Source organism: Nonomuraea mangrovi (assembly GCF_042681425.1).
Lineage (GTDB): Bacteria > Actinomycetota > Actinomycetes > Streptosporangiales > Streptosporangiaceae > Nonomuraea > Nonomuraea mangrovi.
Window position 1 is genome coordinate 1 of the sequence record NZ_JBHUFV010000106.1, and the last position, 113,206, is coordinate 113,206.

At 70.0% G+C, this 113,206-nt stretch carries 101 protein-coding genes, 3 tRNA genes and 1 pseudogene (1 of these 105 cut by a window edge); 68 read left to right on the forward strand and 37 right to left on the reverse strand.

Annotated features, from left to right (window positions below; genetic code table 11):
• From ACFSKW_RS53660 to ACFSKW_RS53695, 8 genes are all read left to right on the forward strand, one after another.
• On the forward strand, positions 1-723 hold a 723-nt coding region (locus ACFSKW_RS53660; protein WP_379583459.1), incomplete at its 5' end, for an FtsK/SpoIIIE domain-containing protein.
• A 22-nt stretch (positions 724-745) separates the two neighbouring features.
• On the forward strand, positions 746-1,366 hold the full coding sequence (locus tag ACFSKW_RS53665) for a DUF2637 domain-containing protein (protein WP_379583461.1): 621 nt from the start codon (positions 746-748) through the stop codon (positions 1,364-1,366).
• Between the two features lie 17 nt (positions 1,367-1,383).
• Positions 1,384-1,710: a hypothetical protein gene (locus tag ACFSKW_RS53670; protein ID WP_379583463.1), complete on the forward strand. Its 327-nt coding sequence runs from the start codon at positions 1,384-1,386 to the stop codon at positions 1,708-1,710.
• A gap of 13 nt (positions 1,711-1,723) precedes the next feature.
• Positions 1,724-1,885: a hypothetical protein gene (locus ACFSKW_RS53675; protein ID WP_379583465.1), complete on the forward strand. Its 162-nt coding sequence runs from the start codon at positions 1,724-1,726 to the stop codon at positions 1,883-1,885.
• 244 nt (positions 1,886-2,129) lie between these two features.
• Positions 2,130-3,461 carry a replication initiator gene (locus tag ACFSKW_RS53680; RefSeq protein WP_379583467.1) on the forward strand — a complete coding sequence of 444 codons (1,332 nt, stop codon included), beginning with the start codon at positions 2,130-2,132 and terminating at the stop codon, positions 3,459-3,461.
• Positions 3,458-3,649: a helix-turn-helix transcriptional regulator gene (locus ACFSKW_RS53685; protein WP_379583469.1), complete on the forward strand. Its 192-nt coding sequence runs from the start codon at positions 3,458-3,460 to the stop codon at positions 3,647-3,649. The genes ACFSKW_RS53680 and ACFSKW_RS53685 overlap by 4 nt, the downstream gene beginning before the upstream one ends.
• Complete coding sequence (locus tag ACFSKW_RS53690) at positions 3,646-5,007, forward strand: tyrosine-type recombinase/integrase (RefSeq protein ID WP_379583471.1); 1,362 nt, start codon at positions 3,646-3,648, stop codon at positions 5,005-5,007. Before ACFSKW_RS53685 ends, ACFSKW_RS53690 begins: the two co-directional genes overlap by 4 nt.
• Before the next feature lie 144 nt (positions 5,008-5,151).
• Complete coding sequence (locus tag ACFSKW_RS53695) at positions 5,152-5,916, forward strand: class I SAM-dependent methyltransferase (protein ID WP_379583473.1); 765 nt, start codon at positions 5,152-5,154, stop codon at positions 5,914-5,916.
• A gap of 607 nt (positions 5,917-6,523) precedes the next feature.
• On the opposite strand, the gene ACFSKW_RS53700 is transcribed toward ACFSKW_RS53695, so the two are convergent.
• A tRNA-Arg gene (locus tag ACFSKW_RS53700) sits at positions 6,524-6,596 on the reverse strand.
• A gap of 151 nt (positions 6,597-6,747) precedes the next feature.
• On the opposite strand from ACFSKW_RS53700, the gene ACFSKW_RS53705 reads away from it, so the two are divergent.
• The 3 genes from ACFSKW_RS53705 (at position 6,748) to ACFSKW_RS53715 (ending at position 9,393) form a co-directional block, all read left to right on the forward strand.
• Positions 6,748-7,218: a hypothetical protein gene (locus tag ACFSKW_RS53705; RefSeq protein ID WP_379583475.1), complete on the forward strand. Its 471-nt coding sequence runs from the start codon at positions 6,748-6,750 to the stop codon at positions 7,216-7,218.
• A gap of 275 nt (positions 7,219-7,493) precedes the next feature.
• Positions 7,494-8,510, forward strand: coding sequence for a D-alanyl-D-alanine carboxypeptidase family protein (locus ACFSKW_RS53710; RefSeq protein ID WP_379583477.1), 1,017 nt, complete (start codon positions 7,494-7,496; stop codon positions 8,508-8,510).
• A gap of 280 nt (positions 8,511-8,790) precedes the next feature.
• Entirely contained in the window at positions 8,791-9,393 is a 603-nt protein-coding gene (locus tag ACFSKW_RS53715; RefSeq protein ID WP_379583479.1) for a plasmid pRiA4b ORF-3 family protein, read from the forward strand.
• A gap of 51 nt (positions 9,394-9,444) precedes the next feature.
• Here the strand turns inward: ACFSKW_RS53715 and mscL are convergent, their stop codons facing one another.
• From mscL to ACFSKW_RS53730, 3 genes are all read right to left on the reverse strand, one after another.
• Positions 9,445-9,843, reverse strand: coding sequence for a large conductance mechanosensitive channel protein MscL (mscL, locus tag ACFSKW_RS53720; RefSeq protein ID WP_379583481.1), 399 nt, complete (start codon positions 9,841-9,843; stop codon positions 9,445-9,447).
• A 23-nt stretch (positions 9,844-9,866) separates the two neighbouring features.
• Positions 9,867-10,460: a Flp pilus assembly protein CpaB gene (gene cpaB / locus ACFSKW_RS53725; protein ID WP_379583483.1), complete on the reverse strand. Its 594-nt coding sequence runs from the start codon at positions 10,458-10,460 to the stop codon at positions 9,867-9,869.
• Between the two features lie 524 nt (positions 10,461-10,984).
• Entirely contained in the window at positions 10,985-11,791 is an 807-nt protein-coding gene (locus ACFSKW_RS53730) for an S-methyl-5'-thioadenosine phosphorylase (protein ID WP_379583485.1), read from the reverse strand.
• 1,156 nt (positions 11,792-12,947) lie between these two features.
• Here ACFSKW_RS53730 and ACFSKW_RS53735 point away from each other — a divergent pair.
• Together ACFSKW_RS53735 and ACFSKW_RS53740 are read left to right on the forward strand one after the other, a co-directional pair.
• On the forward strand, positions 12,948-16,583 hold the full coding sequence (locus ACFSKW_RS53735) for a WD40 repeat domain-containing serine/threonine protein kinase (protein ID WP_379583487.1): 3,636 nt from the start codon (positions 12,948-12,950) through the stop codon (positions 16,581-16,583).
• A 255-nt stretch (positions 16,584-16,838) separates the two neighbouring features.
• Positions 16,839-18,812, forward strand: a complete 1,974-nt coding sequence (locus ACFSKW_RS53740) for an MFS transporter (protein WP_379583488.1) — start codon at positions 16,839-16,841, stop codon at positions 18,810-18,812.
• On the opposite strand, the gene ACFSKW_RS53745 is transcribed toward ACFSKW_RS53740, so the two are convergent.
• Positions 18,809-19,105 (reverse strand): FmdB family zinc ribbon protein, encoded by a 297-nt coding sequence (locus ACFSKW_RS53745; protein WP_379583490.1) that lies wholly within the window; start codon positions 19,103-19,105, stop codon positions 18,809-18,811. The two genes, ACFSKW_RS53740 and ACFSKW_RS53745, sit on opposite strands and share 4 nt — an antisense overlap.
• A 66-nt stretch (positions 19,106-19,171) precedes the next feature.
• On the reverse strand, positions 19,172-20,677 hold the full coding sequence (locus ACFSKW_RS53750) for a potassium/proton antiporter (RefSeq protein WP_379583492.1): 1,506 nt from the start codon (positions 20,675-20,677) through the stop codon (positions 19,172-19,174).
• 83 nt (positions 20,678-20,760) lie between these two features.
• Between ACFSKW_RS53750 and ACFSKW_RS53755 the strand changes: the two genes are divergently transcribed.
• Positions 20,761-21,711 (forward strand): LCP family protein, encoded by a 951-nt coding sequence (locus ACFSKW_RS53755; RefSeq protein ID WP_379583494.1) that lies wholly within the window; start codon positions 20,761-20,763, stop codon positions 21,709-21,711.
• Here the strand turns inward: ACFSKW_RS53755 and ACFSKW_RS53760 are convergent.
• The gene (locus tag ACFSKW_RS53760; RefSeq protein ID WP_379583496.1) at positions 21,686-22,273 is read right to left on the reverse strand and encodes a 5-formyltetrahydrofolate cyclo-ligase; all 588 of its coding nucleotides are present in this window, start codon (positions 22,271-22,273) and stop codon (positions 21,686-21,688) included. The genes ACFSKW_RS53755 and ACFSKW_RS53760 overlap by 26 nt on opposite strands.
• A gap of 24 nt (positions 22,274-22,297) precedes the next feature.
• Between ACFSKW_RS53760 and galU the strand changes: the two genes are divergently transcribed.
• The 10 genes and pseudogenes from galU to ACFSKW_RS53810 form a co-directional block, all read left to right on the forward strand.
• Complete coding sequence (gene galU, locus ACFSKW_RS53765; protein ID WP_379583498.1) at positions 22,298-23,200, forward strand: UTP--glucose-1-phosphate uridylyltransferase GalU; 903 nt, start codon at positions 22,298-22,300, stop codon at positions 23,198-23,200.
• Positions 23,187-24,377, forward strand: coding sequence for a molybdotransferase-like divisome protein Glp (gene glp, locus ACFSKW_RS53770; RefSeq protein ID WP_379583500.1), 1,191 nt, complete (start codon positions 23,187-23,189; stop codon positions 24,375-24,377). Before galU ends, glp begins: the two co-directional genes overlap by 14 nt.
• Positions 24,374-24,844, forward strand: coding sequence for a cyclic pyranopterin monophosphate synthase MoaC (moaC, locus tag ACFSKW_RS53775; RefSeq protein WP_379583502.1), 471 nt, complete (start codon positions 24,374-24,376; stop codon positions 24,842-24,844). The genes glp and moaC overlap by 4 nt, the downstream gene beginning before the upstream one ends.
• A complete protein-coding gene (locus tag ACFSKW_RS53780; RefSeq protein WP_379583504.1) occupies positions 24,829-25,317 on the forward strand; it encodes a MogA/MoaB family molybdenum cofactor biosynthesis protein in 489 nt (162 codons plus the stop codon). The genes moaC and ACFSKW_RS53780 overlap by 16 nt, the downstream gene beginning before the upstream one ends.
• Positions 25,318-25,684: 367 nt before the next feature.
• Complete coding sequence (locus ACFSKW_RS53785) at positions 25,685-26,317, forward strand: GNAT family N-acetyltransferase (protein WP_379583774.1); 633 nt, start codon at positions 25,685-25,687, stop codon at positions 26,315-26,317.
• Between the two features lie 178 nt (positions 26,318-26,495).
• Complete coding sequence (gene sepX, locus ACFSKW_RS53790; protein ID WP_379583506.1) at positions 26,496-27,101, forward strand: divisome protein SepX/GlpR; 606 nt, start codon at positions 26,496-26,498, stop codon at positions 27,099-27,101.
• Positions 27,102-27,157: 56 nt separating this feature from the next.
• A tRNA-Ala gene (locus tag ACFSKW_RS53795) sits at positions 27,158-27,231 on the forward strand.
• Between the two features lie 819 nt (positions 27,232-28,050).
• On the forward strand, positions 28,051-29,562 hold the full coding sequence (locus ACFSKW_RS53800; protein WP_379583508.1) for an FAD-dependent monooxygenase: 1,512 nt from the start codon (positions 28,051-28,053) through the stop codon (positions 29,560-29,562).
• The gene (locus ACFSKW_RS53805) at positions 29,550-30,137 is read left to right on the forward strand and encodes a TetR/AcrR family transcriptional regulator (protein ID WP_379583510.1); all 588 of its coding nucleotides are present in this window, start codon (positions 29,550-29,552) and stop codon (positions 30,135-30,137) included. Before ACFSKW_RS53800 ends, ACFSKW_RS53805 begins: the two co-directional genes overlap by 13 nt.
• A 24-nt stretch (positions 30,138-30,161) precedes the next feature.
• Positions 30,162-30,695, forward strand: a pseudogene (locus ACFSKW_RS53810) (transposase); the annotation flags it as partial.
• Here the strand turns inward: ACFSKW_RS53810 and ACFSKW_RS53815 are convergent.
• Together ACFSKW_RS53815 and ACFSKW_RS53820 are read right to left on the reverse strand one after the other, a co-directional pair.
• Complete coding sequence (locus tag ACFSKW_RS53815) at positions 30,657-31,187, reverse strand: hypothetical protein (RefSeq protein ID WP_379583512.1); 531 nt, start codon at positions 31,185-31,187, stop codon at positions 30,657-30,659. The pseudogene ACFSKW_RS53810 and the gene ACFSKW_RS53815 overlap by 39 nt on opposite strands.
• Before the next feature lie 129 nt (positions 31,188-31,316).
• Positions 31,317-31,925: a helix-turn-helix domain-containing protein gene (locus ACFSKW_RS53820; protein WP_379583514.1), complete on the reverse strand. Its 609-nt coding sequence runs from the start codon at positions 31,923-31,925 to the stop codon at positions 31,317-31,319.
• A gap of 100 nt (positions 31,926-32,025) precedes the next feature.
• Here ACFSKW_RS53820 and ACFSKW_RS53825 point away from each other — a divergent pair, with 100 nt between their 5' ends.
• From ACFSKW_RS53825 to ACFSKW_RS53870, 10 genes are all read left to right on the forward strand, one after another.
• A complete protein-coding gene (locus tag ACFSKW_RS53825) occupies positions 32,026-32,844 on the forward strand; it encodes an MBL fold metallo-hydrolase (RefSeq protein WP_379583516.1) in 819 nt (272 codons plus the stop codon).
• A gap of 117 nt (positions 32,845-32,961) precedes the next feature.
• Positions 32,962-33,099 carry a hypothetical protein gene (locus tag ACFSKW_RS53830; RefSeq protein WP_379583518.1) on the forward strand — a complete coding sequence of 46 codons (138 nt, stop codon included), beginning with the start codon at positions 32,962-32,964 and terminating at the stop codon, positions 33,097-33,099.
• A gap of 206 nt (positions 33,100-33,305) precedes the next feature.
• Entirely contained in the window at positions 33,306-34,064 is a 759-nt protein-coding gene (locus tag ACFSKW_RS53835) for a hypothetical protein (RefSeq protein WP_379583520.1), read from the forward strand.
• A gap of 70 nt (positions 34,065-34,134) precedes the next feature.
• The gene (locus ACFSKW_RS53840; RefSeq protein WP_379583522.1) at positions 34,135-34,260 is read left to right on the forward strand and encodes a hypothetical protein; all 126 of its coding nucleotides are present in this window, start codon (positions 34,135-34,137) and stop codon (positions 34,258-34,260) included.
• A 305-nt stretch (positions 34,261-34,565) separates the two neighbouring features.
• Positions 34,566-35,018 carry a carboxymuconolactone decarboxylase family protein gene (locus tag ACFSKW_RS53845; protein WP_379583524.1) on the forward strand — a complete coding sequence of 151 codons (453 nt, stop codon included), beginning with the start codon at positions 34,566-34,568 and terminating at the stop codon, positions 35,016-35,018.
• 12 nt (positions 35,019-35,030) lie between these two features.
• The gene (locus ACFSKW_RS53850; protein WP_379583526.1) at positions 35,031-35,321 is read left to right on the forward strand and encodes a hypothetical protein; all 291 of its coding nucleotides are present in this window, start codon (positions 35,031-35,033) and stop codon (positions 35,319-35,321) included.
• 328 nt (positions 35,322-35,649) lie between these two features.
• The gene (locus ACFSKW_RS53855; protein WP_379583528.1) at positions 35,650-35,991 is read left to right on the forward strand and encodes a VOC family protein; all 342 of its coding nucleotides are present in this window, start codon (positions 35,650-35,652) and stop codon (positions 35,989-35,991) included.
• Between the two features lie 88 nt (positions 35,992-36,079).
• Positions 36,080-36,493, forward strand: coding sequence for a VOC family protein (locus ACFSKW_RS53860; RefSeq protein ID WP_379583530.1), 414 nt, complete (start codon positions 36,080-36,082; stop codon positions 36,491-36,493).
• A 122-nt stretch (positions 36,494-36,615) separates the two neighbouring features.
• Positions 36,616-37,080, forward strand: coding sequence for a YdeI/OmpD-associated family protein (locus ACFSKW_RS53865; RefSeq protein ID WP_379583532.1), 465 nt, complete (start codon positions 36,616-36,618; stop codon positions 37,078-37,080).
• A gap of 1,960 nt (positions 37,081-39,040) precedes the next feature.
• On the forward strand, positions 39,041-40,018 hold the full coding sequence (locus ACFSKW_RS53870; protein WP_379583534.1) for a phosphotransferase family protein: 978 nt from the start codon (positions 39,041-39,043) through the stop codon (positions 40,016-40,018).
• A gap of 54 nt (positions 40,019-40,072) precedes the next feature.
• On the opposite strand, the gene ACFSKW_RS53875 is transcribed toward ACFSKW_RS53870, so the two are convergent.
• The gene (locus ACFSKW_RS53875; protein WP_379583535.1) at positions 40,073-42,178 is read right to left on the reverse strand and encodes a tetratricopeptide repeat protein; all 2,106 of its coding nucleotides are present in this window, start codon (positions 42,176-42,178) and stop codon (positions 40,073-40,075) included.
• A gap of 344 nt (positions 42,179-42,522) precedes the next feature.
• Positions 42,523-44,022 carry a serine/threonine-protein kinase gene (locus ACFSKW_RS53880; protein ID WP_379583537.1) on the reverse strand — a complete coding sequence of 500 codons (1,500 nt, stop codon included), beginning with the start codon at positions 44,020-44,022 and terminating at the stop codon, positions 42,523-42,525.
• A gap of 386 nt (positions 44,023-44,408) precedes the next feature.
• On the opposite strand from ACFSKW_RS53880, the gene ACFSKW_RS53885 reads away from it, so the two are divergent.
• The 4 genes from ACFSKW_RS53885 to ACFSKW_RS53900 all read left to right on the forward strand — a co-directional run bounded on the left by ACFSKW_RS53885 (position 44,409) and on the right by ACFSKW_RS53900 (position 47,987).
• Complete coding sequence (locus ACFSKW_RS53885) at positions 44,409-45,575, forward strand: SMI1/KNR4 family protein (RefSeq protein ID WP_379583538.1); 1,167 nt, start codon at positions 44,409-44,411, stop codon at positions 45,573-45,575.
• 89 nt (positions 45,576-45,664) lie between these two features.
• Positions 45,665-46,177 (forward strand): RNA polymerase sigma factor, encoded by a 513-nt coding sequence (locus ACFSKW_RS53890; RefSeq protein WP_379583540.1) that lies wholly within the window; start codon positions 45,665-45,667, stop codon positions 46,175-46,177.
• Positions 46,174-47,427 carry a hypothetical protein gene (locus tag ACFSKW_RS53895; protein ID WP_379583542.1) on the forward strand — a complete coding sequence of 418 codons (1,254 nt, stop codon included), beginning with the start codon at positions 46,174-46,176 and terminating at the stop codon, positions 47,425-47,427. The genes ACFSKW_RS53890 and ACFSKW_RS53895 overlap by 4 nt, the downstream gene beginning before the upstream one ends.
• Before the next feature lie 197 nt (positions 47,428-47,624).
• On the forward strand, positions 47,625-47,987 hold the full coding sequence (locus tag ACFSKW_RS53900) for a serine hydrolase (protein WP_379583544.1): 363 nt from the start codon (positions 47,625-47,627) through the stop codon (positions 47,985-47,987).
• Positions 47,988-48,027: 40 nt separating this feature from the next.
• Here ACFSKW_RS53900 and ACFSKW_RS53905 read toward each other — a convergent pair whose 3' ends face one another.
• Together ACFSKW_RS53905 and ACFSKW_RS53910 are read right to left on the reverse strand one after the other, a co-directional pair.
• Entirely contained in the window at positions 48,028-48,726 is a 699-nt protein-coding gene (locus ACFSKW_RS53905) for a response regulator (RefSeq protein ID WP_379583546.1), read from the reverse strand.
• Complete coding sequence (locus ACFSKW_RS53910) at positions 48,711-50,090, reverse strand: sensor histidine kinase (protein WP_379583548.1); 1,380 nt, start codon at positions 50,088-50,090, stop codon at positions 48,711-48,713. The genes ACFSKW_RS53905 and ACFSKW_RS53910 overlap by 16 nt, the downstream gene beginning before the upstream one ends.
• A gap of 247 nt (positions 50,091-50,337) precedes the next feature.
• Between ACFSKW_RS53910 and ACFSKW_RS53915 the strand changes: the two genes are divergently transcribed.
• Complete coding sequence (locus tag ACFSKW_RS53915) at positions 50,338-51,657, forward strand: alpha/beta hydrolase family protein (protein WP_379583549.1); 1,320 nt, start codon at positions 50,338-50,340, stop codon at positions 51,655-51,657.
• A gap of 139 nt (positions 51,658-51,796) precedes the next feature.
• Positions 51,797-52,363: a DsbA family protein gene (locus ACFSKW_RS53920; protein WP_379583551.1), complete on the forward strand. Its 567-nt coding sequence runs from the start codon at positions 51,797-51,799 to the stop codon at positions 52,361-52,363.
• Positions 52,364-52,399: 36 nt separating this feature from the next.
• Here ACFSKW_RS53920 and ACFSKW_RS53925 read toward each other — a convergent pair whose 3' ends face one another.
• Positions 52,400-53,044 (reverse strand): SDR family NAD(P)-dependent oxidoreductase, encoded by a 645-nt coding sequence (locus ACFSKW_RS53925; protein WP_379583553.1) that lies wholly within the window; start codon positions 53,042-53,044, stop codon positions 52,400-52,402.
• Positions 53,045-53,140: 96 nt separating this feature from the next.
• Between ACFSKW_RS53925 and ACFSKW_RS53930 the strand changes: the two genes are divergently transcribed.
• Positions 53,141-53,503, forward strand: coding sequence for a MerR family transcriptional regulator (locus ACFSKW_RS53930; protein ID WP_379583555.1), 363 nt, complete (start codon positions 53,141-53,143; stop codon positions 53,501-53,503).
• Positions 53,504-53,507: 4 nt separating this feature from the next.
• On the opposite strand, the gene ACFSKW_RS53935 is transcribed toward ACFSKW_RS53930, so the two are convergent.
• Positions 53,508-54,707 (reverse strand): FAD-dependent monooxygenase, encoded by a 1,200-nt coding sequence (locus tag ACFSKW_RS53935; RefSeq protein WP_379583557.1) that lies wholly within the window; start codon positions 54,705-54,707, stop codon positions 53,508-53,510.
• Between the two features lie 153 nt (positions 54,708-54,860).
• Here ACFSKW_RS53935 and ACFSKW_RS53940 point away from each other — a divergent pair, with 153 nt between their 5' ends.
• A complete protein-coding gene (locus tag ACFSKW_RS53940) occupies positions 54,861-55,745 on the forward strand; it encodes a DMT family transporter (protein ID WP_379583559.1) in 885 nt (294 codons plus the stop codon).
• On the opposite strand, the gene ACFSKW_RS53945 is transcribed toward ACFSKW_RS53940, so the two are convergent.
• The 4 genes from ACFSKW_RS53945 to ACFSKW_RS53960 all read right to left on the reverse strand — a co-directional run bounded on the left by ACFSKW_RS53945 (position 55,722) and on the right by ACFSKW_RS53960 (position 60,515).
• Positions 55,722-56,300, reverse strand: coding sequence for a hypothetical protein (locus tag ACFSKW_RS53945; protein WP_379583561.1), 579 nt, complete (start codon positions 56,298-56,300; stop codon positions 55,722-55,724). The two genes, ACFSKW_RS53940 and ACFSKW_RS53945, sit on opposite strands and share 24 nt — an antisense overlap.
• 146 nt (positions 56,301-56,446) lie before the next feature.
• The gene (locus ACFSKW_RS53950) at positions 56,447-57,487 is read right to left on the reverse strand and encodes an AI-2E family transporter (protein ID WP_379583563.1); all 1,041 of its coding nucleotides are present in this window, start codon (positions 57,485-57,487) and stop codon (positions 56,447-56,449) included.
• A 133-nt stretch (positions 57,488-57,620) separates the two neighbouring features.
• On the reverse strand, positions 57,621-58,793 hold the full coding sequence (locus ACFSKW_RS53955) for a hypothetical protein (RefSeq protein WP_379583565.1): 1,173 nt from the start codon (positions 58,791-58,793) through the stop codon (positions 57,621-57,623).
• Between the two features lie 114 nt (positions 58,794-58,907).
• Positions 58,908-60,515: a dolichyl-phosphate-mannose--protein mannosyltransferase gene (locus tag ACFSKW_RS53960; protein ID WP_379583567.1), complete on the reverse strand. Its 1,608-nt coding sequence runs from the start codon at positions 60,513-60,515 to the stop codon at positions 58,908-58,910.
• Between the two features lie 78 nt (positions 60,516-60,593).
• On the opposite strand from ACFSKW_RS53960, the gene rsmI reads away from it, so the two are divergent.
• Positions 60,594-61,442, forward strand: a complete 849-nt coding sequence (rsmI, locus tag ACFSKW_RS53965; protein WP_379583569.1) for a 16S rRNA (cytidine(1402)-2'-O)-methyltransferase — start codon at positions 60,594-60,596, stop codon at positions 61,440-61,442.
• Between the two features lie 63 nt (positions 61,443-61,505).
• The gene (locus ACFSKW_RS53970) at positions 61,506-63,008 is read left to right on the forward strand and encodes a dolichyl-phosphate-mannose--protein mannosyltransferase (protein WP_379583571.1); all 1,503 of its coding nucleotides are present in this window, start codon (positions 61,506-61,508) and stop codon (positions 63,006-63,008) included.
• Here the strand turns inward: ACFSKW_RS53970 and ACFSKW_RS53975 are convergent.
• Positions 62,959-64,440, reverse strand: coding sequence for a hypothetical protein (locus ACFSKW_RS53975; RefSeq protein ID WP_379583573.1), 1,482 nt, complete (start codon positions 64,438-64,440; stop codon positions 62,959-62,961). The two genes, ACFSKW_RS53970 and ACFSKW_RS53975, sit on opposite strands and share 50 nt — an antisense overlap.
• Positions 64,441-64,725: 285 nt before the next feature.
• Between ACFSKW_RS53975 and ACFSKW_RS53980 the strand changes: the two genes are divergently transcribed.
• Positions 64,726-65,955, forward strand: coding sequence for a glycosyltransferase (locus ACFSKW_RS53980; RefSeq protein ID WP_379583574.1), 1,230 nt, complete (start codon positions 64,726-64,728; stop codon positions 65,953-65,955).
• Positions 65,956-66,030: 75 nt separating this feature from the next.
• Positions 66,031-67,575, forward strand: coding sequence for a methionine--tRNA ligase (gene metG, locus ACFSKW_RS53985; protein WP_379583575.1), 1,545 nt, complete (start codon positions 66,031-66,033; stop codon positions 67,573-67,575).
• 76 nt (positions 67,576-67,651) lie between these two features.
• Here the strand turns inward: metG and ACFSKW_RS53990 are convergent, their stop codons facing one another.
• Complete coding sequence (locus ACFSKW_RS53990; protein ID WP_379583577.1) at positions 67,652-68,818, reverse strand: cytochrome P450; 1,167 nt, start codon at positions 68,816-68,818, stop codon at positions 67,652-67,654.
• A 168-nt stretch (positions 68,819-68,986) separates the two neighbouring features.
• On the opposite strand from ACFSKW_RS53990, the gene ACFSKW_RS53995 reads away from it, so the two are divergent.
• Positions 68,987-69,475: a MarR family winged helix-turn-helix transcriptional regulator gene (locus tag ACFSKW_RS53995; RefSeq protein WP_379583579.1), complete on the forward strand. Its 489-nt coding sequence runs from the start codon at positions 68,987-68,989 to the stop codon at positions 69,473-69,475.
• A gap of 29 nt (positions 69,476-69,504) precedes the next feature.
• On the opposite strand, the gene ACFSKW_RS54000 is transcribed toward ACFSKW_RS53995, so the two are convergent.
• Entirely contained in the window at positions 69,505-72,426 is a 2,922-nt protein-coding gene (locus ACFSKW_RS54000; protein WP_379583581.1) for an ATP-binding protein, read from the reverse strand.
• Positions 72,427-72,466: 40 nt separating this feature from the next.
• Between ACFSKW_RS54000 and ACFSKW_RS54005 the strand changes: the two genes are divergently transcribed.
• Positions 72,467-73,324: a TatD family hydrolase gene (locus tag ACFSKW_RS54005; RefSeq protein WP_379583582.1), complete on the forward strand. Its 858-nt coding sequence runs from the start codon at positions 72,467-72,469 to the stop codon at positions 73,322-73,324.
• Positions 73,325-73,358: 34 nt separating this feature from the next.
• Positions 73,359-74,282 carry a resuscitation-promoting factor gene (locus ACFSKW_RS54010; RefSeq protein ID WP_379583584.1) on the forward strand — a complete coding sequence of 308 codons (924 nt, stop codon included), beginning with the start codon at positions 73,359-73,361 and terminating at the stop codon, positions 74,280-74,282.
• An 11-nt stretch (positions 74,283-74,293) separates the two neighbouring features.
• Here the strand turns inward: ACFSKW_RS54010 and ACFSKW_RS54015 are convergent, their stop codons facing one another.
• Together ACFSKW_RS54015 and ACFSKW_RS54020 are read right to left on the reverse strand one after the other, a co-directional pair.
• Positions 74,294-75,538 (reverse strand): hypothetical protein, encoded by a 1,245-nt coding sequence (locus tag ACFSKW_RS54015; RefSeq protein WP_379583586.1) that lies wholly within the window; start codon positions 75,536-75,538, stop codon positions 74,294-74,296.
• Entirely contained in the window at positions 75,535-77,181 is a 1,647-nt protein-coding gene (locus tag ACFSKW_RS54020) for a serine/threonine-protein kinase (RefSeq protein ID WP_379583587.1), read from the reverse strand. The genes ACFSKW_RS54015 and ACFSKW_RS54020 overlap by 4 nt, the downstream gene beginning before the upstream one ends.
• Before the next feature lie 55 nt (positions 77,182-77,236).
• Here ACFSKW_RS54020 and rsmA point away from each other — a divergent pair, with 55 nt between their 5' ends.
• Complete coding sequence (gene rsmA / locus ACFSKW_RS54025) at positions 77,237-78,100, forward strand: 16S rRNA (adenine(1518)-N(6)/adenine(1519)-N(6))-dimethyltransferase RsmA (RefSeq protein WP_379583589.1); 864 nt, start codon at positions 77,237-77,239, stop codon at positions 78,098-78,100.
• Between the two features lie 699 nt (positions 78,101-78,799).
• Positions 78,800-79,438: an NlpC/P60 family protein gene (locus tag ACFSKW_RS54030; RefSeq protein WP_379583591.1), complete on the forward strand. Its 639-nt coding sequence runs from the start codon at positions 78,800-78,802 to the stop codon at positions 79,436-79,438.
• 1,042 nt (positions 79,439-80,480) lie between these two features.
• On the opposite strand, the gene ACFSKW_RS54035 is transcribed toward ACFSKW_RS54030, so the two are convergent.
• Positions 80,481-81,284: an arginase family protein gene (locus ACFSKW_RS54035; RefSeq protein WP_379583593.1), complete on the reverse strand. Its 804-nt coding sequence runs from the start codon at positions 81,282-81,284 to the stop codon at positions 80,481-80,483.
• A gap of 419 nt (positions 81,285-81,703) precedes the next feature.
• On the opposite strand from ACFSKW_RS54035, the gene ACFSKW_RS54040 reads away from it, so the two are divergent.
• A complete protein-coding gene (locus tag ACFSKW_RS54040; RefSeq protein ID WP_379583595.1) occupies positions 81,704-82,606 on the forward strand; it encodes a 4-(cytidine 5'-diphospho)-2-C-methyl-D-erythritol kinase in 903 nt (300 codons plus the stop codon).
• 395 nt (positions 82,607-83,001) lie between these two features.
• Positions 83,002-84,801 carry an ABC-F family ATP-binding cassette domain-containing protein gene (locus tag ACFSKW_RS54045; RefSeq protein ID WP_379583597.1) on the forward strand — a complete coding sequence of 600 codons (1,800 nt, stop codon included), beginning with the start codon at positions 83,002-83,004 and terminating at the stop codon, positions 84,799-84,801.
• A 251-nt stretch (positions 84,802-85,052) separates the two neighbouring features.
• On the opposite strand, the gene ACFSKW_RS54050 is transcribed toward ACFSKW_RS54045, so the two are convergent.
• Positions 85,053-85,544, reverse strand: a complete 492-nt coding sequence (locus ACFSKW_RS54050; RefSeq protein WP_379583599.1) for a MarR family winged helix-turn-helix transcriptional regulator — start codon at positions 85,542-85,544, stop codon at positions 85,053-85,055.
• Between the two features lie 56 nt (positions 85,545-85,600).
• Here ACFSKW_RS54050 and ACFSKW_RS54055 point away from each other — a divergent pair, with 56 nt between their 5' ends.
• The gene (locus tag ACFSKW_RS54055) at positions 85,601-86,374 is read left to right on the forward strand and encodes a trans-aconitate 2-methyltransferase (protein ID WP_379583601.1); all 774 of its coding nucleotides are present in this window, start codon (positions 85,601-85,603) and stop codon (positions 86,372-86,374) included.
• A 162-nt stretch (positions 86,375-86,536) separates the two neighbouring features.
• Entirely contained in the window at positions 86,537-87,970 is a 1,434-nt protein-coding gene (locus tag ACFSKW_RS54060; RefSeq protein ID WP_379583603.1) for a CYTH and CHAD domain-containing protein, read from the forward strand.
• Here the strand turns inward: ACFSKW_RS54060 and ACFSKW_RS54065 are convergent.
• The 4 genes from ACFSKW_RS54065 to ACFSKW_RS54080 all read right to left on the reverse strand — a co-directional run bounded on the left by ACFSKW_RS54065 (position 87,958) and on the right by ACFSKW_RS54080 (position 92,726).
• A complete protein-coding gene (locus ACFSKW_RS54065; RefSeq protein WP_379583605.1) occupies positions 87,958-88,767 on the reverse strand; it encodes an NUDIX hydrolase in 810 nt (269 codons plus the stop codon). The genes ACFSKW_RS54060 and ACFSKW_RS54065 overlap by 13 nt on opposite strands.
• Positions 88,760-90,820: an RNA degradosome polyphosphate kinase gene (locus ACFSKW_RS54070; RefSeq protein ID WP_379583607.1), complete on the reverse strand. Its 2,061-nt coding sequence runs from the start codon at positions 90,818-90,820 to the stop codon at positions 88,760-88,762. Before ACFSKW_RS54070 ends, ACFSKW_RS54065 begins: the two co-directional genes overlap by 8 nt.
• 54 nt (positions 90,821-90,874) lie before the next feature.
• Positions 90,875-91,705 (reverse strand): TetR/AcrR family transcriptional regulator, encoded by an 831-nt coding sequence (locus ACFSKW_RS54075; protein WP_379583609.1) that lies wholly within the window; start codon positions 91,703-91,705, stop codon positions 90,875-90,877.
• Between the two features lie 82 nt (positions 91,706-91,787).
• A complete protein-coding gene (locus tag ACFSKW_RS54080) occupies positions 91,788-92,726 on the reverse strand; it encodes an acyl-CoA desaturase (RefSeq protein WP_379583611.1) in 939 nt (312 codons plus the stop codon).
• A 279-nt stretch (positions 92,727-93,005) separates the two neighbouring features.
• On the opposite strand from ACFSKW_RS54080, the gene ACFSKW_RS54085 reads away from it, so the two are divergent.
• The 4 genes from ACFSKW_RS54085 (at position 93,006) to ACFSKW_RS54100 (ending at position 97,080) form a co-directional block, all read left to right on the forward strand.
• Positions 93,006-93,077, forward strand: a tRNA-Gln gene (locus ACFSKW_RS54085).
• 139 nt (positions 93,078-93,216) lie between these two features.
• Entirely contained in the window at positions 93,217-94,665 is a 1,449-nt protein-coding gene (gene glmU / locus ACFSKW_RS54090; RefSeq protein ID WP_379583613.1) for a bifunctional UDP-N-acetylglucosamine diphosphorylase/glucosamine-1-phosphate N-acetyltransferase GlmU, read from the forward strand.
• Positions 94,662-95,639: a ribose-phosphate diphosphokinase gene (locus ACFSKW_RS54095; protein ID WP_379583615.1), complete on the forward strand. Its 978-nt coding sequence runs from the start codon at positions 94,662-94,664 to the stop codon at positions 95,637-95,639. The genes glmU and ACFSKW_RS54095 overlap by 4 nt, the downstream gene beginning before the upstream one ends.
• A gap of 724 nt (positions 95,640-96,363) precedes the next feature.
• The gene (locus tag ACFSKW_RS54100; protein ID WP_379583617.1) at positions 96,364-97,080 is read left to right on the forward strand and encodes a hypothetical protein; all 717 of its coding nucleotides are present in this window, start codon (positions 96,364-96,366) and stop codon (positions 97,078-97,080) included.
• A 148-nt stretch (positions 97,081-97,228) separates the two neighbouring features.
• Here ACFSKW_RS54100 and ACFSKW_RS54105 read toward each other — a convergent pair whose 3' ends face one another.
• Positions 97,229-98,341, reverse strand: a complete 1,113-nt coding sequence (locus tag ACFSKW_RS54105; protein ID WP_379583619.1) for a PP2C family protein-serine/threonine phosphatase — start codon at positions 98,339-98,341, stop codon at positions 97,229-97,231.
• A gap of 295 nt (positions 98,342-98,636) precedes the next feature.
• Here ACFSKW_RS54105 and ACFSKW_RS54110 point away from each other — a divergent pair, with 295 nt between their 5' ends.
• The 8 genes from ACFSKW_RS54110 to ACFSKW_RS54145 all read left to right on the forward strand — a co-directional run bounded on the left by ACFSKW_RS54110 (position 98,637) and on the right by ACFSKW_RS54145 (position 106,443).
• Positions 98,637-99,254, forward strand: coding sequence for a 50S ribosomal protein L25/general stress protein Ctc (locus tag ACFSKW_RS54110; RefSeq protein ID WP_379583621.1), 618 nt, complete (start codon positions 98,637-98,639; stop codon positions 99,252-99,254).
• Between the two features lie 68 nt (positions 99,255-99,322).
• Positions 99,323-99,907, forward strand: a complete 585-nt coding sequence (pth, locus tag ACFSKW_RS54115) for an aminoacyl-tRNA hydrolase (protein ID WP_379583623.1) — start codon at positions 99,323-99,325, stop codon at positions 99,905-99,907.
• Between the two features lie 71 nt (positions 99,908-99,978).
• Complete coding sequence (locus ACFSKW_RS54120) at positions 99,979-101,418, forward strand: sugar transferase (RefSeq protein ID WP_379583625.1); 1,440 nt, start codon at positions 99,979-99,981, stop codon at positions 101,416-101,418.
• Positions 101,418-102,182, forward strand: a complete 765-nt coding sequence (locus tag ACFSKW_RS54125; RefSeq protein ID WP_379583627.1) for a 3'(2'),5'-bisphosphate nucleotidase CysQ — start codon at positions 101,418-101,420, stop codon at positions 102,180-102,182. The genes ACFSKW_RS54120 and ACFSKW_RS54125 overlap by 1 nt, the downstream gene beginning before the upstream one ends.
• A 17-nt stretch (positions 102,183-102,199) precedes the next feature.
• Positions 102,200-103,114 carry a sulfate adenylyltransferase subunit CysD gene (cysD, locus tag ACFSKW_RS54130; RefSeq protein ID WP_379583629.1) on the forward strand — a complete coding sequence of 305 codons (915 nt, stop codon included), beginning with the start codon at positions 102,200-102,202 and terminating at the stop codon, positions 103,112-103,114.
• Positions 103,115-103,163: 49 nt separating this feature from the next.
• Positions 103,164-104,420 carry a sulfate adenylyltransferase subunit CysN gene (gene cysN, locus ACFSKW_RS54135; RefSeq protein WP_379583631.1) on the forward strand — a complete coding sequence of 419 codons (1,257 nt, stop codon included), beginning with the start codon at positions 103,164-103,166 and terminating at the stop codon, positions 104,418-104,420.
• 227 nt (positions 104,421-104,647) lie between these two features.
• The gene (locus ACFSKW_RS54140; protein ID WP_379583776.1) at positions 104,648-105,526 is read left to right on the forward strand and encodes a sulfotransferase family protein; all 879 of its coding nucleotides are present in this window, start codon (positions 104,648-104,650) and stop codon (positions 105,524-105,526) included.
• Entirely contained in the window at positions 105,523-106,443 is a 921-nt protein-coding gene (locus tag ACFSKW_RS54145; protein ID WP_379583633.1) for a glycosyltransferase family 2 protein, read from the forward strand. The genes ACFSKW_RS54140 and ACFSKW_RS54145 overlap by 4 nt, the downstream gene beginning before the upstream one ends.
• 130 nt (positions 106,444-106,573) lie before the next feature.
• On the opposite strand, the gene ACFSKW_RS54150 is transcribed toward ACFSKW_RS54145, so the two are convergent.
• Positions 106,574-106,711 carry a hypothetical protein gene (locus tag ACFSKW_RS54150; protein ID WP_379583635.1) on the reverse strand — a complete coding sequence of 46 codons (138 nt, stop codon included), beginning with the start codon at positions 106,709-106,711 and terminating at the stop codon, positions 106,574-106,576.
• Positions 106,712-107,441: 730 nt separating this feature from the next.
• Here ACFSKW_RS54150 and ACFSKW_RS54155 point away from each other — a divergent pair.
• Entirely contained in the window at positions 107,442-108,164 is a 723-nt protein-coding gene (locus ACFSKW_RS54155; RefSeq protein ID WP_379583637.1) for a WecB/TagA/CpsF family glycosyltransferase, read from the forward strand.
• A gap of 231 nt (positions 108,165-108,395) precedes the next feature.
• Here ACFSKW_RS54155 and ACFSKW_RS54160 read toward each other — a convergent pair whose 3' ends face one another.
• The 5 genes from ACFSKW_RS54160 to ACFSKW_RS54180 all read right to left on the reverse strand — a co-directional run.
• On the reverse strand, positions 108,396-109,295 hold the full coding sequence (locus ACFSKW_RS54160) for a sulfotransferase (protein ID WP_379583639.1): 900 nt from the start codon (positions 109,293-109,295) through the stop codon (positions 108,396-108,398).
• Positions 109,280-110,563: a lipopolysaccharide biosynthesis protein gene (locus ACFSKW_RS54165; RefSeq protein WP_379583641.1), complete on the reverse strand. Its 1,284-nt coding sequence runs from the start codon at positions 110,561-110,563 to the stop codon at positions 109,280-109,282. Before ACFSKW_RS54165 ends, ACFSKW_RS54160 begins: the two co-directional genes overlap by 16 nt.
• A gap of 287 nt (positions 110,564-110,850) precedes the next feature.
• Positions 110,851-111,705, reverse strand: a complete 855-nt coding sequence (locus ACFSKW_RS54170) for a sulfotransferase domain-containing protein (RefSeq protein WP_379583643.1) — start codon at positions 111,703-111,705, stop codon at positions 110,851-110,853.
• Positions 111,702-112,607 (reverse strand): hypothetical protein, encoded by a 906-nt coding sequence (locus ACFSKW_RS54175; protein WP_379583645.1) that lies wholly within the window; start codon positions 112,605-112,607, stop codon positions 111,702-111,704. The genes ACFSKW_RS54170 and ACFSKW_RS54175 overlap by 4 nt, the downstream gene beginning before the upstream one ends.
• On the reverse strand, positions 112,600-113,206 hold the 3' portion of the coding sequence (locus tag ACFSKW_RS54180; RefSeq protein ID WP_379583647.1) for a hypothetical protein. Its footprint extends 689 nt past the window's final position; only the last 607 of its 1,296 coding nucleotides appear in the window; the start codon falls outside the window, past its right edge — the gene reads right to left on this strand; its stop codon occupies positions 112,600-112,602. The genes ACFSKW_RS54175 and ACFSKW_RS54180 overlap by 8 nt, the downstream gene beginning before the upstream one ends.

Below are 113,206 nucleotides of genomic sequence, written 5' to 3' on the forward strand. Positions count from 1 at the left end.
GAGCCCATCGCGCAGGCGAACCCTCTCAAGGCTCATGATCTCAACCTCGTACAGGCCCTAGTCGGCTTCGACCTCAAGGGCGGCGTCGAGTTCACCCCCTACAGCCCGCGGCTCTCGGCCCTGGCCACCTCCCGCACCGAGTCGCTCACACTCCTGGACGACCTGGTCGCACTCATGGTCGACCGGATGGGCCTGTGCCGCCAAGCCGCCGCCCGCAACATCTGGCAACTCCCGCCCGCCCTTCGACCCGTTCCCGTGGTGGTCCTGGTCGACGAGCTCGCGGAGCTCTACCTGATGGCCGACAAGAGCGAGAAAGACGAGATCGCCCGCACCTCAACCGCGCTGCTGCGGGTCGCTCAGCTCGGCCGCGCCTTCGGCATCTACCTGTTCTGCTGCGGCCAACGCATCGGCTCCGACCTCGGCCCCGGCGTCACCGCCCTGCGCGCCCAATGCTCAGGCCGCATTTGCCACCGGGTCAACGACCCCGAAACCGCGAACATGACCCTCGGCGACCTCGACCCCGCCGCCCTCGTCTCCGCCCGCGCCATCGCCGCCGAGACACCCGGCGTCGCCATCGTCGCCTCCCAGGACGGCCAGTGGTACCGCGCCCGCTCCTTCCACGTCAGCGAGCAGACCGCCGAACACGCCGCCCGCACTCACGCCCACCTCACCCCGCCCTGGGACGAGATCACCGCCCACCTTCCGCACGCCGTCAACGCCTGAACCCAGGAAAGGAGGTGCGGCGATGCGACGCTTCGCCTGCCGACTGCTCGACACCGGCCCGGTCGTCGTCCTGGCCGTCATCGCGGGTGCCGGATCGTTCACCCACATCCGCGACACCGCCGCCGACCACGGACAGACCGGCTGGATGTCCTGGGCGGTGGCCGTCTGCATCGACCTCACCTGCGTCATGGCCGCCCGCGAACGGCAACGCGACAAGACCACGGGCAGAGCACGGCAGAGCCGGATCACCTGGCCCGTCCTCGTCCTGTCCGGCGGCATCGTCCTATCCCTGGCCGCCAACCTCGCCCAGGCCGGCCCGAGTGTCTGGGGCTGGATCACCGCCGCCACCCCGGCCGCCGCCTTCCTCATCGCCGTCTCCATGCTCGAACGCCGCACGGCCGCCCGTCCTGAGCCGTCCCCGGCCGCCGTCCCCGAACTCACGCCCGTCCTGGAGCTCGATGTCGAGAGGCAGGACGAGCCGGAGGACGGCCCCGCGCCCGCCCTGCTCGACTACGCCCGCCGCGTCGCCGACGAACACCACGCCAAGCACGGCAGACCCATCACCCGCGACGCTCTGCGCGCCCGCCTGGGCGTCTCCAACCAACTCGCCTCCGATCTGCTCCACACCCTGCGAACCGCCTGACCGAAGGGAGAACACCGATGACCGACCGCCGAACCGCTTTCATCACCGGGCTGCGTGACCTCGCCACCTACTTCGAGGCCAACCCGAACGTCCCGCTGCCCCTGCAGGGCATCACCGCCCTGTACTTCCCACCCAAGGCCGACGACGAGGAGATGCGCGCCGACATCGACCACGTCGCCGCGCTCCTCGGCAGCGAGATCGACCCCAACGACCTCCAGTTCGGCCACTACAAGACAGGGCTCAGCTTCGGCCCCGTCCGCTACGAGGCGCTCGCCATCCTCGCCGACGCCCGCGCCCGCCACGAGGCCGCCAACAGCTACCGCGACAACATCGCGCTCACCTGACAGGACAACGATCATGCGAATCCGCCTCGACGGCACCCGCGCCGAGATCATCGACGCCCTGTTCCGGCTGCGTTTGAACTTCACTGTCTCCGGCGTCTCCCGCGCCTACCCCGACCGTGCCAAGCCGCGTCACTGGCGGGTCTACGTCAACACCACACCCCGCGAAGGGAGGTGACCTCAATGGCGCGCTACCGCTGCTGCACCTGCAACGGAACCGGCCTCGACACCGACAGCGAGGCCTGCGCCGACTGCCACGGCACCGGCATCGACAACCACGGCGCATAACGTGCAGCGCCCCCGGCCTGGCCGTACATCCGCCAAGACGCCTGCCAGGTCGGGGGCCATCCCGTCACCCGAACGAGTGAAAGGAGGTCTCCATCTTGCCCACAAACCGCACCAACGCGCATCTCATCAATGGCTTGATCACCCGCCTCAACGCCCCTGACTACGACCGGTGGGCCGCCCAGATCCGCGCCACCGGCGGCTGCCGCCAACCGATCCACCTGCGCGGCAAGGTCGAGCACTGGGACGCCGTCACCGGCCAACTCCTGCACCGCTACACCACCCGCCACGAACCCGACGGCGTCCTGCGCCTGCCGTGCAAGACCCGCAGCGCCTCCCGCTGCCCAGCGTGCGCCGAGATCTACCGCGCAGACACCTACCACCTCATCCGCGCGGGCCTGATCGGCGGCAAGGGCGTCCCCGAGACGGTGACCGACCACCCGACCCTGTTCGTCACGCTCACCGCCCCGTCCTTCGGCGCGGTTCACACCCGCAGAGACACCGGCCCGTGCCACGCCCGCCGCAACGCGCCCACCTGCCCGCACGGCACCGTCATGTCCTGCACAGCCAAACATCGACCCGACGACCCTCGCCTCGGCGAACCGCTCTGCCCCGACTGCTACGACTACACCGGCTCGGTCCTTTTCAACGCCCTCGCCCCTCTCCTCTGGAAGCGCCTGGCCGACTCCCTCCGCCGGCACCTGGCCAAGCTCGGTGGCCTGGCCCTGCGCGAACTCCGCGACCACCTCACCGTCTCCTTCGCCAAAGTCGCCGAATACCAGCGGCGCGGCGTCGTCCACTTCCACGCCGTCATCCGCCTCGACGGACCCGACGGCCCCACCACGCCACCTCCGGCCTGGGCCACTGCCGACGCCTTGGAGCAAGCAGTACGGCACGCTGCCCGCGTCGTCAGCGCCCTAGTCCCGGCCGTCGACGACCAACCGGCCCGCCTGTTCAAGTGGGGCGCTCAACTCGACATCCGCCCCATCACCCTGGACGGCGAACTCACCGAACAAGCCGTCGCGGGCTACATCGCCAAGTACGCCACCAAGGCCGCCGAATGCGTCGGCACTCTCGATCGTCGCATCAACCCCCTCGACAACCTTGACGCCTTCAACCTCCGCGATCACGCCAAACGCCTGATCGCCGAATGCCTGCGCCTGGGTGCCATCGAGGACCTGGCCGACCTCCGGCTCACCCAGTGGGCGCACATGCTCGGCTTCAAGGGGCACTTCTCCACCCGATCCCGCCGCTACTCCACCACCCTCGGCGCACTCCGCGCCGCCCGCGAAGACCACGCCCGCGACCACGAGATCACCACCGGCCGCCTCCCGCTCGTCGACGAGGACACCGTCCTCGTGATCAGCGAATGGGAGTACGCAGGCAAAGGCCACTCCGCAGGGGATCAACTCCTCGTCGCCGCGCTGACCGGCGCCCGCCTCCCGGACATGGGCGGTGGTGCCCGATGAGTCGCCGTGACGAGCTACTCACCGTCGTTCAGGTCCTCGACGAGCTGGGCGGGGTTTCCCGCCGCACCTTCTACCGCTGGCGTGAACTCGGGACCGCGCCGGTCTGCGTGCAGCTCCCGAACCATGAGCTGCGCATTTGGCGCAGTGACCTCGTGTCGTGGCTCGACTCTCGCCGGGGGATCGCATGAACACCAGCTACGACGTGAAGTTCTGGGAGATCCAGCGCCGTACTGACCGGAAGACCTCGGCGTTCCTTGTTCGCTGGACGGTGGCGCGCAAGCCCAAGAGCAAGACCTTCCGCACGAAGGGCCTGGCCGATTCATTCCTGTCCGACCTCCGCCAGGCCGCGAAGCGGGGGGAAGCCTTCGACCTGGCCACGGGCCTCCCGCTCTCGATGCTGGAGTCTGAGCCCTCCGGCCCGTCGTTCCTGGCGTTCGCACAGTCCTATGTCCTGCGCCGCTGGCGCACCTCAGCGGCACGCACCCGTGAGACGGACGCTTACGCGCTGCTCACGCTGGTACCCGCTCTGGTGGCCGACGTTCCGGGCCGTCCCGATGCAGAGGAGGTACGGCAGGCACTCCGCTCTCACGCGCTGCTGCCCGAAGACAGGCGGACAGAGTTGCCCCGCGAGCAAGCCGCGGCTCTCGCCTGGCTGGAGAAGGCGTCGCTGCCCATGTCGGCCCTCGGCGAGGCTGGCACGCTGCGCCTGGCCCTCGACGCCATCGCGGTCACCTTCGGGGGCAAGACCGCTGGGGCCAACACCGTACGGCGCAAGCGCGGAGTCCTCCATCACCTTCTGGAGCAAGCCGTAGAACAGAAGCTGTTCACGACGAACCCGCTCGATGAGATCAAGTGGACCCCGCCCAAGGCCGTGACCGTCGTTGACCCTCGAACGGTCGTGAGCCCGGCCCAAGCTCGGCAACTCCTCGACGCCGTGCCCAAGGTCGGGCGCAAGCGCGGTGCCCGGCTCAAGGCGTTGTTTGCCTGCGTCTACTACGCCGCGCTCCGCCCGGAGGAAGCGGCAGACCTGAGGCAGAAGAACTGCACGCTGCCAGAGTCGGGATGGGGGCTGCTCATCCTGGAGCGGGCGCGACCCCAGGCAACCAAGCGCTGGACTGACAACGGTCAGACCCACGAGTCGCGTCGGCTCAAGCACCGGGCGGACAAGGAGACCCGGGAGATCCCGATCCCGCCGGTCCTGGTGGCCATCCTCCGTGAGCACATCGAGGCGTACGACGTCGCTGAGGACGGCAGGGTCTTCCGCACCGAAACCGGCGGCTCCTACTCAAGCTCCGCCTACTCCTACGTCTGGCAGGAAGCCCGCAGACTGGCCTTCACGCCCACTCAGGTCGCTTCATCCCTGGGCGCCCGGCCGTACGACCTGCGGCACGCTGCCGTCTCGCTCTGGCTGAACGCGGGCGTCCCGGCCCCTGAGGTCGCCAAGCGCGCCGGTCACAGCGTGGACGTCCTGCTACGCGTCTACGCCAAGTGCATCGACGGCCAGCAGGACCACATCAACGGAAAGATCAACGATGCTCTTGAATAGCTGACCCTCGCCCACCTCGGCCCCGGCCCTCACCGCCGGGGCCTTCTGCTTGCAGCATCCAAACGGGTGATTAGTTCCCAGATTGAAGCGCTTGGTCCGACAAGCGATCCATATGCCTGCGTCATAGAGACTAACTGGGTCAAAATGGCACGCATGCCTACCATCCCTGAAGATCACGTCGAGGCCGCAGGTCCCCCCGCCTTTAACGACTATGACCGTCTCGCCGAGGGGTACGCGGCCGAGAACGAGACCAGCCTCCTGAACGCGTACTACGAGCGGCCCGCAATGCTGGAGCTCGCCGGGGACGTGACCGGAAGGCGCATCCTCGACGCCGGCTGCGGCTCGGGTCCGCTGTTCTCCGCGTTGCGCGATCGAGGCGCCATCGTGACCGGCGTCGACGCGAGCGCCGGGATGCTGGAGATGGCCCGACGGCGGCTGGGCGCCGACGCAGATCTGCGGGTCGTCGACCTGGCCAGCCCGCTGCCCTTCCCCGACGGCGCATTCGACGACGTCATCGCGTCCCTGGTGCTGCACTACCTGGAAGACTGGGGACCGACACTAGCCGAGCTGCGACGCGTGCTGAAGCCTGGCGGCCGACTCCTCATCTCGGTCCACCATCCTTTCGGCATCACTCTCTTTCAGCACATGGCCGGGGAAAAGTTCAAGTACTTCGAGACCTGCAGCCGGACCGACGAATGGACCAGGGGCGGGCAGACCGTCCAGATGAGGTTCTGGGACCGGCCGCTGCACGCGATGACCGAAGCCTTCACCGCGGCGGGCTTTCGCATCAGCGTCATCAGCGAACCGCCGTTTGTGCCGGAAGCCCGCGAACTGTTCCCCGAGGAGCTCCGCGAGATCACCGGCCCGAGGTTCCTGAGCTTCCTGTTCTTCGTTCTAGAAGCCAATTAACGGCGCCGAGTAGCGATCAATTGTGATGACCGAGCGTTTCAGCGGGCGGTTCCCACCGACTGGAGTGCTCATTCGTCCCCAGCTTCGCCTGCGGGCACTCCATTTGGCCTGATCCTTCCGTCGGCTGATGGGCGCGTGTCCGAGGGGACGAGAGAGAACGCGGGTCGCCAACCCGGACGACTTCCAGGGCGTTGTTGCCACCGGTGAGAGGTTCCTCGGTCACGCTAACCATGATGAGTCACGCCGTGGAGAGCGCCCAGAGTGCAGCGAGGACGTACGACCTTGAGCGGCCAGGATCGCGGGCAGCGAGGGCCGGAGCACGACATCAGCCACGGTCACCGATGCCGTGGGGCCGACGAAGGAGGCCCTGCGGCGGCGATCGCCCCAGCCCCGTGCGGTGCTCAGCCACCGCCAGCGATCGTTACGGCCTGGCGATGCGCCGACGTAGAAAGGCCGTTGACCTGGGCCAAGCCTCTCAAGATCGGTTCGCATATGGTTCGCGATCACTGGCCTACGGCTGCATTCCGCTGCTCTCAGCGGCCTAGCAAGCAAAAGACCTGCGACTGAGAAGCCGCAGGTCAGGTGCCGAAATGGCTGATCAACTGTGTGCCCCCGGCATGATTCGAACATGCGACACCCGCTTTAGGAGAGCGGTGCTCTATCCCCTGAGCTACGGAGGCGGACGCACCCAAGCCTAGCGAAAGACGAGCAGTGCGTGTGACATCAGGCCCAGGTAAGTTTCGACGGATCAGTCATGGGTGCTCTGATCTGCGGTAAAGGCATGACAAGCGGTCCCGTGATCAGACACGCCGCGTGGCTAACGTCGCGCTCGTGACCAGCAAGCGACGAAGTAGGCGGGGCGCGGGGCGGCCTGTGGCGCTGTTCGCGGCGTTGCTCGCGCCGGCGATTCTGGCCGGGGGGCTGCTGGCGGGGGAGCTCGTGGGGTACGACGCGGCCGTCGGTGCCGCCGGGATGAGTGAACGGCAGGGCGGTGGTCGGGTGGTGGCGGAGCGGCGTGGCGGGCGGGTGGCGTTCGCGCCGATGCTCGCGCCCGCGCCGCCGCACGCTGACCGGAGGTACCGCGAGTTGGTGCCGTTGCCGTTGAGGGTGGAACGGCGGGAGCGGGGGGCTGCTGCCGTACCCAGGCCTGAGGAGGTCGTTGAGAGGCCGGTGGAGGCGCGGCCGCGGCCGGAGCGGGAGCGGCGTTCGAGGCAGCAGCCGGTACGGAGCGGCTGTCCTGACGAGTGGGCCGAGACCTGGTTGTGGGAGCTCTGTCAGGAGTATCAGCGGAGGCAGGCGTAGGAATCCGGGCTTGGAAGATACGTAAATGGCGCGTTCGGAGCATAACGGCTGTCGGGAGTTCGGTCCGGACACTGAGACGGCTGTAGTAACGTGCGTGCCTGACCCAGGTAACGAGTTCGCAAACGGAGGAATCGAACGTGTCAGCCCCTCGATCAGTGGGTCTGATCGCGGTCGTCACGGCGATCTCTTCGGTGCTTGTGGGGATTCCGGCTGGGCCTGCCCATGCTGGCGACCCCCTGCCCGACGCCGTTGTCGAGGCGGTGGTGGGGGGCGGCGTGGTGGAGGGTGCTGTCGGAGACGGCGCGGTGGCCGACTCCTTGGCGGCCGCCCCTGACCTGACGGCGCTGCGCAAGGAAGCCGAGAAGGCCGCCAACGAGCTGGCGGCGGCGCAGAAGGTGCTCGACAAGCGGACCAGTGATCTGAAGGCGGCCAACGACCAGCTCAACAAGAAGCTCAAGGACCTGTCGGCGGCGCAGGCGACGCTGACGCAGATGCGGCGGCCGATCGCGGACCTGGTGGAGCTGGTGTACCAGCAGCCTGTGGCGGACGGCATCGCGCCGTTCCTGTCCGGGGACGGGGACGCGAGCATGGCGCTGATGCGCTCGCAGAGCGACGCGAGCGTGCTCGCGCAGGCCAGGCAGCTGCAGGTGGACGAGATCTCGAAGGCCTACGCGGACAAGCAGCGGCTGGCCGCCGAGGCGCAGGAGATGCGGGCCACGAACCTGTTGGCCGCTGCTCAGGTGGAGGCGGAGGTCGCCACGCTGACGAAGCGGTCGGACAAGGTCGTGCAGTCGCTGACGAAGGCCTTGGTCAAGATGGGCATCAAGATCGACAAGGTGGGTCGTGCGGCGTTCGCGTGCAATCCGCTGCGCATCGACGCGACCACCGACTATCCCAACGGGCTCATCCCGAAGAGCATCCTGTGTCCGATCCAGCAGCGGGGGCACCTGCTGCGGGCGGACGCGGCCATCGCCTTCGTGTCGCTCAACGAGGCGTACAAGAGGCAGTTCGGGCAGCAGATGTGCGTCACCGACGCGTACCGGACGCTGGCCGAGCAGCAGTCGGTCTACTACCGCAGGCCTGGGTTCGCGGCGGTGCCGGGGCGGAGCAACCACGGGCTCGGTATGGCCGTGGACCTGTGTGGTGGGGTGCAGAGCGCGGGCACGGCGCAGTTCAGGTGGATGGAGGCCAACTCGAAGCGGTATGGCTGGTTCCATCCGGACTGGGCCTACAGCAACCCTTACGAGCCCTGGCACTGGGAGTACGACCCGAAGATCGACTCATTGCCCTGACGGGCGGGCCCGGAGTCGGTGCTCTTGGCGATATGCAGGCCCAGCTCACGCGTGATGGCGGCGTGGAGTTCTCTGCGGCGGCGGCCTTGGGCTGTTGAACGCGCCGCAGCGGCCTCAGTCCGCGACCGGGCTATCTGGACCAGCGTCGTGTGCTCCGGCCAGGTCACGGTGAACGGACTGCGCGTCGGGGCGCGGCGGGCTTGGAATGTCTCGGTCAACCATTGTGATCATTTCGAGCCGTCCGGCATGTCCGTGACCGTGGTGCGGCAAGATGCCGTCCATGGCCTCCCAGCGCAGCCCCGGCACCCCAAGCACGCCAGCCGCTCATCGAATCAAGGTCACGCTGGCCGGATCCCGGCCGCCCATCTGGCGGCGGCTGGAAGTGCCTTCCGCTATCACGCTGGCGAGCCTGCACCGTGTCCTGCAGACCGCGTTCGGCTGGGAGGACTACCACATGTGGGTCTTCGAGAACGCCATGGGCCGTTATGGAGTCGCCGACCGCGAGTTGCGCATCGCCAACGCAGCCACCAAGCGCCTTGATCATGTCACCCCTGCACCTGGGGACCGCCTGGGCTACACCTACGATTTCGGCGACGACTGGGAGCACACCCTCCAGATCGAGGCTGTCATCCCCGCCGAGCCGGGCATCGCCTACCCTCGGTGTCTGGCGGGGCGACGTGCCTGCCCACCCGAAGACTGCGGCGGCATCTGGGGATACGGCGATCTGCTGGAAGTCCTTGCCGACCCCGCCCATGACGAACATGAAGAGCGGCTGGAATGGCTGGGCCTGGAGTCAGCCGACCAGTTCGACCCCGCGGCCTTCGACCTCGTCGCCACCAACAACGCGCTGTCCCATCTCGCGACAGTCCTCACCAAGAACTGACCGGCCCTCCCGAGCGACGCAGGACCCTCGCAGGATCAACGCGGCGTTGCACTAGACGGGGGCGACTTCGGCGCAGCACTGCGAGCAGCGGGAGGCGGCCCTGGGGATCTCGGACAGGCATTCGGGGCATTCGCGGTGTGCGACCTCTTCGCGTCCTGCGGCGCGCTCCTTGTAGCGGGAGTACGGCCTGACGACCAGGAAGTAGACGACCGCGGCGATGACGACGAAGGACACCAGCGTGTTCAGGAAGTTGCCGTACCTGAACTGAGCCTCGCCCACCTTGAGCGTCAGGGAGCTGAAGTCGGGTAGGCCGCCGAACGCCGAGATCAGGGGAGTCAGCAGGTCCGCGACGAAGGACGTGACGATGGCGCCGAACGCCGCGCCGATGACCACCGCGACGGCCAGATCGATGACGTTGCCCTGGACGAGGAACTTCTTGAATCCGCTCATAGTCACAAATCGTATCGGCTTCATCACTGTAAGTGCGGATTGATCGTCACTGAGAGGCGTCCGCCGGCTTGGGCGGCGGCGAGCATTCTGGCCTGGTCGGGGCTGGCCGCGAGCACGATGAGCGCGCCGCCGTCGGTCTCTCCTGCGGGGATGGTGATGACCGGGACCCGGTCTGCCACGGTTTGGGCGGGCTGGCCGGTGTCCCATGCCGCGAGCACGCCGATGGCGTCGCCAGGGGAGAGCAGGCGTACGGCGTCGGCGTCGGCGATCCGGACCGGCATGGCGACCGTACCCGGCGGGAGGGTGGCCAGAAGGGCGGGGTTGAGCAGGCGTACGTCGGTGAGGGGCTCGCCGCGGCGCATGGGGGCGGCGAGGGTGCGACCGACGGCACCGGTGGTCAGGGCGCCGTCTGGTACGGCCTCCGCGGGGAGCCGGGCCTTGTGGAGGTCGCCTTCGTGGAGGACGCCAGGTTTGAGGTCTTTGGCGGCGACGAGGACGGTGGTGGTCGGGCCTGGGCCTGGGCGGAGGACCGTGAGCGCGCATGCGAGAGAGAGGGCGGCGAGCGCGGCCGCGATCAGCCGGCGTCGCCGCCCGAAGGCGCGGATCCAGGCGCGCATGGGTGACTCCAGAGGATCGGTGGAGTGGGGATCTGATGACGGGGTGGGGCGGCCGGGGTCCAAGGCGCTGCGCGGCGACCACAGGGCGCGAGGGAAGACGCTCGTGGCTGAGAGGCGGAGCGTGATGGCGGCCGTTGACCGGGGGGTTGGTAATGGAAGGTGTGCTGGCCGGGGGAGGCGGGCGCGCTGGCCGGGGAGATGGCGGGCCCGCCGGCGAGATGGCGGTTTGTGGTGGCAGGCGGGCTTGCTCAGGAGGTGACGTGCGATGACGTGCGGGCTCGGTCAGGAGGTGATTCGCGATGACGTGCGGGCTCGGTCAGGAGGCGCTTTGTACGGGGCGGCCTGGCGGGTTCGCGGCTGAGGGTCCGCTGCCCTCCCGACGGACTACCACCCTGCAGCCGAGCGGGATGCCGCGCTCGGCCGTCTGCGCCGTGGGGAGGGCTCCGTGGGCACGGAGCGTGCGGAGGAATGGGCGGGAACTCTGGGCACCCCGGGATCTTGTGGGTTGCGGTCCCGGCGCAGGGTCAGGGCAGGTCGAAGGGGAGCTTGATGCCGTCCAGGGCGGAGCCGCAGGAGCAGGTGCGCTCCTCGGGGAGGGCCTGCACGGCGTCGGAGACGAGCGTGCGCATCTTGGTCACGTTCGTGGCGAAGAAGCGGAGCACCTCGTCGTGGGTGACTCCTTCGCCCGCCTCCACGCCCGCGTCATGGTCGGTGACGAGGGACAGCGACGTGTAGCAGAGGGCGAGTTCCCTGGCCAGGATGGCTTCGGGGAAGCCGGTCATGCCGACGATCGTCCAGCCGTTGCGTGCGAACCACTGCGACTCGGCGCGGGTGGAGAAGCGGGGACCCTCGATGACGACGAGGGTGCCGCCGTCGACGGTGTTCCAGCCGCCGGAGCGGGCCGCGGAGACGGCGACCGCGCGGCCGTCGGGACAGTAGGGGTCGGAGAAGGAGACGTGGACGGCGCCGCCGGCGTCGTAGTAGGTCTGAATGCGGCCGGAGGTCCGGTCGATGAGCTGGTCGGGCACCACGATGGCGCCGGGGCCGTGCTCGAGCTGGAGGGAGCCGACGGCGTTGGGGGCCAGGACCTGGCGGACGCCGAGCGAGCGGAGCGCCCAGAGGTTGGCGCGGTAGGGGATGCGGTGCGGCGGGTAGCGGTGGTCGCGGCCGTGCCGCGGGATGAAGGCCACGGAGCGCGTGCCGATGCGCCCGACCGTTACCACGTCGCTCGGCGGACCGTAGGGCGTTGTGAGCTCGACTTCCTGGGCGTCGTCGAGCAGGGAGTAGAACCCCGATCCGCCGATGACGCCGATGTCTGCGCGAGTGACCATGGGCGAGAGATTAGCGGGAAGGGGTGGGTGGGAGGGCAAGTGGAGCCGGGTTCTGTGGATAACGGGTGGGGGTTGTGGATAACTCGGCGGGGTGGGTCTCTTCGATGGCTCGGGGCCTGGGGTGAGGCGACGGGTCCGAGGCGTGGTGACCGCGTCGGCGCCGTCCACTGGCGAGGCCGTCTCTCAAGGCGATGCCGCCAGATGTGCGGTCGGTCGGCCTCCCATGGCGGTGTCGCCAGACGTGCGTCGGCGTCGGCGGTGGCTAGGCAGCCGGTGGGGTTGGCGGCGGTGGGAGCGGGTCCGCTTGACGGTTGCTGGGCGTTCGGTCCGCCTTGCGAGGTGGGCGGGCGCGGACAAGGCAGTGGTGCGGTGGGGCAGACGGGGTGCTGGAGCGGGCTTCGTGGACGATGCCGTGGGGGACATGGTGCCGGATGGTGTAGCGCGGGTGACGGTGGTCTGCGTGCTGGCTGGGGTGATGGTGCACTGCGCGCATGGTGCTGGCTGGGGTGATGGTTCTGTGCGGGTGTGGTGCTGGCTGGGGTGATGGTGCACTGCGCGCGTGGTGCTGGCTGGGGTGATGGTTCTGTGCGGGTGTGGTGCTGGACGTGACCGTGATGGGTCTGCCGCGGTGTGGTGACGGCCGGCGGGGTGTGGTCGCAGGCTGGGGTGATGATGCCCGCGGGGTGTGTATCTGGGTGATGACGTCTGGTCGCGCGTGGTTTGGCTGGGCCGCTGGGCCTGCGGGGGTGTGGTCGAACGCTGGGGTGACGGTGCTCGCGGGATGTGGTGTCGGCTGGGTGATGATGTCTGCGCGCGTGTGGTGATAGGCCTGCGGGGGTGTGATCGCGGGCTGGGGTGGTGGTGCGCGCGGGGTGTGGTGCTGGCTGGATGATGACGCCTGGTTGCGTGTGGTGCCGGTTGGAGTGATGGTGGCTGCGGGTGTCATTGCGGGGCTGGGGTGGCGCCTACTGGGCGTCCTGCGCGTCGTGTCGATCGATGGGCGGGCAGCCTGTGGGGGCGGGCAGTGGTTGGCCGGGGCTTCCCTCGTCGCGCGATACTTGCGCTGGTCACAAGGGGTGGAATCCCCGCGCCGACAACTTGTGGGGGATCGACGACGTCAAACCTCCGACGCATGAAACCCCTGGGAGGTCGTGGGATGAACCTGGAGGCTCTTCTCCCCGGAGACCCTCAGCGGCTGGGCGGCTACTGGCTGGCCGGGCGGCTCGGCGCGGGCGGGCAGGGAGTGGTCTACCAGGCGTACGACGACTCCGGCGCCAGGGTCGCGATCAAGGTGCTTCGCACCTCCGACAAGGTCCGTTTCGCGAAGGAGGTCACCGCGGCCCGCCGGGTCGCCTCCTTCTGCACGGCCAAGATCCTCGCCGTCGATCTGGACGCGGCGGAGCCGTACATCGTCAGTGAGTACGTGGCGGGGCCGAGCCTGCGGGAGGCCGTGGAGGGGGCGGGCCCGCTGGCGGGGGACCGGCTGTACCGGCTGGCGACGGCGGTCGCGACGGCGCTGGCCGCGATCCACGAGGCGGGGGTGATCCACCGGGATCTCAAGCCGGACAACGTGATGCTCGGCCCCGACGGGCCCAGGGTGATCGACTTCGGGGTGGCGCGCACTCCGGAGATGTCGCTGACCTCGACGGGGTTCGTCGCGGGGACGCCGACGTACATGCCGCCCGAGGTGTTCACCGGGCAGCGGGCGGGGACGCCCGCGGACGTCTTCGCGTGGGGCGGGGTGATCCTCTACGCGGCCACCGGCTCCGACCCGTTCAAGGACGAGAGCCTGGGCGGGGTGATGCACCGCGTTCTCACGATGGATCCCGACGTGAGCGTGCTGGACGAGCCACTTCGCTCACTGGTGTCGGCGGCGCTGCGTAAACGGCCGGAGGACCGGCCTGGTGCCAGAGCGCTGCTGCTGGGGCTGCTCGGCAGCGGCCGCCCCGTGACTTCCCAGACGACGGCCTCCACGATGACGGGTTCCCAGGCGGCGATCTCCCCGATGGACTCCGAGGCGGCGGGCGGCCATGCGGCGGGTTCTCAGGCAACAGGCTCCCCGGCCACAGGTTCCCAGGCGGCGAGCTCCCCGAAGGACTTCCACGCGGCGGGTCACCAGGCGGCGATCTCCCCGATGGACTCCGAGGCGACGGGTGGCCATGCGGCGGGTTCCCAGGCGGCGAGCTCCCCGAAGGACTTCCAGGCGGGCGTCCAAACGGCTGGCATCCCGGTGACAGGCTTCGATGCGATGGTCTCTCCGGCGGCGGTGGCCCTGGACACCCCGTACGAGGACCCGTCGCTGGGTGAGGTCGCCGAGGCGGTCTACGAGGGGCTCGGCTCATCAGACCAGGCCATGGCCCCTCAGGTGTTCCTGCGGCTGACCGACGACCAGATGACCCGCACCGTTCCGCCGGGAGAGCTGCCGGAGGAGGCGGCGGAGGTTCTGCGCGCCTACCGCTCCGCCGGGCTGCTCGACGACTCGGTCGCGATCGTCCATCCGGCGCTGCACCGGGCCTGGCCCAGGCTCAGGGGCTGGATCGAGGAGGAGCGGGACGGCCTGCCCATCCATCGCGCGTTGAGCGACGCCGCCCGCCGCTGGGAGACCGGCGGCGACGTCTACCGCGGCGCGGCGCTGGAGGAGGCGCTCCGCTGGGCGGCGACCGGCAGGCGGCATCTGACACTGACCCGGCGTGAGGCCGCGTTCCTCGAGGCGGGTACGGCCCTGGCGCGACGTGCCTCCAGACGGCGAGGGCTGGTGATCACCGCACTGTCTGTCCTGCTGGTGGTCGCGATCGTGGCCACCGTCGTCGCCGACCGGCAGCGGCGGGTCATGGCAGAACAGCACCTGGAGTCCATGGCCAGGGTCGTCGCGGCGCGGGCGGAGGAGTTGCGAGGGCCTGAGCCGGTGACCGCGATGCGGCTCAGCGTCGCGGCCGCCGATCTCGCCCCTGTGATGGAGGCCCGCGCCGCCCTGTACGGCTCGCTCGCCCAGCCGGAGGTGGCCACGTTCACCGACCCCGAGTCCCCGCCGGGCGCGGTGCGGACGTTGAGCGCGAACGGCGACACCCTCGTGTCGGTGGCCGGGGGAAGGGTGCGGCTCTACCGGCGTACGGGGGAGGTCACCTCGTTCGAGGGGGTGGGTGCGGGGGTCTCGGCCGTGGAGATCAGCCCCGATGGCCGCACGCTGGCGCTGGCCGCGGGCGAGAAGGTCAGGCTGTGGGACGTGGCCTCGGGCAGGCCGGTCGGGGCCGCGCTCCCTGCGGGCACGGCGACCTTCAGCCCGACGGGACGGATGCTCGTGGCGAGCGACGCCGCGACCTCTCGGCCGTCGCTCTGGGACGTCGCAGGGCGCCGGTGGATCACCGGGCTTCCCGCGGCGTCCGCCATGGTCGTCGGCCCGGGGGACAGGCTGGCCGCGTTCGGGCTGGACGACGGAACCTGGAAGGTGTGGGACCTCCAGCGGCGGCGCATCCTGTCGGGACTGCCCGCCGAGGCCATGGCCTGGAGCCCCGACGGCGGCGTCCTCGCTCTGCGGACGGGGGAGTCGTCGTTCCGGCTCTGGGACGTCGCCAAGGGCGCGTGGCGGAGCAACGACGACCTCGACCTGCCGTACAAGGGTCAGGTGGCCTTCACTCCCGACAGCGGGTTCGTGGCGGCGCTGGGCGACGAGGGGACGCTCAGGCTGTGGCGGATCGACGACCTCGAACCGGTGATGTCCCACGTCGTGCAGATCGGCGGGGGCGCCGGTGCGATCCGGACGGCTGGGCGGACCGTGCGCCTCCTGACGGAGGCCACTGTCGTCACGGTGGACATCTCGGCCTTTACCGCGCCGGCCGTGCTTCCAGGACTCCCCGGCCCGCGGTTCCGGCTGTTCTCCGCTCTCGCGGGCGCGGGCTTCAGCGCTGACGGGAAGCGGCTGGCCCTCGCCCACAAGGCGTGGGTCACCGTGTGGGAGACCGCGACGCGGCGGCGGATCGCCAAGGTCCCCGGCGTGGGCGACGACGTCGGGGCGCCCGCCCTCAGCCCGGACGGCCGGACGGTGGCCGTCCCCACCGCCTCGGCCGTGGTCCTGTGGGACGTCGAGTCCGGGTCCAAGCTCGGCTCGTTCCCCGGATCGCACGCCGCGTTCAGCCCGGACGGCCGCGTCATGGCGGTGGTGGCCGGCTCCTCCGTCGACGTGTACGACGTGGCCGCCCGCAGGCGGACGGGCCGGCTGCCCGCGGGAACCGGCCCCGCCCTCAGCCGTGACGGCGGCGTGCTCGCGTCCAAGGACCCCGAGGGGGGCGGGCTCCAGGTGTTCGACGTGAGGTCCGGCAGGAGGGTCGGGATCCAGGGGCACATGGTCGTGTCGGGCGCCGCCTTCAGTCCGGACGGGCGCACGCTGGCGGTGAGCGACGCGCTGGTCCGCGGCAGGCTCGTGCTGCTCGACACCCGGACGTGGCGGCGCGTCGGCTACGCCTTCGCCGGGCAGGAGCTCGCGGGCGAGCACGTGAGCATCTCGCCGGAGGGCGTTCTCGCCGTGAGCGACGGCTCCGTGGTGCGCCTGTGGGACCTGAACGGCCGCAGGGCCATGGGCCTTCCGATCACCGGCTACCCGGAGGGCGTAGCGGCGCTGGCCTTCGGCGACGGCGTCCTGTACATCGCCGGTGGCGACGGTTCGCTCCGGGCGTTCCCGATCGAGCGGGGCAGGGCGGCCGCGGCCGTCCGCGCCCGCGCAGGTGGCCCGATCTCGGCGGACGAGTGGCGGCGCCACATCCCCGAGCTCCCCTACCCGGGCGACCCAGGCCGCTGACCGACGCCCAGCCGGCGGTCCACCGGCGGCGGTGGCGAGGCTACGGCGTGCGAATGCTCCGGCGCCGGCGAGGCGACGCGTGCGGATCGACGGGCGGTGGCGAGGCTACGGCGTGCGAATGCTCCGGCGCCGGCGAGGCGACGCGTGCGGATCCACCGGCGGTGGCGAGGCTACGGCGTGCGGTTACTCCGGTGAGTGAACAAATGATCGCAAAGAGTATGCTCGGCCGTACGAGCGCCTCAAGGAGAAGAAACCATGCCAGAGCGTTGCAAAGGCCTAGGCCTGATCATCGTCGCGCTCATGCTCGGCATGCTTCTGGCCGCCCTCGACCAGACCATCGTCTCCACCGCCCTGCCCACCATCGTCAGCGACCTGGGCGGTCTCGAGCAGCTCTCCTGGGTCGTCACCGGCTACCTGCTCGCCTCCACCGTCTCCACCCCGCTCTGGGGCAAGCTGGGCGACCAGTACGGCCGCAAGGGCCTCTTCATCACCGCGATCGTCATCTTCCTCATCGGCTCCGCCCTCTGCGGTCTCAGCCAGTCCATGGGGCAGCTCATCGCCTTCCGCTCGCTGCAGGGCCTCGGCGGCGGCGGGCTGATGGTGCTCGCGCAGGCGATCGTCGGCGACGTCGTCCCGCCGCGTGAGCGTGGCAAGTACCAGGGCTTCTTCGGCGCCGTCTTCGCCGTGTCGAGCATCGTCGGCCCGCTGCTCGGCGGCTTCTTCGTCGACAACCTGTCCTGGCACTGGGTCTTCTACGTCAACCTGCCGGTGGCCGCCGTCGCCCTCGCGGTGATCGTCGCCGTCCTGCCCGGCGGTACCACGCGCACCCGCCACACGATCGACTACGCGGGCATCGTCCTGCTGGGCGGCGCGACGTCCTGCCTGGTCCTGCTGGCGACGTGGGGCGGCACGACCTTCCCGTGGTCCGACCCGGTCATCTGGGGTCTCGGGCTGGCGGCGGTGGCGATGCTGGCGGGCTGGTGGTTCGTGGAGAGGCGGGCCGCCGAGCCGGTGATGCCGCCGCGCCTGTTCGCCTCGCGCACGTTCACGATGTCGTCCGTGGTCGGCTTCGTCGTCGGGTTCGGCATGTTCGGCGCGCTGACGTACCTGCCGCTGTTCATGCAGGTCGTGTACGGCGTGAGCGCCACCCTGTCGGGAATCCACCTGCTCCCGATGATGGCCGGCATGCTCACTATGTCGATCATCAGCGGCCAGGCCATCTCACGCTACGGCCGCTACAGGTTCTTCCCGATCGTCGGCACGGCCGTGGCCACGATCGGGATGTTCCTGCTCTCGCGCCTGACCGAGAACAGCTCCACGCTCACCATGAGCGTCGACCTGCTCGTGCTCGGCGTGGGGCTCGGCATGACCATGCAGGTGCTCGTCATCGTCGTCCAGAACGCGGTCGGCTACGAGGACCTGGGCGTGGCCACCTCCGGCGCCACGTTCTTCCGCTCGATCGGCGGCTCGTTCGGCGTCGCCGTCCTCGGGTCGATCTTCACCGCGACGCTCGACGAGGACCTGCGGCAGCTCATCGCGGGTGTGCGGCTGCCCGCGGGGTTCGACCCCGCGCAGGTGCAGGCCGACCCGACGATCATCAAGCGGCTGCCGCCCGCGCTCGCGGCCGACTTCCTGCACGTCTACGCCGACGCCATCTCCACCGTGTTCACGGCGGCCACGCCGATCATGCTGATGGCGTTCCTGCTGTCGTGGTTCATCCCGGAACAGCCGCTCAGGAAGACGGTGGGAGCCGTCGACATCGGCGAGGGCCTGGGCGCGACCTCGGCGGAGCGCTCCTCCCTGGCCGAGGTGGAGCGCGGTCTGGTACGGCTGGCGGACGCCGACCTGCGCAGGAACTACTACGCCAGGCTCGGCCTGCTGGCCGGGCTCGACGGCATCCCTCCGGCAGGCGTCTGGATCATCACCAGGCTCGACGGCGAGGGATGGGTGCGCGGCCAGGACCTGGCCGACCGCGGGAAGGTCACGCGGGCGGAGGGCAAGCCGTACGCCGACCAGTTGGTGGCCGCCGGACTGGTCAGGCGTTCAGCGGACGGCGAGTCGCTGCGGCTCACGGCCGAGGGCGACAAGGTCGCGGCGGTCCTGCTCGCACGCGCCAGGGACGGGCTCAGGGAGTTGGTCGCCGACTGGGGCGCACATCCCGAGTTGCACCGGCTGCTGGACACGTTGTGCCCGCAACTGCTCGGCGCGGACGCCGACCGGCCTCGTTAGCTGGAGGCCGCGGGAGCCGGCGCGGGCGCGGGCGTCGAAGCGGGGGCGCTGGAGCTGGTGCTCGTGCTCTCCGTGGACTTCGCGGGGGTCGTCGTCGACGTGGTCGTCGAGGACGACGAGCGGTTGTCGGTGCGGTAGAAGCCGGAGCCCTTGAAGACGATGCCGACGGCCGAGAACACCTTGCGGAGCTGCCCCTCGCAGTTGGGGCACACGGTCAGGGCGTCGTCCGAGAACTTCTGGACGACCTCGAGTGGCTCGCCACAGTCATTGCAGACGTACTGGTACGTGGGCACGCGCTCCTCCTCAGGTTGGCACTCGACCTACGCGACTGCCAATCATAAACACTCCTTGAGGGCGACTCATTCCATACCGCTCTCGCCGTACCACCCGGCCAGCTTGCCTCGGCGGCTGACGGCGCGCATGCGGCGCTCGACGCGGTCGCGGCAGGCGGCGGTGGTGACCACGAGGAGCTGGTCGTCGGATCTGATCCTGGTGGTGCCCGTGGGGACGAAGGTGTGGCCCTCGCGGACGATCAGCGTGACCGCCGCGTCGGTGGGCAGGCGCAGCTCGAAGATCTCCACGCCGTGCAGCAGCGAGCCCTGGGGCACCTTGATCTGGAGCAGGTCGGCGTTCAGCTCCTCCAGCGGCGCCGACTCCACGTCGAGGTCGCGGGCCTCGCCCTCGGTGGCGACGCCGAGGAGCTTGGCGACGTACGGCAGGGTCGGCCCCTGCAGGAGCGTGGTCACGATGACGATGACGAAGACCTGGTTGAACAGGCGCTCGGCCTCGCCGACGCCCGCCGCCCACGGGATCGTGGCCAGGACGATCGGCACCGCGCCGCGCAGCCCCGCCCACGACAGGAAGGCCTGCTCCCGCCAGTTGATGCGGTCCAGGCGGAGGATCCGCACCAGCCACGCGCAGACGATCACCGACAGCGGCCTGGCCAGCAGCACGAGGACCGTTCCCGCGATGAGGCCGGGCACGATGTCGATGGGCATCTCGTGGGGGCTGGCCAGCAGGCCGAGCATGACGAACAGGCCGATCTGCGCCAGCCATGCCGCGCCCTCGGCGAATCCGCGGGTGGCGGCCCTGTGCGGCAGCCTGGCGTTGCCGAGGATCAGTGCCGTCAGGTAGACGGCCAGGAAGCCCGAGCCGTGGAGCAGGACGGCGCCGCCGTACGCGACGAAGGTCAGCGCGAGCACGGCGAGCGGGTAGAGGCCTGAGGCGGGCAGCGCGACGCGGCGCAGCGCGTAGGCGCCCGCGGGACCGAGCAGGCAGGCCACCCCCGCGCCGATGGCCAGCTCCATGACCGCTTCCAGGACGAACTCGCCCAGGTTCGGTACCGGGCCCGTGGCCTGGCTGAGCAGCACGACCACGATGACCGTGGGGGCGTCGTTGAAGCCCGACTCCGCCTCCAGGATGCCCGCGAGCCGGGTGGGCAGCGGGAGCCTGCGCAGCACGGAGAAGACCGCGGCCGCGTCGGTGGAGGCCAGCACGCCGCCGAGGATCAGCGCGGTGCGCCAGTCGGCGCCCAGCAGCCCCTGTACGGCCAGCGCCACGACCACGATGCTGACCGCCACCCCGACGGTGGCCAGCGCGAGCGCGGTGGGTATCGACCGCCTGACATGGCTCCAGGTGGTGGTGAGACCACCTTCGGCCAGGATCAACGCCAGGGCGCCCAGCCCGATCTGCTGGGCGAGCATCGGGTCGTCGAAAGGGATGCCGAAACCGCTCTCGCCGAGCAGGAATCCGAACCCGAGGAACAGCAGGAGGCTGGGCAGTCCGCTGCGGTGAGCGACCCGGACCGAGGCGATGGCCGCGATGACGACGGCTGCTCCGAGAAGAAGCCAGACGTCGAGTTTCATCCGGCCCCCTCTCCTGTCCTGAGGGATATTGTCGCGTACTCGCCGGGCTAGTCCGCCCTGCAACGTAGCGCTATGCTCGCGCGATGTTACGCCGTTTTCTGATCATCGCCGGATTGCTGGTGGCGATGGTACTGGCGGGCGGATTCGCCCTGTTGATGCAACGACAGTCAACGTATGACGGCAACATTCGACGGATCGCCGAGCCGTTCCCCGTGGAATCCGAACGGCCACCCAAACCGGTGGGTGAGGCACAGAACTGGCTGCTGATCGGCTCGGACCGGAGGCCCGGCGAAGCGGGCGCGCAGCGCGCGGACACCATCATGATCCTCCACCTGCCCGCGGACAGGGCGCGGATCTACGTCATCGGCATCCCTCGCGACGCCTACGTCCCGATTAAGGGCCACGGGAACGACAAGATCAACGCCAGCTACGCGTACGGCGGGCCCAAGCTGCTCATCTCGACCGTGGAACGATTCACTGGTGTCCGGATCGACCACTTCGCCGCTGTGGACTTCGCAGGGTTCGTCGCCATGACGAAGGCGATCGGCGGGATCGACGTCTACGTGAGCCGTACCACCCACGATCCGATGAACAAGGTCACCTGGCGGCAAGGCACCGTCCATCTGGAGGGCGAGCAGACCCTCCTGTTCGTCCGCCAGCGCTACAACCTGCCCGGCGGCGACTTCGACAGGATCAGGCGCCAGCAGGCCGTGATCAAGGCCATGGGCAAGAAGCTGCGCGACAGCAGCGTGTTCGAGATCGACGCGTTCCTGCAGGAGGCCACCAAGTCGCTCAGCGTGGACCCGGGCGTGAGCGTCTCCCTGCTGCGTGACCTGGCCATCGAGCTGCGCGGCGTCGAGGACCTCACCGCGCTCACCACGCCCAACACCGGCTCGGCCATGGTCAAGGGGGCGAGCGTGGTGAAGATCGACAAGGCGCAGGCGGACAGGTTGTTCGAGGCCGTCCGCCAGGACGCCATCGCCCGCTACGTGGAAGAGAGCGGCGGGATCAACGACACGGACCTGCTGTACTGACGTTGGTCAGGCCGCCCGGTTGCGCCACCCATTTGACCGGCTGATCGTGCGGCTCGACGGGTATGCCGCTGATCAGCTCGCCGTCGTGGAGGAGGGCGACGGTCGGCACGTTCGGTCCCACCCTGGCGAGCGCGCGGTCGTAGGAGCCGCCGCCGCGGCCGAGCCGTACGCCCGAGTCCCTGTCGACGGCGAGCGCGGGCACGATGAGCAACGCGGCGGTGCGGACCGCGTCGACGCCCCTGCGCGTGTCGACCGGTTCCATGATGCCGAACCGGCCCGGCGCGAGCGTGTCGGGGCCGTCGTAGACCGCCCAGTCGAGGTCGTTGTCCTGGCGCAGCACCGGCAGCATGACCGTCGCGCCGTGCTTCCACAGGGCGAACACCAGCCCGTGCGTCTCCGGCTCGTCGCCGATCGACCAGTAGCACGCCACCAGGCCGGCCATCTGGACCCACGGCTGGTCGAGCAGGGTCTCGCGGATCGCCCGCGCGTTCTCCCTCCTCTTCGCCGCGGGAATGGCGCCACGCTGTTCGATCAGCTCGCGGCGCAGCTTCAGCTTGTCCACAGATACCTCCAGTAGGGTCGCTGTATGGCTGACTTCGACCCTGTGACGAAAGCCGTCGTGCCCGCCGCGGGTCTGGGCACCCGGTTCCTCCCGGCGACCAAGGCAACTCCCAAGGAGATGCTGCCGATCGTCGACAAGCCCGCGATCCAGTATGTCGTCGAAGAGGCCGCCTCCGCCGGGCTCCTCGACGTGCTGATGGTGACCGGCAAGAACAAGCGCTCCATCGAGGACCACTTCGACCGCGCGTTCGAGCTGGAAGGGGCCCTTGAGGCCAAGGGCGACGAGGAACGGCTCTCCCAGGTCCTGGAGCCGGCGTCGCTGGCGACCCTGCACTATGTACGGCAGGGCGAGCCCAAGGGACTCGGGCACGCGGTGCTCTGCGCCAAGCAGCACGTCGGCGACCACGCCTTCGCCTGCCTGCTCGGCGACGACCTGATCGACTATCGCGACCAGCTGCTCAAGCGCATGATCGAGGTGCGCGACACCTACGGAGGCAGCGTCGTCGCGTTGATGGAGGTGCCGAAGGAGCAGGTCTCCCTGTACGGCGTCGCCACCATCTCGCCCACCGGCGAGGACGACGTCGTGCGCGTCACCGACCTGGTGGAGAAGCCACCGGCGGAGGAGGCGCCGTCCAACTGGGCGGTCATCGGACGCTACGTGATCGATCCTGCCGTCTTCGAGGTGCTGGAGAACACCCCTCCGGGCCGCGGCGGCGAGATCCAGCTCACCGACGCCCTGCGCACCCTGGCGGGCATGAGCACCTCGGAGGGCGGCCAGGTTCACGGCGTGCTGTTCCGCGGCCGCCGCTACGACACGGGCGACAAGCTCGACTACCTGCGTACCGTCGTGAAGTTCGCGGCCGATCGTGAGGATCTCGCCCCGGAGTTTGTACCGTGGCTGCGTGAGTTCCTCGATGAAATCGGTTGACGCGCACCTGGCCGACATCCTCGCCACGGTGCGCACGCTGGCCCCGCTCGAGCTGGAACTCGAGCGGGCGCTCGGCACGACGCTGGCCGAGGAGGTCTCCTCGCCGGTGCCGCTGCCGCCGTTCGACAACTCGGCGATGGACGGCTACGCCGTCAGGTCCGCCGACGTCGCGGCCGCGCCCGTGACGCTCCCCGTCATCGACGACATCCCGGCGGGCTCGGGCGAGCTGAGGGCGATCGGCCCCGGGCATGCCGTCCGCATCATGACGGGCGCGCCGCTGCCCGCGGGGGCCGACGCGGTCGTGCCCGTGGAGTGGACCGACGCGGGCACCGCGACCGTGCGCGTCGACCGCCCCGTCGCCGAGGGCAATGCCGTACGGCGGGCGGGCGAGGACGTGCAGGCGGGCGAGGTCGTGCTGAAGCCCGGCACCCGCATCGGTGCCGCGCAGCTCGGCATCATCGCGGGCACGGGGCGCCGCAGGGTGTGGGTGCGCCCCCGCCCGCGGGTCGTGGTGCTGTCGACCGGCGCCGAACTGGTCGAGCCGGGCGCGCCGCTCGGCGCGGGCCAAATCTGGGATTCCAACAGCTTCACCCTCACGGCCGCCGTCCGCGAGGCGGGCGGCGACGGCTTCCGCGCGGGCACGGTGACCGACGACCCCGCGGTCTTCCTCGACCAGCTCGACGCCCAGCTCGTGCGCGCCGACGTGGTCATCACCAGCGGCGGCGTGTCCATGGGGGCCTACGAGCCGGTCAAGGAGGCGCTCACCCCGCTCGGGACGGTCCGGTTCGAGCGGGTCGCGATGCAGCCCGGCATGCCGCAGGGCTTCGGCGTGGTCGGCGACGACCAGGTCCCGATCTTCACGCTGCCCGGCAACCCTGTCTCGTCCTACGTGTCGTTCATGCTCTTCGTCAGGCCCGCGCTGCGGAAGATGAGCGGGCTGCCCGCGGGCCCGCCGCCGCTCCACACCGCCCAGGTGCTGTCCGCGCTCAGGTCGCCCGAGGGCAAGCGGTCGTTCCTGCGGGGCGTGCTGGCCGACGACGGCACGGTCGTGACGCCCGTCCACGGGCAGGGATCGCACCAGCTGGCGGCCCTCGCCTCGGCGAACTGCCTGATCGTGGTGCCCGAACAGGTGACCGAGGTGCCCTCGGGAGCCGCTGTACAGGTGATTCGGATATGAGCGAGTTCACACACCTCGACTCCACGGGCGCGGCCCGCATGGTCGACGTCGCGGGCAAGGACGTCTCCGTCCGTACGGCCACCGCCACCGGCAGGGTGGTGCTCTCCGGCGAGGTCGTCACGCTGCTGCGCTCCGGTGAGGTGCCCAAGGGCGACGCGCTCGGCGTGGCGCGCATCGCGGGGATCATGGGGGCGAAGCGGACACCCGACCTGATCCCGCTGTGCCACCCGATCGCGCTCCACGGGGTGTCGGTCACGCTCGACGTGGTCGACCAGGGGGTGGACATCACCTGCGTGGTGAAGACCGCCGACCGCACAGGGGTCGAGATGGAGGCGCTGACCGCGGTGACCGTCGCGGGGCTCGCCCTCATCGACATGGTCAAGGCCGTGGACCCCGCGGCGGTGATCACCGATGTGCGGGTGGAGGAGAAGACGGGCGGGAAGACCGGGGTATGGAGACGTCCTTGATCCGTGCGCTGGTGATCACCGTGTCGAACAGGGCGTCCGCAGGGGTTTACGAGGACAAGTCGGGCCCCTTGCTGGCGTCGTTGCTGACGGCGGAGGGGTGCGAGGTGTCCGGGCCCGTGGTGGTCCCTGACGGCCCTCCGGTGGAGGAGGCGTTGCGAGCGGGGGTGGCCGAGGGATACGCGGTCATCGTCACCACGGGAGGGACCGGGTTGACGCCCCAGGATCTGACGCCGGAGATGACGGCCAAGGTCATTTCTCGCGAAATTCCTGGCATCGCCGAGGCAATACGGCAGGCGAACAGGGAGCGGGTTCCGACGTCGGTCCTGTCGCGAGGGCTGGCGGGACAGGCGGGCTCCACGTTGATCGTGAACCTGCCGGGGTCGTCGGGCGGAGTCCGGGACGGCGTCGCCGTCCTGGGGCCGATCCTGCGGCACGCGGTGGACCAGATCCACGGCGGCGACCACCCGCGCTGAGGCTTCTCACTTGCGGCTTCCAGGGCTCGCTCTCGCGCGTCCTGGAGCCATTTCGTCACGCCGCCTCACCCGGCTTCCACAGGTGTCTCAAGCACCACCGCGGCGTCCTGCCGCCTCCCATGCGCCTCAGCGGTCCCGCGTTCCTGGAGCGCACGCCTTCCGCGCGCCCTCCTCGTGCGGCGCCCCCCGAGAGCCCCGACCCGCGCCCTGCCCGGCAGAGAGACGCCGGCCGTCCCCCCGGATCTCGGGCGCACCTCCTTCCGCCGCCTGGAAGAACCCCAGCTCGCGTCCGGCGTCCGGGCCACCGGTACCCGAGGAGGGTGGCTCCAGGGGGATCCATGGCGGCTTCGCCGGATTCCGGGGGATGATGAGTGATGTGGATCGACTTCGTGGTTGGCCGGCGACCCTGAACGAGGGACCCGTGGGACTGCGCCCCCTCCGCCTGGGGGACGTCCGCGTGTGGCGCGACACCCGCCTGCGCAACGCCGACTGGCTGCGACCGTGGGAGCCGAGCAACCCCGAAACCCCCCTGTTCAGGACGGGTCTCGGGCCGTACCTGTCGATGGTCGCCACCCTGCGCAGAGAGGCGCGTCAGGGGCTCTCCATGCCGTGGGTCGTCACACACGAGGGCAGGTTCGCGGGGCAGCTCACCGTCGGCGCCATCGTCTGGGGCTCGGCTCGCTCCGCCCAGGTCGGCTACTGGATCGACGGCGCGCTCGCCGGACGCGGCATCACACCCACAGCGCTCGCCATGGCCGTCGACCACTGCTTCGTCACCACGGGCCTCCACAGACTCGAGGCGAACATCCGTCCCGAAAATCACGCCAGCCGCAGAGTGGTTGAGAAGCTCGGGTTCAGGGAAGAAGGCATTCGACGGCGTCAGCTCCACATTGATGGGGCCTGGCGTGACCACATCTGCTACGCGCTGACCGTCGAGGACGTGCCTCGCGGGCTGCTCGTACAGTGGCGGCGCGCAGGCTCATCACATGAAGAGGTTTGACGATCTCGCGACACACCGCACCGAATACTCGTCAATTAGTGACACGCGGTCTTACGGTGCGTGACGTGAGCACATCGAAGACGCCAAGAGCACCCATGCGTCTTCGGGCTGCCCTCAGGACCGTTCCTGGGGTTTCCTGGGCCCTTCGTGCGGCTCTTCTTGGCGCTCGGAGGTGGCCGTGAGCAGCGTCTTGCTGTACCTCGCCATCGTGGTGATGTGGTTGTGCGTCCTGGTGCCGATGTGGCTCCGCAGGGACCGTAACAACCTGGCCGAGCTCGAGGAGTTCTACGCGGCCGAGATCACCGGACCGGTTCCGACCATGGCCGCCTCCTCCCCTGTGGAGTCGCAGGACTCCGAGCCCGTCGAGCCGTACGACACGATCAGCGACCTCACGCATCCGCCCGTGGACCTGCGTCACCTTCGCGCGCGCCGTAGAGCGATCATCGTAGCGCGCCGCAGGAGGATGCTGTTCTTCTCGATCCTGCTGACCCTCGCATCCGTGATCACCGCCGCGGTCCAGGTGATCCCCTGGTGGGGGGTGGCGCCCTCCGGCGTGCTCCTCGCGGCCTACCTCACCGTGCTGCGCATCGCCACCCGCGTCGACCGCGAGCGCCGCATGCGCGCCGCCGAGGTCCGCGCGGCCCGCCTGCGCCGCCAGCGCGAACGGCAGCGCGCCGCGAACCTGGCCGCTGAGGAGGCCGAGGCCGAGATCATCGAGTTCCGCACGCCGGACGTGCTGTTCGACCAGTACGCCGACCCGCCCCGCCGCGCGGTGGGGGACTGAGACGGCGGTGGATGGCGCGAGTACCCCTGGAAGTTTGCTAATCTAATCGAGTCCTAGGGGATGTAGCGCAGTCCGGTAGCGCACTTCGTTCGCATCGAAGGGGTCAGGGGTTCGAATCCCCTCATCTCCACCCAGGTCAAAGGCCGCTTCTGAAGATCAGAGGCGGCCTTTTTCGTGCCTGTACAGCAGTTCGGTACAGCAGCGGGAGCCAATGGGAAGCGCCTCCGGCGGGGGAGTCCGGCCCCGAGGTGATTCCTCGTGAGCATGCCGCTCGGTCTGTGGCTGGGCTTGATCACCTCGCCCGCCATCGCCCCAGGCAAACCCAGCAGACCGGCTCCGCCGATGCAAGTCCGGTCCCTGAGGTAGGTGAGTTCGTGCAGACGATGAGGCCGGGCTTGTGTCTCTGTCCCCGGCCCGCTGCCGCTCCGCGGTGGGACGGCGGCGAACGAGGTGATCAAGGGGTGGATACGGCAAGGGCCGCCTTCCACCCGTCGGTCCCCAGCCGCTGCAGGCGGGACCGCATTCCTTCCACCTGGGAACGGGTGTCCGGCTTGCCCTGCGCCTGCACGATCTCTCGCCCGCATTGGTCGCTCCGCCGTGGCCGGCAGCGCCACCGCCTGCTCCCGCCGGCCGCGCAAGACAGGCAACGGCGATGGCGCATCCTCTGGATCACGAGGGTCGAGGCGGGGCAGCTTTTCGACGTCCTCACCGTCGTGATCGGCGAACAACGTCAGGGTCTCCTGGGTGATGGCCTATCGCCGGACCTGCTCCTCGGCCTCAGTCGGCCGCGTTCGCAGCTCATCCACCTGCCGCAACGCGGACCTCTCGGCCCGAGCCGAGCGTTCCAACAGCGACGTCACCATCGACTCCCTGAAGCGAAAGTAGTCACTCACGTGTTGTGACGGAGGTCACTATGCGACTTAGTAATCGGTACCGTATCGTTTACTAAGTGACCGACAACGTACTCGTCGCCGGCGCCGGCCCCACAGGGCTGGCCCTGGCCATCCACCTGACGCTCCACCACATCCCGGTTCGCGTCATCGACGGCGCCCCGGGCCCAGCCACCACCTCTCGCGCTCTAGGCCTGCAGCCGCGCGGCGTCGAGGTCCTGGAACGCATTGGCGCGCTGGGCGACCTGCGGGAGAGGTCGCAGACCATGCTCAACATGTCCTACAACGAAGGATCACAGACCGTGCTGCGGTTGCACGTCGGCCAGGCCGCCGCCAGCATGCCGAAGCAAACGCTGCTGATCTCACAGGCCGAGATCGAAGGCACGCTGCGGCAACGGCTGCGTGAACTCGGCGGCGCCGTCGAGTGGGATACGCGATTGGTCGGAGCCCGGCAGGACGGCGCGGGCGTCACCGTCACCACCCAGGCAGCCGACGGCACGCAACAGCACATCGAGACTGCCTGGCTGGTGGGCTGTGACGGCGCGCACAGCGTCGTGCGCAAACTCGCCGGTATCGGCTTTCCCGGGCGCAAACTCATTCAAGACCTGCTGATGGTCGATGTGAAAGCCATCTGGCCCTACGACAGGAACGGCAGCACGACATGGATGGACACCGGTCACATGCTGTCGGTGACCGCACTGCCCGACGACACCTGGCGGGTGTTCTCAGAACCATCGGCGCCACCACCGGACGACCTGTCAGAAAGCGAGATCACCGATCGCGTGCTGCAGGAGTTCTCCCGCCGCAGCGGAATCGGACTCGACACGGTCACCGAGGTCAAATGGGCCTCGGAGTTCAGGATCCACCGCCGTCTCGCCGACAGCTACAAGCGCGGGAGGATCTTGCTGGCGGGGGACGCGGCGCACATCCAGAGCCCCACGGGCGGGCAGGGTCAGAACACCGGGCTCGGCGACGCGGAGAATCTTGCCTGGAAGCTGGTGCTGGTCGCCGACGGTCGTGCCGACCGGCGACTGCTGGACACCTACGAGGGTGAACGGCGCCCGCTGGCAGACAAAGTCCTGAGGGCCACGAGTACGGCGGTGGGCATCATGCTGCCGGACACGCGGTGGAAGCGGCTGGTGCGCGACAAGGTGGTCCTACCGGCTGTCCGCCTGCCTGCCGTACAGCGGAAGCTTTTGCAGGTCTCATCTCAGCTGGGTATCAGCTATCGAGGCGGGCCGCTGGCCCCGCGTTCGCACGGCTCGGGACCGCGCCCTGGCGACCGGATGCCGGACATCCGGTGCCGCCGTCGCGACGGTGGTGAGACCACGCTCCACGCCGCGATCGGGGGTCGTTGGGCCGTCCTGGCGGGCGATGAGGATGAGGCAGCCCGGCACGCCGAGGCGGCGGCGGCCCAGCTGGGCGCCGACATGGTCATAGCTCTCATCACGGTCAACAAGGATGTGCGCGATGTGGTGTTGATCCGCCCGGACGGGCACATCGGTTGGCGTGGCCGCCCGGCACCAGACAAACTGACGGCATGGCTGAATCAGGTGCTGTGGCCAGCGTAGAACGCCACGGCCGCCCACGCGACCCAGGTAACGACGCCGCCATTCTGGAGGCCGCGCTCGACCTGCTGATCGAGCGCGGCGCCGCGGGCACCAGCATCGAGGCCGTCGCCCAGCGCGCCGGTGTGGCCAAGCTGACTGTGTACCGGCGCTGGCGTTCCAAGGACGACCTGCTGATGGCCGCGCTCGAACACGCCCGCGGCGCCGACCTGGACGCGCCACCGGCCGGGCAGAGCGTAGACGAGCTGGTCAGCTCCATCGCCGAACTCCTCAGCCAGCCCCGGTTCCGCACGTTGATGGCCCGGGTGATCGGAGCCTCGGTCGACTACCCGGACCTGGTGACCGCCTACCGCGCGCGATACCTGCAGCCGCGGCTGGACACCCTGCCTGAGATCGCCCGGCGGGCCATCAACGCCGGTCAGCTGCCTGGGGAGACCGATCCCGGCGTCATCAGCGACATCCTGTCCAGCGCGATCGGGTTCGTCCTGTTGCATCAAGAGGAGATGACCGCGGCGGAGATCGAGGGCCGGCTGCGGGGCCTGCTCCGGCACATCGGCTACCAGGCCGTTCCGACCTAGCCGGATTCCGGCTTCGATCCGGATTTCCGGGCGGGTGCGGTGCGCATCGTGCGGGAGACAGGAAAGCCGATAGCGCAGCTCGCAAAGCATCTGGGCATCAATGCGGGCACGCTGGCCAACTGGGTGCAGATGGACCGGCTTGCCCGCGAGCAGGACACCAACGGTGGTGAGCCGGCCGAGTCGGAGCGGGAGGAACTCGCCAGCCTGCGCAGGCAGCGGACTGAATGGGCCAAGGAACGCGCCGAGCTGGAGATGGAGCGGGATGTCCTCGAACGCTCGGTGGAACGCCGGCCGGCAGGCGCGGACGAGATTCAGGGCCGCCAAGCTCAGAAGACGCACTATTCAGGTCACGGGGCCGTGCTCGCTAAGCGCACGTGTGCGCAGGCGCCGGCGGGCGTTACAGCGTGCCTCCGGCGGGGGCGCTCTGGCTCCGGGCAGGCCGAGATCCTTGCGGGGGTTGGTTCGGGTTGCGGTGGAGGCCTGCCCGTATGCCAGATGTGTGGTTGCGCTGGTGCATGCTCACAGCCCACGTTCGCGCATGAACTTCTCCGGATCTAGAAAGTACTCAGAAGCGACACTCGTAGCCTTGACGACAACGGGGTCCTCAAGTGAAGCGGGCCATATTTGAAGATAGTGGTCATCGACGGCGTCATCCGAGCCCTCCAGATCCATGCCCTTGACGTGATACCGAATACGGTAAGTTCCAGGCCCGGCCGGGAGAGGCGGAAGGGGGCACATCACAGCCTCGTCGAAGGTGAACCCCGTCATTTCCACTTCGCCCGACATGGACACGTAGCCAATTTCCACGATGTCTTCGTAACCAGCGAGATCCGCTCCGGGATCCCGGTCGGCAATGGTCACAGTGAAGTCGGCCGGGCCCCACTGATGAGTGATCTGAAGATCCACACACCCCTGCTCGACTTTGACGAATCCAATGGACTGTGCCGGTGCATCGACATATCCGCCGGATTCCTTATCCAACAGGTGGGCGACACCACAGTCCTGAACTTCAACTGTCAGGCGTACGGTCTGGACCTCGTTGTTGCTCATGAGTCGGAAGCGTAGAGGTCGCCACCGACAAGATCGTTGGAGTCCCACGAGTCAGCCCTGCGCCAAGGCCGTGATCGGCTGAGCGCCCTGCCCTAGCCGGCTTTGTTCAGCCCCGCAAGCTGCGGCCGGTCAGGTTCTGCGCGAGATGACCATGATGTATTCGCAGGGGGCGTTCGTTCGGTTGGCGAAGCCGTGGTCCGCGTCGGCCTGGAAGAACAGGGAGTCGCCTGTGTTCAGGGTCTCGCTGATCCCGCCGATCGCAACGGTGAGGGTGCCGTCGAGCACCACGAGTTGTTTCTCCGTACCCGGCGGATACGCGGGCAGCAGCCCGGTAGAGACCTGCGCGGGGAGGTAGTGGACGACTATCTCGGCTCCTCCCGCGCCCGGGGCCGCTGACACCATGTGCCGCTCGAAGCCGGTTTCCGGGTCACGGAAAACGGGGCGATCGTTCTTGCGCATGACAATGGCCACACCGGACGCGGCAGCAGCCGGCGCGCCGATCAGGTCCGAGAGTGACGCGTCGAGCGCGTGGGCGATCTTAGACGCGACGCCGATCGTCGGGCTCTTCTCGCCGCGTTCGACCTTGGACAGCATCGCCCGGCTCACCGACGACTGTGTGGACAGCTGCTCCAGCGTCAGGCCCGCCTCCTCGCGGCGTCGCCGCACGTTACCGCCGAACGCGCCGGCCAGGTCGTCACCGTGCTGTGGTTCGGCCGTGTTTCCGTCTTGCTGGACCACCGTGCTCCTCGATCGATGGGTACCTCGCTGCGCACAGTGTAGGGTTTCTCCTAAAGAAGATAGAGTCTTCTATCGGAGACACGCGATCGACGGAGGTTCCATGCGTTTGATCTCAAGTGGCCAGCACCATGCCACGTTCGAATTCGGCGATCTGCAGGTGATCTCGTTGCGAGACGGGTACATCGACATGCCGCCGACACGGCTCCGCGACGAGGATGGGCGCACGCTCGATGAGCTGCCAGCCGTCGTCCCGCTGGCCGGCGACAACTTGCGGCTGTCGGTCAACGCCTTCTTCGTCACCGACGGCACGCGGTCGGTTCTCATCGACACCGGCGCGTCCAACGCCTGGCACGACCCCACCATGGGATTGATCTACGATGCGCTCGACGAAGCGGGAATCGACCGCGCGCATGTCACCGATGTGGCCATCACCCACAAGCACGAAGACCACGTGAGCGGCCTGATCGCGCCGGACGGTTCAGAGGCGTTCACCGAACTCGAGCGCGTGTGGATCGGCGCGGGCGACACCTCGGTGTTCACGGGGCGGCTCGAGCCGATCCGCGACCGGGTCGTACCCGTGTCGGAGAAGGTCGCGATCAACGACTGGACCACCGCGATCCCGACACCGGGCCACACACCTGGTCACACCGTCTATGACGTCAGGAGCGGCACCGGCCACCTTCTCGTCTGGGGCGACACCGTTCACGTTCCCACGCTCCAATTCGATCAGCCGAACGTGTCCTGGGAGCTCGACGGCAACCAGTCCCAGGCCCGCGCCGCGCGAGCGGCCCTCCTCGAACAACTGACCCAACCACACCACTTCGTAGCCGGCGCCCACCTCGACTCACCCGGCATCGCCCGTGTAACCCCCTCCGGCGACGGATATGCGCTGGAATACCTCGCACCACCGATCGGCTGATCGAGCCTGTCGGCTCCGGGCCACGCTCGCGATGGCCGCCAAGGAGGGCAAGCTCGTCTGGCCCGGCTGGTCGCCCACGAACTCGACCACCTGGACGGCCGCCTCTACACCAGCTGCATGCGCGACGGCCTCCAGCCCATCCCGGTCGAGGAATGCCGTCGCCGTGACCCGTGCGGCCTCGATCGCGACGGCGACCCTGGAGGCGTCGGCGCGTCGCAGGTGGCGTTCATGACGTCGGTGCAGCGCGAGTCGTAGTGGCCGCTGACCACGTAGGCCCGGGCGGCCTGGCGCGCCTCGAGCGCGAGGCCGCCAGGCACAGAAGACGTCAGTAGTGACAGATCCGACAGACGATCCGATCCGGCGCCGGCACGCTGGAAGCATGCGCTGAGCTCATGTTTAAGGCCACTGAAAGATCGGTTCTTAACGTTTCCGCGTGGGCAACCCCAACCGCAAGGAGTGACATGAGGTTAATCGCAGCTATCGCCGCCACGATGGTGCTCGCCTCCTCCCCGGCCGCGGCCGAACCTGAGGAGAGCGACAGGGAGATCCCCCTGGCGCACCTCGAATACACGACCGGTCTCACCGTGAGCTTCTCCGACAGCCAGCCCTCCAACGAAGTGGGGATGTCCCAGCTCGGGATCATCGACCGCGCGCCACTCATCGCCTGGGAGCGGAGCAACAGCTACCTGCAGACCTACCTGGAGATCACCCCGCCCGACGTGCCAGTGCCCCAGCGCCTCGTCGATGACCACGGCACCGACCTCCCCGCCGAGCTGCAGCGGCGGCGGATCACCAGCGAGCCGGTCACCGTACGCGGCCTGACCGCTCCGGCCGGCGCCGTGCTCTCCGCCTCGTGCACCGCCGAACACTGGGGCTGGCACCTCTGGCACGACAACGCCCAGGCCGGCCTGGCTCCCAAGTCGTACACCACCCTCGACTTCGGTGGTTTCAAGGAGCGTCGCGCGGAGAGCTTCATCTTCAACTGCCTGCCGGTCGGCTCGCCGAGTCACCTGTGGGCCCGGCACCGGCTGTACTACTGGAACGGCACCAGTTGGTGGAAGCAGGCGGACGAGAAGGTCGGCCCTGGGCTTCAGGCGGAAGAGGTCAAGGGCAAGGTCAAGCTCCACCGCAAGGTCACCTATGACGACGGCTGGGGGTCCAGCCCTAACTGCCTCAGTGGGGCTTGCAAGTACACCCGTGAGGGACGTTTCACCAGCTGACGGGTGACCGGTCGCCTGCGGAAGGCTCAGCTGCCCCAGCCTGGCTGTGCCCGGCTGGGGTTTCTGCGCTGTGCGCCGCCGGCGACCCGAACCCCGGCCGTTCAGCCGCGCCCAGCAGCAGGCCATCCACAGCGCCGCCGACTACCAGCAGCCGCTCACCGAAGCCGAGGCCACCCTGCTGCTGTCGGTCATCTGATGCGGCCGCTCCCCGCAATACGCCGCCTTCCGCGAGCAGCACCTCGAGCTCGAACGCGAGCGGGGACCCGTTCGCCGAGCCGCCCTGGTGGCGTCACCCTCGACGCCTGGGTGCCGCGCAGGATGGTCGTGGGCACCGGGAGGTGAGGGGTAAGGCGGTGCGGAGTCGCGGTGCCATGGCGCGGACGCTCTCGGGAGAGGGCGGCAACAACGCGACGCTATGCGCGCGCATCGCGGTTGCATAGCCGAAATATCAACCGTGGCGGCGAAGCTCATCTCACACCGACCGACACGGAGGAACACGCGATGGAAGCCCGGATGAAGAACCCCGCCACGATCATCCCCGCCGCCCAGAAGCCGATCATGGAGCTGATGAAGGCCGCCCAGTCCGGTGGGCTCTCCCACGAGCTCGCGGAGATGATCCACCTGCGGGTCAGCCAGATCAACGGCTGCAGCTTCTGCGTCGACGCCGGCTACAAGAGCCTGCGCAAGCTGGGCGAGAGCGACGAGCGCATCGGCCTGGTCGTCGCCTGGCGCGAGACGCCGTACTACACCGACGCCGAGCGGGCCGCCCTCGCGCTGGCCGAGGCCGCGACCCGGCTGGCCGACCGCGCCGACGCCGTCCCCGACGAGGTGTGGGACGACGCGGCCGACCACTTCGACGAGCGGCAGCTGGCCTCGATCCTGCTGATCACCGCCACCACGAACCTCTTCAACCGCCTCAACGCCCCCATCCGGCAGATCGCCGGCACCTGGTAAGGACCATCCACCATGTCTGTCGTCCGCACACACTCCTACTCGGTGGCCGAGTCCGACCTGGAGGAGTTCCTCGCCCGCCGCGGCTCGCTGATCGCCACCGTGCGCGAGGGGCACCCGGGCCTCACCCACGCGGTGCTGATCCGGCTCGATGACGGTACCTACACCGACACCTGGCACTGGGAGAGCGCGAAGGAGCTCGGCGCCGCGTTGGCCGCCATCGCCACCTTCCACGAGGCGCCGCTGACCATGGCGCTCACCAAGGACGCCACCGCGCAGAGCGGTGAGGTCGTCGATGAGCGCTGACAGCCACTGAGGACCCTGAACGGGAGGCCGGTCCCACGTCCGTCTCCCAGGCGCGCGTCAGCATCTTCGTCGGCACGCGGATGCCCTCCTGGCCGAGGACACCTACTCCGGGGAGACGCTTGAGCTCCTCCTCAGAGACACCCGCGGTTCTCGCCGCTTCGAGGACAAAGCGCACCACATAGGGGGTGTAGATCCTTTTGTCATGCTTAGTACCCCTAGGGTAGGCATTGGCGGATTCGGATCCGCTCGTGGCGCGTTCTGGTCTCATCGTCGGCGCACCGCGATCCATACCGTTGTTCACAACGGCGACAAGGAGAGCGGAGACATCGTGCCGACCGCGAAGATGATCATCTGTCCGGTCAGTGACCTCACCAAGGCCAAGGAGGTGTTCACCCCGCTCATCGGGGTCGAGCCCTCCGTGGACGAGGTCTACTACGTCGGCTACCGGACCGGCGATCAGGAGATCGGCTTGAACCCCCGCGGACATCGGCAGGGTATGGCGGAGCCGGTCTGCTATTGGAAGGTCGAGAACATCCAGCAGACCCTGCGGCGCCTCCTCGTCACCGGGGCCGTTCTGCGGCAGGACGTCACCGACGTCGGCGGCGGCCGCCTGGTGGCCACCGTTGCCGATGCCGACGGCAACGACCTCGGCCTCCTGCAGGACCAGTGAGCACCGCGCTCGCGAGCAGTTTCACCGGCCCGGCCGGGCACATGACCACCCATGCACCACATAACCACCCATACACAAGGAGTAAGACATGAAGGCACACGTCAGCTCGATCCTTCTTGGCGTCCGGGACATGGACCGGGCCAAGCAGTTCTACACCGAGGGGCTCGGCTGGAAGATCAAGAGCGACTTCGGCATCTCGGTGTTCTTCGAATCGGACGGCGCCTCGCCTGTCGGCTTCTACGGCCGCGAAGGCCTGGCCGCCCAGGTGGGCACGGACCAGGAAGGCAGCGGCTTCAGCGGACTGGTTCTGACCTACGTCGTCCGCAGTGAGGCGCGGGTCGACGAGATCATGGCGGAGGCCGAGAAGGCCGGCGCCACGGTCCTCAAGCCCGCCGGCGCTCTGCCGTGGGGCGGGTACGGCGGCACCTTCGCCGACCCGGACGGCTACATCTGGAGTCTCGGCTACAGCGCCCAAGGAGCCGACCAGCCCTACGCGGAGTAGCCGCGATCTTTGTCTCACAGCCGTCCGGAACGGCGGGCGCGTGTCGCTGCCGTACCGGACAGCTGTGACCCCGGGTGCGGGAAGCGGGAGCGGCGATCGGAGCCGGGCGGGCGGGATCCGCGGTGAACCGGCAGGACAAACAGGAGAAGATCATGAAGTTTCGGGCCTACGTCGAGCCACCTGAGCCCATGCGGGGTCTGGAAGTTCCGTCCGAGGTGGTAGCAGCGCTCGGCGGGGGCACGCGGCCGCCGGTGACGATCACAGTCAACGGGCATTCCTGGAAGAGCCGGGTCGCCCTCCTGCGCGGCCGCCACTTGCTCGGCCTCAGCAATGCCAACCGGCGGGCCGCGGGTGTTGCGATCGGCGACGAGGTCGAGGTCGAACTGGAGCTCGACACCGAGCCGCGCGTCGTTGTCGAGCCAGAGGACTTCGCCCGCGCCCTGGACGACGACCCCGTCGCCCGCGCCGCGTACGACAAACTTGCGTACAGCCACAAGCGCGAGCACGTGCATGCAATCGAGAGCGCGAAGAAGCCCGAGACACGTCGGCGGCGTATCGAGAAGGCCATCTCCACCCTGCGGGGCTGAACCAGAAACCTGAACTGGTGAAGGAACCGGGCCGCAGCCTCCGTTCACCTGCGTGTGATCGTCCGAGAGGCCGCGGGTGCCGAGCTCCTGTACGGCAGGCTTTACACATATCTCGGCAGGACCCGGGGCTGTCTGATAGAGGCACAGTCGACCTGGTCGCGGATTGGCCGATGGCTGCCGCTGGGCGGAGGGCATCGCGCTCGAGGGGACGCCGAAGCGGCCAGGCAGGTTCTGCGGCAGCTCGCCGCCCCGGTCGAGTCCTACTGCACCCCTCTCGCGGGCTGGCAGCCGCTCACGGCGCGAACAGGACCCGGGATTCCAGATCGAGACGGGTGGTGGGTTCGGCCACCGGCGGGCTGAGGTCAGGGCTGAACGTTCTCGGCTGGTGGACACATGCGGGTATGACGCGGCTGGGTGGTTGAGGGGCGCCCCGGGGCGCGAATGACAAACGCGACCCCCGATGAACGTCGGTTGTCTACGCCAGTCGATCAAGAACAGGGGCCGCATTCGCGTGCCATCATCCCCGATCGTCCGCCAGCCACCCCGCCGACGGCCTTCAATTACTCGGTTTTCACAACATGAGAACCCTTTCGGCCCTGCCACCACACCCGATAGTTCCAGGACGAGGCGGCTTTCCCTTGATACCAGGAGGCTGATTCGGCAGAGTTGGCTGATGTCTGTTGGCTGATTGTCAACAGAGAACCGATGGGGGAGAGCACATGGTCTCAGCCGGGTGGCGGATCGGGGGATTCCTGGTGGCGCTGTTGGCCATTGTCACCCTGGCCGGGTGCTCCGCAGACACAGCACCTCCGCAAATCCCGCGGACGCAGCCGTCATGGCATCTCCTGGTCGATGACGACTTACGTACCGCGGCCGACGATCTCTGTCCTGAAGGTAAGGGACCGACAGGGCTGGATTGCCGATCGGTGGCTCCAGGATATGACACCTGTCTCAAGCGTCACCAGGTGAAAAACGCGGCCACGTTATGTCAACAAGCCTTGATCGTCCGAATTGAATGTCGATATGGACTGCGAGGATCTTTCCATAACGACCGGTACTGCGCCGCGTCGGTCGAATCTTATTTATCGTGTCGGACGGGAAGCCCCAGAAGGTCTGACGAGGTGTGCGCTGCGGGCGAAAGGGAGTTCTTGCGGTGTCCGGGCTATTTCGATCCGGCCAGCAACTTTGACTGTGTGAAGGCGCGGGACGCCTACTATGAGTGCCGCGACGACGCTCGAGGCGACCAAGCGTTTTGCTCGACATACATCGAGGTTCTCGGTTTGTGTCGCACACTGAGGGTCGACTGCTCCGGCCTCCTCGACAAGTATCTTGTGTGCGCAAGCGAAGGTCTTTCCCCCAATGAGTGCGCGTTCGGGCTCAACATGAGAATCAATTGCTTGCGGGATCTCGCGGACGGCGTCTTTCGGCAGGTCGCGACATGTGATTCCATCTGGCGTGACGCCGTTAGAGACTGCAACGGCATGCAAGGGCTCGAAGTGGATGGTCCTACGCCTTGTACGGGTGGTGCGGATTGGCAAACGGCAAGCTACTCGATCTGCGAAAAGCAGGGCGAACCTGCCGAAACGATCGGTGTGGCGTATTTATTGGAGGACGGTGTTGACCGAATCCCTGTCTGCTGGGCATCTACGGATGACAGGGGCTCAATAGTTGAGGCGGCAACGGACGTGTCGGGCGCACGGGGTGTTCGAGTCGTATACCAGCATGGGGAAACCAACTATGAACCCCTGTACCACTAGGGATCGACTTTGCTACCCAGAGACGCATTCTCCTCGACCCCGAGGAGGAGCCAGGGTGGCAATCCGGAGAGAAGCGAGACGGGGAAGCTCCCGACCAGCAAGAGCTGACAGGGAGCTCCATGCCTCGTCGGGTTCCCGCTAACTCGGGTGCGAGGTGCCGCCGGCTCCGGCAGCATGGTCGGTCCACTTGACGAAAGGCGATCATGACACGAGCGTTCCTGCAGCCGGACGATGTGCGCGACCTTGTGGCGGAACAGTTCGGCGTCGGCCGGCGACTCGCCGCGCTGGACCGGCTGACCGGCGGCAGCAAGAAGGGCGTCTACCGTCTCGGTCTGGACGACGGGACGACCGTGATCCTCTACGTATGGGCGGCCGGCGAGAACTACTGGCCGCCGTCGCCGACCGTCCCTGATGACCCGTTCACCGACGCGTCTGGAGCGGAACTGTTCGTCGCCAACCACTCGGCCCTCACCGCCGCAGGTGTGCGAACCCCACGGCTGCTGATGCTCGACCGCGACAGCCGCTACCTCGATGCCGACGTCGCGTTGGTCGAGGACGTCGGCGCGGTGAAGCTCGAGGCGTTGATGGAACACGACCCGGCCGCGGCTGCCGTGCCGCTGTCCATGCTCGGTGACGCCTTGCGGCGCATGCACACCACGCTCGGCCCGAAGTATGGCAAGCTCGCCGCCATCACCCGCGGCGAGGCGTCCCAGATCCGACGCACCGAGGACATCATCGTGGACCGGGCGCTCGGCCACCTCGACGCCGTGGCGACCCGCGACGCCCGGGTGGGCGAGGCGCGTGACCGGATCGCCGGACATGTGCGTCACCTTCGTGGCACGGTCGGGGCGCGCGAGACGTATGGGCTGGTACACGGCGAACTCGGACCCGATCACGTACTCATCACGCCCGCGGGCGAACCCGTCATGATCGATTTCGAGGGCCTGACCTACTTCGACGTCGAGTGGGAACACGCCTGGCTGCAGATGCGCTTCGGCGACGCATACCCAGCGCTGCGTCCGGTGGATCTCGATCCCCACAGGTTGGAGCTCTACCGCTACGCGCAGGTGCTGTCGCTGATCGAGGGCCCGCTACGGATCGCGGACACCGACTTCCCCGATCGGCAATGGATGCTGGAACTAGCCGAGTGGAACATCACCAAGGCGCTCGCCGTCGTCTGACGGCTCTCCGGGGAGAGGCTGCACGGCCTTTCCGGAGGGCGCGGCTGTCTTCTTTTACCTGGCCAGTGCCTCGGCGGTCCGCCGGGTATCAGGATGGTCGGGACCGAGCACCTTCTCCCGGTCGGCGAGAACCCGCCGGTACAGCTCCGCCGCGTCTCGTCCGAGCGTCTCGTAGGTGACCGCCAGTTCGTGCATCGAGTTCAGCGTCAGCGGATGCCCCGCGCCGACCACGCGGACCCAATCCTCCACCAGCGACTCCAGCTGCTCAGCCGCCTCCCGGGCCCGGCCCGTCATCCGGTGGGCGCGGGCCAGGTCCTCGCGGGTGTACAGGACGTCGACGTGGTCGGCGCCGAGCACGCGGGTCCTGTCGGCCAGCACCGCCGCGTTCCAGTCGAGCGACTCCGGTGCCCGCTCTGCCTCCACCAGGGCCCAGCCCAGGTTGTGCCGGGCGGCCAGCGTCCACGGGTGGTCGGCGCCCAGCGCGCGGGCGCGGTCGGCGATGTCGCGGCGCATACGCCGGATCCCCTCGGCCGGTCGCCCCGCCCGCACGTAGCCGAGGGAGAGGTTGTGTCGGGTTCGCAGGGTTCTGCGGTGGTCGGGGCCCTGGACGCGTTCGCGGTCGGCCAGCAGCGCCTCGTAGAACTTGACGGCCTCCTCATGGCGTCCCGCGCCCATCGTGGCGGTGGCCAGCCCGTGCCTGGCCTCCAGCGTGTCGGCGTGGTCGGCGCCGAGCAGCAGTTCGCAGGCCTCGGCGAGCCGCGCCCAGACGGGTACGGCCCGCGCGCCGATGCCGAGCTGGTTGAGGTGGTAGGCGACCCGGTAGCGGATCCGCAGCACCCGCTCGGCCGCTTCAGGCTCCCGGTCGGGCCGGAGCGCCGACCAGAGGGCCTGGGCGTGCTCGTCCACGGTCAGCAGCAGGGGCATCCTGCGCCAGACGTCCTCCCTGGTGACGCTCTCGACGACGGTGAGCAGCGCCGCCGCCGAGTGCACGTGGCGGACGAGCGAGCCGTCCGCGCGCGCCCGCTCCCTGACCACGCGCTGCACCAAGCGGTGCGCCACCACCACGGTCGAGTCCGCGCCGCTCATCGTGACCAGCGCGGCGGCGCGCAACTCCGCCAGCGGCCCGTGCGCGTCCGGGCCCAGCAGTGCCAGTTCGGTCCCCGCCGCGGACAGCACCGCCAGCGTGCCCAGCAGCGACGCGGCGCCCTCGCTCAGCCGCGCCGCCGACTGGACGATCGCCTGTGCCACCCCCGTCGGGTACGGCTCGCCCGCCGGACGCGCCAGCAGCTGTTCCACACCGGTCTCGCGCAGCAGCGTCAGGTACGCGTCATAGCTCAGCCCCGCCGACCCGGCCAGCCCGGCGGCCGCGATCGACAGCGCGAGCGGCAGCCGGTCCAACTCGTCCGCCAGCCGTGACGCGCCCTCCCGGTCGAGCGGCCCCAGCCGTTCGCCCAGATAACCGAGCGCCTCCTCCCGGGTGAACGGGCCCACGTCCACCGTCTCGGCGAGCCGCTCGAAGGCACGATTGTTGGCCGTGATCAGCACGGTGGCCGCGCCGAAGGCGGGCAGCAGCGCCGCGGCCTCGTCGGGATCCACCGCGTTGTCGAGTACCACCAGGTACGGCTCCCGCCGCGCCTCCAACCAGGTCCGCACTCTACGGGCCAGCTCGGCCGGATCCTCCGGCCGGCGCAGCCCGAGCCGCTCCGCCATGAGGTCGAGCCCGGCGTTCAATTGCTGGGGCGTCTCGGCGTGCAGCCACGCGACGGGCACCCCCGCCGCGATCCTGTCCCTGGCGTAGGCGGCCGCCAGTTGCGTCTTGCCCACACCTCGGGCACCGGTCAGGGAGCAGATCACCGCCGCCCCGCCCGTCCCCAGCGTCGCGTCGAGCCGGGCCCGTAGCCCGTGCCGGGGCTGGAACGCCCTGGGCCGCCTCGGCACCTCCCCGACGACGTCCCACGACCCGGCCCCGAGCGCCGGCCCTGATCCGGGCTCCGGCGCGGTCCACCACACCGCCAGCAGGCCGAGCGGGCCGCCCAGGAGACCGACCAGCAGGCCGATCCGGTCCAGGTCCATCCCCGCCCGCTCTCCCCACGCCCACACGACAGCGCCGAAGAAGGGAGGGACGAGCGCGGAGAGGGCGAACTTCGACCAGCGGGGCATCTCCACCTCCTCTCCGGCAAGTGGAGCATCCGGGCGGTCGTCCCGTCCGGCCGTCTCGAAACTCATCGCGGGACCTACCTGGGCAAACAGGGGCGTATCGCCTTGAGGGAGGGGTCGACGAGAGCGTCGGCGCGCTCGGGGGTCAGGGGGTCGGCGTACAACGATCCGCTGCAGATATCGGGCGATGTCCCGATGATCCAGCTGACCGGTTCACTTGATGAGCGGCCTGAGGCCGTACCGGCCGCCCTCCCCGTCCACGCCGACCGACCGAGTGACACCGCGACTCTGTCACCTGCGGCGCCGAAGGGTCTTCCACGAAGAGGTCGATGGGAGCCGATCGGGGGCTATCGGTACTTGTCGACGGCCGCCGCGATGAGTTTGGCCGCCTGATCCGCAGTGGCGTGACCGGACCGCGGTGCGTAGACGTCGATGACCACCGAGACGTTCGACAGGCGGAGGGCGATGTGCGTTTGGTAGAACGGGAGCCCGAAGGGACGCCGTTGGGTATAGCTGTACGCCTCGTCGCCGATGTCCGGCCCTTTGCGGAGCTTGGTTCCCGCGTTGCGCTTCGGCTCCTCTTTCATGTATTTGACCATCTGATCGTGGTAGAGGTCGGCCGCTGATGTACTGGGCAGACGGACCGCCATGACGCGCAGGTTGGCGCCGTCTGCCCTGCTCCAGCTGCAGCTGGAGGCGGTGTAGTACTGGCGCTTCATCGAAGCGCCGAACAGGGAGCGCGTCTGAGCTTTGGTCAGCAGGTCGCAGGCCTCGAAGTCGCGGGCGATCAGCGGCGTGGCCACCGCCGTCGGGCTGAACGTCGGTACTGTCGGTGCTAGAGAGTAGGTCGATCGGGGCGTGAGCACGTAGCCGAGTAAGCGGACGGTGTTCGGAAACAGGTACGGCACGACAACGATCCCCGCCGCCACGGTCAGCGCCACCGCGAGCACGGCGCCCATGACGACCTGGGGACGGACGCGTCGAGAGGAGCGTCCCCGCGTGGTCCGCTGCCGTGGCAGGGTCGGACCGGTCGCGGTGTCGCCCCGCGAGATGGCGTCCAGCCAGCCGGCCACCTCGTCCGAGGAGCAGCGGCGTGCCGGATCCTTCTCCAGGATCGCGCCCAGCACGGGTGCGAGCGGGCCGGCCAGGCGGAAAGGGGCGGGTTCCTGCATGAGCACGGCTGCCAGCACCGCGGCCTCGTTCGGGCGGGCGAACGGCGGGCCGCCCTCCACCGCGGTGAACAGCGTCGCGCCGAGCGACCACAGGTCGGCGAGCGGGCCCTCGGCCTCGCCGCGCAGGCGCTCCGGGGCGATGTAGCCGGGCGAGCCGGTCAGCATCCCCGTCTGTGTGAGCCCGGTGTCTCCGACGATGGTCGCGATGCCGAAGTCTGTCAGCAGCACCCGCCCGTCGTCGGTGAGCATGACGTTGGCGGGTTTGACGTCCCGGTGCAGGATGCCCGATGTGTGCGCGGCCGTGAGGGCTTCGAGCATCCGCAGGCCGATCGCGGCGACCCGGTGCGGCGGCAGCGGGCCGTCGTCGCGAACGGCCCGGTCAAGGGAGCGGCCGCGGACCAGCTCCATGACGATCCACGGCCGTCCGCCGTCGAGGACCACATCGTGCACGGTGACGATGGACGGGTGGGAACGGAGCGTCGCCGCGGCGCGCGCCTCGCGGAGCGTGCGTTCGGCCAGCTCGGCCCGTGATGCCTCGTCGAGGTCGGGCGGGAGCCGCACCTCCTTGATGGCCACTTCCTGCCGGAGGAGCTCGTCCATCGCCCGCCAGACCGTGCCCATGCCGCCCTGGCCGAGCTGGGACAGCAGCCGATAGCGGCCCGCGAGCAGCGTCACCGTGCCATTGCAGACGTCCCGGACTCTCCAACCATCCGAAGCCTCCTGTCGATATCCGGCTCAGCAGGGCACGTCAGATAGTAGGGGGAACAGATCACGAACGGCAGCGAGTGATGATCAGAGACGGCCAGAACGGATGACAAGCGGCTCGAACCCTTCACCGTAGCCGCCCCCTTCGGACCAGGTCTCGCCTCCCTGATCCACCTGCTCGAGAGGGAAGAACTCGATCCGCAGATCGGCCGGCGCGGCCCTCGGGACCGGGCGGCCGAGGCGATGGCCGGTTTCGATCTCTGTGCGGACCGTTTCCGGGTACTCTGCCGGGCGTGCGGCGATTGATCACGGCTCGCGGGGTATGGCTCGCGGTTTCGGCGGCCATAGTGGCGGCGATGATCGTCGTGATCGTGCGTTCTCGTCGACGGGTGACGGTACGGCGTCCCGTCCAGCAGGATGAGGCGACACCCGAGACCTCGGCCGAGGGCGGCCCTGTATCGCAGTGGCCCCCGGCCCCGATTCTCGGCACCCCGACCGAGGAGACTCTCCAGCGTTACGCCCCCAAGCCCTCCGTCTTCGACCGGCCCGCGTCCACAACGCTCTTCGAGGGTGGTGAGGCGAGGGAGCCGCTGGATGACGCCACCCGGCGCCGCCTGGCCCGCTGGGGCATGGCCGGACTCGCGCTTCTCCTGCTGGCCGCCGGTACGCAAGCCCTGGAATCCGCGGTCTTCTCCAAGGGAACGAACCTCGTCGGGTATGCGTCGTTCGAGGTCCAGGACGTGCCATGCGCCGAGACCTCTTCGGACAGCCACGTCGAATGCTTGTTCGCCGAGTTGAGGCGTGACGACGATTCGTCCTTCGACGACGTTCCTCCGCCCACCGAAGGTGGGGAGACGCAGGAGCCGGTCCCGGTCTACGCCTCGGGTCCCGACGCGGACTGCCGGCCGAGGAAGGGGGCCCCGCGCGTACGGAAGCTCAACGCCAAGGTGGCGCGGGCAGTGGACAGGCAGTGGCGGCGGATCGAGTCGTGGCTGAAGGCCAACGCCCCGAGAAGCCATCGCACGCTCGGCAAGCCGGGAAAGCCCGAGACCATCGCGGCGGCGGAGGCGCAGATGGGGATGCTGTTCCCCGACGACCTGCGGGCCTCACTGCTGCGGCACGACGGGACCGTTCTCGTGAAGGACACCTGGGGGTTCGGCTTCCTCGGCAATGCGAACCTGAGTGTCCAGGAGATCCGTGGCACGTGGCGAGCGCTGTGCGAGATCGACGGTGACGACAACGGCGACGAGGGGTTCGACGATCCACGGACGGAATGGTGGGACGGGCGCATGCTCCCCATCGGCGCCGACGGATCGGGCAACCACCTCGTGATCGACTCGGTGAAGCGCGACGTCGGCGACACCGATCACGAGGGCACCATGAGCTTCACGCCCGGAGGGCGCAGGATCCGCTCGTACTATGCCCTCCTGAAGGCCACCGCCGACGCCATGGAGAACGACGGCTCCATCGGGTATTGGAAGCCCGCGGTCGTCGCCGGCGAGCTCGACTGGAAGGTCCTCTGAGCCGGCCCTGGAACGGCTCGCAGGTTTACGAGGCGGTGCGAATGTGGGTCGCCCGGTAATCCGGAGGGCCCTCCGAGACAGTTCTAGGTGTGGACGATCCCGAAGAACGATTCACCAACCTTTATGACCGGCATTACCGGAACGTACTGGGCTATGCCCTGCTGCGTGCCGAGCCGGCCATGGCGGAGGACCTGACCAGCGAGACCTTTCTGGTCGCCTGGCGGCGTTTGGACGATCTGCCCGATCCACCGTTGCCGTGGCTGCTCGGCGTGACCCGGAACCTGCTGCGCAACCACCGTGTCCGCCGGTTGCGCAGTGACGAACTGATCGCTCGGCTCGCCGGGCTGAGCACCTTCGTCGAGGGCGACGTGGCCGAACGGGTCGCCAGCCGGCAGGAGGCACTGGCCGTACTGGCAGGCCTGCGTGAACAGGACATCGAGGCGGTGGTCCTGGCCAACTGGTACGGCCTCACCCCTGAGGAGGCGGCTCAGGCGGCCGGCTGCTCGCCTCGCACGTACAACGTCCGGCTGCACCGTGCCCGGCGCCGCCTGGCCGACGCGCTCAAGCTCACGCCCCGCTTCACCTTTCAGGGACAGGAATGAACGAAAAAGACCCCATCGATGATCTGATCGCCACCCTGCGTCCCGACGCGCTCACCGAGGACGCCTACCGGCGGCGCCGCTCGGCGGATCTGGCGCGCGCGTTCCAGTCACCTCGTACACCCCCCCACTTCCGGAGGTTCTCCATGGCTCAGCGCACACCCCTTCTCGTTGCCGCGGCCACGGCCGCGGCGGGGCTCGCCGCCGCGGCGATCATCGTTCCGCAACTGGTCACGGGGGACGCGCCGTCCAGTGGCCCGATCGCTGCCCAGCAGTCCGGCCTGCGGGCGCCATCGGTGGACGCCGGGGCGAAGTCCACGGCCGGCGGTACCGCCGCGAACACCCGGACGATCCTGCTCGCGGCGGCCAAGGTGGCCGCCGAGGAGCCGATCGCGTCGGGCACGTACTGGTACTCCCGGGTGCGCACCGCCCAGAAGGTCCACAGCGCCCCTGATGAGTACATGGCCAAGATCACGCCTCTGCTGGACGGGTGGAAGGCCAAGGAGGCGGAGCTGAAGGACAAGCCCGCCGAGCTGAAGGCCGCCAAGAAGGAGTTCGACGAAAAGATCCTCGCGCTGAAGCAGGCGAAGCTGCCGTACACCGCGATCCGCAGCGACACCGCCGAGATGTGGCTGTCGCGCGAGGACGCCAGCGGCCGCCGGGTGACGAACCAGGACGTGAAGGTCGACTTCGCGACTCCGGAGGACGAGGCGAAGTGGAAGCAGGCGGGCTCTCCTCGCCTCTCCGCCGATGATCGGCCGCGCACGAAGGAGGGCGCGCCGGAGGGCATCCTGTCGATCGGCAACGACTCCCTCACCTGGACCACCGTCTCCGAACTGCCGACCGACAAGGAGGGGCTGAAGGCGAAGCTGCGCGATCTGTACGGCCGGAGCGGCAAGACCGTCCCGCTCGCCTCCTACCTGTGGCAGACGGGCACGGATCTGCTGAGCGCGCCGATCACGCCGGGCACCAGGGCGGCCCTCTACCAGGTGCTGGCCGATTCCACGTCTGGTCTGAAGTCGCAGACGGGCGTGGCCGACGGCATGGGGCGCACGGGAGTCGCCCTGGAGACGGCCGGGCCCGACGAGGCAGGCGAGGCCGGCAAGATCACCTACCGTCTGATCTTCGACGACAGGACCGCCAAGCTCCTGGAGCTCGACGTCCTCGAGGCGGGCTCCTCGACCCCGCTGCTCCGGCAGACCTACGAGGCCATGGGCTACGTCGACGACCTGGGCGCCAAGCCGAGCCGGTGACCCGGGCCTGATCCTGCGGGCATCGGGCGGGGGCCGATGCCCGCAGGTCCGGTTCTTCCAGCACCCTCAAGCGCGGAGACCCCTGAGGTCTCCGCGCAAGGCGGGGCCGTGGACATCGTCGCAGGTCTCGCGGCTGAACGGCGCCGGTGGGCGGTAGTGCCGGCCATACCCCATGACTCCAGCGGAGGGTATCGATCATGACCTGCTCGCGCCGACATGCTTGTCGGCGTCGCACCCCGCGCGACGTCAACCGCTTCCTGGGCGCGCTGCTGGGCGGGGAGCTGCTCAAGCCGGCCCAGCTGGAGCAGATGAAGCGGACGGTCGAGGCTCCTGGATTCCCGGCCGGCTGGTCTTACGGGCTCGGCCTGATGAAGATCCCGCTGAGCTGTGGCGGCCACGCGTGGGGGCACGGCGGCGACATCTCGGGCTACGAGACCCGCAACGGCGTCACCGAGGACGGCCGGGCGGCCACGGTCGCCGTGACCGCGCTGCCCACCACGGACGCCGGCGCCGAGCGGGTCAACGCCGCCCTCGACACCGCGCTCTGCACTCAGAAGTAGAACCGCGATCGGTCCGTCCATCCAGGTCTGAGGCCGCTTCTCAGAGATCAGCCGGGCCGGTCGGGCGGCCGGGGGAGATCAGTCCGGTCTCGTAGGCGAGGACGACGGCTTGGACGCGGTCGCGGAGGCCGAGTTTGGACAGGATGCGGGCGACGTGGGTCTTCACCGTGGTCGCGCTGAGCGTCAGCCGGTCGGCGAGTTCGGCGTTGCTCAGGCCGGTGGCGAGCAGGCGCAGGACCTCGAGTTCTCGCGGTGTCAGCTCGGACAGGTCGCGGTGGAGGGCGGCCCTGGAGTCGTCGCGGCGGGCGAACCGCTCCACGAGGCGGCGGGTGATCGTCGGGGCGAGCAGGGCGTCGCCGGAGCGGACCAGCCGTACGGAGGCCACCAGGTGCTCGGGCGTGACGTCTTTGAGCAGGAAGCCGCTGGCCCCCGCGGTGAGCGCGGCGTAGACGTAGTGGTCGAGATCGTAGGTGGTCAGGATGAGGACGCGGGTGCCGTTCGCGCCGCCGGTCACGATCTGCCGGGTGGCTTCGATGCCGTCCATCCGCGGCATCCGGATGTCCATGAGCACGACGTCGGGTTGGGTACGGCGGACGGCGGCGACCGCTTCGGCTCCGTCGGACACCTCGGCCACCACGTCGATGCCGTCGGCGTTGAGGATCATGCGGAATCCGGTGCGGACCAGCGCCTGGTCGTCGGCGATGACGGCGCGCAGCGGCGGGTTCACGAGGCTCTCCATGGGATGCGGGCCTTCAACCGGTATCCGCCGCCGGTTCTGCGGGTGGCCTCCAGGGTCCCGCCGTAGAGGGCGAGCCGTTCGCGCAGTCCGATGAGCCCGCGGCCGTCGCCGGTCCGTGACTGGGATGTCTGCGTGCCGCCGGTGTCGGTGACCTCGATCTCCAGGCGGTCGCCGTCGTGGCCGATCGTGACGGACGCCGCGGCGCCGGCGGCGTGCTTCATCGTGTTGGTCAGCGCCTCCTGCACGACGCGGTAGACCGCCAGGTCGACCCCGGGAGGCAGGGGGCCGTCGGGCGGCGAGAGCGTGACGTCCACAGGGACGCCGGCGGCGCGGACCCGTTCGATGAGGCCCTCGAGGCGGTCGAGTCCGGGCTGTGGTTCGAGTCCGTCGTCCGGGTCGTCGGGGCGCGCGCTTTCCGGGCCGGCGAGCAGGCCCATGACGTTGCGCAGCTCGGCCATGGCGGCCCGGCCGCTGGCCTCGATCGCGATCAGGGCCTCCTTGGTCTGGTCCGGCCGCGCGTCCATCACCTTGCGCGCGGCGCCGGCCTGGATCACCATCACGCTGACATTGTGGGTCACCACGTCGTGGAGTTCGCCCGCGATCCTGGAGCGCTCGGCCTGGACCGCCTTGCGCATGGCGTCCTCCTGGGCCTGCTGCAGTTCGGCGAGCCGGTTCCTGCTGCGCCGCCAGAACCGGACGAAGATCGCCAGAGCTCCGGCGCTGAGCAGGATGACGTACGGCCCGAGCCAGCTGGGCAGGCTGGGGACGATGTCGCGGTCCACGGCGCCGGCCAGCACGGCGGCGAGCAGGAGGCCGGCCACCGCGGGCACCCGGTTGCGGCTGTGGGCGATGGCGCTGTAGGCGGCGATCGCGCAGGTCAGCACGGTGATCCACGTCTCGCCCCCGTTCATGGCCAGCGTCGCGGACAGCACCACCCAGAAGGTGGTGAGGGGATACCGGCGCCGGGCCGCCAGCGGCAGGGCGGTGAGCACCACCAGGAGCGGGGGCGGCTCGTACTCGTGGAGGTCGGCGGGCAGGGCGGGAGGGACCGGCGTGGGCGGCGGCGCGCCGATGTTCGTGCCGGGGGACGGCAGGGCGGGCAAGGGGGGCGGTGGGGGAGGCGCGGGGGGCGAGACCCGGAGGCCGGGCCGAAGCTGCAAGAGCTCGAACACCGGGTGCGGTCCGGCGTCGGCATCGGCGTGACCTGCGAAGCCCGTCGCCGCGAACACCGCGGCGACGGTCAGGAGGGTCGCCAGCAGCACGTCGGCGACGAGTGCCGGGCGAGACGGCCGGTCGGTTCGCGCTTCGGGGCGGAGCATGTCGAGCGCGTGCTGCCGCCAGAGCCGTCGTTCATCCGCTGTCACCGGCATATTGTCGCGTTCGCCTGATCTGCCGTGCATCGTGCTGAATGACCGGAGCGGTGTCCGCTGGGAGTACATCGCAAGGATGACGCCGCGGGTGGTCGTCCCCGGGAGGTAGGCGATGTCGGCGCGACGGCCGACGCGCGTGAAGATCGGCTGCGCCTAGTTTCGTTCCCGCCATCAGGTCGCCGTGGGGCTTCCCCGCCGAGGCGGCCGTCCCGATCGGAAGAACGGATATGCCATGGGTCGTGTGACAGAACCGGAAGGCGCAGCCAGGCGGTACGGCGGCGACGTGTCGGTGTTCGCCGCGAGGGAAGGCGGGGCCGTGGCGGGACGGTCCGCCGGAGGAAAGCCGAGGCCGCGGAATCCGGTCCTGCGCGGCGGCACGCTCGCCGTCGCGGGACTGCTCGCCTTCGCGGGGTCGGCGTCCCTCGCCGCGGCGCCCCCCGCCGCGGCGTCCGCGACCGCCGTCACCCCCTCCTCGGTCGCGTCGAGCGGGACGCCGTTCCTGCCCGAGCCGACCGGTTCCCGTCCTGTCGGCACGGAGTCCCTGTACCTGAAGGACACCTCCCGCCCCGATCCGTGGGTGCCCGAGGTGAAGGCGCGGGAGCTCATGGTCTCCCTGTGGTACCCGGCGACGTCACCGGGCCGCCGGCGGGCGCCGTACATGACAGCGAAGGAGTCCGAGCTCCTGCTCAAGGAGGCGCAGCTGACGGGAGTCCCGCTCGACGTACTGAGCAGGACGCGGACCAACGCCTTCACCGACGTGAAGCCGGCGGGCCGTAGGCGTGGCCTGCCCCTCGTGGTGCTTTCCCCCGGTTTCACCAAGCCGCGCAGTACGCTGACCGCCCTCGCCGAGGATCTGGCGAGCAGGGGCTATGTGGTGGCCGCGATCGATCACACCTATGAGAACGTCGCCACGACCTTCCCCGACGGGCGGGTCACGACCTGTGTCCCCTGCGAGGGCGACCACGACCAGACGCTCTTCACGAAGCTGTCGAAGGGCCGGGCGGCCGACGTCTCCTTCGTGCTCGACCAGCTGACCGGGCCGCACGCGAAGTGGAAGGGAGGCTCGCTGATCGACCCGTCCAGGATCGCGATGGCGGGCCACTCCGCGGGCGGCGCGAGCGTCATCGCCGCGATGGTCAAGGACTCCCGGCTCCGCGCCGGGATCGACATCGACGGCACCACGCCTGTCGGCATCCTCGACGGCAAGCTGTCGCGGCCGTTCATGTTCCTGGGCAAGCCCGGCACGTACACCCCGGGAGCCGGCGGCCCGGCCGACACCTGGGAGCGCGACTGGAAGCTCATGACCGGGTGGAAGCGGTGGCTGCTGGTGACCGGCACGGAGCACGAGTCGTTCACCGACATCATGCTGCTGGCGAACCAGCTCGGCGTCGACGGCGGCGCCAAGCTGTCCGGCGCCCGCTCCTTGGAGATCACCCGCAGGTACGTCGGCGCCTTCTTCGACCAGCATCTGCTGAAGAGGAAGCAGCCCCTGCTGGACCGGCCGTCGGCGCGTCACCCCGAGGTCAAGCACTGCGTTCCTGAGACGAAGACCTGCGCGTAGGCGACGGGCAGGCCCGCGACCCGGGGACGGGCCGACCGCGGCTGAGACGAATGCCGGGTTTTGGCCGTTCTTGGGCTGGGGGTCCGTAGGCCGGGGTAGGAACGACAACCTCCGGGTGCGGATTCCAGGAGGAGAGCTCATGAGCCGGTGGTCACGCAGGGTGAGGGCGCCGGCCGGGGCCTCCGAGAGCGGGGACGGCATCGCCGTCGGTGTGGGACCGGTCACGGTGGACGCCTACCTCGACCTCCTGTGCCCGTTCTGCAGGATGTTCGAGCAGGCGTCAGGGCCGACGCTGGACAAGCTCGTGGCCGACGGGGTGATCACCCTGGTCTACCACCCGATGGGGTTCCTGGACGGGTTGTCCACCACCAGGTACTCCTCCCGCGCGTCCGCGGCCTCCGGCTGCGCCTCCAACGGGGGAAGGTTCGTCCAGTACACCTACGCGCTCTTCGCCAACCAGCCACCCGAGGGCGGGCCGGGACTCACCAACGACGAACTGGTCGAGATCGGCGTCATGACGGGGCTGGTCGAACCGTCGTTCGCCGCGTGCGTGCTCTCGGGCGCCTATCTCGACTGGACCGCGTACCTCACGGAGGCGGCCATCGAGCGGGGGGTGAGCGGGACGCCGGCCGTTCTCGTCGAGGGCGTTCCCGTACCGGCGAATCCACGCACGATCGCCGCCGCGGTGGCGGCGGTCGCCGGCTGACGCCCTACGGCCGCGCCCCGGGCGGCTACCCGGTGGTTACGCGCGTCCCGTGTGGAGCACCTCGTGCGTCCACTGCTCGCGCGGCTGGGTGTGCAGGCGCCAGTAGTGCTCGGCGATGTCGTCGGGGTCGAAGTCCGTGCCGGGCGCGACCGCCCCCGCGACGGTGACGCCGGCCACGTGCACCCCCGACGCCCCGTACTCCTGATCGAGGAGCGTCACCAGGGTGCGGACCCCGGCCTTGCCGAGCGACAGGCTCACGTACTCCCGCTTCGGCTCGGGCATGCCCCCCGTGACGAGGAACGATCCGTTGCCTCGCCGTGCCATCTCGGGGGCGACGTGCGCCGCGGCGGTCAGCGCGCCGACCACGTTGACGGCCCACGCGTCCAGGTGCCCCTGCGCCGACAGTTCGCCGGGCCCGTCGGCCTGGATGATCGCGGCGTTGTAGACGACGACGTCGGGCAGTCCGTACTCGCCGGCGGCCGTGTCGAGGGCGGCGCGCAGCCCTTCCTCGTCGGTGCTGTCGGCCCGCAGGGCGAGCACGGGCACTCCTGCGGCCGCGACGCTCCCGGCGGCGACCTCGCCGCGCGCGATGAGCGCGATCGGCATGCCTTCCTTCGCGAACCGGCGGGCGACCGCCAGCCCGATTCCAGGACCGGCCCCGATGATCACTGCTCCGGCCATTCTTCACTCCTCCATCAGCGGCAGGTGTTCTCATCAGCGACAATGGGGACGGTAAGGCATCACACCGATGTGAGGGTCAACCCCTGGAGGGGCGACATGCGGATCGGCGACCTCGCCCACGCGACGGGGGTGAACCGGCGGCTGCTGCGCTACTACGAGGAGCAGGGCCTGCTCAGGCCGGTACGGCTGGCCAACGGCTACAGGGAGTACGCCGACGCGGACGTCGCCGCCGTACGCCATATCAGGACGCTGCTCGCGGCGGGCCTCCCGACGGCGGTCATCGCCAGGCTCCTGCACTGCGTGCACGACGAGGGGGAGCGGATGGTGCCGTCGGCCTGCCCCGCCATGATCGAGAACCTGCGCCACGAGCACGCCCGCGTCGCCGAGACGATCGACCAGCTCCGGGCGTCACAGCAGGTGCTCGAGGAGATGCTCGCCACGGCGCTGGACCGGGCGTAGAGGGTCAGTAGCTCTTGAGCGAGATGGCGGTGGCGGCCTTGTGGATGGGCTCGACGACCTTGGCCATCATCCGGTCCTTGCCCGGCAGGAAGCGCATCAGCGACAGCATCGTCATCGCGACCCTGATCTGCCCCTTGGTCCGCATCACCATCCGCTTGATGTTGGCGGGGCCGAGCTTCTGGTTGGCGGCGGCGAAGGGCCGCATCTCCCGCTCGTACCCGGCGAAGCCCGCCTCGTGGTCGCCGCCGGCGGCGGCCAGCTCGCCCGCGAGGACGTAGGCGCCGACCAGCGCCAGGCTGGTGCCCTGCCCTGAGGCGGGAGAGGCGCAGTAGGCGGCGTCGCCGACCACGGCGACCCTGCCGGTGGACCAGCGGTCCATGTGCACCTGGCTGAGCGAGTCGAAGTAGAAGTCGGGCGCGGAGGACATGCCCTCGAGCAGGCGCGGGACCTCCCAGCCCTCGGCGGCGTAGGCGCCGGCCAGGATCCGCTGCTGCTGGTCGCGGTCGCGGTGGTCGTAGGCGATCGGCTCGGACGAGAACAGGAACATCGCCTTCGCTCCGGTGTCCTTGGCGGTGCTGTAGGTCAGCGCGGTACGGCCGGCGCCCACGTAGGTCAGCTCCCACCTGTCGAGGTCGAGGCGGTTGGGAACGCTGAAGATCGAGACGTAGTAGCCCAGGTCGCGGACGAACTGCTGCTCGGGCCCGAAGGCCAGCCTGCGGGTGTTGGAGTGGAGCCCGTCGGCGCCGACAACCAGGTCGTAGGTGGCCCGCTTGCCGCTCTCGAAGACGACGTCCACGCCGTCGGGGCCGTCGGTCAGCGAGGCGATGGAGTCGTCGAAGAGGTAGGCGACCTTGTCGCGGGTCAGGTCGTACAGCAGGCGGCTGAGGTCGCCGCGCAGGATCTCCGCGTCCTCGTGGACCCGGCCGCCGAACGTGTCGCCGTCCATGGAGGCCACCCGCTTGCCGGCGGCGTTGACGACCGAGCCGCCCTGGACGTCGGTCCGCTCGCGGCGGATCTCGTCGAGGATCCCCATGCGGGAGACCACCTCGAGCGCCGCGCCCCGGATGTCGATCTTGTAGCCGCCCTCGCGAACCTCGGAGGCCCGCTCCACGACAGTGGGGGTGAAGCCGTGGCGGTGAAGCCAGTAGGCCAGGGTGGTGCCGGCGACGCTCGCGCCCGAGATCAGAATGGTCGGGTTCTTCATGGGGGGCTCCTTGGGGAGGGGGTCTCTGCCTGCACTCAGAACAATACCTGCGTCTCATACGCTTGTGCAACACCTATGTCTAAGACAAACGTCTGAAAATGAGAGGGCTGAACCCCGCGAGCCTTTGTCGGGCCGAGGCCCTAGTGTTCTCACATGGAAAAACGGGCATTCGCCGCAGCAGGGGTTACTGTGCTCCTTTGGGCCTCGGCATTCGTCTCGATTCGCAGCGCGGGGGCCGAATACAGCCCCGGTTCGCTCGCGCTGGGACGGTTGCTGTCGGGGTCCGTGGTGCTGGTGGCCATCTGGCTGGCGCGCGGTGGCGGCCTCCCGCCCAGAGCCGCCTGGCCCGGGATCCTCGGTTCAGGCCTGCTCTGGTTCGGGCTCTACATGGTGGCCCTCAACTGGGGCGAGCAGCTCGTCGACGCCGGCACGGCCGCGATGGTGGTCAACATCGGCCCGATCGTCGTCGCCATCCTCGGCGGGTGGCTGCTCAAGGAGGGCTTCCCCCGGGCCCTGCTCGCCGGGCTCGCCGTGTCGTTCGCGGGAGCGGCCGTCGTCGGCGTCTCGATGTCCGACGGCGGGAACTCCTCGCTGGGCGGCGTGCTGCTGTGCCTGCTGGCGGCCGTCTCGTACGGCATCGGTGTCGTCTTCCAGAAGCCCGCCCTCCGGCACGCCGACGCCCTGCAGGTGACGACGTTCGGGTGCCTCGTCGGCGCGGCCGCGTGCCTTCCGTTCGCCGGTCAGCTGGTGGAGGACGTGTCCACCGCCTCGGCGGGCGCCACGCTCAATGTCGTCTACCTGGGCGTCTTCCCCACCGCCCTGGCGTTCACGACCTGGGCCTACGCGCTGGCCAGGACGACCGCGGGCAAGATGGGCGCCACCACCTACCTCGTGCCCGCCATCGTGGTGCTGATGTCGTGGGTCGCGCTCGGCGAGGTGCCCGGCTGGCTGACCCTGGCAGGCGGCCTGCTCTGCCTGGCGGGCGTGGCCGTGTCGCGCAGCAAGCTGAAGCGGTCAAGCGGCCAGAGCGTGGGCTGACCTGGGGCCGACCTGGCGGGCGAGCTGGACGAAGGAGATGAGCAGGAGGATCGCGCCGAGCGGGATGAGGTCCTTCTCGATGATCGGCAGGCCGAAGTCGAGGACGACCAGGATCGGGGTCCAGGCCTTGACCTTCCGCTGGACGGCGAGCTGGATGATCAGAGCGACCTGGGCGAGGTAGAACAGGAACGGCAGGGCGCTGTAGACCGCGAACTCCACGCCGGGGATCGACTGGACCGCGTCGAAGTGCGTGCCCATCGCCGCGTGGTCGGGGGAGAGGAGGCCGACGACGATGTCGATGGCGAACTGGGTCGAGACGGACGCGATGCCCACGAAGGCGACGACGACGCTGCCGGTGGCGAAGGCGCCTCTGCCCGCCATCCGCCGCATCTCCAGGAAGATCGGGACGAACAGGGCGAGGGCGGCGAGGAAGGCGAGGTGGCCCGCCGTCCAGGCGAACCCGGGACCTCGCTCGCCGTCGAAGCCGTCGATGATGCGCAGGACGCCGTAGGCGAGGACGAACAGGGGAGCGGCGATGAACGCGAACTTCTTCATGCCGGAAATCTTCGCGAAACGGGACCTTCGTGTGATCGCCGCAGCGGGCGATCCCTCACCTCCCTCCTGAGAGGGATCCCTCTCCCTCCCGCGACCCCCGTCCGGCGCCGCGAGCGGACCCGGCCACGCCGGCCCCGCGGGCTACGTCACGCCCGCTCCTGCCTGGGCAGCACCACCTCGCGCACGATGATCAGGAGCGCGGCCGTGAGCGGGATGGCGAGCAGGGCGCCGACCACCCCGAGCAGCGTCCCGCCGATGAGCGCGCCGACGATGGTGGCGACCGGCGGCACGTCGACCGAGCGCTCCATGACGCGGGGCGCGATCCAGTAGTTCTCGACCTGCTGGTAGAGGATGAAGAACACGACGCACGCGATGCCCACGGGGACGGAGACGAAGAACCCGACGGTGGAGGCGATCATCGCCCCGATGAAGGCGCCGACCATGGGGATCAGATCCGTCAGCGCCACGATCAACGCCAGCGCCAGCGCGTACGGCACGCGCATGATCACCAGGAAGACGAACGTCACCACGCCGGCGATGAGCGAGACGACCAGGTTGCCTCCGACGTACCCGCCGATCCTGTCGACGATCGCGTCCCCGATCATCCTGGTGCGGTCCCGGCGTGAGCGCGGCACCAGCAGGTAGAAGGCCTTCTTCATCGTCTCCATCGACCCGAGGAAGTACAGGGTGAGCACCAGCACGGTGAGTGCGTTGAAGATCGCCCCGATGACGACCTGCCCGAACCCGAGCAGCCCGCCGAACAGCTGCGTACCGAACGCGCCGCTGCCGACGTGGTCGACCAGCCGATCCAGCAGCTGGAAGCGCTGGTCGAGGTCGCGGACGATCGGATTGGTCTGCAGCTGGGCCGCGTAGCGGGGGATGCGCTCGGCGAACGCGCCGCTCTGCTCGGTCAGCGGCGGCACCAGCACCAGGCCGGAGCCGACGAACACCAGGATGACGCCGAGGAACACCACCGTGATCGCCAGAGGCTTGGACAGGTTGTGCCTTCTGAGGAACTCCACGGCGGGGTTGAGCCCGATCGCCAGGAACAGCGACACCACGATCAGCAGCAGCATGGATCCGGCGGTGGCGATCGCCTGGACGAGCAGCCACGCGGTGAGCACGCCGAGGGCGCCGACGAACCCGAAGACGAACGGGTTGCCGCCGGGAACCCTCGACTGTCTCACGTCGTGGAGGGGACGCGCGGGCGGGGCGGGAGCGACAGGTCCGGCCGGCCCGGCGGGAGGCGGGGCGGGGGGATCGGAGCTGTGGCGGGAGGTGGGGTCCGGCACGGACTCCCACTTCCCGCAAACAGCGCGGTTAGACGCTCACGTACTTTCTGGGCCGCAGGGCGTGTGCCCGCAGCGCCGCCAGTGCCGCCGACTGGCCCACCGGCGTCAGCCGTACCGAACCGTCGAGGGTGACGCCGAGCCCCAGCGCGGTGATGTGGCGCAGGAGCGTCGCCAGCGTGCCTGCGACGTCGTCGGGCCGCCACCCCTCGCCGCCGATCACCTCGGACACCTTGGCGCAGAGTTCGGACCACGGCAGCGGGTCGCCCGAGGCGAGCAGCAGCAGTGCCGCCTCGCCCGCCGACACCGTGACGTCGCTGTCGCCCTGGGCGAGCAGCAGGGCCGTGGCCGCCTCCCAGAGGTGTTCGGGCGAGGCGAGCAGGCGTCTGCCCTCGGCGGTGATGATGAGCCTGGTCCCGAAGTGCCTGATCGCGCCGAGCGAGTGCTCGGCCAGCTCGCGCAGGGCGATGGCCTCAGGTGAGGGCGGCAGCCGCAGCGGCACGCCCTCCTCCGAGGCGGCCAGCACCAGCAGGCCCTGCAGCGCCGGCAGCGGGGCGGCGGGAACGGGGGCGTGCAGCCGTACCTCGAAGGGCTGGGCCAGCTCGCGGCGCGCGGGGCCGCGGCCGAGCACCCAGCGGTTGAGCCGCTCGCCCTGCACCCTGTGCAGCCAGCTGTCGCCGCCGAGCTCGGGCCTGGCCTCGGTGAGCCAGCGCCTGGTGAGGCCGACCTGGCCGTCGAAGTCGGGGGCGGTCAGCATGGCCAGCTCCAGCGCGGCCGAGCACGCCACGTGCGCGCCCAGCTCCTCCGGCCCCATGATGGTGCTCCACTGCAGCTCGGGCACGTCGGGCGGGAGCACGCCCGTGGCCTGGAGCGCCTGGTGGTAGGCGGTGTTACCCGCTTCCTCGCCCTCGCGCTCGTAGGTGCGCAGGATCTCGGTCGTGGTCGGTGAGTCGCAGAGCGCGGCGTAACGGTCGAGACCGCCGAGCCGCAGCAGCCGTCCGAGGGAGACGGCCGTGCTCTCGCGGTCGCCGTCGACCTTGGTCGGCAGGGTGAACCAGAGGAATTCGCATACGTCGAGCTGGGTGACCGTCTCCAGCGGCTCGCCGCCGGTCAGCCACTCCACCGCGGTCCTGGCTTCGTCGGCCACTTCTGGCTCGGATCGCTCCAACTCCAGGAGAAGCGCGGCCACGTCCGGTGCAGGCATGCCTCGAAGTTTGCCGTATGGACCCCAGCCCTGACGATGACCGAAACCGGTGCGTATCGGGTCGTGCACGGCGCCTACCCTACGAAACCAGTTGTAAGCGGACAGTTTTTGGGATCAGATCCAGCGCGACTTGAACAGCATGCGGGCGTTCCATTCGGCATAGGGGATCACCTCGCCCGAAAGGACGGGGTAGAGCCAGCCGAAGTTGATCAGTGCGAGCAGCGCGAACGCGCCGGTCACGGCCGCGCCGATCATGCGGCGGGAGGGGGAGGCCGTCGAGGGCCCGATGATCAGTCCCGCGGCCAGCGTGAGGGCGAGCACCATGAACGGCACCATCGGGGCGGCGTAGAACAGGAACATGGTGCGGTTGTCGGCGATCGCCCAGTAGAACCAGGGCAGCCAGCCGAGCAGGTAGGCCAGCAGGACCGCTCCGGCCCGCCAGTCGCGGGTGGAGACGTACCACGCCACCATGGCGATCAGCGCGGCGAGCGCGCCGTACCAGATGACGGGGGTGCCGACGCCGAGCACCGCCTCCGAGCAGTCCTTGACCCCGCAGGCGTTCTGCCTGCCCTCGTAGAAGAAGGCGACGGGGCGCAGCAGCAGCGGCCACGACCACGGCTCGGACTGGTAGGGGTGGGTGGAGTCGAGCTGGTTGTGGAAGCCGAGCACCTGGAAGTGGTAGCCGATCCACGACCCGATCGAGTTGATCACGAAGTGAACGGGCCCCTGAGAGGTCGCCTCGGCCCAGTTGCGGCCGTAGCCGGTGGCGTTGAGGAACCAGCCGGTCCACGAGATGACGTAGGTGATCGCGGGCACCAGCGCCATCGCCATCAGCGCCGAGGGCACGTCCTTCTCCAGCGCCCCCGAGTACGGCCTGCGCAGCCCGACCGCCTTGCGCGCCCCCGCGTCCCACACCATCGACATGATCGCGAAGCCGATGAGGAAGAAGACGCCCGACCACTTGACCGCGCACGCCGCGCCGAGACAGAGCCCCGCGGCCAGCCGCCACGGCCGTACCCCGAGGTAGGGGCCCCTGTCGGACAGCGCTGAGGTCTCGTACCAGTCGACGAGGCGTGATCGGGCCTTGTCCCTGTCGACCACGAGGCAGGCGAACCCGGCCAGCACCCAGAACATCAGGAAGATGTCGAGCAGCGCGGTACGCGAGAGCACGAAGTGGAGCCCGTCGAGCGCCAGCATGAGCCCCGCGAAGCAGCCCAGCAGCGTGGAGCGGGTCATCCTGCGGGCCACCCTGGCGATGATCAGGATCGACAGCGCGCCGACGAAGGCGGCGGCGGCCCGCCAGCCGAGGGGGTTGAGCCCGAACAGCCACTCGCCCACCGCGATCATCCACTTGCCCAGCGGTGGGTGCACGACGTAGGAGGCGCACTCGCCGATCTTGTCGGCGGCGCACTGCTTCCAGATCTCGCCCGTGCGTCCGGCGAGGACGAGCTTGTCGGCGTCCTTGACGGTGACGCGTTCCACTCCCCAGGTGAGCAGGGAGTAGCCGTCCTTCATGTAGTAGGTCTCGTCGAAGACCACGCCTCTGGGCCGCCCGAGGTCGACGAAGCGGACCACCGCCCCGAACACGGCCACGATCAGCGGCCCGATCCATCCCCACAGGGCGCTTCTCGGCATGGAAGGGACCAGCCTGTCGCGCAGGGAACGCTCAGACTCGCCCTCTGACTCTGAGAAGGCCTTGTGCGGGAAATCGGTCACGGCCATTCGGACATCGTAGGGGCCCCAACGCGGTAGTTACGTAAGAAACACCGCCCAATTGGGGCTGGCTGACACAATGGCCTGGTGAGAGAACAGGGCAGGCTGGTGCTGGCAGGCGCGCCGATCGGGCAGGTCGCAGACGCGTCACCAAGACTACGCGACGCTTTGGAGAGCGCCGACGTGGTTGCTGCCGAGGACACCAGACGCCTGCGCAGGCTGGCCAGCGACCTCGGCGCGGAGATCAGCGGAAGGGTCGTCTCCTACTACGACCAGAACGAGGCCGCCCGCGCCGCCGAGCTGATGGAGTCGCTCCACGACGGCCGCACGGTACTGGTGATCACCGATGCGGGGATGCCGGGCGTGTCGGACCCCGGCTACCGCCTGACCAGCCTGGCGGTCGAGGCGGGCATCACCGTCACCGCTCTGCCGGGTCCTTCGGCGGTCACGACGGCGCTGGCCGTCTCCGGCCTGCCCAGCGACAGGTTCTGCTTCGAGGGCTTCCCGCCGCGCAAGCCGGGCGAGCGCGCCCGCAGGCTCGCCGCGCTGGCGGGCGAGGAGCGCACGATGGTCTTCTTCGAGGCCCCGCACCGCCTGGAGGTGGCGCTGCGGGCGATGGTCGAGGCGTTCGGTCCCGGGCGCAGGGCCGCGGTGTGCCGCGAGCTGACCAAGACCTACGAGGAGGTACGGCGGGGCGGCCTGGCCGAGCTGGCCGACTGGGCGGCGGCAGGGGTGAAGGGTGAGATCACCGTGGTCGTCGCCGGCCACGTGCCCGACGCCGGTCCTCCTGACCTCGACGCGCTCGTCGCCGAGGTCGACCGGCGCACGGCCGAGGGCGTCCAGCGCAAGCAGGCCATCGTCGACGTGGCCAAGGAGTCGGGCATGCCCAGACGAGAGCTGTACGACGCGGTTCACAGGAGATCGCCCACCCCCTAAGGTGCCAAGGTGGGAAATAGGCGACTAGTTCCCCCCATGCCGGTTGACGCGTTATGGGGATGGTTGGGGCCGCTTCTGGTCACCGCCTTCGGGGGATTCCTGAGATTCTTTCGGCTCGGAGAGCCGCACGCGGTCGTCTTCGACGAGACCTTCTACATCAAGGACGCCTACGCGCTGCTGAAATTCGGCGTCGAGCGGGTGGCTCTCGGCGACACCAAGAACCCCATCGCCGACCGGATGATCATCGCGGGCGACCTGAACTTCTGGAAGCAGTGCCCGACCGTCGAGGAGTGCGCCGAATACGTCGCGCACCCCCCGCTCGGCAAATGGATGATCGCGGCCGGCGAGTGGCTGTTCGGCCTGACCCCCTTCGGCTGGCGCTTCGCCGGAGCGGTGGTGGGCACGCTGTCGATCCTGATCATCGCCAGGGTCGCCCGCAGGATGACCCGATCCACGCTGCTCGGCTGCCTGGCGGGCCTGCTGCTCGCGCTCGACGGGCTCCACTTCGTGCTCTCGCGCAACGCGCTGCTCGACATCTTCCTGATGTTCTGGGTGCTGGCCGGGTTCGGCTGCCTCGTGGTCGACAGGGACAAGGCCAGGCAGCGCCTGTCCGACTGGTACGAGACCTCCCTGACGACCGTGACCGGCCCCTGGCTGGGCGTCAGGCCGTGGCGGCTGGCAGGCGGCGCGTGCCTGGGGGCGGCGTGCGCGGTCAAGTGGTCGGGCGTCTTCTTCCTCATCGGCTTCGCGATCATGTCGCTGATGTGGGACGCGGGGGCGCGCAGGGCGCTCGGGCTGCGCCGGCCGTACAGGGGAGTGGTGGCGCGGGACCTGACCGGCGCGCTCGGGGCGCTCGCGCTGGCCCCCGCGGTGGTCTACATGCTCAGCTGGACCGGCTGGTTCGTGCGGGCGGAGGGCTGGGGGCGCAACTGGGACCAGGCCACGCAGGCGGGGCCCGCCTTCTTCGTCCTCGACTCCCTGCGCTCGTGGCTCGGCTACCAGCTGCAGGTGCTGGGCTTCCACACCGGCATGGACGACGGGCACCCGTACATGTCGGAGCCCTGGCAGTGGCCGCTGCTGCAGCGGCCCGTGTCGTTCTACTACCCGAGCGAGCCGCCGCCGACCGGCTGCGGCGCCGACAAGTGCTCCTCGGCGGTGCTGGGCGTCGGCACGCCCGCCCTCTGGTACCTGGCGCTGCTGGCGCTGCTCGCCCTCGTGGCCCTGTACGTGGCCAGGCGCGACTGGCGGGCGGGCGCGGTGCTGCTCGGTTACGGCGTGGGCTGGCTGCCGTGGTTCTACTACGCGATCGCCGACAACCGCACGATGTACCTGTTCTACATGACCCCCGTCGTGCCGTTCATGGTGCTGGCGCTCGTGCTCGTCGCGGGCGTCGCGCTCGGCCCCGCGAGCGCGCCGCCGATCAGAAGGGCCGCGGGCGCGGCCACGGTCGGCGCGTGCGCGCTGGTGGTACTGATCAACTTCTGGTGGCTCTACCCGATCCTGTCCGCGGAGACGATCACGTTCGCGCAGTGGTGGGCTCGGATGCTGATGCGCTCGTGGGTGTGAGCGCGGAGCGGCGGCGCACCTTGATCCCGCGCCTCAACGTGATCGCCGCCGCGATGCACGCCAGCGGTACGGCGGGCAGCAGGTAGCGGTAGTCGAACTCGGCCGTGGCGGCGGGCGCGAGGATCAGCCCGAACGCCCCCAGCCACGGCAGCAGCACGGGACCGCCCAGGTTGCGCCACCTGACCACCACGCCCGCGAGGCCGATCAGCAGGATCCCGCCCAGCATGACGCCCTGCAGGTAGAACACCTTCTGGTAGGTGCTCATGATGCCCGCCCACGGCTGCACGATCCTGGTCTCCGCGGGGCCCTGCTCGTAGATGAACGCGTCGGTGTCGGCCCTGCCGCCCACGGTCGCCCACTGCGGCAGCCGCTTGGGCTTGCCGTTGGCGTCGAGATCGTAGTACGGCTGGAACTGGTACATGTTGTAGGTCTTCGCGTCGGGGAAGCGCGGCCTGCCCCAGGTGAAGGCCCGCATGAAGTCGCGCGCGACGACCCCGAGATAGTCGCCGGGCTGGGCCAGGATCGCGCGCTTGGCGAACTCGCTGGCCACCTCGTTCTTGAAGTCGTCGAACTTCACCTTGCCCGGCAGCCGGTGCAGCACCTCGCCGCCGCCGTTGCCGTTGCCGCTACCGGTGCCCCACAGGTACCACTGCGCGTAACCGATCCGCTTGCTGACGGGCTCCTCGATGCACATGAAGGCCAGCGGCAGCTCGCGCGGCAGCTCAAGGTCCATCTTCTTGCAGTCGGCGAAGATCGACACTCGCATGTAGAGGATGAGGCCGTCGCTGTTGGTCATCGCGAACTTGCCGAAGGCCGTGTAGAACCACGTCATGTAGGCGACGACGGGGATGGCGCAGGCCGTGACCATGGCGACGATCGGCTTCCAGCCGGTGCGCTTGATCAGCATGTAGACGACGACCAGGCCGAGGATCGGCAGTCCGATCGAGCGGGTCAGCGCGGTGAGCGCGAGCAGGAACCCGACGACCGCGCCGACCTTCCACGACATGCGCCGGTGCCACAGGACCAGGGTGATGACGCCCACGACCAGCAGCGTGAACATCGTGTCCGACATCACCATCTGCTCGAGCTGGATCTGGTAGGCGTCGAACAGCACGGGCACGGCGGCCAGCGTCGCGCCCCACTTGGGCAACCCGAACTTCCTGCGCAACAGCGCGTAGATGAGCACGCCCGCGGCCAGGCCCATCAGATGCTGGGTGAAGACCACCAGGGAGAAGCTGTGGAAGGGGCGCAGCAGCATGAGCCAGAAGCTGTAGCCGTCCGGCCTGACCGCGCTCGGCCTCGGGTGCAGCGCCACCGAGACGTACTCGTAGGAGTCGTTGAACCACATCGCGGGGCCGTAGCCGAGCATCGCGACGAGCCGCAGCAACGCGCCGAGCGCGAAGGCGGTGAAGAACACGCGGTGTCTGCCCACGTAGGACAGCAAACGAGCCTTTCGCCCTGGGACGGAAGGCTCGACACGCGTTCTCTCGGCAACGCTCACCATGCTTTGACCTCCACCGCTCCTGCTGCAGAGGACCGGATAGTCCTTCCGGCGGTAGACCCAGCAGCGATAGTGCCGAGCTACCCGATTCTATCATTGGGCTCTTCGCCGAAGATTCCCCTAAAGAATGCCAGCCGTTTTGAGGACTTGACCCGACCACGCCGGGGCACAGGGCATGATGGTTGGCTGGAAGTGCCGTGACTGAAGGGTCTAGACGTGGAACTGACGGTGGTCATGCCCTGCCTCAACGAGGCCGAGACCGTGGAAGTCTGCGTGCGCAAGGCTGTTGCGTGCATGCAGGAGCACGGCATCGACGGCGAGGTGCTGATCGCCGACAACGGCAGCACGGACGGCTCGCAGCAGCTCGCCCGTGACGCCGGGGCCCGCGTGGTCCACGTGGAGGAGAAGGGGTACGGCAACGCCCTCATGGGCGGCATCCGCGCCGCCCGCGGCAAGTACGTCATCATGGGCGACGCCGACGACTCCTACGACTTCACCGCGCTGCTGCCGTTCGTCGAGCAGCTGCGCGACGGGGCCGACCTGGTGATGGGCAACCGCTTCAAGGGCGGCATCGCCCCCGGCGCCATGCCCCCGCTGCACCGCTACCTCGGCAACCCCGTCCTGTCGTTCGTCGGCAGGCTGTTCTTCCCCAGCGCGATCGGCGACTTCCACTGCGGTCTTCGCGGGTTCCGCCGCGAGTCGATCCTGCACCTCGGGCTGCAGACCGGCGGCATGGAGTTCGCCAGCGAGATGGTGGTCAAGTCCACGCTGCAGGGGCTCGACGTGCGTGAGGTGCCCACCACGCTCTCGCCCGACGGCCGCTCCCGCCCGCCGCACCTGCGCTCGTGGCGAGACGGCTGGCGCCACCTGCGCTTCCTGCTCCTGTACAGCCCCAAGTGGCTGTTCTTCATCCCCGGCCTCGTCCTTATGGCGCTCGGCCTGGTCGCCGGCGCCGCGCTGACGTTCGGTCCCGTGCAGATCGGCGAGCTCGCCTTCGACGTCGACACGCTGGTCGGCGCGTCCGCCGCGGTGGTGATCGGCTTCCAGGCGGCGCTGTTCGCGCTGTTCACCAAGGTCTACGCGGCCGAGGAGGGCTTCCTGCCCGAGTCGCCGCGCATCCGCAAGCTGATCAGCATCGTGACACTGGAGAAGGGTCTGATCGTCGGCGGACTGCTCGCGGTCGCCGGTCTGGTCGGCCTGGTGATGTCGCTGGTCCACTGGCAGGTCCGCAGCTTCGGCGCGCTCGACCCCCGCGAGTCGCTGCGCATCGTCGTCCCGTCGGCTACCGCGCTCATCATGAGCTTCCAGACCATCTTCGCCGCGCTGTTCGTCAGCATCCTGGGCATCAGGCGCACCAGGGAGACGGCCACCGACGTCGCCGCCAAGGCGGCGGAGGAGGCGGCCGAGGCGGTCAGCCGGGAGCAGTCCTCGACCCCCAAGGGCTGAGCCCTCACCGTGGCCGCGCGCGGCGTCTTCCGGATGCCGCGCAAGACGGTTGGCCCGAGCCTTAGTCTTGATGGCATGTTCTACGTCTCCACGCCGATCTACTACGTCAACGACGCTCCCCACCTGGGCCACGCCTACACGACCGTCGCGGGCGATGTGCTGACGCGCTGGCACCGCCAGCGTGGCGAGCAGGTGTGGTACCTCACGGGCACCGACGAGCACGGCCAGAAGATCATGCGCACCGCCGAGGCCAACGGCGTCACACCGCAGGAGTGGGCCGACAAGCTGGTCGAGGAGGCGTGGAAGCCGCTCTGGCGGCACCTCGAGATCGCCAACGACGACTTCATCCGCACCACGGAGAAGCGCCACACCGAGCGGGTCCAGGAGTTCGTCCAGGACCTCTACGACAAGGGCGAGATCTACAAGGGCGGCTACGAGGGCCCCTACTGCGTCGGCTGCGAGGAGTTCAAGACCCCCGGCGAACTGCTGGAGGGCGACCTCTGCCCGATCCACAAGGTCCCTGTCGAGTGGCTGCGCGAGGACAACTACTTCTTCAAGCTCTCCGAGTACGGCGAGCGCCTGCTGGAGTTCTACGAGGCCAACCCCGACTTCGTCCAGCCCGCCTCCGCGCGCAACGAGGTCGTGCAGTTCGTCAAGCAGGGCCTGCAGGACCTGTCGATCTCCCGCTCCACCTTCGACTGGGGCATCCCGATCCCGTGGGACGACAAGCACGTCATCTACGTGTGGGTCGACGCCCTGCTCAACTACGCCACCGCGGTCGGCTACGGCTCCGACCCCGCGCGGTTCGAGCGGATCTGGCCGGCCAACGTGCACCTCGTGGGCAAGGACATCCTGCGCTTCCACGCGGTCATCTGGCCCGCGATGCTGATGGCCAACGGGCTGCCGCTGCCCGGCAAGGTCTTCGCCAACGGCTGGCTGATGGTCGGCGGCGAGAAGATGAGCAAGTCCAACCTGACCGGCATCTCGCCGCAGCAGCTCACCGATCACTTCGGCGTCGACGCCTACCGCTACTACTTCCTGCGGGCCATCCCGTTCGGTCAGGACGGCTCGTTCTCGTGGGAGGACTTCGCCGCCCGCTACACCTCCGAGCTGGCCAACGACTTCGGCAACCTGGCCTCCAGGGTGGCCGCCATGGTCGGCAAGTACTTCGACGGCGAGCTGCCCGCGGCCGCCGTCCAGGAGGAGGCCATCGCCACCGCGCTGGCCGCGACCGTGGCCAAGGCCGACAGGGCGATCGGCGACGAGCTCGACTTCGCGGGCGGGCTCGGCGCGATCTTCGAATTCGTGAAGCTGGTCAACGGCTACCTCAGCGAGCAGGAGCCGTGGAAGGTGGCCAAGGACACCTCGGAGGAGGGCCGCGCCAGGCTCGCCACGATCCTCTACACCGCCGCCGAGTCGCTGCGCGCGGTCGCCGTGCTGCTCAACCCGGTGATGCCCGCCACCGCGGAGAAGCTGTGGGCCTCGCTGGGGGCGGAGGAGCACCTGGGAGCCCTGGCGGCGCAGCGCGTGGACGAGGCGGGCCGGTGGGGCAGGCTGCCCGCGGGGGCGCGGATCGTGAAGGGCGAGATCCTCTTCCCGCGCCTGGAGAGCGTCGACTGACGAGGGGGGACCACACAGCCTCCGCGTCGCGCCGCGCACGCGGAGGCTCGTGATCGGTTGCGCGGGCTGACGGTGGTCAGCCGCGCAGCCGGACGGGGAGCGCGGTCAGCCTGCTCCCCTGGAGGCCGCCGATGCCGGCCTGCCGAAGCTCGGCGAAGGGGACCGTGAGGCGGGCGTCAGGGAAGTCGGTTCGGAGCACCGTGGCGACCGCGCGCAGTTCCAGCTGGGCGAGTTGGGCGCCGATGCAGAAGTGAGGGCCGGCGCCGAAGGTCAGGTCCGGCCCCGACGGGCGGGCGGGGTCGGTGTTGATCCCCTGGATGTCGACGAGGACAGGCGCTCGGGCGGGAAGCCGTACGCCGGCGAGTTCGATCTCGGTGGTCGTGAATCTCCAGAGGGTGAAGGGCGCGGGCGGGTGCCGCCGCAGCGTCTCGTGGACCAGCCGGTCGATCGCCTGTTCGTCCACCGCGCTCGGGTGAGGGTCGTCCGAGAGCGCTCGCGCGAGCAGGAAGCCGAGGGCGGCGTCGGTGGTCAGCTGCCCGGCGAAGATCAGCCCGAACAGGTGGTAGCGCAGCTGGTCCTGGGTGGTCTGCGCGGGAAGCCTGTCCCGCAACTCCGCGGCGAGCCCCTGGCGTCCGTCGCCGAGCCCGCAGGCGGCGAGTTCCCCGAGCGCGGCGATCGCCCTGCCCTGCTCGCCGGGGTCGTCGCTGAACATCCGTCTGCAGGCGTCGGTGGCCTGGTCGACGAGGTCGAGGGGGATGCCGAGCAGGTCGAGCAGCACGGTGAGCGGGTAGCGGGTGGTGAAGCCGGCCATGAGGTCGACAGGCGTTCCGTCGGCGGCCAGTTCGGTGAGCAACTCCCTGGCGATCGCGTGGACCCGGTCGGACTGGGCGCGGATCCGTCTGGCGTTGAGCAGCGGGGCGTGTGCGCGTCGCAGGCTCGCGTGGTCCGGACCGTCGAGGGTGGTGAGGGACGGCTGCTCGGCGGCGGTCCGTTCGAGTCCTGCGGTGTGCGGGTCCCAGCTCGGGGGCGCGAAAGCGGGGTCCTTGGCGATGCGCGGATCGGACAGGACGGCTCGCGCCAGGTCGTCGTCGGTCACGATCCACGCCCGTCCGCCGGCCGGAGCGTCCACCTGGACGATCGGTCCTGCGGCGCGCAGGGCGGGACGGGCGGGATCGGGTGCGGTGATGCCGCGGGCGGTCGCGGCGAACGGGTCGACGCCGTCGGAGTGGGGCGCGTTCAGCATCAGTACTCCAGGGAATCGGGGGATTCGGACGCGGAGGCGAGGTGGTGGCCGTGGCCGGGCACGCTACCAGATACCTCCACCGTGAAGTAACTTCATGGTGAAGGTAGATTGGTGGGGGTACGTTGTCAAAACGCGTCACCGGTACGACAAGGAAGACGGAGGGCCTCGATGGGGGAAGCGGAACCCGGCCACGACTCGGCGCAGCATCACCGGCTCATGGAAGGGCTGAGGGCCTACGGCGCGAACTACACCGAGTTCACCCGGCGCTTCGCGGCCTGGCTGGGCGTGCACTCCACCGACGCCGCAGCGCTCATGGAGATCTTCTACGCCGAGGACAGGGGAGCGCCGCTGTCGCCCGCCCGCCTCAGCGAACGCATCTCGCTGTCGTCGGGCGCCACCACCGCACTGCTCAACCGCCTCGAACGGGCCGGGCACATCGTCCGCACCCGCGAGCACGTCGACCGGCGGGTCGTCACCCTGACCAGCAGCCCGCGCATCCAGGAACCCGCCAGGAAGTTCTTCGGGCCCCTCACCGACCGTATGGCCGCCGCGATGTCGGATTACCCACCCGAGCTGCTCCAGCAGTTCGAGGCCTTCCTCCACCATCTGTGCGGCGCCATGGAGACCCAGCTCGAGCAGCAGGACCCGGACACCTGACCGGCAGGCCGCCCCTCAACGACCCAAGCTCACCAGGCGGTCACCCGCAGGGCGAGCGCGTGATCGATGAGCTCCTCCCGCACGCCGGCCAGGCGCAGCACCTCCTCGGGCGAGGGATGCCCGTCGCTCGCCATCCCGCGCAGGACCACCGCCCCCTCCTTCAGCGTCGCCGCCCTGCCGGGGTCGGGTTCGACACGGGACAGCGCGTCGACCGCCATCGCGGCGTCGGGCAGGGCGCCGAGCCGTACGGAGATCTCGACGCCGCGCAGGTGCCAGGCGCGGGCGGCCTCCAGGTCGCCCTCGGTCTCCGCGATCGTGCCGAGCCCCACGAAAGCGCGGGTGAGGTTGCCCGAGCTCCTGATCCACCGCTCGTCGAACCGCTCCAGCGCCTGCTCGTACAGCCACCGCGCCGCCACGAGGTCACCCTCGGCGAGGGCGACGTCCGCGCGGCCGCGTAGCGCCGCGGCCAGGCACGTGGCCGATCCCGTACGGCGCGCCGTCTCCTCGGCCAGCTCGTAGTCGGCCCTGGCCGCCGCCAGATCGTCGTCGAACCGGTAGTCGCCCCTGTTGCACAGCAGGTCGGCCAGGTCCTCCAGCGCGCCGAGCAGGCCCGTCAGCTCGATCGCCTCCTCGACCAGGGCCAGGGCGGCGGCGCGGTCGCCGCGCGCGGCCGCCAGCCACGACAGCGAGTCGAGCGCGAACGCGGCCCCCCAGCGGTCGCCGAGCGCCCTGAACGCGGTGACGGCGGCGGTGAACTCCGCCGCTGCGGCGTCGAGGTCGCCGGCGGCCAGGTGCGGATAGCCCCAGATGACGTGGACGATCGCCCGCTCCCACGGGTCGGCGCTGCGCCTGCCGTGCTCCAGAGTGGCCAGCACCACCCGCACATCCGACTTGGTCGCGGTGACCATCGGCCACAGGAAGGTGACCAGCGGGTGACGGCGCGGCCTCGCCTCGTCCATGGCGATCGCCTCGGCCTCGGCCCTGTGGCGGATCCACGCGTCCCTGTCGCCCGCGGCGGTGAGCGCGCACAGCACGTAGTCGTCACCGAACGAAGGGTCGGGCTCCGGGCCCGCCTGCTCGAGCAGCGCGGTGGCGTGGGCGACCGCCGAGGAGCGCACGCCGCGCATCCACAGGTAGGAGGAGAGCGAGGCCAGCAGCCTGACGCCCAGCGCGGTGCGCCGCGTGGCGACGGCCCAGCGCAGCGCGGTCATGAGGTTGTCGTGCTCGGCCGCCAGGCGGTCGAGCCACTCGAGCTGGTCGGCGGCGCGCAGGTGAGGGTCGGCCAGCTCGGCGAAGGCGAGGAAGCGGTCGGCGTGCGCCTGCCGTACGGGGTCGGGGTCGGTGAGGTGCTCGGCGCAGAAGGCGCGGACGGTCTCCAGCATGCGGTAGCGGCCGCGCGAGACCTCGAGCAGCGACTTGTCGGCCAGGGAGTCCAGGACGTCACGCGGCAGCCCGCACACCGCCTCGGCGTCGGCGGCGGTGGCGCCGCCCGCGAAGACGGTCAGCCGCGCGGCCATCGCCCTCTCGTCGTCGGACAGCAGGTTCCAGCTCCACGCGACCACGGCGCGCAGCGTGCGGTGCCGCGGCCCCGCCGTACGGCTGCCGCGCAGCGCGAGATGGTCGGCCACGTCGGCGACCTCGTGCGTGCGCATCCTGGCGGCGGCCAGTTCGATGGCGAGGGGCAGCCCGTCGAGGGCCGCGCAGAGCCGCCGCACGTCGTCGGGGTCGGCGGTGAAGCCGGGGCGCACGGCCCTGGCCCGCTCGGCGAACAGCCTGGCGGCGGCGTCGGGCGGCAGCGGGCTGACCGGCCACAGGTGCTCGCCCGTGATGCGGAGCGGCTCCCTGCTGGTGGCCAGGACGCGCAGACGGGGACACCCGCCCAGGAGCAGCTCGGCGAGCGCGGCGACGGCGTCGACGAGATGCTCGCAGTTGTCCATGACGAGCAGCGTCGAGCGTTCGGCCAGCGCGGCGACCAGCCTGGACGTGGGAGTCATGGTGCCGGGCAGGCTCAGCAGCGCGCCCTCGCGCACGCCGAGCACGCCGAGCAGCGCCTGCGGCAGCTCGGCGCCCTCCTGGACCGCCGAGAGGTCGGCGAAGGCGACGTCGTCGCCGCTCGCGACCTCGATCGACAGCCGTGTCTTGCCCACCCCGCCGGGACCGAGCAGGGTGACCAGGCGGGCCTCCCGCAGCAGGCCGCGTACTCCTTCCACGTCGGAATCCCTGCCGACCAGGCCGGTCAGCGGGGCGGGCGGAGCCGTGGGGCGGGCGCCGCGCAGCAGGCCCTGATGGACGGCGGCCAGGTCGGCCGACGGGTCGGCGCCCAGCTCCTCCGCCAGCACCTGCCTGGTCTCCTCGAAGGCGACCAGCGCCTCGGCCTGCCTGCCCTCGCCGTGAAGAGCGCGCATGAGCTGGCCGCGGAGGCGTTCGCGCAGCGGGTGACGGTCGATCTCCGCGCGCAGTTCGGCGGCGACACCGGGGGCTCCGGCGCGCAGGTCGGCCTCGAACCGGTCCTCCAGCGCGGTCAGCCTGCGCTCCTCCAGACGGACGGCGTCGGCCGACGCCGGTCCTCGCCACAGTGCCAGAGCCCGGCGCAGCAGATCGGCGGCACCGGCGGGGTCACCGGCCTCCAGCGCGGCGCGGCCCTCGTCGGCCAGACCAAGGAAGACGTGCGCGTCGACCGCCGAGGGATCGACGTCGAGGCGGTAGCCGCCGGGCAGCAGCTCGATCGTGAACGAGCGGCGCAGGCGGGAGACCTGCGACTGCAGGGCGTGTCCGGCGTTGGCGGGGGGCCGCTCGCCGTACAGGGAGTCGATCAGGCTGCCGGCGGCGACGACCTGGCCGGCACGGGCCAGCAGGAGGGCGAGCAGGGCACGCTGGGTGGGGCCGCCGAGCGGCACCTGCGTGCCGTCGGCGCGCCAGGCCGCGGTGGCCCCGAGGATCCCGAACCGCATGGAGACGATTGTCCCTTGCCGCGACGGTACCTTTGGGGGAGTGAGCACCCTTCCCTCCGCGCCCGAGCCGCTGACGACGCCCGTCTTCGACAGCCACTGCCATCTCGACATCATGGTGGGCACCAGGCAGGCCTCCTCCGGAGACCCCGTGGCGCAGGCCGCGCAGGCGGCCTCGGCCAGCGTGGAGAGCATCCTGGCCGACTCGCGGGCGGTGGGCGTCAACAGCCTCGTCACCATCGGCTACGACCTGCCGTCCTCGGTGTGGGGGGCGCGGGTCGCCGCCGCCCACCGCGACGTCTACGCGGGCGTGGCGATCCACCCGAACGAGGCGCACGCCGCGACACCCGAGGTGCTGGCCGAGATCGAGGCGCTGGCCGGCGAGCCCGACGTGCGGGCGGTCGGCGAGACGGGGCTCGACTACTACCGTGACTGGGCGTCGAAGGACGACCAGCACGCCAGTTTCCGCGCGCACATCGAGATCGCCAAGCGGACGGGCAAGGCGCTGGTCATCCACGACCGCGACGCCCATGACGACGTCCTGAAGGTGCTGGCGGCGGAGGGGGCGCCCGAGCGCGTGGTCTTCCACAGCTACTCCGGGGACGCCGAGATGGCCAAGAAGTGCGTGGAAGCCGGATATTTCATGTCCTTCTCCGGTCCCGTGACGTACAAGAACGCCGGCTACCTGCGCGAGGCTGCCAGGGTGGCGCCCAAGGAGCTGATCCTGGTCGAGACCGACGCGCCGTACCTGCCGCCGGTCCCGCACCGCGGCAAGCCCAACGCCCCCTACCTCATCCCGCTCACGCTGCGCTGCCTGGCAGAGGTCAAGGACATGCCAGCTGACGTGCTGTGCGAGGCCGTGAACACCAACGGAGAGGCGGTCTTCGGCATCTCCCGGTGAACCCGCCCCGCGCTCGGTTAGCCTCGCGCGGGTGATGGCTAGAGGACGACGACGCGCCCCCCGGCCCCTCTGGAAGTCGGGCCGGGCGATGGCCGGTTACGGGTTCGTGACGGCTGCCCTGGCCGGTTCGATCATCGTCGCCACGCTCGGCGAGGAGGTCGCGCTGGTCGTGGACGGCAAGGCCATGGCGCTGCGCAGCACCGCCGGTACCGTGGCCGAGGTGCTCGAGCAGGCCGAGATCCCGTTCGGGGAGCACGACTACCTGCACCCCGCCGCCCACACCCCGATCGGCGAGGCGACCACGATCGTGGTCCGCCACGCCCGCCCGATCACGCTCACCGTCGACGGCCGCACGGCCAGGCACGTCGTCACCGCCACGAGCGTCGGCGGGGCGCTCGACGAGCTCGCCATCGAGCACGGCGGCAGCCGCCTGTCCGCGCCGAGGACCGGCGCCATCCCGTTGGGCGGGATGGCGGTCACGATGTTCACCCCCCGCGAGGTGCACGTGGTCGCGGGCGAGCGGCGCCTCACCACCACGACCACCAGCGCGACCGTCAGGGGCGTGCTGCGGCAGACCAGGGTCCGGTACGGCAGGGGCTACCGCGTCACGCCCGCGCTCCGCAGCTTCCCTCGCGAGGGCACCACGATCACGGTCGCCCCGGCCGGGCCCGCCGCGCCGCCGCGCACCATCCCGATCCAGGCCGACGTGGCGCGGCTCAACTGGGCGGCGCTGGCCGCGTGCGAGTCCCGCGGCAACCCGCACGCCTACAACCCCTCGGGCCCCTACTACGGCCTGTACCAGTTCAGCCTGCCGATGTGGCAGGCGGTCGGCGGCGCAGGCATGCCGCACGTCTGGTCCTCCGAGGAGCAGACCTACCGGGCGCAACTGCTCTACCAGCGCGTCGGCGGGCGCTGGCAGGGTCAGTGGCCGCACTGCGGGGCCAGACTGTTCGGCTAGGCCGGCCCCGCTCACCCGCCCGCCGACGCCCCGAACTCGACGCCCTTCGGCGGCTGGAGCTCCTGGACGGTGTCCTCGTTGCGCCCCGCGATGCCGACCATGCCGTACGGCGCGGCGTCAGGCGCGCCGGCGAGCACACGGTTGCCGGCGAAGGCGACCGACCAGCCGAACCTGCCGCCCGGTGGGAAGACCAGCCTGCGTTCGGCGGATCCGCCGCTGCCCGACAGGATCCGTACCGCGCCCGTGCCGCCCGCGTACGGGGCGCCGACCGCGAGCCTGCCGTCCTTGGAGGCGGCCAGCGAGAAGCCGAAGTTGCCCTCGCCCTTCACCTTCCTCGTCGGCTTGCCCGCGGCGTCGAGGAACTGCACGAAGTCGGCCTGCGGCGCGCCCACCGCGATGCCCATGCCCTCGACGTAGGCCACCGCGTAGCCGAACCTGTCACCGGCACGGTCGTCGGGCGGCTCCCACTTGACGGCCGTCGGCTTCTGCGCGGTGATGTCGGCGATGATGCTCACCGAGCCGGAGTCGAGCCTGCCCTCGCCGTTCTGGACGCCGGCGCCGTCGTCGTTCTCGTACGGCACGCCGACGACCAGGCTGTTGCCCGCCCCGAAGGCCAGCGCCCAGCCGTACTGGTCGCCCACCTCGGGGTTGCCCAGGATCTCCTTCGACTCCTGGTTGATCTTCTTCATCTTGCCTTGGCCCTTGAGGACGTAGACCGACCCCGTGTCGGCCAGGTCCCCCTGGTCCTCGTACGGCGCGCCAACGGCGATCATCTCCCCCTTGGCCGCCACCGACCAGCCGAAATGCGCGTCGGGCTGCGGCTCTGGCGACGTCACCCTGATAGGGGCGCCGCCCTTGCCGGGCATGATGTAGACGACGCCCGCGTCCTGCAGGGACTCCACGTCGGCGTACGGCGCGCCGACCAGCAGGTCGGCGCAGCCGTCCCCGTCGATCTCCGCCAGGGCCACCGACCAGCCGAACCCGTCGCCCTCCCGGAGGGTGGTGGGCGGCTTGACAGGAACGATCTCGTCGTCGGACACCAGATAGACCGCGCCGGCGCCGTCGAACGGGTCGCCGACGACGGCGTCGCGGGCGACCACGTCACTCGTGCAGGGCATCGCCCGCGCGGCTTCGCCACCGTTTCCTGACGCGATGGCCGCGGCTCCGTGGGTCATGGCGACCGCTCCGGGGGTGATGGCGACCGTTCCTTGGGTCATGGCGGTTGTGAGGAGGACGGTCAGGAGTGCACGAGTCATGACAGTCGCACCTCGATTTCCTTCCCGCCCTGCAGCATGGTGCCGGACAGGACGGCGGGCATCCGCTGCGGCGGCAGGTCGAACACGAACGTCCCGTCGATCCGCCCGCCCGGCGGGATCGAGTCGGGAAGCGCGCTGGACAAGGTCGTGGCCTCATGGACGGCGCCCCTGTCGTCGCCCAGCGTGACGGAAGGCTTGCCGATGGGGCGTGCCGTACCGCTGGGGTTCACCATCGTCCACTTGATCACGCAGAACCGGCCCGACGTGGGCTGGTTGCCGCCGTAGTCGGTCAGGCCGCAGTCGGGCCGCCGGGCGACGATCACCTGTGGGTCGTCGAAGCCGGCGCCCAGCTGGATACGCCTGCCGATGTCGGTGACCGCGTTCACCTGGGCGGTGGCGCCGTTCCCTGTCGTCGGCGTCGCCGTGGTCTGTGGCGACGGCCTGTTGACCATCAGGAGCGCGATCGTGACCAGCAGCGCCACCGCCGCGACGATCACGGGGATCAGCCAGCGATTGGTCTTCGGCCTGGCGTCCTCGGCGGGAGCCTGCTGCAGCATGACCGGCACCGGCGTCGGCGTGGGTACCGGCGTCGGCGTGGGCGTCGATGTCGGTGTTGGTGTGGGCGCCGGTGTGGGCGTCGGTGGCGGTGTCGGTGTCGGCGTGGCGACCGGCGGGCTTGAGAGGGTCGCCGACAACACCTCCGTGGCGTCGGGCTCGTCGGCGATGTTCGCCGGCGGCTGCCAGGGCTGGTCGAAGCACTCCGTGGCGACCAGCGTCGCCGGGTCGGGAGCGGGGACGCGCCCGCCGACCAGCGATATCAGCAGATCCTGCGCCGTCGGCCGATGGAGCGGGTCCATCGCGGTGGCCCGCCGTACCAGCTCGTTGAGCGGCGCGGGCAGCGCGCCGAGATCAGGCGGCTGGTGCAGCACCCTGGTCGCCAGCGTGATGGCGTCGCCGCGGCCGAACGGATGGCGGCCGTTGCCCGCGAACGCCACCAGGCAGCCCCACGCGAACACGTCGGCCGCGGGCGTCACCTGCTGCCCGCGCACCTGCTCCGGCGCCCACCAGCCTGGACTCCCCAGCAGCTCGCCCGACAGCGTGAAATTGCTCTCACGGTCGAGGGCCCTGGAGATGCCGAAGTCGATCACCCTGGGTCCCGACATCGACAGGATGACGTTGGCCGGCTTCAGATCGCGGTGCACCAGCCCCGCCACGTGGATGGCGGCGAGCGCCGCCGCCACCCCCAGCGCCACGCCGTGCAGCGCGCCCGGCTCCAGCGCGCCGTACTTGGCGATCTGCGTCGACAGGGGAACGCCCGAGATGAACTCGGTCACCATGTACGGCCTGCCCGCGCCGTCGTTGCCGTTGTCGAGCACCTGCGCGGTGCAGAACGATGCCACTCTGCGCGCGTTGTCCACCTCCGCATGGAAGCGCGCGTTGAAGCCCTCCTGGTTGGCGAACTCCGCCTTCACCACCTTGACGGCGACAGGACGACCGGTCGGCGCGATCGCCAGGAAGACCGTGCCCATGCCGCCCTCGCCGAGCCGCCCCAGCAGGCGGTAGGGCCCGATCTCCCGCGCGTCGGTCGGACGCAGTGGCGTGGCGCCCGTCGGCTCCATCAGGGAAGTCCCTTCGTCGTTCACACCATCCTCCCTCCTCCGCCTGGTTCTTCGTAGCGTCGTGGATGCTGGAGACTTAATGAATGACGTGGGGAGTGCCATTGTGAGCCTGTTGGGGCCGGTTGAAATACGTAATTTGGCGGACAAGCTGGACCTTCGTCCGACAAAGAAGTTCGGACAGAACTTCGTGATCGACGGCGGGACGGTCCGGCGGATCGTCCGCACGGCCGGGTTGTCGGCCGACGACGTCGTGATCGAGGTCGGTCCAGGGCTCGGGTCGCTCACCCTCGCCCTGCTGCCCGAGGCCGCCCACGTCGTCGCCGTGGAGATCGACCCCGTGCTGGCCACCCAGCTTCCCCTGACCGTCGACACGCGCGGGCTCGGCGACAAGCTGACCGTCGTCCAGGCCGACGCCCTGCGGGTGGGCCTCGGCGACTTCGGCGGGCACGTCCCCACCGCCCTGGTCGCCAACCTGCCCTACAACGTCTCCGTGCCGGTGGTGCTTCACCTGCTGGAGGCGCTGCCCTCGCTCCGCAAGGGCCTGGTCATGGTGCAGGCCGAGGTAGCCGACCGGCTCGCCGCCCCTCCCGGCTCCAAGGTGTACGGCGTGCCGTCCGCCAAGGCCGCCTGGTACGCCGACGTGCGCAGGGCCGGGCCCGTCGGCCGCACGGTGTTCTGGCCGGTGCCGAACGTGGACTCGGGGCTCGTCTCGCTCGAGCGCCGCGACCCGCCCGCCACCACCGCGACACGCGAGCAGGTCTTCTCGGTGGTGGACGCTGCCTTCGCCCAGCGGCGCAAGACCCTGCGAGCCGCCCTGTCCTCACTGTTCGGTACGGCACCGCGCGCGGAGGAGGCACTGCGAGCCGCCGGAGTGGAGCCTTCGACGCGGGGCGAGCAACTGGACATCGTCGCCTTCGCGAGAATCGCGGAACACCTCGACTGACCGGCGCGCCCATCCACAGCCAGTACCTCACCCCGCTCTGGCCCCCCCATCTCGCCCCGCCTCGCCTTGCCCGCTCTGCCTCGCCCCGTCTCGCCTCGCCCCGTCTCGCCCCGCCCCATCTCGCCCCGCCTCGCCTCGTCCACAGCCTGTGCGTATCTCGCCTTCCTCATCCACAGAACCCCGCTCGGCCACTTCCACGTGAACCTCTCCGGATGATCCTGAGCCTTCCCTTCCACGGCTCAGGAGGTTCTGATGTGGCTCACCATCGGCTTTCTCGCGACCCTCAGCGCCTGGCCAGGCGCGGCGGCCGAGCCCGGAACGCCACCATGCCTCGGCACGGTGACACTGCCGGCCGACCACACTCGCCTGACGGTCGTCCTGCCTCCCGAGGCGTGCGCCTCTGGCCGAAAATCGCTGACGAGGTGGTCGGTGATGCGCATGCCGATGACGGACGCCGACTGGCTCGACGGCTGGCGACACCACTTCTCGACCTGGCACCGCCCAGGCGAGGCCCCGCTCCGAACCTCGTCATGGCACCATCCTGGTGAGGCCGCGCTCCGAGCCCCGGCATGGCACCGCCCTGGTGAGGCCGCGCTCCGAGCCCCGGCATGGCACCGCCCTGGCGAGGCCTCGCTCCGAACCCCGTCGCCAGGTGTCGCCCGGCCATGGGCCACTCCGCCTCGCGTCGCGGACCCGGGCATGATCGCGGTTCGCGTGACCCCGGCTGACGTGGACCCGGCTCGCGTCACCACCCCGCCCTTGGGCGGCATGCCGCGCGTTGTGACGCCCGGCTCCACCAAGCCCCGCGTCGGCCTGCCACGTGTCGCCCGACGTCCCGTGTCACCGCCCCGCGTCAGGCCGCCCAAGGTCGCCAAGCCCCGTAGGACACCGGGCACCGGCAGACCCCGCCCGCGCCGGGTCACGCGCGCCAAGGGCGACACCGCGGCCATCGCGGCGATCGCTCGCCTGGGCACCCCGTTCTCCTGGGGCGGCGGCACCCCCGCAGGACCCAGCAGAGGCATAGGGCGAGGCGCAGGCACCGTCGGGTTCGACTGCTCAGGCCTGACGCTCTACGCCTGGTCCAGAGCGGGGGTGAAGCTCGGCCACTACACCGGGACCCAGTTCCGGCAAGGCCGGCGCATCCGGCTGACCGACCTGCGCCGCGGCGACCTGGTGTTCTTCGGCGGCGGAGGAGGCGACCCCACCCACGTCGGCCTGTACCTCGGCGACGGCATCATGATCCACGCTCCCAAAACCGGTGATGTGGTCAAGAAGACCGACTTCCTGGACTCGGCCTACTACCGCCCCCGCTACCGAGGAGCCGTCCGCCCCGGCTGACCCCGACAACCCCAACGGCTGCCCGACACGGCACCCCACCTGCCCGGCGGAGGAACCCCGCTGTGCCCCCTCCGCCGGGCAGGCCCGCCCACCAGGACATGGCCTGCCCAAAGGCTTCCGCGCCGCGGGCCAGAACGTGGCCTGCTCCAAGGGCTTCCGCGCCGCGGGCCAGAACGTGGCCTGCTCCAAGGGCTTCCGCGCTACGGGCCAGAACGTGGCCTGCTCCAAGGGCTTCCGCACTACGAGGCCAGAACATGGCCTGCCCGAAGGCTTCCGCGCTACAGGAGCCGGTGCGCTCTGGGCCAACTCATCGATGGGCTCCGGGCATGGCGGCTACGGGTTGCCGAGGTGCGGGGCCGGCTCTGGCCGGGTCACCTCTGGGCCGGCGGGCGTGGAATCTCGCGGGCGCAGGCTCAGGGCCGGGTGCGCCGACAGGATGCCGACCGGATTCTGTCGCGTGGCAGCAACGGGCCCGGGCAGGCCGCCCACGGGTTGCCGGAGCGTGGGGCTGGGGGCTCTGGCTCGCCGACGCCCCTGGTGTGGCAGCCGGCAGGCTCGCGGGACTTGGGGCGACGCGTGCCGGGTCGAGGTCCCGGGGCCTGGTATCCGACAGGTTCGTGGTTCTTGGGGCGATGTGTTCCTGGCGTGGTGGCCGACGGGCTTGTGGTTTTTGGGGTGTTCTGGGTCGAGGTTCCGGGGGCCTGGTATCCGACAGATTCGTGGCTCTTGAGGCGATGCGTCCCGGGCGTGGTGGCCGACGGGCTTGTGGTTTTTGGGGTGGCGTGTTCTGGGTCGAGGTCCCGGGGCCTGGTATCCGACAGATTCGTGGCTCTTGAGGCGATGCGTCCCGGGCGTGGTGGCCGACGGGCTTGTGGTTCTTGGGGCGGCGTGTTCCGGGGCGGGGTTCCGGGGCCTGACAGTCGCGAGGCTCGTGGGGTGTGGGGTGACGCGTCCCGGGGTCGAGGGCTCGCGACCTGGCAGTGGGCGGGTGCTGGGTCGGGGAGCCGGTGGGGGTTCAGACTCGCCTGGCCTCGCCTCAGGGTCAGGACACGCTGGCGACGAGGGCCGCGACCAGCGGGGTCAGGAGCGCCTGGTCCTCGGGCCGGCCTGGCTCGTACTCCGTGATGCCGAGCCCCGCCGGCTCGAACCGTTCCGTCAGAGCCGTCACGAGCTTGAGAAGGTGGTCAGGCTGAAGCCCCGCGGGCGCCGGACTCCCCACGGACGCGAACACCTCGGGATCCAACACATCAAGATCGATATGGACGTAGACGGCCGAGGCTCCGGTAGCCGCCACGGCTTCCACCAGCACGGCGGGGTCGGCCAGGTCGGCCACGGTCACATGGGTGAGGCCGCCGGCCGCGATGAAGTCCCGCTCGCCTGGATCCAGGTCCCGCGCACCGGCCAGAACCACCCTGCTGGGGCTGATGGCACGTCCGGGCACCAGTTCGTCATGCCCTTCGCCGGTGAGCGCTCGCAGGATCATCCCGTGGAAGGCGCCGGAGGGGGACGACGTGGGGGTGTTGAGGTCCCCGTGCGCGTCGAACCAGACGAGGGCGAGACGCTCGCCGTACCGATCGATCGCATTGGACACGGGCGCCAGCTCGACACCGCAGTCCCCGCCCACGGTCACCACGAACCCGTCGCGGGCGCCGTCGATGGCAGCCCTGGCCCTACCGGCGGTGGTGGCGAGAGCGGAAGGAGCATCGCCTTCTTCGACCTCGACCCGATGGCGGACCGCGTCCGGCACCATCGCCGCGAGCAGCCCGGCCCCTTCGACCAGGCGCTCGGCCGTTGCCGAACCCGACCCTCGCCACTGCGGCACCTCGACGACCGTCACCTGAGACATCGGATCGACCTCACTCGTGCTGGGTTGCTCCCGCAGTCGGCAGAATATGCCGAGCCGCCAGACCTACGAGCTCGGCCCCGCGGCCCTCCGTGTCGCTTGGGCCTGGCCTGCGAGTTCGGCTCGGCAGCTCTCTGTGTCGCTTGGGCCTGGCCTGCGAGTTCGGCTCGGCAGCCCTCCGTGTCGCTTGGGCCTGGCCCCGAGCCCTCGCTCCCTCTCACATCCGTTCGCTCCTTCTCGCGTGCCTCCCGCGTCTCCCTGCCATCCGCGCTTCCTGCGCCGTCCACGGGTCTCCACCTCCAGTCGGGCCAGGACGGCGTGGGCTTATGGTGAGGGTCGGGGTGGGAGGGCGTGGTGAGCGTGCTGGTCCCGCTAGCATCGAAAGCCCTGACCGAGCAGGCGACGAGAGTGGCAGAAGATCGATGAGTTCCGTGACCGTCCGGGTGCCCGCAAAGGTCAACGTGCAGCTGTCCGTGGGCCCGCTTCGGGATGACGGCTACCACGACCTGGTGAACGTCTTTCATGCCGTCTCCGTCTTCGACGAGGTGATCGCGAAGGAGTCGGAGTCGATCTCCGTGCGGGTGGAGGGTGAGTCCGCCGACCAGGTACCGGTGGACGACGGGAACCTCGCCATCCAGGCGGCCAGGGCGTTGGCGAAGCACGCGGGCAGGACGTACGGGGTCGAGCTGATCATCCGTAAGGCGATCCCGGTGGCGGGCGGCATGGCGGGCGGCAGCGCCGACGCGGCGGGCACGCTGGTGGCCTGCAACGAGTTGTGGGGTCTCGGGCTGCCGCGTGAGGACCTGATGGAGATCGCCGCCGATCTGGGGAGCGACGTGCCGTTCTCGCTGCTGGGCGGTACGGCGGTCGGCACGGGCAGGGGTGAGCAACTGGCCGAGCTGGCGACGGGCGGCAGGTTCCACTGGGTGTTCGCGATCGCCGACGGCGGCCTGTCGACGGCGAGGGTGTACGCGGAGTGTGACCGGTTGCGGGCGGCGCTGGGCGAGGTCGTGGCCTGGCCGCAGGCCAGCGACGCGCTGCTGGCGGCGTTGAAGGAGGGGGACGCGCGGGCGCTGGGCGCGGAGCTGGCCAACGATCTGCAACCTGCGGCGTTGATGTTGCGCGCGTCGCTGGCCCGTACGTTGGAGGCGGGGCGGGAGCTGGGCGCGCTGGGTGCGATCGTGTCGGGGTCGGGTCCGACGTGCGCGTTCCTGGCGGCTGACGAGGACCAGGCGCGGGAACTGGCGGTTGGACTCGTCGGGGCGGGCGTGTGCCGTACGGCGGTGCCCGCTCATGGACCGGTGGCAGGCGCCTCGATCGTGTGAGGGCGGTGGCGCTTCGGGCGGTGGCGCTCCGGGTGGCGGCCGCGCTCTGAGCGGCGGCACCGACCAGCTGCAGCGCACCAGGTGGCGCTCATGGCGGCGGCCGTGCTCTGAGCGGCGGCACCGATCAGCTGCGGCGCACCGGGCGGCGGCGCTCTGGCCAGCGGCGCTTCGGGCGGTGGCGCTTCGAGTGGCGGCCGCGCTGCGAGCGGCGGCACCGATCAGCTGCGGCGCACCGGGCGGTGCTTCGAGAGGTGGCCGTGCTTCGAGAGGTGGCCGTGCTTCGAGCGGTGGGCCGTGCTCCGGGCGGTGGCCGGGAGGAGCAGGCCGCCGTGCGGGCGGGAGGGCGGGATGGGTCGCTTAGCCAAATGGGGCGGTAGTCCGTACCCTGGGGGGCGATGAATCTGGTCAATCTTGAGTCGGTTTCCCATGCCTACGGGCCCAAGCCGCTGCTCTCCGACGTGTCCCTCGGCATCGAGGCCGGTGAGCGCATCGGCGTCGTCGGCCGCAACGGCGGCGGTAAGACGACGCTGCTGTCCGTGGTCGCGGGGGCGGTGAAACCGGACTCCGGGCGGGTGACGCACAACAGGGGCCTGCGGGTCGGTCTGCTGTCCCAGCGGGACGACCTCGACCCGCGCAGAACGGTCCACGAGACGGTGCTGGGCGGCAGGGCCGAGCACGAGTGGGCGGGCGACCAGGCGATCAGGGAGATTCTCGCCAACCTGATCGGCGATCTCGACCTGGAGAGCCTGGTCGGGGACCTGTCGGGTGGGGAGCGGCGGCGTACGGCGCTGGCCAGGCTGCTCATCGACGAGCACGAGCTGATCATGCTCGACGAGCCCACGAACCATCTCGACATCGAGGCCATCGCCTGGCTGGCGGGGCATCTGGCGCAGCGTAGGAGCGCGCTGCTGGTCGTGACGCACGACAGGTGGTTTCTCGACGCGGTCTCCACCAGGACGTGGGAGGTCGTCGACGGCAGGGTGGAGCGTTACGAGGGTGGCTATGCCGCCTATGTGCTCGCCAAGGCCGAGCGGGCGCGTATCGCGCAGGCGGCCGAGGAGCGCCGCCAGAACCTGATGCGCAAGGAGATCGCCTGGCTGCGCAGGGGTCCGCCCGCGCGTACGTCGAAGCCGAAGTTCAGGATCGAGGCGGCGCAGGCGCTGATCGCGGACGAGCCGCCGGCGCGGGAGACCGTCGAGCTGATGAAGTTCGCGGCGGCGCGGCTCGGCAGGACCGTCTACGACCTCGAGGACGTCACGCTGCACGCGGGCGGGCCCGACGCGGGCCCGCTGGTGCTGGAGCGGTGCACCTACCAGTTCGGTCCTGGCGACCGCATCGGGCTGATCGGCGTCAACGGCTCGGGCAAGTCGTCAGTGCTGCGTCTGCTCGCCGACCAGGTCAAGCCGGACGCGGGCCGGGTGGTCACGGGCAGGACGGTACGGCTGGCGTACCTGTCGCAGGAGCTCGCCGACGTCGACCTGACGCAGCGGGTGCTGGAGTCGGTGGAGCAGATCCGCAAGTACATCCAGCTCGGCAAGAAGGAGTGGACGGCTTCCCAGCTGCTCGAACGCCTCGGCTTCAAGGGCGAGGCGCAGTGGAAGGTCGTCGGCGACCTGTCCGGAGGGGAGCGGCGGCGGCTGCAGTTGCTGCGCCTGCTCATGGACGACCCGAACGTGCTGCTGCTCGACGAGCCGACCAACGACCTCGACATCGAGACGTTGAACGAACTGGAGGACCTGCTCGACGGCTGGCCGGGCACGTTGGTGCTGGTGAGCCACGACCGCTACTTCCTTGAGCGGGTGGCCGACAGGTGCGTGGCGCTGCTGGGCGACGGGCGGCTGTCGATGCTGCCGGGCGGGGTGGACGACTACCTCGAACGGCGGGCGGCCGGTACGGCGGTCACGGCGCGGGTCGCGGGCACGGCTCCGGCGGCGGCGCCCGCGCCGGAGAGCGTCGAGGCTCCCTCCGGGTTGTCGGCGAAGGAGGAGCGGGAGCTGCGCAAGGAGCTCAGCCGTCTGGAGCGGCAGCTCGACAAGCTCAGTGGGCAGGAGGAGAAGCTGCACGCCGTGATGGCGGAGGCGGCCAGCGACTACGCCAGGCTGGGCGAGCTGGACGGCAAGTTGCGCGACATCCTGAACGAGAAGGACGCGGTCGAGGCGGAGTGGCTGGAGGTGGCCGAGCGGCTCGGCGAGTGACCGCCCGGCGGGCACTCTCCGCGAGCGCCCGCCTGACCCGAGCCTCCCTCGGCGAGTGTCAGGCCGGCCCGGGCCACGCTCGGCGAGTGCCACGCCGGCCCGGGCCACGCTCGGCGAGTGCCAGGCCGGCCCGGGCCACGCTCGGCGAGTGTCAGGCCGGCCCGGGCCACCCCCATTGGGTGACGGACCGACGCTGACCATCCTCGGCGAAGTGGCCGGCCGGCTCGGGGCATGGTCGTGGGCGCGGACGGTCAGGTGTCGAACGGGGTGAGGAGGGTGCGGAGAAGATCGGCGAGAATCTTCTGCTCGTCGGACCCCAGGCTCGCCAGAAGGTCCCGCTCCCGTCGCAGCAGGTCGGCGAAGGCGGCGTCGACCCTGGCCCGTCCCTCGTCGGTCAGGGACACCAGCACGCCGCGCCGGTCCTCGGGGTCGGGGCGGCGCCGTACCAGGCCGGCCTGCTCCAGCCGGTCGATGCGGTTGGTCATCGTCCCTGAGGTCACCAGCGTCGCGCGCAGCAGCGCGCCCGGCGACAGCTCGTACGGCTTGCCCGCCCGCCGCAACGCGGTGAGCACGTCGAACTCCCACGGCTCGAGGTCGTGTTCGGCGAAGGAGGCGCGTCGCGCCCTGTCGAGATGGCGGGCCAGGCGGGAGACTCGACTCAGCACCTGCAGCGGCGTCACATCGAGATCGGGGCGTTCCTGCTGCCAGGACGCCACGAGCCTGTCGACCTCGTCCATCGTCATGACACAAAGTGTACTGTCTTGACATCGAGATATCTCTCTCGATATCAATTATCTCTATGTCGAGAGATATTTGGGATCCCGCGACCTACGCCAAGTACGCCGACGAGCGCGGCAGGCCGTATATCGAGCTGGTCAGCCGCGTCCACGCGGACGCACCCGATTATGTCGTCGACGCGGGCTGCGGATCGGGCGAACTCACCGCCACGCTGACCGAACGCTGGCCCGGAGCCACCGTCTACGGCTTCGACTCCTCGCCCGCGATGATCAGCAAGGCGCGCGAGCTGCGGACCACCGCCAGGTTCGACGTCGCCGACGTGACCCTGTGGCATCCCGACCGGCCCATCGACGTGCTGGTGTCGAACGCCCTGCTGCAGTGGGTGCCGACGCATCGCGACCTGTTCGAGCGCTGGGTCGACGACCTCAGTCCTGGAGGCTGGCTCGCCTTCCAGGTGCCGGGCAACTTCGACGCCCCCAGCCACGTGCTGATCAGGGAGCTGTGCGCGAGCGAGGCCTGGCGGGACAGGCTCGGCGACTTCGAGCGTCCCTGGCCGGTCGTCGACCCGGTGGCGTACGTGGACCAGCTCAGCGGCCTCGGGCTGCGGGTGGACGCCTGGGAGACCACCTATGTCCACATCCTCGAGGGCGAGAATGCGGTCCTCAACTGGATCTCTGGTACCGCCCTGCGCCCGGTCTTCGACAGGCTGGAGCCCGACGAGCGCAGGCGCTTCGCCGACGAGCTCGCCGTCCGGCTCGACGAGGCCTACCCGAGCAGGCCGTACGGCACGCCCTTCCCGTTCCGGCGGATCTTCGTGGTCGGCCGGAAAGGTTAGGCCTCCTGAACAGGCGGAACATGGGTAGATAGGCGCAAAGGGCGCGCGGCGGCGTCAAGCCCCGGCCATGGTTCCACCTGCTGGCGGCGAGGATTCTTCCGGACTTCTCCTGTTCATTGCGCAGTGGCATTATTGTCCGCAATTCGACACTTGCGAGGTGCAGTGAGCATCGAGATCGAAGACAAGTTCGACGTCCCTGACGACTACGAAGTCCCTGACCTGGGCAAGCTCGGGGAGGTCGTGGGGCCGAGGAGCTACCAGCTCGTGGCGCTCTACTACGACACCCCTGATCTGAGGCTGGCCGCCAGGGGCATCACGCTGCGCAGACGCAGAGGCGGCGCGGACGCGGGCTGGCATCTGAAGCTGCCGAAGGCCAAGGGCGCCCGCCAGGAGATCCAGCTCCCGCTCACCCGAAGCACGAAGATCATCCCTTGGGAGCTGGCCGAGCTCGTCCAGGCCTACACGCGCGGCGCCGAGCTGGCGGCCGTCGCCGAGCTCGACACGCGCAGGAGCGTGCGCGTCCTGTCGGGGCTGGTCGAGGTGGCCGACGACCGGGTCAAGGGCACCGTGCTCGGAGACGCGCCGCAGGTCGAGCGCTGGCGCGAGGTCGAGGCCGAGCTGCTCGAGAACGGCGACCCCGACCTGCTGGCCAAGGTCGGCAAGCGGCTGCGCAAGGCGGGGGCCGTACCCGCCGGGACGGGAAGCAAGCTGGCCAGGCTGCTGAAGCCGGCGGCGCCCACGCGCGCCCGGGTCGGCGACGGCACCGCCGGCGACGTCGTCATCGACTACCTGGCAGGACAGGTGGAGGCGCTCCTCTCGCAGGACCCGCGCACCCGTAGGGCCGAGGAGGACGCGGTCCACCAGATGCGCGTCGCCTGCCGCAGGCTGCGCAGCGCGCTGAAGGCGTTCAGGAGCATCGTGCGCGACACCGAGCGGGTTCAGGACGAGCTGCAGTGGCTCGGCACCGTGCTCGGCGAGGCCCGCGACCTGGAGGTCATCAGGGCGAGGTTCGCCCGTCACCTGAAGAACCTGCCGCCCGAGCTGGTGGTGGGCCCCATCCAGGTACGGCTCGGCGACGACCTCGGCGCACGGGAGGAAGAGGCGTACGGCAGGATCAGGGAGACGCTGAGCGGCGAGCGCTACTACGCGCTGCTCGACGCGCTCGACGAGCTGGTCGCCAAGCCGTCACTGGGCAAGGCGGCCAAGAAGCCCGCCGACTCCACGCTCGCCGGTGTCGCCGACAAGAACTGGCAGCGGGTGACGAAGGCGTACGACACCGCTCAGGCCATCCCGGACGAGGAGCGGCGCGAGATCGCCATGCACGACGTGCGCAAGGCGGCCAAACGCGCTCGATACACCGCCGAGGCGCTCGGGATGAGCAAGCTGGCCAAGCGCGCCGAATCCATCCAGGACGTGCTCGGACTGCATCAGGACGGGGTCGTCGCGCAGGACACGCTCGCCAAGGAGGCGGAGAGCGCGCGGCAGGCGGGGGAGGACACCTTCACCTACGGCGTCCTCGTCGGCATCGAGCGAGGCACGGCCGAGCGCGCGCAGGCCGACTTCCCCAAGGTGTGGGCGAAGGTTCAGACGGCGTAGCGCTCGACGCTGACGACCTGTTCGCCGGCGCGATGGACGACGGCGAACGCGCCCTTGCGCAGGTGCACCCGCACGCCGCTGAGCTCGGAGATCAGCGGAGGGAGCACCTTGCCGTGACTGCACACGGCCACGGGGCCCTCGATCTCGCGCACGAGCTCGGCGGTCTTGTCAGGGTCGTAGCCCGGCTCGCTCAGCAGCGGCTCGAGCCGGACGCCGGCGTCGGGCAGGGTCTGCACGCACCGCCTGCTCGGCGAGCTGAGCAGGGCTCCTGGCCGGTAGGCGGGCAGCACCGTGGCGAGCGTGCGCGCCTGGACCTCGCCCTCGTCGTCGAGCGGGCGCAGGTCGTCGTCGCCCTTCCACTTCTGGCGCGAGCCCGCGCTGCCGTGCCGTATCAGGAGTAAGGGGGCGGTCTCCAGCGGCGCGGCGGTGACGGCGCGCAGCAGGCCCGCGTCCCACTCGTACGTCAGGCGCGCCCTGGCCTCGTCGACGGGCAGCCAGACCATCTCGTCCACCTCGGATCCGGGGACGAACTCGCCGGAGACCGCGCGGGCCGTCCAGTAGTCGACCCGCTTCAACCGGCCCTTGCGCAGGTAGTGGACGGGAGGCAGGGCGCGGCCGAGGAGCACGGTGAGCCCGGTCTCCTCGCGCACCTCGCGCAGGGCGGCGGCGATCACGTGCTCGCCCTGCCGCAGCTTGCCCTTGGGGAAGGTCCAGTCGTCGTAGGCGGGCCGGTGGACGAGGGCGACCTCGTCACCTCGCCAGACGACCGCGCCTGCAGCTCTGATGGGGTCAGTCATCAACGGTTCTCCAGCGCCTGGTCGCCAGGGTGTGACTCTGCAGGTCCTCGCCCTGGTGGCGGCTCCACGTGCCGTCGGAGTTCAGCCACCAGCTGTTCGTGGTCTCGGCCATCACCAGGTCGAGCAGCTCGATCAGGTAGGCCCTGTGCGGCTGGCTGGTCACCTTCACCAACGCCTCCACCCTGCGGTCGAGGTTGCGGCGCATCAGGTCGGCGCTGCCGATCCAGATCTCGGGTCGCCTGCCGAGCCCGAACTCGTACACCCTGGAGTGCTCGAGGAAGCGCCCGAGAACCGAGCGGACGCGGATGTTCTCGCTCAGCCCGGGAATGCCCGGACGGAGCGCGCAGATGCCCCGAACCCACAGATCCACCGGCACGCCGGCACGGGATGCCCGGTAGAGGGCGTCGATCAGCTGCTCGTCCACGAGGGAGTTCGTCTTCATCCGGATTCTCGCGGGACGGCCCGCCTGCTGATGGGCGATCTCCCGCTCGATCCTGGCCAGCAGCCCGCCCCTCAGCGAGTGCGGCGCGACGAGCAGCCTGCGGTAGGCCGAGTGGTTGGAGTAGCCGGTCAGGTGGATGAACAGGTCGGTCACGTCCTCGCCGACCAGGGGATCGGCGGTGAGCAGGCCGAAGTCCTCGTAGAGCCGGGCGGTCTTCGGGTTGTAGTTGCCGGTGCCGATGTGGCAGTAGCGGCGCAGCTCGCCCGAGGGCTCCTGCCGTACGACCAGCGCGAGCTTGCAATGGGTCTTCAGGCCGACCACGCCGTAGACCACGTGGCAGCCGGCCTTCTCCAGCTTGCGCGCCCACGAGATGTTGGCGTGCTCGTCGAAGCGGGCCTTGATCTCCACGACGACCACGACCTGCTTGCCCGCCTCGGCCGCGTCGATCAGCGCGTTCACGATCGGGGAGTCGCCGCTGGTGCGGTAGAGGGTCTGTTTGATCGCCAGAACGCTCGGGTCCTCGGCCGCCTGCTCGATGAAGCGCTGCACGCTGGTCGCGAAGGAGTCGTAGGGGTGGTGCAGCAGCACGTCACGCTCGCGCAGGACGGCGAAGATGTCGTCCTCGGCGTGGATGGCCTCGGAGGGGACGAACGGGCGGTAGCTCAGCTCGCCCCTGTCGAGGTCGGCGATCGCGTGCAGGCCCGTCAGATCGAGCGGGCCGTTGATCTTGTAGATCTCGTGCGGCGCCACGTCCAGCTCGTCGACCAGCAGCTCGAGCACCTCGGGCGTGATCGTGTCCTCGACCTCGAGCCGGACCGCAGGACCGAACCTGCGCTTGAGCAGCTCCTTCTCCAGCGCCTTCATGAGGTTCTCCGTGACGTCCTCGTCGACGTCGAGGTCCTCGTTGCGGGTCACCCTGAAGGCGTGGTGCTGGAGGATCTCCATGCCCTTGAACAGCTGCCCGAGGTGGGCGGCGATCACATCCTCCAGCGGGACGAACCTGTCCTTGGAGGCGGTCACGAACCGCGGGAGCTGGGACGGCACCTTGACCCTGGCGAAGACCGTGTGATCCGTCGACGGGTTCCGCACGACGACGGCCAGGTTGAGGCTCAGACCCGAGATGTACGGGAACGGGTGGGCCGGATCGACGGCCAGAGGCGTCAGAACCGGACGGATGCGCTCCCTGAACAGCTTGCGCAGCTCGGTGCGCTCGTCGCGGCCGAGGTCGTCCCAACGGACGATCTCGATGCCCTCGCTCGCCAGTTGCGGGCAGATCCGCTCGTGGAAGAGGGCGGCGTGGCGCTTGGCCAGGCCGTCCGCGATCGTCCCTATGCGGGCCAGCTCCTCGCGCGGCTTGAGGCCGCTCTTGGTGCGCAGCAGCAGGCCCGTCGCCATCCGCCGCTTGAGGCCGGCCACCCGTACACGGAAGAACTCGTCGAGATTGCTCGCGAAGATCGCCAGGAATCGGACGCGTTCGAGAAGGGGGAGGGAGGAGTCTTCGGCCAGCTCGAGCACCCGCTCGTTGAACTGGAGCCAGCTTTCCTCACGGTTGAGGAACCGCTCCTGAGGCAGGGGCAGATCATTTCCGGTATGCAGGAGCTCGGCGGACATATTACGTAATATGCCCAACCAGATTGAACAAAGCGTTAACTTCGTCTCAACGACTCACTCTTGTTCGAGTTTCGCCGCCCGCTCGGCCAACCTCGCCTCGCGCTGACGCAGCTTGTCCTCGCGCTCCTTGGCCTTCTCGGCGTCGCGCAGCAGCCGCTCGCGCTCCTTCAGCTCACGCTCCCTGGCCTTCTCGGCCTCCTTGAGCTCCCTGGCCCTGGCCTTCTGAGCCTCCTTGAGCTCCTTCTCGGTCGGCCTGGGCATCGCGGGAAGGGGAGCGAGCTCAAGGTGCTTGCTCGTGGCGGTGATCTGCGGCGTCGGGTTCAGGCCCGTCAGGCCGTTCCACGCCAGGTTCACCAGGTGCGCCGCGACCTCCTCGCGGCCGGGCCTGCGCACGTCGAGCCACCACTGACCGGTCAGCGCCACCATGCCGACCAGCATCTGCGCGTACATCGGCGCGAGCTTGGGGTCGTAGCCCCTGCTCTTGAACTCGTCGGCCAGCACGTCCTCGACCTGGCTGGCGATCTCGCTGATCAGGCTCGCGAACGTGCCCGTGCCCGAAGCGGCGTGCGAGTCGCGCACCAGGATGCGGAAGCCCTCGCTGCTCTCCTCGATGTACTGCAGCAGCGCGAGCGCCGCCCGCTCCAGCTTGATCAGCGAATGCGACGCCGACAGCGCCGCGGTGATCATGCCGAGCAGTTTCTGCATCTCGCGATCGACCACCACCGCGTAGACGCCCTCCTTGCCGCCGAAGTGTTCGTACACCACAGGCTTGGACACCTGCGCCGTGGCGGCGATCTCCTCGATGGAGGTCCCGTCGAACCCCTTCTCAGCGAACAGCGCGCGGCTGATGGTGATCAGCTGCTCTCTTCGCTCTCTTCCTGTCATGCGTCTGCGGGATCGGGATTCGGTGGTCACAGGTTCCATAATGACGGTGCCCGGTCCGTGACCGGGCACCGTGGTATCGGCACTACCCAATGCGCTTCGCCGCCAGGCGCTCGGGAGTCGGCCACCGCACGTCGTGGACCCAGCCGAGCCGCTCGAAGATCCGGATCAGGCCCGCGCTCAGGTCGATCTGACCCTTCAGCACCCCGTGACGGGCGCAGGTCGGGTCGGAGTGGTGCAGGTTGTGCCACGACTCGCCGAACGAGGGGATCGCCAGCCACCACACGTTGCGCGACTTGTCGCGCACCTCGAAGGCCTCGTCGCCGAACACGTGGCAGATCGAGTTGATCGACCAGGTCACGTGGTGCAGCAGGCCGATGCGCACCAGCGAGCCCCAGAAGAACGCGGTCAGCGCGCCCTGCCACGACCAGGTCAGCAGCCCGCCGAGAATCGCGGGAAGGAAGATCGAGGTGACGGCCAGCGCGCCGAACCACTTGTGGAGCTTGATGATGTCCGGGTCCTTGTACAGGTCAGGGGCGTACTTCTCCCTGTTGGTGCGCTCGCTCTCGAACAGCCAGCCCATGTGCGCGTACAGCAGGCCCTTGGACATCGACTTGAATCCCGGGCCGAAGCGCCACGGCGAGTGCGGGTCGCCCTCCTTGTCGGAGAACTTGTGGTGCTTGCGGTGCGTGGCCACCCAGTCGAGGACCGACATCTCCAGCGACAGGCTGCCCGCGATGCCCAGCGCGATCTTCATCGGGCGCTTCGCCTTGAAGGACCCGTGCGTGAAGTAGCGGTGAAGCCCGACTGTCACGCCCAGCCCCGAGACGACGTAGAAGACGAAGGCGATCGCGATGTCGGTCCACCCCAGGCCCCAGCCCCACGCGAACGGCACGGCGGCGGCGATCGCGACCAGGGGGAGGCCCACGACGAGACCGAAGGTGATCAGTTCGGCCCTGGTCTTGGGTTCGGGATCCACGTCTGGCTTGGGACCGGGCGCCGGTCGATCGGCAAGGACGGTCATGGGCTACCTCTCACGACATATGTAGATGAATGTCCGGGCTACGCATCCGTAACCTACGTCAGCGTAAGTTAGGAACGAGCCAGAAGCGAATGTGTGGAAGGTAACGGTCTCCGTCGATTGCTGAGTGGGTTCTGTGTCTTGCGGGTGCCATCGTGGGCTGGTATAAGTGCTCGGCTGACAGCCTGGAGTACCGCCCTGTCCGCGGGATGAAATGCGGCGCGTGAGTGACACAGACGTCGGTATCGTATGACTAGCCGCGACACGCGAGTGTCCGGATCATCCCGGATCGTCTAATCGGCAGGACAAGTGGTTTTGGTCCACTTTGTAGGGGTTCGAGTCCTCTTCCGGGAGCTCTGGAGCACGACACGGCCATCGGCCGGGTAGCTAGAGAGGCACCGAGGGCGGGAAGGTATCCTCACGGTGTCGGGAGGGTAGCGGTGCGGTAGCCGTGCCACGCCCTGATCCGCCTCGTCACAGGGAGCCTCAGTCCGTGAGTGTGCCGCGCCCGGCAGCAGTCATCGTCCTCGCCGCAGGCGAGGGCACCCGGATGAAGAGCCAGACCCCCAAAGTCCTCCATGAGCTGTGCGGCCTCGCGCTGGTCGACCACATGCTCGTCGCCGCGCGGGAGCTCGAACCCGAGCGGCTCATCGTCGTCATCGGCCACGCGAAGGAGCGGGTCGGCGGCCACCTCGCCCAGACCAGCCCCGACGCTCGGGCGGTCGTGCAGCGCGAGCAGCGCGGCACGGGGCACGCCGTCCGCACCGTGCTCGAAGAGGTGGGCACGATCGCCGGCACGGTGCTCGTCACCTACGGCGACACGCCGCTGCTGCGCGCCGAGACCCTCGCCAGGCTGCTGGAGTCCCACGCCGCCGACGGCAACGCGGTCACCGTGCTGACCGCGGAGGTGCCCGATCCGACCGGATACGGACGGATCATCCGCGACGACACCGGCGCCGTCCTGGAGATCGTCGAGGAGAAGGACGCCGGCCCCGCCCAGCGCGCCGTCAAGGAGATGAACTCCGGCGTCTACGCCTTCGACGGCCTCCTGCTCGCCGACGCCGTCAAGCGCGTGTCGACGGACAACGCGCAGGGCGAGGAGTACCTCACCGACGTGCTGTCCATCCTCAGGGAGGAAGGGCACAGGGTCGGCGCCCACATCGCCGCCGACTACGTCGAGGTCGAAGGCGTCAACGACCGGGTGCAGCTCGCCTTCGCCCGCAAGGTGCTGAACCAGCGCATCCTCGAGTCGCACATGCGCGCGGGCGTGACCGTCATCGACCCCGCGAGCACCTTCGTCGACGTGCAGGTCACGCTCGAGTCCGACGTCGTCATCCACCCCGGGACGCAGCTGCACGGCAGCACCGCCGTCGCGGCCGGCGCGCAGATCGGCCCCGCCTCCACGCTGACCGACACGACCGTCGGAGCGGGCGCCGTCGTGCGCAACGCGGTGTGCGACAGCGCGGTCATCGGGCCCGAAGCCTCCGTCGGGCCGTACGCCTACCTGCGCCCCGGCGCCGAGCTGGGCCACAAGGCGAAGGCGGGCACCTACGTCGAAGTGAAGAACTCGAAGGTCGGGGCACGGTCCAAGGTGCCGCACCTGACCTACGTGGGCGACGCCACGATCGGCGAGGACGTCAACATCGGGGCGTCGGCCGTGTTCGTCAACTACGACGGGGTCAACAAGAACCACACCACCATCGGAGACGGCGTCTTCGTGGGGTGCGACACCATGCTGGTCGCTCCGGTGACCATCGGCGACGGCGCCTACACGGCGGCCGGATCGGTCATCACCGACGACGTCCCACCAGGGGCGATCGGCGTGGCAAGAGCGCGGCAGCGCAACATCGAGAAATGGGTCTTGCGCAGGCGCGCGGGCACGAAGTCGGCAGCGGCGGCCGAGAGGGCGCTTGCCGAGCAAGAGCGGGAGAGTGGCACGTGACGAGCATCAAACAGCCGGGGTCCAAGGAGCTGATGCTCTTTTCGGGCCGGGCCTACCCTGAACTGGCCGAAGAGGTCGCCAGGAACGTCGGGGTCTCGCTCACGCCGACGAAGCTGATCGACTTCGCCAACGGCGAGATCTACGCGCGCTACCTGGAGTCGGTACGCGGGTGCGACGCCTTCGTGATCCAGAGCCACACCGGGCCGATCAACAAGTGGATCATGGAACAGCTCATCATGGTCGACGCGCTCAAGCGGGCCTCCGCCAAGCGCATCACCGTGGTCATGCCGTTCTTCGGCTACGCGCGACAGGACAAGAAGGGTCGTGGCCGCGAGCCGATCACCGCGCGGCTGATGGCCGACATCTTCAAGACGGCGGGCGCCGACCGGCTCATGTCGATCGACCTGCACACCTCGCAGATCCAGGGCTTCTTCGACGGGCCCGTCGACCACCTGTTCGCCATGCCGGTCCTGGAGAGCTACCTCAAGGACAAGCTCGACCTGGCCACCACCACGATCGTCTCACCCGACACCGGCCGCGTCCGGCTGTCGGAGCGCTGGGCGGACACGCTCGGCACGCCCATGGCGTTCATCCACAAGCGGCGCGACCTCGACGTGGCGAACTCCGTGAAGGTCAACGAGGTCGTCGGAAAGGTCCGCGGACGCACCTGCGTGCTGATCGACGACATGATCGACACCGCGGGCACGATCTGCAAGGCGGCCGACGCGCTGTACGACCAGGGCGCCACGAACGTCATCGTGTGCGCCACCCACGCGGTCTTCTCCGACCCGGCGGTCGACCGGTTGAAGAACTCGCGCATCTCCGAGGTGATCGTGACGAACACGTTGCCGCTGTCGGAGGAGAAGAGGTTCGACAAGCTGACCGTGCTGTCGATCGCGCCGCTCATCGCCCGCGCGATCACCGAGGTGTTCAGCGACGGGTCGGTCACCAGCCTGTTCGAGGGCAACACCTGATCATGTGCGCGTGAGCGCTCCGCTGTGGCGGGGGAGCCATGCTCCCTCGCCACAGCCCTTCATGACCGCGCGCCCGACGTGACCCCGGCCTCCTGGTAGCGCGCGTTTCATCCGGACATACGCGACTGCGACCGGATCGCCCCGCCGGCCCGGCCTCCTCGCCGGCGGCCACGCCGGGCGCACAGGTAGGGCAGGCAGGGACCGCCCGGCCTTCGGCCTTCCACTCGCTCGGCCTTCCACTCGCTCGGCAACTCGCCCACGCTCAGTCGAGCCGTTCACGCCGTAGCGCCCCCGCGCGCGAGCCGTTCACGCCGCAGCGCCCACCTGTGCGCGAGCCCTTCCCGCCGCAGTACCCCCGCGCGCGAGCCGTTCACGCCGTAGCGCCCACCTTTGCGCGAGCCGTTCACGCCGTAGCGCTCGCCCGCCGCCGAGAGTGCAGTGAGGCGAGATCCGTCCCAGCTCTCCCCGCCCCCGGAACCGCCGGTGACGACGTCGTTCTCGACCCCCGGCAGGCGTCCGGCGACGTCGGCTCGGGAGGGCGCCCGGCACGCTGAGCGAGTTTGCCGAGGCCTTCCGTGCATTCGACCAGCTCACGCTGTATGTCACCATGCGCGCATGTATCATAACTCTTCGTAGTCAAGTGGTGGAGATGCGATCAGCGCGCCCACTACCTCACAAAAGGGACCTCACCTGTGGGTTCCTATGAAAATAACCAGGATGGATCATGAGTCTTCAACTGCGCTGGGTCACGGTGGTGGCCGCGACCGCGATGGTGGGCGGCCTGACCGCGTGCGGTGCCGATATCTCTTCGCTGTCCACGTCCATGTTCATGACCGCGCCGTTCATGGCCGCGCCCACGCCGCCGTCCCAGTACACCTCCGAGTCCGGTGAGTCCGTATCGCAGTCCACGTCCGACTCCGAGGAGTCGACCTCCGAGTCCGGTGAGTCCGTATCGCAGTCCACATCCGATTCCGACCCGGGCTCCGACTACCGGTCCGCGCCCGTGAGCAGGAGCAAGTCCAGGCAGTGCGCCACCGGCAGTTGCACGGTGACGGTGTCGGGCTCGCCGACCCAGGACGTCTCGCTGGAGGCGGCCCGCAGCAACTCGGACCAGCGGCGAGCGGCGGATCTGGTCATCAGTGACTTCACCGACGACTCGGTCATGCTCGGGATGGGTACCGAGAAGAAGCAGGTGAAGAAGGGCGAGTCCGTGGTGATCGGCGGTTGGACGGTCACCCTGAACAGCGTGAGCCAGAGCACCTTCGCGGCGAAGCTCGTCGCCGTCCCGCCCCAGGCCCCGAGCGCCAAGCGCGCCACGAGCACCAAGCGCTACACGAGCGACAGGCGTTACACGAGCGCCAAGCGTTACCCGGGCGACAGGCGTTACACGGGCGACAGGCATTACGCGGGCGACAGGCGTCACCCGGGCGCCAGGCGTTGACGCCGTGGCCCCGCGGTGATGTCGCATCCCGCCGGGCCGCCGGCAGTCGTACGTCGACCGAGAGCCACGGCCCGCGTCCTCGAAGGCCCGAGGCGCGGGCCGTGGGCGTCTTCCGGTCGGCGCGCGGAGGGTACGGCATGCTCCAGGTTCACGTTCGCCAGATGAGCACGAGCGCGGAGTCGTCCTCGCGGTTGCGGACGCTCTTCACGAGCGTGGCGGTCTCGGTGAAGCCTTCCCTGACGAGGGAGTGCGCCTCGCCGAGGATCCTGTCGAGCCCCGTGTCGGGGTCGGCGCGTGGCCCCCACAGCCCGTTGGTGAACAGCATCAGCGCGTCGCCCTTGCCGAGAGCGCCCTCCACCGTGGGCCACCTGACATGGTCGATGACCCCGAGAGCTATGCCCACCGCGGTTGACGGCTGCCAGGTGCCGCTGCCGCCGAAGTACTGGGCGGCAGGCGGGTGCCCGGCGCACGCGATGGTGTAGGCGCCGGTGGACAGATCGAGATCGAGATGGACGGCCGTGACGAGGCGCTCCTCGCCCCGGCGCAGCAGGTAGTCGTTGCAGGCGGGCAGGAAGCGCTCGGCCGGCACGGAGGCCAGCAGCCCGCCGAACGTGCCCGCGAGCATCAGCGCGTGGGCGGCGGCGTCGTTTCCCTTGCCGGAGACGTCGACGAGGGCGAGCTGCAGTCGCGAGCCCTCCAGGCGCGAGACGAGGAAGTCGCCGCCGAACAACGCGCCGGGCGCGGCCTGCAGCGCGACCTTGCGGCCCCAGTGGCGCGGCAGCGGCGGGATCTGGTTGATCGCCTTGAGCTGGCTCTTCAGCTCGATGAGGGCATGGTCGCCGCGCAGGCCGTAGATGCCGACGCCGGCGCGGGCGTGGCTCAGCGACACCGCGAGGACGGCCACCACCACCAGGACGGCAAGCTGCTCGGGTTCGAGCTGGACCGTCAGGCCGATGGCGGCGGAGACGGCCGACGCGGCCAGGACGACGGCGACGGCGGGCGGCCGCAGCAGCAGGCCGCTGGTCAGGATGATCGGCGCCAGCATGATCGGAGGCGCCCACGAGGTGCCGTAGGCGGCGGCGAGCGGACCGATGACCAGAGCCGCGACGGTCAGGACGGTCAGCAGCAGCCGGTGGCGTCCGAGATCCAGGGAGGGAGCGGTGTAGGTGCCGGCCGCGGGCGGGAGCCCCTCACCTGTGGCGAACTCCATCACCTTGTCGCCGGGCGACCAGACGCGGCGGACGGCCTCTATCACGGACATGACACTCCCGCCCCGAAGGTGTCCGAGCGCGCGCCGGGATCGGACGGCATGGGCGGCGCCGTCCGTACTCGCTGTGACCGTGGCTCTGTCACCGTGGGCCTCCTTCGTCCGCATCGTCGCACAGGGACGCGCGGGCAGGCGCACGAATCGTCGGTACCGCCCGCACGAGCGCGGCAGGCGGGAGAGGGGAAGGGAGCGGGTAGACTTCTCAAGTTGCGTTCGTAACGCCTTCCGCTAGGGCGGGTGAGGGTGAACGCAGTATCCGAATCTTCCCGATGCATCCCTAGGAGATGTCGTGTCCGAAGTACGTATCGCCGCCGAAGCCCGCACCGAGTTCGGCAAGGGCGCCGCCCGCAAGATCCGTCGCGCCGACAAGGTGCCCGCCGTTCTCTACGGGCACGGCATCGACCCCAAGCACCTCACCCTGCCCGGCCACGAGGTCCTGCTCGCGCTGCGCACCGCCAACGTCCTCATCCGCCTCCAGGGCGACGGCGTGGACGAGCTGGCGCTGCCCAAGGGCGTCCAGCGTGACCCGATCAAGGGCTTCGTCGAGCACGTCGACCTGCTGCTGGTCAAGCGCGGCGAGAAGGTCACGGTCGAGATCCCGGTCACGACCACCGGTGACGTCAACTCCGAGGGTCTGCTCGACCAGCAGTCCGTGAGCATCGCGGTCGAGGCCGAGGCCACCCACATCCCGACCGGCGTCGAGGTCGACGTCGAGGGTCTGGAGGTCGGCGCCTCGATCACCGCCGGCGACCTGAAGCTGCCGCAGGGCGCGACGCTCGCCGCCGACCCCGAGACGGTCATCGTCCAGGTCATCGCCAAGCCGACCGAGGCTCCCGCCGAGGAGGAGGCCGCGGGCGAGGCCGCCGAGGCCGCCGCCGAGGGTGAGTCCGCCGAGGCCGCCGAGTAAGTAGCCAGAGCCCGGAACGGGGCGAGCCGGGCACCGCCCAGCTCGCCCCGTTTCTGCATGGAGGAGCGATGGATCGCTGGCTGATCGTCGGCCTGGGCAACCCCGGGTCCGAGTACGAGGGCAACAGGCACAACGCGGGCTTCATGGTGCTGGACGAGCTGGCCGCGAGGGCGGGCGGCAAGTTCAAGGCGCACAAGAGCCGGGCGCACGTCCTGGAGACCAGGGGCGCGGTGCTGGCCAAACCGCAGACGTACATGAACCTGTCGGGCGGCCCCACGAAGCTGCTCGCCGACTTCTACAAGATCACTCCCGATCGGGTGATCGTGGTCCACGACGAGCTGGACATCCCGTACGGCGCGCTGCGGGCCAAGTTCGGCGGCGGTGACAACGGGCACAACGGGCTGAAGTCGATCACCAAGGTGCTGGGCACCCGCGACTACCTGAGGGTGCGGTTCGGCATCGGCCGCCCGCCGGGACGGATGGACGCCGCCGCCTTCGTGCTGAAGGACTTCGGCACCGCGGAGCGCAAGGATCTGGCGTTCCTGGTCGACCGGGCGGCGGACGTGGTGGAGTCCCTGGTGGAGAAGGGGCTGGAGGCGACGCAGAACGCCTTCCACAGCGTCGATCTGAAGATCTCCGGTCCACCTCGCTGAATTCCGGTCACACGGCACTACTCCCCGCTACCATTCCATGACTGTCTGTTGGGATAGGTCATGGGGGGCTGATGACGGTCGCGAAGGTCGAGCCGCCGCTCGTCTGGCGAGCCGGCCCTCGCATGCCCAGATGGGTGCGCTCCTACCGCGTGCGAGCGCTGTGGGTGGACCTGTCGTGCGCGATGGCCGGAGCGATGCTCGCCTTCTCAGCCAGGTTCGGTGAGCTGACGCCGCACGCCGCGCCGTACATCGTGCTCAGCCTCGCGCTGCCGCCCGTGTGGGTGTGCGCCGTGGCGCTCAACAGGGTCTACGAACCGCGCCTCATCGGCATCGGCTCGGAGGAGTTCCGCAGGGTTGTCAGGTGTGGCCTGACGCTGACGGCGGCGATGGCGATCTGCGCCTACGCGACCAAGACCGAGGTGGCACGCGGCTATGTCGTGCTGGCGCTGCCGTTGACGACGCTGCTGACCGTGCTCTTCCGCTACGGCCTGCGCCGCGCGCTCCACCGGCGCAGGGCCGCGGGCCAGTGCATGCGCAGGGTGGTGGCCGTCGGCCACGCCGCCGGCGTCGCCGAGCTGGTGGGCAGGTTCCGCAAGGAGCGCTACCACGGCATGGAGATCGTGGCCGCGTGCCTGCCCGAAGACTCTCCTGACAAAGAGGTCGGCGGCGTGCCCGTGGCGGGCGGGTTCGGCGACGTCCCCCTGGTGGTGGCCCAGCTCGGCGCCGACACGGTGGCGGTCCTGGCCTGCCAGGAGATGGACGGCGTGGCCCTGCGCCGCCTGGCCTGGCGGCTCGAGCGGACGCACACCGAACTGGTCGTGGCGCCCGCGCTCATGGAGGTGGCGGGTCCGCGCACCACGATCAGGCCGGCCGCGGGCCTGCCGCTGCTCCACGTGGAGCATCCTGAGCTGACGGGCGCGCGGCAGCTGGTGAAGAACGTGTTCGACAGGCTGGTGGCGCTGCTGCTGCTGGTGCTCGGCACGCCGCTGCTGCTGGCGGTGGCGGCCGCCGTACGGCTGGACAGCCCGGGTCCGGCGCTGTTCAGGCAGACGCGCGTCGGCAAGGGCGGCAGGCTGTTCACGATCGTGAAGTTCCGCACGATGCGGCAGGACGCCGAACGGCTGAAGGTCGAGCTGGTCAGCGACGCCGACGGCCTGCTGTTCAAGGTGAGGAACGATCCACGCGTCACCGCCCTCGGCGCCCTCATGCGCCGGCACTCCCTGGACGAGCTCCCGCAGCTGATCAACGTGCTGCTGGGTCACATGTCGCTCGTCGGTCCGCGCCCGCCGCTGCCGGAGGAGGTCGCCAGGTACGGCGACGACGTCCGGCGGCGACTGCTGGTGCGTCCGGGGCTGACGGGGCTGTGGCAGGTTTCCGGCAGGTCAGATCTGTCGTGGGAGGAATCCGTCCGCCTCGACTTGCGTTACGTCGAGAACTGGTCACTCATGCTGGATCTGCAGATCCTGTGGAAGACTTGGTCGGCCGTCGCCCGCGGGCAAGGAGCTTATTGATGACGATTCGCGACGACCATTCGCTCGCCTCGGACCTGGCGACGGAGGCGGGAGAACGTCTGCTCGCGCTACGTGCCCGCGACGGCTTCGAGCACCCGCCCTCGCTGCGGGCCGAGGGCGATCGGATGTCCCACGTCTTCCTCACCGAGGCGCTGGCGCGGCTGCGGCCCAGCGACGGCGTGCTGTCGGAGGAGGCCACCCGCGAGGAGCGCGAGGACCCGGCGAGGCTGACGGCGGGCAGGGTGTGGATCGTCGACCCGCTCGACGGCACCAGGGAGTTCGCCGAGGAGGGCCGCGAGGACTGGGCGGTCCATGTGGCGCTCTGGGAACGCGGCGCCCTGGTCGCGGGCGCGGTGGCGCTGCCGGCTCAGGGGCGCACGCTGTCGACGGGCGAGCCGCCCAAGCTGCCCGTCCACCAGGGCGGCAGGTTCCGTATCGCGGTCAGCCGTACCAGACCGCCCGAGTTCGTCCAGAAACTCGCCTATCTCGCCGGCGCCGACCTCGTGCCGATCGGCTCGGCCGGAGCGAAGATCTCCGCGGTTTTGACCGGCGAGGTGGAGGCGTACGTCCACGCGGGCGGGCAGTATGAGTGGGATTCCGCGGCGCCCGTGGCGGTCGCGCAGGCCTCCGGAGCCTTCGCGAGCCGAATCGACGGTTCTGAGCTGGCCTACAACCAGGAGGACCCCACTCTTCCGGATATCCTTGTTTCCCTACCGGAGCTGGCGCCAACGTTGCTCGCCGGGATCCGCGACCTGCACCGCTAATGCCGGAGGAAGCCCCCATGCTTCAGCGCGACTACACGACGTCGCAGCTCGACGTCCTAGAGGCCGAGGCCATCCACATCATGCGCGAGGTGGCAGCGGAGTTCGAGCGGCCCTGTCTGCTCTTCTCCGGCGGCAAGGACTCCATCGTCATGCTCCGCATCGCGGAGAAGGCGTTCTGGCCCGCGATGATCCCGTTCCCGCTGATGCACGTCGACACCGGGCACAACTTCCCCGAGGTCATCGACTTCCGCGACCGGCGGGCGGCGGAGCTCGGCGCGCGCCTGGTGGTGGCCAGCGTCCAGGACTCCATCGACGCGGGGCGGGTCACGGAGGAGACCGGGCGGCGTGCCTCCCGCAACCGCCTGCAGACCACGACGCTGCTCGACGCGATCGAGGACAACGAGTTCGACGCGGTCTTCGGCGGCGCGCGCCGCGACGAGGAGAAGGCCCGCGCCAAGGAGCGCGTGTTCTCCTTCCGTGACGAGTTCGGCCAGTGGGACCCGAAGAACCAGCGTCCCGAACTGTGGAACCTCTACAACTCGCGGATCCGCAAGGGCGAGCACATCAGGGTGTTCCCGCTGTCCAACTGGACAGAGCTCGACATCTGGGACTACATCCGGCGCGAGGGCATCGAGATCCCCTCGATCTACTACGCCCACACCCGCAAGGTCTTCGAGCGTGACGGCATGCTGCTGCCGGACGACCCCGTGGTCAGCAGGGGCGACGACGAGCCGCTGTTCGAGACTGTCGTCCGCTACCGCACGGTCGGCGACATGACCTGCACGGGCGCCGTCCAGTCCACGGCCGCCACGGTCGAGGAGATCATCGAGGAGATCGCGGTCACCAGGATCACCGAGCGCGGTGCCACCAGGGCCGACGACCGGGCCTCCGAGGCCGCGATGGAAGACCGCAAGAGGGAGGGGTACTTCTAATGGGCCCCCTTCCCCTCGCAAGCCGTACCACCACGGGAGAGCAGCTGTAATGGACATCCTCCGCTTTGCCACGGCGGGAAGCGTCGACGACGGCAAGTCCACCCTCATCGGGCGCCTGCTCTTCGACTCCAAGGCCATCTTCGAGGACCAGTTGGAGGCCGTCGAGCGCACCTCGCGCGACCGCGGCACCGAGTACACCGACCTGTCGCTGCTCACCGACGGCCTGCGCGCCGAGCGGGAGCAGGGCATCACGATCGACGTGGCCTACCGCTACTTCGCGACCCCCCGGCGGAAGTTCATCATCGCCGACACCCCAGGTCACATCCAGTACACGCGCAACATGGTCACCGGCGCCTCCACGGCCGACCTGGCGATCATCCTGATCGACGCGCGTAAGGGCGTGCTGGAGCAGTCGCGCCGGCACGCGTTCCTGACCACGCTGCTGCGGGTGCCGCACCTGGTGCTCGCGGTGAACAAGATGGACCTCGTCGACTACTCCGAGGACCGGTTCGAGGAGATCCGCGAGGAGTTCACCGCGTTCGCCTCCAAGCTGAACGTGGCCGACCTCACCTTCATCCCGATCTCCGCGCTCAACGGCGACAACGTGGTCTCCAGGTCGGAGAACATGCCCTGGTACCAGGGCTCCTCGCTGCTGCACCACCTGGAGAACGTGCACATCGCCTCCGACCGCAACCTGGTCGACGTGCGCTTCCCCGTGCAGTACGTCATCCGTCCGCACAAGACCGAGTTCCACGACTACCGCGGCTACGCGGGGCAGGTCGCGGGCGGCGTCCTCAAGCCCGGTGACGAGGTGCTGCACCTGCCCTCGGGCCTGACCACGCGGATCGCCTCGATCGACACCTTCGACGGGCCCGTCGAGGAGGCGTTCCCTCCCATGTCGGTCACCCTCCGGCTGGAGGACCACATCGACATCTCCCGCGGCGACCTGATCTGCAGGCCGAACAACCGGCCGCACGTCGCGCAGGAGCTGGAGGCGATGGTCTGCTGGATGTCCGACGCGGTCAAGCTCGCGCCGCGCTCGAAGCTGACCATCAAGCACACCACGCGTACGGCCCGCGCGCTCGTGCGCGACCTGCACTACCGGCTCGACGTCAACACCCTGCACCGCGACGAGGCGGCGACCTCGCTGGGGCTGAACGAGATCGGGAGGGTGTCGCTGCGGGTCACCCAGCCGCTGTTCGTGGACGACTACGCCCGCAACCGGATGACGGGCGGGTTCATCCTCGTCGACGAGGGCACCAACACGACGGTCGGCGCCGGAATGATCGTCGAAGCCAGGGCGTGACGCCCGTCAGGCTCGCGGCCCCCATGTGACCGCGAGCCCGTGACGGCTTGTGCCCGCCGTACGGCCTGAGCGCCGCGTGGTCCTTCCACGCGGCGCTTTCGCGTGCGGTCGCAGGCCTTAGGTAGATCATTTTACGTTTCGGTGACGCCACGATTACTCTCCGCGCTAACGTCTCCACGGTCCGTATCCGTCGCACCGCCGGAGGCGTGCCAGTGAGTAGCCGGGTGATCTTTCTCGGTGGCCTCGGCCGCAGCGGAACCACGCTGCTCGAGCGCCTTCTCGGCGAGCTGCCCGGCGTGGTGCCGCTCGGTGAGGTCGTCCACCTCTGGGCGCGCGGCGTGCTGGCCGACGAGCCGTGCGGGTGCGGCGAGCCGTTCGGGCGCTGCCCGTTCTGGCGCGAGGTGGGCGAGCGCGCCTTCGGCGGCTGGCCGCGTGAGCTGGCCGAGCGGGTGCTGGCGCTGCGCCACAGGGTCGACCGCACCAGGCGCATCCCCGCGGTCGGCCATCCCGACCTGGCCGAGTACGTCGCCGCCTACGACCGCGTCTACTCCGCCGCCATGGACGTCGCCGGCGGCACGGTCGTCGTCGACTCCAGCAAGCACGCCTCGCTGGCGTTCTGCCTGTCGGCCGGCGGCGTGGCCCCCCGCGTGGTCCACGTCGTGCGCGACCCGCGCGCCGTGGCCCACTCGTGGCGCAGGACGGTCGCCCGCCCCGAGGACGGCCGGCCCATGACCAGGTGGGGAGCGATGCGCACATCACTGCACTGGAGCGCCCAGAACCTCGCGCTCGACCTGCTGTCGCGATGGAACGTCCAGGTGACCAGGGTCCGCTACGAGGACCTGCTCGCCGATCCCCGCACCACCCTCACCGCGCTCGCGACCGAGCTGGGCCTCGACACCCGCCTCGGCTTCCTCGACGGCGCCACCGCCAGCCTCGGCCCCGCGCACACCGCCTCGGGCAACCCCATGCGGTTCGCGGTCGGCCAGGTGCGGCTCTTCCACGACGACGCCTGGCGCGGCGGCCTGCCCGCCGTCCAGCGCGCCGTCGTCTCGGGCCTGACGGCCCCCCTCATGACCAAGTACGGCTATCGCGGAGCGGCGGCATGACTCCCTCGGTCGGCGTGGTGATCCCCACCACGGGCAAGCGGCCAGAGCAGCTGCGGGCGGCGACGCGCGCGGTGCTCGCCCAGGTCTACCCGGGCAGGATCGACCTGGTCATCGTGGTCGACGGCGGCGACCCCGCCGCGGTCGCCGAGCAGGTGGCCGACATCGTCGCGCCCGCGTCGGGCGCCGACGACCACCACAGGGTGCGGGTGCTGCCCAACAGGCTCAGCCCCGGCCTGCCGGGGGCTCGCAACACCGGCATCGCCGCCTCCGACACCGACCTGGTCGCCTTCTGCGACGACGACGACGTCTGGCTGCCGGGCAAGCTCGCCGCACAGCGCGGCGCGCTCACCGGCGGCGCCGACTTCGCCAGCTGCTCCATCGAGGTCGAGTACGGCACCCGCCGCATCCCCAGGCTGGCGGGCGTCAACCGGGTCACCAAGGCCGACCTGGTGCGCTCGCGGATGGTGATGGTCCACTCCTCGACGTTCCTGTTCGAGCGGGGCGCCTACTGGGTCGACGAGAGCGCGCCCGCGGGACAGAACGAGGACTGGGACCTCGCGCTGCGCGCCGCCAAGCGCCGGCCGATCGCGCACGTCGACCGCCCCCTGGTCAGGGTCCGCTGGGGCGCGTCGCAGTACGTCGCCAAGTGGGCCGACCGCATCGCCGGGCTCGAGTGGATGCTCGCCCGGCACCCTGAACTGGCCGTGGATCCGCGCGGCGCGGCGCGGATCTACGGCCAACTCGCGTTCCACAACGCGGCCCTCGGGCGGCGCGGGGAGGCGGGCCGGTGGGCGCTGCGCACCTTCGCCGCCCGCCTCGGCGAACCCCGCGCGCCGATCGCGCTGGCGGTGGCGGCGGGGCTGGTGTCCGCTCCCGCGGTGCTCGCCCTGCTGCACGACAGAGGCCACGGGATTTGAGCGGTCCAACCCCGCGCCCCGCCGCCGCCCCCGGCCTGACCCCCGCCGAGGGCCTCCACCCGCCCGCGATCAACCCCACCCACCCCGCCGACCCCACCCACCCCGCCGACCCCGCCGACACCATCACGACTCACCTCTCAGGCACCTCCACGACCCACCTCTCCGGCACCTCCACGAGCCCCACCTGCGGCGGCAACGCGACCTGCACCTGCGGCGGCACCACGACCTGCACCTGCGGCGGCACCACGACCTGTGACGCCGGTCGCACGTCCGCCGCCCGTGACTCCGGCGCGCACCCCGCCTTCGCCACCACCAGCGAGCCTTCCGCGCTCGAAGCGCTCTCCGCCTGCGGGGAATCCTCGGTGTCCGGTGAGATGGGCGCCTTGGGTGGAGTCGGCCGCTCCGGGGACCCTTCCGCTGTTGGTGGGGTCGCCGTGTCTGGTGCGGTTTCCGCTTGCAGTGGGGTCTCGGCCGGTGGGGAGTTCTCGGTGTCCGGTGAGATGGGCGCTTTGGGTGGAGTCGGCCGCTCCGGGACCCCTTCCGCTGTCGGCGGGGACGCCGTGTCTGGTGCGGTTTCCGCTTGCGATGAGGTCTCGGTGGGCGGGGAGTCTTCGGTGTCCCGCGAGATGGGCGCCTTCGATGGTGCCTCCGCCCCTGGGAGGGTCTCGGTCTTTGGCGGGGCCGCGGTCCCTCGGGGGGTTTTCGTCTCCGGTGGGTCTTCGGTCTTCAGCGGGGCCTGGGTTTCCGGTGAGGACTTCGTCTCCGACCGGGCGTCGGCCTTCGGCTGGGTCTCCGAGGAGGCCGTCGTCGCCTCGCATCCGGCGCGGGTCACGGCCACGCGTCTCACCCCGCACCCGGGACTCCACGGACTCACCCGCCCTCCCGCCGGCGACGGGCCGCGTGGGGCCGGGTCGTCCCCACCGGGTGACGGGTTCGCTCCACGCGTGCCCGCCGACCCGGTAGGCCGTCCTCAGAGGGTGCGGGTGGCCGGGGTCGAGGTGGACCCGTTGACTGAGCGGCAGGTGGTCGACTGGGTGGCCGGAGCTCTCGACCAGGGCACGGGCGGTCACATCGTCACCCCGAACGTCGACATCTGCCGCGCCGTCTCCACGAACCCCGCCCTCAGGGCGCTGGTCGCCGCCGCCGATGTCGTGGTCGCCGACGGGATGCCGCTGGTCTGGGCGTCCAGGCTGCTCGGCACACCCATCCCTGAGCGGGTGACGGGCGCGGACCTGATCTGGTCGCTCAGCGCGATGGCGGCCACCGCGGGTCGGCCCGTCTACCTGCTCGGCGGCCCGCCTGGCGTGGCGGCGAGGGCGGCGAAGGCGCTGGCGGGCCGCTGCCACGGGCTGGAGGTGTGCGGGGTGGACGCTCCGCCGTTCGGGTTCGAGAAGGACCCCGAGGAAGTGGGCAGGCTGAGGGCCAAGCTCGTCGCCGCACGGCCGAGCATCGTCTTCGTCGGGCTGGGGTTTCCCAAGCAGGACCGGCTGATCGCCGAGCTGCGTGCCGATGCGCCGGGCGCGTGGTTCGTGGGGTGCGGGTCGGCGATCGCGTTCGCGGCCGGCGCGGTGCCCAGGGCACCGGCGTGGGCGCGGCGGGCGGGCGCCGAGTGGCTGTTCCGCCTGGTCGGCGAGCCAGGGCGGCTGGCCAGGCGCTACCTGGTCGACGACGTTCCGTTCGCGATGCGGCTGATGGCGAGGTCGTTGCTGGGCCGACGGTGAGGTCGCCCCCGCACGAAAGATCAGAGAGGCCGCGTGAGAGCGGCCGAAGGGCCTTGGGTGATGGCGGCGCACCGCGAGGAGGGTGCGCGGGCGGATGGTGAGAGCGCGGGGGCGGGCCGCCCGGGCGCGGCGAGTGGTGAGGGTGCGGGGCTGGTGGTGAGGGCGCGGCGAGTGGTGAGGGTGCGGGGCTGGTGGTGTGGGCGCCGGTCGTCAGGGGGCGGGGAGGGCGTGTCACCGGGTGAGATGGCGGATCCTGGCGATGTCGTCGTCGCTCAGGCGGTCGCGGTAGGAGTGGAGCGCCCGGCTGGAGTCCATCGGGCGGTACGCGGTGCGGGAGAGGCCGGACCAGGTGAAGCCACGCTCCGCCGTACGGGATGCCGTGCAGGCGCGGGTGATGCGACGTTCGGCGGCAGGCGACCAGCGCAGCCCCGCGACCTCGTAGAGCCTGCGGAAGCCGGGCACGGGCGCGGTGGCGAGGTCCTCGTACGAGACCACGGTGATGCCCTCGGTGCGGGCCAGGACGGCGCGGGCGACCCGCCAGAGCGCGCAGATCTTGGCGATACGGTCCTGGGAGCCGACGAGCGCCCGCAACTCCCCGATCTCGGGGTGGTCGCGGACGAGCAGGGGCTGTTCGAGCAGCTCGTGGAAGTAGACGGTCCAGCCGAGCCGGGTCCACGAGCCGACGAACGACACGGGGTCGCGGACCAGCGCGATCACCGTGCAGCCGAGCCCGCGCGCGAACCATCCGGCCGACAGCACGGCGAAGGGATCGTCGAGCAGCGCGCGGCGTCCGGCGAGGCGTCCCCACGTGAAGGCGGCGCCATAGCGGGCGAGCCTGGCCAGGTCGTACGGCGAGCGGTTGGCGCGCAGCTCGGCCAGGAAGCCGTAGCGGAGAGCGGCGGTGTCGCGGAACGCGGGCAGCCAGTCGGCGGAGTTGTCGTCGCAGATGTACTGGAAGCGGTGTGTCACGGAGGCGCGCAGCACGCCGGGGCAGCGGCCGGGCGGGTGCTGCGGATTGAGCGGCTCGTTGACGTAGACGAGTTCGCCCGAGGCGCACAGCATCTTGCCGGCCCAGCTCGTGCCGCTGCGGGGAAGCCCGGTGACGAGGACCGGCGTCACGCGGCCGCCCATGAACGGAACCGCAGGGCGGTCAGGCTGTGGCGGCCGAAGGGACGCAGGCCGTAACGCTGGTGGATCTGCCACAGCGGCAGCAGGTTCTTCAGCAGCGCGCCGCCGGACCAGCCGAGCGCCGCGCCCAGCGCACCCTGCGTGGGGATCAGCGCCAGGTCGAGCACCACGGTGAATCCGACGGCGGCGAGCAGGTTGGCGAGGCTGGAGGTGGTGTGCCCCGCCGAGATGAGCACGACGTCGACCATGCCGCACGCGGTCGCGACCATCATCGTCGCCGCCAGCACCAGCGCCACGGGCACCGCGTCGCCGTAGCCCGTGCCGAAGACGCGCAGCAGCCACGGCGCGAGCAGCGCGTAGCCGAGCCAGACCGGCCAGGTCAGCAGCACCAGCCACATGGTGGTCACCTGGTAGAGCTCACGGGCGCGCGTCAGGTCGCCCTCGGCCATCGCGCGCACCAGGCGGGGCTGCGCGGCCTGGGAGAGCCCCTGGTTCGCCAGCTGTCCGACCACCTTGAACCTGGTCGCAGCCGTGTAGACCGCCACCTGGGCAGGTCCGGCGAGCAGGGCCACGATCACGATGTCGAGCCGCTGGAACACCGCCTGGATCGCGCCCGCGGCCGATCTCGGCGCGGTGTGCCGCCACAGGTCGCGTCCCGTGCCGGGAAGGTACGGCGTGCGCGGCACCCGCCCGCGCAGGCTCGCCGCGGCCAGCACCACCAGCAGCAGGTACGGCACGCCCCACGCGGCGGCGAGCGGGCCGGTGACCTGCTCGTCGTGGCCGTCGGAGGAGCCGGGGAGGAGGCCTGCCGGCGAGGTGAAGGCCACGGCGCCCACCAGCGCGAGCTGTGCGACAGGGAGCAGCACGCCGTCGAGCAGCACGGTCGGGCGCATGGTGCCGAACCCTCTGGTGGCCGCGAGGAGGACGTCGGCGACGACGACGAAGGGCAGGGCGAGGGCGAGCGGGCCGAGGTGGGGGTACAGCAGCGCGCTCGCCGCGAGGGAGAGCGCGGCGCCAGGGGCGACGGCTGCCCGGATATATCCGGATATGCCGCGGTAGTCGTAGGTCTTGGCTCGGGCGATGAAGTAGATGAGGCCGGTGCCCGCGTCGAGCTTGGCGACCCCGGCGACCATCAGGGCCAGCGCGGTCGCCGTGAAGAAGCCGCCCGCCTGGTCGGCGCTGAGGGCTCTGGTCACCACCACGACCAGGAGGAACTGGGCGAGCGCGCCCACTCCGGCTCCGGTGATGCCCGCGATCCCCCCTCTGGCCACCCGCCCCAGCATCCCGCCGCCCCCACGAACGCCGGGGGTCCCGCTGCGTCCGCGGGCATCGGAGGTGGGGCGGTCTCCGGGAGTGTCGGAGGTGGGGCGGTCTCCGGGAGTGTCGGAGGTGGGGCGGTCTCCGGGAGTGTCGGAGGTGGGGCTGCCCACGCGTGCGCCGCACGCGGTCGCGGGTTCCGGGGGAGCACCGGGTGCGGGGCTCGCGCGAGGGGTCGACGCGGGGCGGTCAGGAAGGTCCGGCGGGGTGGAGGGGTGGGGTTCCTCGGAACGGTCGGGGGTCACTGGCGCCACGAAGGATCACCGCCCAGCCATGGCACGAGGTCCGTGTCGTACACCTCGAAGTGCTCCATCAGCGTCTGCCGTACCGACTCGGGCAGCGGTTTGGGCCTGGACCTGCCGTTGTGCCGCTCGAACACCGGGCCGCCCAGCTCGGGCACGCCGAGGAACTCCAGCACCTGGCGGTAGACCCGCTCGGGCTCGGCGAAGAACACGTGGCTGTCGAGGACGAGGATCCGCTCGCGCCCGAACAGCGGCTCCAGCCGGTTGAGCTGCTCCGCGTACCGCCCGCGGGCCAGGTAGGCGTGGTGGCGGTGGGAGTGGTGGAGTGAGTGCGGCTGGGACCTCAGCTGCTCGGCCGCCCCGGCCAGCCGCCTGACCTCGAGCTCCACCGCGTACTCGAAGTGCGATTCGGTCTCGAACCCGCGCGCCAGCTCGTGGGAGTGCGCCGAGAAAGCCCGCTCGACGGGGTCGCGGACCAGCACGATCAGCTTGACGCCCGGCAGGTCCCTGGCGATCCGTTCGCCGGCCAGCGGGTGGAACAGGTAGTAGGGCGCCGACTCGAAGGCCATGGGCTGGATGCCGTACCTCTTCTTGAGCAGCGCCGCGCCCACCTTCAGCGGGAAGTGTCCCTGGTACCAGGACACGCCCTTGGCGTAGCCGGTGTCGAAGTAGTGGACGCCCTTGTGCAGCACGGGCTTGAGCAGGAGCGGGTGCTGGGCGAGCGCACGGTAGAGCGAGGTGGTGCCGCAGCGCTGGGCTCCCATGATCAGAAAGGAGGGCAGCATCCGGCCGCCGGAGGTCAGCCGTCCCGTGGTGCGGGAGACGGACATGACCGAGTGCTTCATGGCGTTCATAGGAGGAGCTCCTGGTGGTCGACGAGCGGGTTGAGCCAGGACGAGGGCGGCCCCAGCGGCTCGTGCCCGTCGGCCGCGTGCCGGTCGGCGAGCGCGATGAGGTAGCGGATCGCGGTCAGCCGTGCCTGTGCTCCGGAGAGCCCGAGCGGCGCGAGCGCGCGCCCTGACTGGGCCAGGCAGGCCTTGGCGGCCTGGTCGGGCGGCATACGGCGCAGCGCTCGCTGGAACAGGTGGTGGAGGGCGTCGAAGCCGGGCGGCACGCCGACCTCGTAGCGTTCCCAGTCCCACACGTGGAGGCGGCCGTCGCCGGTGGGCGCGATGTTCCACGGGGACAGGTCGCCGTGCCAGGCGGGTCCCGCCGGCCCGCCGGTGGCCGCGATCTCCTTGACGGCGGCCGTGAGCAGCGCGGGCGCGACGCGGGCCCGCCGTACGGGGAGGGCGGACATGGCGAGGACGGCGAGCCCGTTCCACATCCCGTGGTAGAGCACGACCGGCGGGACCACGGTCTTGAGCGGCAGGTCGGCGAGCTTCGTCAACGCGGCGGCCTCGTTGGTGATGAGCTCGCGTGAGCGGGGCGTGTCGCCGATCTTCGCGAAGGCCATCAGCGAGCCGCCCGAGTGGAGCTCGAGGATGGGCTTGCGGTTGGCTCTGCGGGCGGGCCGTACGTGGAGGACCGCGCGGACGGGGGCGCCGAACACCTCGCCGAGATGGCTCTCGATCGACCCCTCCAGGGGCAGCATGACCTTCGGCCCGAGGGGCGCGTGCCACCAGCGGCGCGGGCGCAGCCGCCGGGGGAGCACGGCATGTGGCAGCAGGCTGTAGGCCTGGGGGGCGCCAGGCCCCGGGTACAGCAGGCGGATGGTCTGGCCGAGATAACGCAGCCTGATGCGGGCGTCACGCATATGTGTTCCTCCACAGGAGGGCGAAGGAGATGAGGTAGAGGCTGAGCGGCGTGACCAGGCCGTCGTAGACGAACATGTAGAGCAGCACGAGGATCATCACCAGCACCCCCGCCAGGCCGACGGGACTGCGGTCGGGCCAGTAGCGGCGGATGGCGCCGAGGAAGAAGGCGACGTAGAGCGCGGCGCCCACGAAGCCCTGCGTGATGATCAGGTGCCAGAGTTGGCCGTCGCTGCCGAGGGGTGGGTGTCCGCACTCCCGGCACCAGTCGGTCTTGCCCGTGGTGATCGTGCGGTGGTTGCCCATGGCGTTGCGGGTGTTGCCGTAGCCGATGATCGGAGAGCCCTCTGCCGCCTCGATGGTGGCGGACACGGTGAAGGCCCTGATGTCGTTGCTGTGGGGGTTGTCCAGGCGCTGGACGACCAGGTCGGCCAGGGGGCTGGCGACGAACACCACGGCGCCGAGCGCGCCGGCCGCGCAGATCGCCAGGCGGGCGCGGCCGCCGACCCTGACCACGACGTAGAGCGCGGCCAGGCCGAGGCCGATCCACAGGCCTCTGTTGAGCGAGTAGACGACGGGCACGGCGGCCGCCGCGACGAGC

What these genes read in the sequence shown, in the direction of transcription:
- ACFSKW_RS54055 (WP_379583601.1), top strand. Translation starts at nt 85,601, where the DNA reads ATGTCGAGAGATATTTGGGATCCCGCGACCTACGCCAAGTACGCCGAC.
- ACFSKW_RS53955 (WP_379583565.1), bottom strand. Translation starts at nt 58,793, where the DNA reads ATGCCTGCACCGGACGTGGCCGCGCTTCTCCTGGAGTTGGAGCGATCC.
- ACFSKW_RS54075 (WP_379583609.1), bottom strand. Translation starts at nt 91,705, where the DNA reads ATGACAGGAAGAGAGCGAAGAGAGCAGCTGATCACCATCAGCCGCGCG.
- ACFSKW_RS53870 (WP_379583534.1), top strand. Translation starts at nt 39,041, where the DNA reads ATGACACGAGCGTTCCTGCAGCCGGACGATGTGCGCGACCTTGTGGCG.
- ACFSKW_RS53815 (WP_379583512.1), bottom strand. Translation starts at nt 31,187, where the DNA reads ATGAGCAACAACGAGGTCCAGACCGTACGCCTGACAGTTGAAGTTCAG.
- ACFSKW_RS54010 (WP_379583584.1), top strand. Translation starts at nt 73,359, where the DNA reads ATGGCTAGAGGACGACGACGCGCCCCCCGGCCCCTCTGGAAGTCGGGC.
- ACFSKW_RS54145 (WP_379583633.1), top strand. Translation starts at nt 105,523, where the DNA reads ATGACTCCCTCGGTCGGCGTGGTGATCCCCACCACGGGCAAGCGGCCA.
- ACFSKW_RS53930 (WP_379583555.1), top strand. Translation starts at nt 53,141, where the DNA reads ATGCGGATCGGCGACCTCGCCCACGCGACGGGGGTGAACCGGCGGCTG.
- ACFSKW_RS53875 (WP_379583535.1), bottom strand. Translation starts at nt 42,178, where the DNA reads ATGCCCCGCTGGTCGAAGTTCGCCCTCTCCGCGCTCGTCCCTCCCTTC.
- ACFSKW_RS53925 (WP_379583553.1), bottom strand. Translation starts at nt 53,044, where the DNA reads ATGGCCGGAGCAGTGATCATCGGGGCCGGTCCTGGAATCGGGCTGGCG.
- ACFSKW_RS54070 (WP_379583607.1), bottom strand. Translation starts at nt 90,820, where the DNA reads ATGTCCGCCGAGCTCCTGCATACCGGAAATGATCTGCCCCTGCCTCAG.
- ACFSKW_RS53895 (WP_379583542.1), top strand. Translation starts at nt 46,174, where the DNA reads ATGAACGAAAAAGACCCCATCGATGATCTGATCGCCACCCTGCGTCCC.
- ACFSKW_RS53750 (WP_379583492.1), bottom strand. Translation starts at nt 20,677, where the DNA reads ATGAAACTCGACGTCTGGCTTCTTCTCGGAGCAGCCGTCGTCATCGCG.
- ACFSKW_RS53850 (WP_379583526.1), top strand. Translation starts at nt 35,031, where the DNA reads ATGTCTGTCGTCCGCACACACTCCTACTCGGTGGCCGAGTCCGACCTG.
- ACFSKW_RS54125 (WP_379583627.1), top strand. Translation starts at nt 101,418, where the DNA reads ATGACGATTCGCGACGACCATTCGCTCGCCTCGGACCTGGCGACGGAG.
- ACFSKW_RS54065 (WP_379583605.1), bottom strand. Translation starts at nt 88,767, where the DNA reads ATGACTGACCCCATCAGAGCTGCAGGCGCGGTCGTCTGGCGAGGTGAC.
- ACFSKW_RS53935 (WP_379583557.1), bottom strand. Translation starts at nt 54,707, where the DNA reads ATGAAGAACCCGACCATTCTGATCTCGGGCGCGAGCGTCGCCGGCACC.
- ACFSKW_RS54045 (WP_379583597.1), top strand. Translation starts at nt 83,002, where the DNA reads ATGAATCTGGTCAATCTTGAGTCGGTTTCCCATGCCTACGGGCCCAAG.
- ACFSKW_RS53960 (WP_379583567.1), bottom strand. Translation starts at nt 60,515, where the DNA reads ATGGCCGTGACCGATTTCCCGCACAAGGCCTTCTCAGAGTCAGAGGGC.
- ACFSKW_RS53695 (WP_379583473.1), top strand. Translation starts at nt 5,152, where the DNA reads ATGGCACGCATGCCTACCATCCCTGAAGATCACGTCGAGGCCGCAGGT.
- ACFSKW_RS54000 (WP_379583581.1), bottom strand. Translation starts at nt 72,426, where the DNA reads ATGCGGTTCGGGATCCTCGGGGCCACCGCGGCCTGGCGCGCCGACGGC.
- ACFSKW_RS53885 (WP_379583538.1), top strand. Translation starts at nt 44,409, where the DNA reads ATGATCGTCGTGATCGTGCGTTCTCGTCGACGGGTGACGGTACGGCGT.
- ACFSKW_RS53675 (WP_379583465.1), top strand. Translation starts at nt 1,724, where the DNA reads ATGCGAATCCGCCTCGACGGCACCCGCGCCGAGATCATCGACGCCCTG.
- ACFSKW_RS53780 (WP_379583504.1), top strand. Translation starts at nt 24,829, where the DNA reads ATGGAGACGTCCTTGATCCGTGCGCTGGTGATCACCGTGTCGAACAGG.
- ACFSKW_RS53735 (WP_379583487.1), top strand. Translation starts at nt 12,948, where the DNA reads ATGAACCTGGAGGCTCTTCTCCCCGGAGACCCTCAGCGGCTGGGCGGC.
- ACFSKW_RS53905 (WP_379583546.1), bottom strand. Translation starts at nt 48,726, where the DNA reads ATGGAGAGCCTCGTGAACCCGCCGCTGCGCGCCGTCATCGCCGACGAC.
- ACFSKW_RS54040 (WP_379583595.1), top strand. Translation starts at nt 81,704, where the DNA reads ATGAGTTCCGTGACCGTCCGGGTGCCCGCAAAGGTCAACGTGCAGCTG.
- ACFSKW_RS53920 (WP_379583551.1), top strand. Translation starts at nt 51,797, where the DNA reads ATGAGCCGGTGGTCACGCAGGGTGAGGGCGCCGGCCGGGGCCTCCGAG.
- ACFSKW_RS53995 (WP_379583579.1), top strand. Translation starts at nt 68,987, where the DNA reads ATGGGGGAAGCGGAACCCGGCCACGACTCGGCGCAGCATCACCGGCTC.
- ACFSKW_RS53940 (WP_379583559.1), top strand. Translation starts at nt 54,861, where the DNA reads ATGGAAAAACGGGCATTCGCCGCAGCAGGGGTTACTGTGCTCCTTTGG.
- moaC (WP_379583502.1), top strand. Translation starts at nt 24,374, where the DNA reads ATGAGCGAGTTCACACACCTCGACTCCACGGGCGCGGCCCGCATGGTC.
- ACFSKW_RS54050 (WP_379583599.1), bottom strand. Translation starts at nt 85,544, where the DNA reads ATGACGATGGACGAGGTCGACAGGCTCGTGGCGTCCTGGCAGCAGGAA.
- ACFSKW_RS54175 (WP_379583645.1), bottom strand. Translation starts at nt 112,607, where the DNA reads ATGCGTGACGCCCGCATCAGGCTGCGTTATCTCGGCCAGACCATCCGC.
- ACFSKW_RS53670 (WP_379583463.1), top strand. Translation starts at nt 1,384, where the DNA reads ATGACCGACCGCCGAACCGCTTTCATCACCGGGCTGCGTGACCTCGCC.
- ACFSKW_RS53715 (WP_379583479.1), top strand. Translation starts at nt 8,791, where the DNA reads ATGGCCTCCCAGCGCAGCCCCGGCACCCCAAGCACGCCAGCCGCTCAT.
- ACFSKW_RS53665 (WP_379583461.1), top strand. Translation starts at nt 746, where the DNA reads ATGCGACGCTTCGCCTGCCGACTGCTCGACACCGGCCCGGTCGTCGTC.
- ACFSKW_RS54170 (WP_379583643.1), bottom strand. Translation starts at nt 111,705, where the DNA reads ATGAACGCCATGAAGCACTCGGTCATGTCCGTCTCCCGCACCACGGGA.
- ACFSKW_RS54160 (WP_379583639.1), bottom strand. Translation starts at nt 109,295, where the DNA reads ATGGGCGGCCGCGTGACGCCGGTCCTCGTCACCGGGCTTCCCCGCAGC.
- ACFSKW_RS54035 (WP_379583593.1), bottom strand. Translation starts at nt 81,284, where the DNA reads ATGTCTCAGGTGACGGTCGTCGAGGTGCCGCAGTGGCGAGGGTCGGGT.
- galU (WP_379583498.1), top strand. Translation starts at nt 22,298, where the DNA reads ATGGCTGACTTCGACCCTGTGACGAAAGCCGTCGTGCCCGCCGCGGGT.
- cysN (WP_379583631.1), top strand. Translation starts at nt 103,164, where the DNA reads ATGGACATCCTCCGCTTTGCCACGGCGGGAAGCGTCGACGACGGCAAG.
- ACFSKW_RS53690 (WP_379583471.1), top strand. Translation starts at nt 3,646, where the DNA reads ATGAACACCAGCTACGACGTGAAGTTCTGGGAGATCCAGCGCCGTACT.
- ACFSKW_RS54120 (WP_379583625.1), top strand. Translation starts at nt 99,979, where the DNA reads ATGACGGTCGCGAAGGTCGAGCCGCCGCTCGTCTGGCGAGCCGGCCCT.
- pth (WP_379583623.1), top strand. Translation starts at nt 99,323, where the DNA reads ATGGATCGCTGGCTGATCGTCGGCCTGGGCAACCCCGGGTCCGAGTAC.
- cysD (WP_379583629.1), top strand. Translation starts at nt 102,200, where the DNA reads ATGCTTCAGCGCGACTACACGACGTCGCAGCTCGACGTCCTAGAGGCC.
- ACFSKW_RS53740 (WP_379583488.1), top strand. Translation starts at nt 16,839, where the DNA reads ATGCCAGAGCGTTGCAAAGGCCTAGGCCTGATCATCGTCGCGCTCATG.
- ACFSKW_RS54030 (WP_379583591.1), top strand. Translation starts at nt 78,800, where the DNA reads ATGATCGCGGTTCGCGTGACCCCGGCTGACGTGGACCCGGCTCGCGTC.
- ACFSKW_RS53825 (WP_379583516.1), top strand. Translation starts at nt 32,026, where the DNA reads ATGCGTTTGATCTCAAGTGGCCAGCACCATGCCACGTTCGAATTCGGC.
- rsmA (WP_379583589.1), top strand. Translation starts at nt 77,237, where the DNA reads ATGAATGACGTGGGGAGTGCCATTGTGAGCCTGTTGGGGCCGGTTGAA.
- ACFSKW_RS53945 (WP_379583561.1), bottom strand. Translation starts at nt 56,300, where the DNA reads ATGAAGAAGTTCGCGTTCATCGCCGCTCCCCTGTTCGTCCTCGCCTAC.
- ACFSKW_RS53845 (WP_379583524.1), top strand. Translation starts at nt 34,566, where the DNA reads ATGGAAGCCCGGATGAAGAACCCCGCCACGATCATCCCCGCCGCCCAG.
- ACFSKW_RS54100 (WP_379583617.1), top strand. Translation starts at nt 96,364, where the DNA reads ATGAGTCTTCAACTGCGCTGGGTCACGGTGGTGGCCGCGACCGCGATG.
- ACFSKW_RS53685 (WP_379583469.1), top strand. Translation starts at nt 3,458, where the DNA reads ATGAGTCGCCGTGACGAGCTACTCACCGTCGTTCAGGTCCTCGACGAG.
- ACFSKW_RS54080 (WP_379583611.1), bottom strand. Translation starts at nt 92,726, where the DNA reads ATGACCGTCCTTGCCGATCGACCGGCGCCCGGTCCCAAGCCAGACGTG.
- ACFSKW_RS54105 (WP_379583619.1), bottom strand. Translation starts at nt 98,341, where the DNA reads ATGTCCGTGATAGAGGCCGTCCGCCGCGTCTGGTCGCCCGGCGACAAG.
- ACFSKW_RS54015 (WP_379583586.1), bottom strand. Translation starts at nt 75,538, where the DNA reads ATGACTCGTGCACTCCTGACCGTCCTCCTCACAACCGCCATGACCCAA.
- ACFSKW_RS53990 (WP_379583577.1), bottom strand. Translation starts at nt 68,818, where the DNA reads ATGCTGAACGCGCCCCACTCCGACGGCGTCGACCCGTTCGCCGCGACC.
- cpaB (WP_379583483.1), bottom strand. Translation starts at nt 10,460, where the DNA reads ATGCGCGCCTGGATCCGCGCCTTCGGGCGGCGACGCCGGCTGATCGCG.
- ACFSKW_RS53830 (WP_379583518.1), top strand. Translation starts at nt 32,962, where the DNA reads ATGCGCGACGGCCTCCAGCCCATCCCGGTCGAGGAATGCCGTCGCCGT.
- ACFSKW_RS53900 (WP_379583544.1), top strand. Translation starts at nt 47,625, where the DNA reads ATGACCTGCTCGCGCCGACATGCTTGTCGGCGTCGCACCCCGCGCGAC.
- ACFSKW_RS53755 (WP_379583494.1), top strand. Translation starts at nt 20,761, where the DNA reads ATGTTACGCCGTTTTCTGATCATCGCCGGATTGCTGGTGGCGATGGTA.
- glp (WP_379583500.1), top strand. Translation starts at nt 23,187, where the DNA reads ATGAAATCGGTTGACGCGCACCTGGCCGACATCCTCGCCACGGTGCGC.
- metG (WP_379583575.1), top strand. Translation starts at nt 66,031, where the DNA reads ATGTTCTACGTCTCCACGCCGATCTACTACGTCAACGACGCTCCCCAC.
- ACFSKW_RS53785 (WP_379583774.1), top strand. Translation starts at nt 25,685, where the DNA reads ATGAGTGATGTGGATCGACTTCGTGGTTGGCCGGCGACCCTGAACGAG.
- ACFSKW_RS53835 (WP_379583520.1), top strand. Translation starts at nt 33,306, where the DNA reads ATGAGGTTAATCGCAGCTATCGCCGCCACGATGGTGCTCGCCTCCTCC.
- mscL (WP_379583481.1), bottom strand. Translation starts at nt 9,843, where the DNA reads ATGAGCGGATTCAAGAAGTTCCTCGTCCAGGGCAACGTCATCGATCTG.
- ACFSKW_RS53860 (WP_379583530.1), top strand. Translation starts at nt 36,080, where the DNA reads ATGAAGGCACACGTCAGCTCGATCCTTCTTGGCGTCCGGGACATGGAC.
- ACFSKW_RS53730 (WP_379583485.1), bottom strand. Translation starts at nt 11,791, where the DNA reads ATGGTCACTCGCGCAGACATCGGCGTCATCGGCGGATCGGGGTTCTAC.